At 46.7% G+C, this 115343-nt stretch carries 105 protein-coding genes and 2 pseudogenes (1 of these 107 running past the window's edge); 78 read left to right on the forward strand and 29 right to left on the reverse strand.

All coding sequences use genetic code 11. The features are described from left to right. Positions 1-674: 674 nt before the first annotated feature. Positions 675-899, reverse strand: a complete 225-nt coding sequence (locus tag QP339_RS03785) for a hypothetical protein (RefSeq protein WP_284910489.1) — start codon at positions 897-899, stop codon at positions 675-677. Positions 900-1065: 166 nt separating this feature from the next. Here QP339_RS03785 and QP339_RS03790 point away from each other — a divergent pair, with 166 nt between their 5' ends. From QP339_RS03790 to QP339_RS03840, 11 genes are all read left to right on the forward strand, one after another. Next, the gene (locus QP339_RS03790; RefSeq protein WP_284910490.1) at positions 1066-1632 is read left to right on the forward strand and encodes an LPXTG cell wall anchor domain-containing protein; all 567 of its coding nucleotides are present in this window, start codon (positions 1066-1068) and stop codon (positions 1630-1632) included. Between the two features lie 228 nt (positions 1633-1860). Then, on the forward strand, positions 1861-3114 hold the full coding sequence (gene secY2, locus QP339_RS03795) for an accessory Sec system protein translocase subunit SecY2 (protein ID WP_284910491.1): 1254 nt from the start codon (positions 1861-1863) through the stop codon (positions 3112-3114). Between the two features lie 17 nt (positions 3115-3131). Continuing rightward, positions 3132-4658: an accessory Sec system protein Asp1 gene (gene asp1 / locus QP339_RS03800; RefSeq protein WP_284910492.1), complete on the forward strand. Its 1527-nt coding sequence runs from the start codon at positions 3132-3134 to the stop codon at positions 4656-4658. Continuing rightward, positions 4627-6159, forward strand: coding sequence for an accessory Sec system protein Asp2 (asp2, locus tag QP339_RS03805; RefSeq protein WP_284910493.1), 1533 nt, complete (start codon positions 4627-4629; stop codon positions 6157-6159). The genes asp1 and asp2 overlap by 32 nt, the downstream gene beginning before the upstream one ends. Beyond that, complete coding sequence (gene asp3 / locus QP339_RS03810; protein WP_284910494.1) at positions 6159-7127, forward strand: accessory Sec system protein Asp3; 969 nt, start codon at positions 6159-6161, stop codon at positions 7125-7127. The genes asp2 and asp3 overlap by 1 nt, the downstream gene beginning before the upstream one ends. Further along, positions 7114-9483, forward strand: coding sequence for an accessory Sec system translocase SecA2 (gene secA2 / locus QP339_RS03815; RefSeq protein ID WP_284910495.1), 2370 nt, complete (start codon positions 7114-7116; stop codon positions 9481-9483). The genes asp3 and secA2 overlap by 14 nt, the downstream gene beginning before the upstream one ends. A gap of 10 nt (positions 9484-9493) precedes the next feature. Further along, positions 9494-11005 (forward strand): accessory Sec system glycosyltransferase GtfA, encoded by a 1512-nt coding sequence (gtfA, locus tag QP339_RS03820; RefSeq protein WP_284910496.1) that lies wholly within the window; start codon positions 9494-9496, stop codon positions 11003-11005. Then, the gene (gene gtfB, locus QP339_RS03825; protein WP_284910497.1) at positions 10998-12347 is read left to right on the forward strand and encodes an accessory Sec system glycosylation chaperone GtfB; all 1350 of its coding nucleotides are present in this window, start codon (positions 10998-11000) and stop codon (positions 12345-12347) included. The genes gtfA and gtfB overlap by 8 nt, the downstream gene beginning before the upstream one ends. After that, a complete protein-coding gene (locus QP339_RS03830; RefSeq protein WP_070618735.1) occupies positions 12337-12531 on the forward strand; it encodes a hypothetical protein in 195 nt (64 codons plus the stop codon). The genes gtfB and QP339_RS03830 overlap by 11 nt, the downstream gene beginning before the upstream one ends. A gap of 16 nt (positions 12532-12547) precedes the next feature. Further along, a complete protein-coding gene (locus tag QP339_RS03835; protein ID WP_284910498.1) occupies positions 12548-13030 on the forward strand; it encodes a glycosyltransferase in 483 nt (160 codons plus the stop codon). 21 nt (positions 13031-13051) lie between these two features. Beyond that, positions 13052-13555, forward strand: a complete 504-nt coding sequence (locus QP339_RS03840) for a glycosyltransferase (RefSeq protein WP_502869650.1) — start codon at positions 13052-13054, stop codon at positions 13553-13555. 55 nt (positions 13556-13610) lie between these two features. Here the strand turns inward: QP339_RS03840 and QP339_RS03845 are convergent, their stop codons facing one another. Together QP339_RS03845 and nth are read right to left on the reverse strand one after the other, a co-directional pair. Beyond that, positions 13611-14762, reverse strand: coding sequence for a M20 family metallopeptidase (locus QP339_RS03845; protein ID WP_284910500.1), 1152 nt, complete (start codon positions 14760-14762; stop codon positions 13611-13613). 14 nt (positions 14763-14776) lie between these two features. Continuing rightward, positions 14777-15415: an endonuclease III gene (nth, locus tag QP339_RS03850; protein ID WP_070618723.1), complete on the reverse strand. Its 639-nt coding sequence runs from the start codon at positions 15413-15415 to the stop codon at positions 14777-14779. 113 nt (positions 15416-15528) lie between these two features. Here nth and QP339_RS03855 point away from each other — a divergent pair, with 113 nt between their 5' ends. Together QP339_RS03855 and QP339_RS03860 are read left to right on the forward strand one after the other, a co-directional pair. Next, positions 15529-16470: a CPBP family intramembrane glutamic endopeptidase gene (locus QP339_RS03855; RefSeq protein ID WP_284910501.1), complete on the forward strand. Its 942-nt coding sequence runs from the start codon at positions 15529-15531 to the stop codon at positions 16468-16470. 9 nt (positions 16471-16479) lie between these two features. Next, on the forward strand, positions 16480-17436 hold the full coding sequence (locus QP339_RS03860; protein WP_284910502.1) for a nucleoside hydrolase: 957 nt from the start codon (positions 16480-16482) through the stop codon (positions 17434-17436). A gap of 149 nt (positions 17437-17585) precedes the next feature. Here the strand turns inward: QP339_RS03860 and QP339_RS03865 are convergent, their stop codons facing one another. Together QP339_RS03865 and QP339_RS03870 are read right to left on the reverse strand one after the other, a co-directional pair. After that, positions 17586-18116, reverse strand: a complete 531-nt coding sequence (locus tag QP339_RS03865) for a QueT transporter family protein (protein WP_284910503.1) — start codon at positions 18114-18116, stop codon at positions 17586-17588. Positions 18117-18341: 225 nt separating this feature from the next. Further along, positions 18342-18851, reverse strand: a complete 510-nt coding sequence (locus QP339_RS03870) for a hypothetical protein (RefSeq protein WP_070618712.1) — start codon at positions 18849-18851, stop codon at positions 18342-18344. A 349-nt stretch (positions 18852-19200) separates the two neighbouring features. Here QP339_RS03870 and QP339_RS03875 point away from each other — a divergent pair, with 349 nt between their 5' ends. Then, positions 19201-19809: a nitroreductase family protein gene (locus QP339_RS03875; RefSeq protein WP_284910504.1), complete on the forward strand. Its 609-nt coding sequence runs from the start codon at positions 19201-19203 to the stop codon at positions 19807-19809. A 208-nt stretch (positions 19810-20017) separates the two neighbouring features. Next, positions 20018-21367 (forward strand): NADP-specific glutamate dehydrogenase, encoded by a 1350-nt coding sequence (gene gdhA, locus QP339_RS03880; RefSeq protein ID WP_284910505.1) that lies wholly within the window; start codon positions 20018-20020, stop codon positions 21365-21367. Positions 21368-21617: 250 nt separating this feature from the next. On the opposite strand, the gene QP339_RS03885 is transcribed toward gdhA, so the two are convergent. Beyond that, complete coding sequence (locus tag QP339_RS03885; RefSeq protein ID WP_284910506.1) at positions 21618-22301, reverse strand: RluA family pseudouridine synthase; 684 nt, start codon at positions 22299-22301, stop codon at positions 21618-21620. A 294-nt stretch (positions 22302-22595) separates the two neighbouring features. On the opposite strand from QP339_RS03885, the gene galE reads away from it, so the two are divergent. Next, positions 22596-23612 (forward strand): UDP-glucose 4-epimerase GalE, encoded by a 1017-nt coding sequence (gene galE, locus QP339_RS03890; RefSeq protein WP_284910507.1) that lies wholly within the window; start codon positions 22596-22598, stop codon positions 23610-23612. A 33-nt stretch (positions 23613-23645) separates the two neighbouring features. Continuing rightward, complete coding sequence (locus tag QP339_RS03895; protein ID WP_284910508.1) at positions 23646-24014, forward strand: hypothetical protein; 369 nt, start codon at positions 23646-23648, stop codon at positions 24012-24014. A gap of 115 nt (positions 24015-24129) precedes the next feature. Here the strand turns inward: QP339_RS03895 and QP339_RS03900 are convergent, their stop codons facing one another. From QP339_RS03900 to QP339_RS03910, 3 genes and pseudogenes are all read right to left on the reverse strand, one after another. Further along, a complete protein-coding gene (locus QP339_RS03900) occupies positions 24130-24558 on the reverse strand; it encodes an oxidoreductase dimerization domain-containing protein (RefSeq protein ID WP_350225023.1) in 429 nt (142 codons plus the stop codon). Between the two features lie 33 nt (positions 24559-24591). Beyond that, a pseudogene (locus tag QP339_RS03905) lies at positions 24592-25320 on the reverse strand (NAD(P)/FAD-dependent oxidoreductase); the annotation flags it as partial. A 42-nt stretch (positions 25321-25362) separates the two neighbouring features. Then, positions 25363-25488: an FAD/NAD(P)-binding oxidoreductase gene (locus QP339_RS03910; protein WP_070618698.1), complete on the reverse strand. Its 126-nt coding sequence runs from the start codon at positions 25486-25488 to the stop codon at positions 25363-25365. Between the two features lie 146 nt (positions 25489-25634). Here QP339_RS03910 and QP339_RS03915 point away from each other — a divergent pair, with 146 nt between their 5' ends. The 7 genes from QP339_RS03915 to QP339_RS03945 all read left to right on the forward strand — a co-directional run bounded on the left by QP339_RS03915 (position 25635) and on the right by QP339_RS03945 (position 30909). Beyond that, complete coding sequence (locus QP339_RS03915) at positions 25635-25802, forward strand: hypothetical protein (RefSeq protein ID WP_284910509.1); 168 nt, start codon at positions 25635-25637, stop codon at positions 25800-25802. A gap of 3 nt (positions 25803-25805) precedes the next feature. Beyond that, positions 25806-26303 (forward strand): GNAT family N-acetyltransferase, encoded by a 498-nt coding sequence (locus tag QP339_RS03920; protein WP_284910510.1) that lies wholly within the window; start codon positions 25806-25808, stop codon positions 26301-26303. Positions 26304-26480: 177 nt separating this feature from the next. Next, positions 26481-27419 (forward strand): metal ABC transporter solute-binding protein, Zn/Mn family, encoded by a 939-nt coding sequence (locus tag QP339_RS03925; protein WP_284910511.1) that lies wholly within the window; start codon positions 26481-26483, stop codon positions 27417-27419. Positions 27420-27507: 88 nt separating this feature from the next. After that, positions 27508-28248 (forward strand): metal ABC transporter ATP-binding protein, encoded by a 741-nt coding sequence (locus QP339_RS03930; protein WP_284910512.1) that lies wholly within the window; start codon positions 27508-27510, stop codon positions 28246-28248. After that, positions 28241-29119, forward strand: a complete 879-nt coding sequence (locus QP339_RS03935) for a metal ABC transporter permease (protein WP_284910513.1) — start codon at positions 28241-28243, stop codon at positions 29117-29119. The genes QP339_RS03930 and QP339_RS03935 overlap by 8 nt, the downstream gene beginning before the upstream one ends. Then, positions 29119-30210 (forward strand): metal ABC transporter permease, encoded by a 1092-nt coding sequence (locus QP339_RS03940; RefSeq protein ID WP_284910514.1) that lies wholly within the window; start codon positions 29119-29121, stop codon positions 30208-30210. Before QP339_RS03935 ends, QP339_RS03940 begins: the two co-directional genes overlap by 1 nt. 102 nt (positions 30211-30312) lie before the next feature. After that, positions 30313-30909, forward strand: coding sequence for a DUF4230 domain-containing protein (locus QP339_RS03945; protein ID WP_284910515.1), 597 nt, complete (start codon positions 30313-30315; stop codon positions 30907-30909). A gap of 69 nt (positions 30910-30978) precedes the next feature. Here QP339_RS03945 and gcvPB read toward each other — a convergent pair whose 3' ends face one another. The 6 genes from gcvPB to QP339_RS03975 form a co-directional block, all read right to left on the reverse strand. Continuing rightward, positions 30979-32469 carry an aminomethyl-transferring glycine dehydrogenase subunit GcvPB gene (gene gcvPB / locus QP339_RS03950; protein WP_284910516.1) on the reverse strand — a complete coding sequence of 497 codons (1491 nt, stop codon included), beginning with the start codon at positions 32467-32469 and terminating at the stop codon, positions 30979-30981. Then, the gene (gene gcvPA, locus QP339_RS03955) at positions 32469-33833 is read right to left on the reverse strand and encodes an aminomethyl-transferring glycine dehydrogenase subunit GcvPA (protein ID WP_083294366.1); all 1365 of its coding nucleotides are present in this window, start codon (positions 33831-33833) and stop codon (positions 32469-32471) included. Before gcvPA ends, gcvPB begins: the two co-directional genes overlap by 1 nt. 87 nt (positions 33834-33920) lie before the next feature. Beyond that, the gene (gene gcvH / locus QP339_RS03960) at positions 33921-34286 is read right to left on the reverse strand and encodes a glycine cleavage system protein GcvH (RefSeq protein ID WP_284910517.1); all 366 of its coding nucleotides are present in this window, start codon (positions 34284-34286) and stop codon (positions 33921-33923) included. A gap of 93 nt (positions 34287-34379) precedes the next feature. Continuing rightward, positions 34380-35492, reverse strand: a complete 1113-nt coding sequence (gcvT, locus tag QP339_RS03965; protein ID WP_284910518.1) for a glycine cleavage system aminomethyltransferase GcvT — start codon at positions 35490-35492, stop codon at positions 34380-34382. Between the two features lie 248 nt (positions 35493-35740). Beyond that, complete coding sequence (locus tag QP339_RS03970) at positions 35741-37033, reverse strand: putative glycoside hydrolase (RefSeq protein ID WP_284910519.1); 1293 nt, start codon at positions 37031-37033, stop codon at positions 35741-35743. After that, positions 37023-37640 carry a YkyA family protein gene (locus QP339_RS03975; RefSeq protein WP_070618671.1) on the reverse strand — a complete coding sequence of 206 codons (618 nt, stop codon included), beginning with the start codon at positions 37638-37640 and terminating at the stop codon, positions 37023-37025. The genes QP339_RS03970 and QP339_RS03975 overlap by 11 nt, the downstream gene beginning before the upstream one ends. Before the next feature lie 195 nt (positions 37641-37835). On the opposite strand from QP339_RS03975, the gene QP339_RS03980 reads away from it, so the two are divergent. From QP339_RS03980 to QP339_RS03990, 3 genes are all read left to right on the forward strand, one after another. Further along, positions 37836-38765: an alpha/beta hydrolase family protein gene (locus QP339_RS03980; protein WP_284910520.1), complete on the forward strand. Its 930-nt coding sequence runs from the start codon at positions 37836-37838 to the stop codon at positions 38763-38765. A 63-nt stretch (positions 38766-38828) separates the two neighbouring features. Next, a complete protein-coding gene (locus QP339_RS03985; RefSeq protein ID WP_070618665.1) occupies positions 38829-39524 on the forward strand; it encodes a zinc metallopeptidase in 696 nt (231 codons plus the stop codon). Positions 39525-39609: 85 nt separating this feature from the next. After that, positions 39610-40326: a DUF975 family protein gene (locus QP339_RS03990; RefSeq protein WP_284910521.1), complete on the forward strand. Its 717-nt coding sequence runs from the start codon at positions 39610-39612 to the stop codon at positions 40324-40326. A gap of 89 nt (positions 40327-40415) precedes the next feature. Here the strand turns inward: QP339_RS03990 and glnA (QP339_RS03995) are convergent, their stop codons facing one another. After that, positions 40416-41759, reverse strand: a complete 1344-nt coding sequence (gene glnA, locus QP339_RS03995) for a type I glutamate--ammonia ligase (protein ID WP_210382799.1) — start codon at positions 41757-41759, stop codon at positions 40416-40418. Positions 41760-42026: 267 nt separating this feature from the next. Between glnA (QP339_RS03995) and QP339_RS04000 the strand changes: the two genes are divergently transcribed. Then, on the forward strand, positions 42027-42638 hold the full coding sequence (locus tag QP339_RS04000; RefSeq protein WP_284910522.1) for a cyclodeaminase/cyclohydrolase family protein: 612 nt from the start codon (positions 42027-42029) through the stop codon (positions 42636-42638). 218 nt (positions 42639-42856) lie between these two features. Here QP339_RS04000 and glnA (QP339_RS04005) read toward each other — a convergent pair whose 3' ends face one another. Both glnA (QP339_RS04005) and QP339_RS04010 read right to left on the reverse strand, forming a co-directional pair. Further along, on the reverse strand, positions 42857-44197 hold the full coding sequence (gene glnA, locus QP339_RS04005; RefSeq protein ID WP_284910523.1) for a type I glutamate--ammonia ligase: 1341 nt from the start codon (positions 44195-44197) through the stop codon (positions 42857-42859). A 227-nt stretch (positions 44198-44424) separates the two neighbouring features. Then, positions 44425-45591 (reverse strand): pyridoxal phosphate-dependent aminotransferase, encoded by a 1167-nt coding sequence (locus tag QP339_RS04010; protein WP_284910524.1) that lies wholly within the window; start codon positions 45589-45591, stop codon positions 44425-44427. A gap of 423 nt (positions 45592-46014) precedes the next feature. Here QP339_RS04010 and tyrS point away from each other — a divergent pair, with 423 nt between their 5' ends. The 17 genes from tyrS (at position 46015) to secA (ending at position 65461) form a co-directional block, all read left to right on the forward strand. Beyond that, positions 46015-47277, forward strand: coding sequence for a tyrosine--tRNA ligase (gene tyrS, locus QP339_RS04015; RefSeq protein ID WP_284910525.1), 1263 nt, complete (start codon positions 46015-46017; stop codon positions 47275-47277). A gap of 169 nt (positions 47278-47446) precedes the next feature. Beyond that, complete coding sequence (locus tag QP339_RS04020; RefSeq protein WP_284910526.1) at positions 47447-47986, forward strand: C40 family peptidase; 540 nt, start codon at positions 47447-47449, stop codon at positions 47984-47986. Between the two features lie 230 nt (positions 47987-48216). Further along, positions 48217-50220 carry a methionine--tRNA ligase gene (gene metG / locus QP339_RS04025; protein ID WP_284910527.1) on the forward strand — a complete coding sequence of 668 codons (2004 nt, stop codon included), beginning with the start codon at positions 48217-48219 and terminating at the stop codon, positions 50218-50220. Between the two features lie 119 nt (positions 50221-50339). Beyond that, the gene (locus QP339_RS04030) at positions 50340-51149 is read left to right on the forward strand and encodes a TatD family hydrolase (RefSeq protein WP_284910528.1); all 810 of its coding nucleotides are present in this window, start codon (positions 50340-50342) and stop codon (positions 51147-51149) included. Beyond that, positions 51142-51726 carry a ribonuclease M5 gene (gene rnmV / locus QP339_RS04035; protein WP_284910529.1) on the forward strand — a complete coding sequence of 195 codons (585 nt, stop codon included), beginning with the start codon at positions 51142-51144 and terminating at the stop codon, positions 51724-51726. Before QP339_RS04030 ends, rnmV begins: the two co-directional genes overlap by 8 nt. Next, a complete protein-coding gene (gene rsmA / locus QP339_RS04040; protein WP_284910530.1) occupies positions 51723-52607 on the forward strand; it encodes a 16S rRNA (adenine(1518)-N(6)/adenine(1519)-N(6))-dimethyltransferase RsmA in 885 nt (294 codons plus the stop codon). The genes rnmV and rsmA overlap by 4 nt, the downstream gene beginning before the upstream one ends. A gap of 100 nt (positions 52608-52707) precedes the next feature. Beyond that, positions 52708-54627 carry an asparagine synthase (glutamine-hydrolyzing) gene (gene asnB, locus QP339_RS04045; protein ID WP_284910531.1) on the forward strand — a complete coding sequence of 640 codons (1920 nt, stop codon included), beginning with the start codon at positions 52708-52710 and terminating at the stop codon, positions 54625-54627. A gap of 13 nt (positions 54628-54640) precedes the next feature. Beyond that, positions 54641-55858, forward strand: coding sequence for a carboxylate--amine ligase (locus QP339_RS04050; RefSeq protein ID WP_284910532.1), 1218 nt, complete (start codon positions 54641-54643; stop codon positions 55856-55858). Between the two features lie 23 nt (positions 55859-55881). Further along, on the forward strand, positions 55882-56595 hold the full coding sequence (locus tag QP339_RS04055; protein ID WP_070618625.1) for an aspartate/glutamate racemase family protein: 714 nt from the start codon (positions 55882-55884) through the stop codon (positions 56593-56595). A gap of 110 nt (positions 56596-56705) precedes the next feature. Continuing rightward, positions 56706-56942, forward strand: a complete 237-nt coding sequence (locus QP339_RS04060) for a Veg family protein (protein WP_067972785.1) — start codon at positions 56706-56708, stop codon at positions 56940-56942. Between the two features lie 144 nt (positions 56943-57086). Next, entirely contained in the window at positions 57087-57956 is an 870-nt protein-coding gene (gene ispE, locus QP339_RS04065; RefSeq protein WP_070618622.1) for a 4-(cytidine 5'-diphospho)-2-C-methyl-D-erythritol kinase, read from the forward strand. Between the two features lie 123 nt (positions 57957-58079). Continuing rightward, positions 58080-59072: a metal ABC transporter solute-binding protein, Zn/Mn family gene (locus QP339_RS04070; protein ID WP_284910533.1), complete on the forward strand. Its 993-nt coding sequence runs from the start codon at positions 58080-58082 to the stop codon at positions 59070-59072. Between the two features lie 11 nt (positions 59073-59083). Beyond that, positions 59084-59779, forward strand: coding sequence for a metal ABC transporter ATP-binding protein (locus tag QP339_RS04075; protein ID WP_284910534.1), 696 nt, complete (start codon positions 59084-59086; stop codon positions 59777-59779). Next, positions 59737-60534, forward strand: a complete 798-nt coding sequence (locus tag QP339_RS04080; protein WP_284910535.1) for a metal ABC transporter permease — start codon at positions 59737-59739, stop codon at positions 60532-60534. Before QP339_RS04075 ends, QP339_RS04080 begins: the two co-directional genes overlap by 43 nt. A 361-nt stretch (positions 60535-60895) precedes the next feature. After that, positions 60896-61936: a YeiH family protein gene (locus QP339_RS04085; protein ID WP_284910536.1), complete on the forward strand. Its 1041-nt coding sequence runs from the start codon at positions 60896-60898 to the stop codon at positions 61934-61936. A 568-nt stretch (positions 61937-62504) separates the two neighbouring features. Then, positions 62505-62786, forward strand: coding sequence for a type II toxin-antitoxin system HicB family antitoxin (locus tag QP339_RS04090; RefSeq protein WP_284910537.1), 282 nt, complete (start codon positions 62505-62507; stop codon positions 62784-62786). A 293-nt stretch (positions 62787-63079) separates the two neighbouring features. Beyond that, positions 63080-65461 (forward strand): preprotein translocase subunit SecA, encoded by a 2382-nt coding sequence (gene secA, locus QP339_RS04095; protein WP_284910538.1) that lies wholly within the window; start codon positions 63080-63082, stop codon positions 65459-65461. 466 nt (positions 65462-65927) lie between these two features. Here secA and QP339_RS04100 read toward each other — a convergent pair whose 3' ends face one another. Continuing rightward, positions 65928-67433, reverse strand: coding sequence for an ABC transporter substrate-binding protein/permease (locus QP339_RS04100; RefSeq protein ID WP_284910539.1), 1506 nt, complete (start codon positions 67431-67433; stop codon positions 65928-65930). 417 nt (positions 67434-67850) lie between these two features. Here QP339_RS04100 and QP339_RS04105 point away from each other — a divergent pair, with 417 nt between their 5' ends. After that, positions 67851-69332: an aldehyde dehydrogenase family protein gene (locus QP339_RS04105; RefSeq protein ID WP_284910540.1), complete on the forward strand. Its 1482-nt coding sequence runs from the start codon at positions 67851-67853 to the stop codon at positions 69330-69332. Positions 69333-69467: 135 nt separating this feature from the next. Continuing rightward, positions 69468-70385 carry a nucleoside hydrolase gene (locus tag QP339_RS04110; protein WP_284910541.1) on the forward strand — a complete coding sequence of 306 codons (918 nt, stop codon included), beginning with the start codon at positions 69468-69470 and terminating at the stop codon, positions 70383-70385. Between the two features lie 63 nt (positions 70386-70448). Here the strand turns inward: QP339_RS04110 and QP339_RS04115 are convergent, their stop codons facing one another. The 3 genes from QP339_RS04115 to QP339_RS04125 all read right to left on the reverse strand — a co-directional run bounded on the left by QP339_RS04115 (position 70449) and on the right by QP339_RS04125 (position 75907). Further along, positions 70449-72209 (reverse strand): hypothetical protein, encoded by a 1761-nt coding sequence (locus QP339_RS04115; protein ID WP_284910542.1) that lies wholly within the window; start codon positions 72207-72209, stop codon positions 70449-70451. Beyond that, positions 72199-73272, reverse strand: coding sequence for a bifunctional glycosyltransferase family 2/GtrA family protein (locus QP339_RS04120; protein WP_284910543.1), 1074 nt, complete (start codon positions 73270-73272; stop codon positions 72199-72201). The genes QP339_RS04115 and QP339_RS04120 overlap by 11 nt, the downstream gene beginning before the upstream one ends. A gap of 82 nt (positions 73273-73354) precedes the next feature. Beyond that, positions 73355-75907, reverse strand: coding sequence for a YfhO family protein (locus QP339_RS04125; RefSeq protein ID WP_284910544.1), 2553 nt, complete (start codon positions 75905-75907; stop codon positions 73355-73357). Positions 75908-76045: 138 nt separating this feature from the next. On the opposite strand from QP339_RS04125, the gene QP339_RS04130 reads away from it, so the two are divergent. Next, entirely contained in the window at positions 76046-76429 is a 384-nt protein-coding gene (locus QP339_RS04130; RefSeq protein WP_070616433.1) for a GtrA family protein, read from the forward strand. Positions 76430-76901: 472 nt separating this feature from the next. Here the strand turns inward: QP339_RS04130 and QP339_RS04135 are convergent, their stop codons facing one another. From QP339_RS04135 to QP339_RS04150, 4 genes and pseudogenes are all read right to left on the reverse strand, one after another. Further along, on the reverse strand, positions 76902-77234 hold the full coding sequence (locus tag QP339_RS04135; protein ID WP_284910545.1) for a hypothetical protein: 333 nt from the start codon (positions 77232-77234) through the stop codon (positions 76902-76904). A gap of 28 nt (positions 77235-77262) precedes the next feature. After that, positions 77263-78510 (reverse strand): annotated as a pseudogene (locus QP339_RS04140) (aminopeptidase). A 12-nt stretch (positions 78511-78522) separates the two neighbouring features. Then, a complete protein-coding gene (locus QP339_RS04145; RefSeq protein WP_067974583.1) occupies positions 78523-78981 on the reverse strand; it encodes a flavodoxin in 459 nt (152 codons plus the stop codon). A 157-nt stretch (positions 78982-79138) separates the two neighbouring features. After that, the gene (locus QP339_RS04150) at positions 79139-79843 is read right to left on the reverse strand and encodes a winged helix-turn-helix domain-containing protein (RefSeq protein WP_070616437.1); all 705 of its coding nucleotides are present in this window, start codon (positions 79841-79843) and stop codon (positions 79139-79141) included. Between the two features lie 306 nt (positions 79844-80149). On the opposite strand from QP339_RS04150, the gene map reads away from it, so the two are divergent. The 4 genes from map (at position 80150) to coaD (ending at position 84134) form a co-directional block, all read left to right on the forward strand. Further along, complete coding sequence (gene map, locus QP339_RS04155; protein WP_070616438.1) at positions 80150-80971, forward strand: type I methionyl aminopeptidase; 822 nt, start codon at positions 80150-80152, stop codon at positions 80969-80971. Positions 80972-81243: 272 nt separating this feature from the next. Beyond that, positions 81244-82698 carry an LCP family glycopolymer transferase gene (locus QP339_RS04160; RefSeq protein ID WP_284910546.1) on the forward strand — a complete coding sequence of 485 codons (1455 nt, stop codon included), beginning with the start codon at positions 81244-81246 and terminating at the stop codon, positions 82696-82698. Positions 82699-82712: 14 nt separating this feature from the next. Beyond that, positions 82713-83630, forward strand: a complete 918-nt coding sequence (gene rbsK / locus QP339_RS04165; protein WP_284910547.1) for a ribokinase — start codon at positions 82713-82715, stop codon at positions 83628-83630. A 9-nt stretch (positions 83631-83639) separates the two neighbouring features. Then, positions 83640-84134 (forward strand): pantetheine-phosphate adenylyltransferase, encoded by a 495-nt coding sequence (gene coaD / locus QP339_RS04170; RefSeq protein WP_070616445.1) that lies wholly within the window; start codon positions 83640-83642, stop codon positions 84132-84134. 69 nt (positions 84135-84203) lie between these two features. On the opposite strand, the gene QP339_RS04175 is transcribed toward coaD, so the two are convergent. Then, positions 84204-84725, reverse strand: a complete 522-nt coding sequence (locus QP339_RS04175) for a PTS sugar transporter subunit IIA (protein ID WP_284910548.1) — start codon at positions 84723-84725, stop codon at positions 84204-84206. 108 nt (positions 84726-84833) lie between these two features. After that, positions 84834-85469, reverse strand: coding sequence for a YigZ family protein (locus tag QP339_RS04180; RefSeq protein WP_070616448.1), 636 nt, complete (start codon positions 85467-85469; stop codon positions 84834-84836). Between the two features lie 155 nt (positions 85470-85624). Between QP339_RS04180 and QP339_RS04185 the strand changes: the two genes are divergently transcribed. The 20 genes from QP339_RS04185 (at position 85625) to trxB (ending at position 109879) form a co-directional block, all read left to right on the forward strand. Then, positions 85625-86995, forward strand: a complete 1371-nt coding sequence (locus QP339_RS04185; protein WP_284910549.1) for an ATP-dependent helicase ComFA — start codon at positions 85625-85627, stop codon at positions 86993-86995. Then, positions 86988-87677 carry a ComFC family protein gene (locus QP339_RS04190; protein ID WP_284910550.1) on the forward strand — a complete coding sequence of 230 codons (690 nt, stop codon included), beginning with the start codon at positions 86988-86990 and terminating at the stop codon, positions 87675-87677. The genes QP339_RS04185 and QP339_RS04190 overlap by 8 nt, the downstream gene beginning before the upstream one ends. Positions 87678-87803: 126 nt before the next feature. Beyond that, the gene (gene hpf, locus QP339_RS04195) at positions 87804-88361 is read left to right on the forward strand and encodes a ribosome hibernation-promoting factor, HPF/YfiA family (RefSeq protein ID WP_284910551.1); all 558 of its coding nucleotides are present in this window, start codon (positions 87804-87806) and stop codon (positions 88359-88361) included. Between the two features lie 170 nt (positions 88362-88531). Beyond that, a protein-coding gene (gene prfB / locus QP339_RS04200) for a peptide chain release factor 2 (RefSeq protein ID WP_502869647.1) occupies positions 88532-89651 on the forward strand; the annotation gives its coding sequence in 2 pieces (ribosomal slippage) (positions 88532-88591 and positions 88593-89651; 1119 coding nt in all). Positions 89652-89677: 26 nt separating this feature from the next. After that, positions 89678-90454 (forward strand): response regulator transcription factor, encoded by a 777-nt coding sequence (locus QP339_RS04205; protein ID WP_070616455.1) that lies wholly within the window; start codon positions 89678-89680, stop codon positions 90452-90454. After that, positions 90451-92289 carry a two-component system histidine kinase PnpS gene (pnpS, locus tag QP339_RS04210; RefSeq protein WP_070616457.1) on the forward strand — a complete coding sequence of 613 codons (1839 nt, stop codon included), beginning with the start codon at positions 90451-90453 and terminating at the stop codon, positions 92287-92289. Before QP339_RS04205 ends, pnpS begins: the two co-directional genes overlap by 4 nt. 175 nt (positions 92290-92464) lie before the next feature. Next, positions 92465-93361, forward strand: coding sequence for a substrate-binding domain-containing protein (locus QP339_RS04215; protein ID WP_070616458.1), 897 nt, complete (start codon positions 92465-92467; stop codon positions 93359-93361). A gap of 96 nt (positions 93362-93457) precedes the next feature. Then, complete coding sequence (pstC, locus tag QP339_RS04220; protein ID WP_067974634.1) at positions 93458-94336, forward strand: phosphate ABC transporter permease subunit PstC; 879 nt, start codon at positions 93458-93460, stop codon at positions 94334-94336. Beyond that, positions 94336-95154 carry a phosphate ABC transporter permease PstA gene (gene pstA, locus QP339_RS04225; protein ID WP_070616460.1) on the forward strand — a complete coding sequence of 273 codons (819 nt, stop codon included), beginning with the start codon at positions 94336-94338 and terminating at the stop codon, positions 95152-95154. The genes pstC and pstA overlap by 1 nt, the downstream gene beginning before the upstream one ends. A gap of 1 nt (position 95155) precedes the next feature. After that, the gene (pstB, locus tag QP339_RS04230) at positions 95156-95947 is read left to right on the forward strand and encodes a phosphate ABC transporter ATP-binding protein PstB (protein ID WP_067974642.1); all 792 of its coding nucleotides are present in this window, start codon (positions 95156-95158) and stop codon (positions 95945-95947) included. Positions 95948-96136: 189 nt separating this feature from the next. Then, a complete protein-coding gene (uvrA, locus tag QP339_RS04235; RefSeq protein ID WP_284910553.1) occupies positions 96137-98959 on the forward strand; it encodes an excinuclease ABC subunit UvrA in 2823 nt (940 codons plus the stop codon). A 60-nt stretch (positions 98960-99019) separates the two neighbouring features. Then, positions 99020-100180, forward strand: coding sequence for an exonuclease SbcCD subunit D (locus QP339_RS04240; RefSeq protein ID WP_284910554.1), 1161 nt, complete (start codon positions 99020-99022; stop codon positions 100178-100180). After that, a complete protein-coding gene (locus QP339_RS04245; protein ID WP_284910555.1) occupies positions 100177-103269 on the forward strand; it encodes an AAA family ATPase in 3093 nt (1030 codons plus the stop codon). The genes QP339_RS04240 and QP339_RS04245 overlap by 4 nt, the downstream gene beginning before the upstream one ends. A gap of 74 nt (positions 103270-103343) precedes the next feature. Beyond that, positions 103344-104711, forward strand: coding sequence for a DUF4097 family beta strand repeat-containing protein (locus QP339_RS04250; protein ID WP_284910556.1), 1368 nt, complete (start codon positions 103344-103346; stop codon positions 104709-104711). Positions 104712-104721: 10 nt separating this feature from the next. Then, the gene (locus QP339_RS04255) at positions 104722-105018 is read left to right on the forward strand and encodes a PspC domain-containing protein (RefSeq protein WP_070616473.1); all 297 of its coding nucleotides are present in this window, start codon (positions 104722-104724) and stop codon (positions 105016-105018) included. Positions 105019-105172: 154 nt separating this feature from the next. Beyond that, entirely contained in the window at positions 105173-106108 is a 936-nt protein-coding gene (hprK, locus tag QP339_RS04260) for an HPr(Ser) kinase/phosphatase (protein WP_284910557.1), read from the forward strand. A gap of 1 nt (position 106109) precedes the next feature. Beyond that, positions 106110-106970, forward strand: coding sequence for a prolipoprotein diacylglyceryl transferase (gene lgt, locus QP339_RS04265; RefSeq protein ID WP_070616477.1), 861 nt, complete (start codon positions 106110-106112; stop codon positions 106968-106970). Further along, positions 106971-108044, forward strand: a complete 1074-nt coding sequence (locus tag QP339_RS04270) for an NAD(P)H-dependent glycerol-3-phosphate dehydrogenase (protein WP_284910558.1) — start codon at positions 106971-106973, stop codon at positions 108042-108044. 22 nt (positions 108045-108066) lie between these two features. Continuing rightward, on the forward strand, positions 108067-108948 hold the full coding sequence (gene galU, locus QP339_RS04275; protein ID WP_284910559.1) for a UTP--glucose-1-phosphate uridylyltransferase GalU: 882 nt from the start codon (positions 108067-108069) through the stop codon (positions 108946-108948). Between the two features lie 4 nt (positions 108949-108952). Next, positions 108953-109879, forward strand: coding sequence for a thioredoxin-disulfide reductase (gene trxB / locus QP339_RS04280; RefSeq protein ID WP_284910560.1), 927 nt, complete (start codon positions 108953-108955; stop codon positions 109877-109879). Between the two features lie 70 nt (positions 109880-109949). Here trxB and QP339_RS04285 read toward each other — a convergent pair whose 3' ends face one another. Next, a complete protein-coding gene (locus tag QP339_RS04285; protein WP_284910561.1) occupies positions 109950-110999 on the reverse strand; it encodes a hypothetical protein in 1050 nt (349 codons plus the stop codon). A 365-nt stretch (positions 111000-111364) separates the two neighbouring features. Here QP339_RS04285 and QP339_RS04290 point away from each other — a divergent pair, with 365 nt between their 5' ends. The 6 genes from QP339_RS04290 to QP339_RS04315 form a co-directional block, all read left to right on the forward strand. Then, a complete protein-coding gene (locus QP339_RS04290; RefSeq protein ID WP_070616488.1) occupies positions 111365-112246 on the forward strand; it encodes a DegV family protein in 882 nt (293 codons plus the stop codon). Positions 112247-112263: 17 nt separating this feature from the next. Beyond that, on the forward strand, positions 112264-112725 hold the full coding sequence (locus tag QP339_RS04295) for an NUDIX hydrolase (RefSeq protein ID WP_083294261.1): 462 nt from the start codon (positions 112264-112266) through the stop codon (positions 112723-112725). A 27-nt stretch (positions 112726-112752) separates the two neighbouring features. Next, positions 112753-113535, forward strand: coding sequence for a CpsB/CapC family capsule biosynthesis tyrosine phosphatase (locus QP339_RS04300; protein WP_284910562.1), 783 nt, complete (start codon positions 112753-112755; stop codon positions 113533-113535). A gap of 17 nt (positions 113536-113552) precedes the next feature. Further along, positions 113553-114293 (forward strand): YveK family protein, encoded by a 741-nt coding sequence (locus QP339_RS04305; RefSeq protein ID WP_284910563.1) that lies wholly within the window; start codon positions 113553-113555, stop codon positions 114291-114293. Positions 114294-114305: 12 nt separating this feature from the next. Then, positions 114306-115040: a CpsD/CapB family tyrosine-protein kinase gene (locus QP339_RS04310; protein ID WP_083272439.1), complete on the forward strand. Its 735-nt coding sequence runs from the start codon at positions 114306-114308 to the stop codon at positions 115038-115040. Positions 115041-115241: 201 nt separating this feature from the next. Next, positions 115242-115343, forward strand: the start of a protein-coding gene (locus QP339_RS04315; protein ID WP_284910564.1) for a phospho-sugar mutase. 1620 nt of this gene lie beyond the right edge of the window; only the first 102 of its 1722 coding nucleotides appear in the window; its start codon is at positions 115242-115244; its stop codon lies off the right edge, out of view.

Below are 115343 nucleotides of genomic sequence, written 5' to 3' on the forward strand. Positions count from 1 at the left end.
AGTGCGTCACAATCTGAATCAAGTTCAGTAAGCGCATCGCAATCTGAAAGCTCGTCAGTGAGTGCGTCACAATCAGATTCTAGCTCAGTGTCTACCAGTCAATTAGAAAGCTCCTCAGTAAGTGCGTCACAATCTGAATCAAGTTCAGTAAGCGCATCGCAATCTGAAAGCTCGTCAGTGAGTGCGTCACAATCAGAGTCAAGCTCAGTGTCTGCCAGTCAATCTGAAAGCTCGTCAGTAAGTACTTCACAATCAGAGTCTAGCTCAGTATCTGCGAGTCAATCCGAAAGCTCGTCAGTGAGTGTGTCGCAATCTGAGTCCAGCTCAGTAAGTAGCTCAATGTCGACATCAACTAGCACCTTGGAATCTGTTGCCTTGAGCCAAAGTGCACGAATTTCTGAATTGGAATCAACAAGCGATTCAGTTTCAACTAGCGCTTCAGTAGCTCATTCAGAATCCGTAAGCTCCAGTGCATCAGCATCTGAGTCCGCAAGCTCTAGCGCTTCAGCTTTAGAGTCCGCAAGCATCAGTGCATCAGCATCAGAATCTGCAAGTTTAAGTGCATCAGCATCTGAATCTGCAAGCTCGTCAGTAAGTGCGTCACAATCCGAGTCCAGCTCAGTAAGTAGCTCAATGTCAACATCAACTAGTACCTTAGAATCAGTTGCCTTGAGTCAAAGTACACGGATTTCTGAATTAGAATCAACAAGCGATTCAGTTTCAACAAGCGTATCAGCAGCACATTCAGAATCCGTAAGCTCTAGCGTATCAGCCTCTGAGTCCGCAAGCAGCAGTGCTTCAGCTTCAGACTCCGCAAGCTCAAGCGGTTCTGCGTCAGAGTCCGCAAGCTCCAGTGCCTCAGCTTCCGAATCAGCAAGTTCAAGTGCCTTGGCATCCAAGTCCGCAAGCTCAAGCGCTTCAGCGTCAGAGTCAGCAAGTTCAAGTGCCTCAGCCTCAGAATCCGTAAGCTCGAGTGCCTCGGCATCTGAATCCGCAAGCAGCAGTGCTTCAGCATCTGAGTCTACAAGCTCAAGTGCATCGGCATCCGAATCTGCAAGCTCCAGTGTGTCAGCATCTGAGTCCTCAAGCTCTAGCGCTTCAGCATCTGCTTCTGCAAGTGCTTCAAGCGCAGCGGTGCAAGCGTCAGAATCTGCAAGTGCGAGTCAATCGATTGCTGAATCAATTTCTTCATCAGAAAGTTCTTCAGCATCTGTTTCAACGAGCATCAGCCAATCTGAATCAAGTGCCGCTCATGTCGCACCAGATTCTACAAGCGATTCTGCTTCCGAATCTATGAGCACATCAAGCTCAGCAGCTGCAGTAGCTCCTACGAGTGGAACAGAGTCTAGCTCAGCGAGCGAATCGGCTAGCACAGACGGATCGCAAGTAGCGAGCGACCAGGCTTCAACTTCAAGCAGTGAATCACAGACTTCCCAAAGCTCATTGACCAGCCGTGATTCATTGACCGGCAAGGAAGAAAACTATGTTGCCCAACCACTTGCTCACCGTCGTCAACCAGCTACCAACCGGGTATTGCCTAAGACAGGGGCAAATGCAAGCTTACTTGCACCAAGCCTGCTCTTTGTTCTTGCTGGCCTCGGTATGGTATCAAGCAAACGCAAGAAAAAATAAAAAGCCTAGCTCAGTCTTGCATTAACTAGCAAAGACTTGCTAAGCTTTTAGCAAAGGGGTCCTCTCCTAAGCTAACAATTTTATAAAAACTGTCCTGTAAATCAGACAAGACTATAAGTGAACGTGAATAGTGTATGACAGTGTAGTATTGCGTTGAAGATAATAGGGCTTGGGAGTTTATCTCCCAACCCTTTTATTTTTTATATTGAAGAAAGGATTTATAAACACGTGAGTAGATTACAGCGAATTTTCCATTTATCATTATTACAAGAGAAAATCTTGTTCACCGCACTTATTCTAATTATTCTTATTATCGGAAAAACGCTCCCCTTACCACTTGTTGACCTAGCAACTTTTAATGAGCAGATCCAAGCCGATGACTTTCTATCGGTTGCTCTAAGTGTTACAGGGGGAGATTTGGAACGTGTTTCACTCTTTACTTTAGGTATCGGCCCCTACATGTCAACGATGATTATCTGGCGTTTCATCGCCATGTCGAAATGGTATAAGAAATTAAAGGTTCCAGTCAAACGAGAAACCATTTATCGAAATTTATTAACCCTTGTGATTGGGATTATCCAGGCCCTATCCTTAGTCTTATCTTATCCTTTAATTGATAAAGCTAACCTAACAGAGGGCTGGGGTCGGCTTATATTGATTATTTTCTTACTGGCGGGTACTTTTTACTTGATTTGGTTAGGCAATAAGAATTCACAATATGGTATTGGCGGCCCGACAATTATTATCTTGTCGAATATGTTGCTTCGCATTCCACGTAATTTTAGCGGCTTGCGAACTTACTTCACGGGTGTAGCTTCACAAACCGAGTTATACCTCCTCTGCTTCATCTTGCTTTTCTCAGTTTTCACCATGTTAACAACAGTATTGATGGAACGAGGAGAGCGCCGTATTCCCTTGAACCGGGTGATGATTAATAATGATTTTGCCGAGAAATCTTACCTGCCTATTAAAGCCAATCCAAGTGGGGGGATGGCTATCATGTATGCGATGACCTTAGCTGCCCTACCGCGCTATATCTTACAGCTTATTTTAGTTTTTAATCCTCAAGCTGCTTGGGCACAGGACTTAATCGTTAAACTAAATACGACCCATCCTCTGGGAGCAGCTTTCTATCTCTTAATGATTATTTTATTAAGTCTAGGTTTTGCTTTTGTTAATGTAGATCCAGAAGACCTAGCAGAAAACCTACAAAAAACAGGGGACTATATATCGGGGCTTAATCCAGGCCAGGAGACATCTAACTACCTCCAGAGAAAGATATTGAATATGGCTATTTTAGGGACCATCTATATGACCTTTATCGTTGGCTTACCCCTTATTCTAGGATTGATTTTTCCTGAATATGCTCGACTTTTCGGTATGTCATCAAGCGTACTCATTCTCTTTTCACTATTTATCATGATTATTGATGAGATTAAAGCTTTAAGCTTACGAGAAAAATATAAACCATTGTTTGAATAAAGGGAGAGGAAGGGACTATGTATTATTTTTTACCCTCTTGGTATGGAAGAAATCAAGACTGGGGGGAGCCGGACTTATCACGGCACGAACTTCTATTTGACGATACGGTTAATCAGATGCGGCTCTTCCACGAAGCCGATGAAGACATTCAGTTAATTCTTTTAAACTATATGCCCCATCTTAGAAATCGGATGCATGACCAGGTCCTAGACCAAGTCGCTTACTGGTCGCTCTTTGATGAGCTCCAGGGCTTTAGCCAGACGGAATCCAATCCTTTATCGATTGATGACTTATCCTGGCCCCAGCACATTCAATTTGTGCCAACGCCTTTTACCATGCTGGCTTATTTGGATGGCGAACAATATGCAGCGGTCAATTATACGTCAGAAGGTTGGATCCATGATGTGATTTACTACCGAGGAAATCATTGGTCTAAACGCTTGATCTTCGATGACCGGGGCTATCTGTCTAGCAGCTACCATTATGACGACCATGGCCAGGTCCTGAAGCAAGTATTCTTTAATTGTTCGGGACAGGCAGTTTTGATTCATGACCATCGAACAGGCCAAGTAAGCCATGAGAATAAAATTTATGACAGTATGACCTCTCTTGTGCAAGACCGATTAAGCACTTATTTGGATCATAATCTGAGGGAAGAAGACGTTCTGGTGCTTGCCAATAACCCCCAGCATGATAGGATATTGGCAGAGGGGCCTAGCCACTATAAGCTGGTTTATTCACTTTATACGAGCCGTCCTTTCCAGCCCCTTCTGCCCTTGGTCAATTCGGCAGAACTACTGATGGTGGATACAGAGGAGAAAAAAGACTTACTCCATAAGCAATATCCGCAAGCTGCTGGGAAAACCTTAAATCTAACCCCCTTTGATACCCGTTTGCGTTTAGGGATGAGCCAGCGCGTTAAGGAATTAATCGTGTTCTTCCAAGTGGATGGGGTCAGTGACCAAGTGATTGAGGACTTTCTGACGCTTGTAACGCCAAAAATAAAGAAAGATCAGCGCATAAAAGTCTTGTTTGCGGGCTTCCACTTGTCCTATGACCGCGAGCTCGCCCTCCGTGATTACCTCCAAACTTATGAAGCAAAATTTCATTCCCTGGATAAGGGGGTTAAAGATTTTGAAGATAAGATGCCAGACGAGGAAGAAAGTCTGGTATTTACGGTCAGCCAGCTAGAGACCGATAAAGACTTAATTCAAACCTTCAAAAGCGTCCGCCTGGTTGTTGACTTATCCGAAGAGGCAGACCTCTATACCCAGATTGCAGCGATTAGTGCAGGCATTCCACAAATTAACCGCAAAGCCAGCCCTTATGTTGACCACCAAAAGAATGGCTTGATCGCTAAGAATCCTGATCAAGTTAGCCAGGCTATAAATTATTACCTACAGGGTCTTAAACATTGGAACGAGGCCCTCGTCTATGCGGTTGAGAAGATTAATCGCTACCATAGCCAAGAAATCATCGATGAATGGAAAAGATATTTAGGAGAGAGTGCAAGTGACAAGAGTCTTACAAATCGGAACAGTTGATTGGTCGCAGGGAGTAGACTTTCTCTGCGAAGTGGAGTGGACTTTTATGGATGTGGAAGACCTCTCGGCGGCTCTTATGGACCTGCTAGCTGAGGACGCTCCAGAGGTCTATTCACTTGTTTTAGTGACGGCGCCCATTCCCAGCGACTGGGCGGCCAGCTTACTGCCCTTCATGGAGGCCTATTGTGTCTTTATTGATAGCACTTACCTCCACTACTACCAAGAGCCTGCCTTCCAAGTCTGGTTTGATTATAAGCAGGCTAAATTTGTCCAGATTAAGGACCGAGAGCACTTTGTCATTGAAATGACCAAGTTATACTTTGATGGGAATTATGGGGAGCGACGAAATATTAGTCAAATCCAGGTCCAAGCGCCTTTTAGGGGACGGTGTCGGATGGAGGGGCACAATGCCTACATAATTGATAGTATTGATGAAATCTTTTGGACCCCCTTGCTTTATTGGAAAGCCAATATCGTTTCCAATCCTGACCGTTACCTAGAATTATGGTTAGAATACCAGGCGACTGCTGACCTGGACCTGCGCTTACGGCTTTACTATATTCGTCAGGGCTCAGGCTATGATGTCATTAAATCCGAAGTGCTTAGCCAAGAGGACTTGATGAGGCCTATCGTCTTGGATTCCACTGAAGCGACCTATGTCACTTGCTGCCTTGAAGTTAAGGGAGAAGGTCAAGTTCAAGTTAGGGACCTCCACCTCCGCCACTCCCGTAAATCTTTTGGCCTCTTTATTGCGGGAGGTCAAGTCTTAAGAGATAGCCAGCGGGAAGAGCTTATTTTTTACTTCCATCCAGGTAATCTGAAGCCTCCGCTCAATATCTATTTTTCAGGTTATCGTTCGGCAGAAGGCTTTGAAGGCTTCTGGATGATGAAGAATTTAAACCATCCCTTTATCTTGGTGGGGGACCCGCGTTCGGAAGGGGGCGCTTTTTACCAGGTGAGCCAAGACTTGGAAGAGCTCTTGTTAGCCAAGATCCAGGAGACTTTGGATACTTTAGGCTTTGCGCCCGACCAGCTGATCTTCTCAGGCTTATCCATGGGCACAACGGGGGCCTGTTACTACAGCAGCTTCTTCAACCCCTACGCCTTGATCATTGGGAAGCCTTTGCTGGCTATGGGAAGCATGGCGCAGAAGCAACGCCTGGTTCGACCCGAAGATTTTCAGACCTCATTGGACCTGGTTAACCGCTTTAATTCGGGCGATCTCCAAGCGACACTTGATGCCTTAGACCAGCGGGTAGTTGACCGGATGCGGGCAGGAACTTACCGCGGAACGACCCTGGCTGTTGCCTATATGAAGCAGGATGACTATGATCCGACAGCTTATTATCAGCTCTTGGATATTATGAAAGATAAGACTGCTAAAGTGATCAGCAAGGGCTATCTGGGACGCCATAATGATAATTCACAAGGGATTAATAGCTGGTTTATTAACCAATACCGGCGTTTATTGAAGCAATTTAGTGAGGAGGGAGGCAGATAATGGAAGATTATCAGAGCATTCGTTGGGGACAGGTGAGCTATGAGAATTATCTTTATGGGTCAGAGATTATTTGGAAGAGTCCTGACCATGTTTCCTTTACCAACTCCCTCATGCCATCGGGCGAACAGATCCATGCTTGGTCTTCCCAGAGCATCTTTCAAGGAACGAAGACGAGCGCCCAGCTCCCTCTCCTGAAAGTTGGTCAAGCCTACCAGCTAGTATTATTGGGCCAGAGCCAACCAGCAGATCGTTTCTTTTTCAAGCTGACCTTCTATGATTATTATGGTGACGTCTTAGCGGTCAATTACCTCCGCCGACCAGATGATTCCTTTATAGTGCCCAATGCTTATCATTATTATGAAATTGCCCTACATCACGGGGGCTGTTTGTCGCTCGATTTTTACCAAGTGCTTCTTAAAAGAGCTGATGACTCTAGCGAAGATCCTATTGAGGATGCTTACAGCTTGTACCAAGCAGATTTATCAAGCCCCTTCCTCGTCTTTGATGAAGTCGGAAATGGTCCCCAATTCTCTTCATTGAAGGGGGGCAAGGCAGAATGGTCTTATCTGACCTCACTGCTCAGCAATGGTCATCTTTACTTGCAGGGAGAGGCTGCCCATTTACTTGATCAGGTTGCGGAGCAGCAAAGCGACTTGAAGCTGGTGGGCTATGGGCCTATCAGCAATCTGGCTGCACTATACCATGGCTATCGCTTATCCTGTCCGACCTATGTGACAGAAGATTTCTTGCCTGCCTCTAGTTATTTAGATCTTTACGCGGCCTTTAACTTGTCCAGTGATTTAAAGGGCTTTCTGGCTAATTACCAAGACTTACTATCTAGCCAGGTTGTCACCATCTACGCACCGGGGCTATTGGAACAAAGTGAGCCTGCTGCGGCTTTCTTGTTAGATTACCGGCCACAATTAAAGCTTTTGAAGAGAGGGGGTTCAGTAGATGTCCGTCTTTGATCTGGATCGGGGGCGCTTGCGCCGCCTGAATAAAATTCTTAAAGCCGTGAACCAGGAAGCAGACGACATGGCTGGCCTGTCAGATGGCCAATTGCGTCATAAGACCGATGAGTTTAAGGCCCGCTACCAGGGAGGGGAGAGCCTGGATGAGCTCTTACCCGAAGCCTTCGCTGCTGTCCGTGAAGCGGCCAAGCGTGTCCTAGGCATGTATCCCTACGATGTTCAGGTCCTGGGGGGCATTGTCCTCCATGAGGGCCACATTGCTGAAATGAAGACAGGGGAAGGGAAGACCTTGACGGCGACCCTCCCCCTCTATCTGAACGCTCTGACGGGCAAGAGCGTGATTCTAGTGACAGTCAATGATTATTTAAGCTGCCGTGACGCTGAAGAGATGGGGCCCCTCTACGAATTTATGGGTCTTTCCATCGCCATGGGGGCACCGGAGAATGCAGACGATTTGACGCCTGAAGACAAGCAGGCCATCTATGCTTCAGATATTGTCTATACCACACATTCGAGCCTAGGCTTTGACTATTTGGGAGAGAACCTTGCTGACAGTCAAGACAAGCAGTACCTGCGTGACTTCTACTATGTCATCATTGACGAAGTCGATGCTGTCTTGCTCGATGGGGCAACCAGTCCACTGGTGATCTCAGGCTCTCCCCGTGTTCAGTCCAACCTCTACCAGCTAGCTGATGCCTTTATTGTGAGTTTGGAAGAAGGCAAGGATTATTTTGTCACGGATGAGAAAGATGCGGTTTGGTTGACCCAAGCAGGTATTAAACAGGCAGAAGACTATTTTCGCTTGGAGTGCTTTTACCACAAGGATAATCGCGAACTCGTTCGCCAGGTAACGCTGGCCCTCAAGGCACACTTTCTCTTTGAAAATGAAAAAGATTATGTGGTCCAGGATGACGAAGTCATTCTTCTAGATTCACAGGATGGACGAAAACTTATGGGAACTCGCCTCCAAGCCGGCCAGCACCAGGCCATTGAAGCCAAGGAGCATGTCTCTTTGACAGCGGATAATCGGTCCATGGCTTCCATCACTTATCAGAATTTATTTAAGTTATTTGATAGAATGGCTGGGATGACAGGAACTGGTAAGCCAGCTGAGGAGGAATTTATTTCAACCTATAATATGGAAGTGGTTTCAATTCCTACGAATAAGCCAGTGATTCGCCAGGACTTGCCCGATACGATTTTTCGGAGTTTTCCAGAGAAAGTCCAAGCAGCTATTGCCTATATCAAAGAATTGCATGAAACGGGCCAGCCCTTGTTAATCGCTACGGGCTCCGTCCAATTGTCAGCCCTGTATTCCGCTATCCTGCTCAAAGAAGGCATCCTTCATAATGTGCTCAATGCCTATAATGCAGTCAAAGAAGCTGAAATGGTTAAGGAAGCCGGGCAATTGGGGGCTGTGACAGTTGCAACAGCCATGGCCGGTCGTGGGACAGATATCAAATTAGGTCCTGGAGTAGCCGAATTAGGGGGACTAGCCGTTATAGGAACTGAGCGAATGACCAGTGAACGTGTAGACCTGCAATTGCGCGGACGAGCTGGCCGCCAAGGAGACCCTGGCATGAGTAAGTTTTTTGTTTCCTTAGAAGATGAGCTCATCCATAAATGGGGGCCTGAACATATTCGCTATTATTCTGATCAAGATAAACGCAGACTAGACGGCAAGCCCCTGTCTAATTTTCGCTATCAAAAATATTTTGACCAGGCCCAAGAAGCCAGTGACAGCAGCAGTGAGAGTGCCCGCCAGCAGATCTTGCAGATGGATGAGGATATGCGGATTCAACGGGAATTGATCTACCGTGACCGCAATGCCCTCTTGTCAGGTGGGGGCTTAGAAGCCGTAGATATCCCTAAACTTGCACGAAAGGTATTCAAAGACTTCATTAATCAGCTTGATGAAGAGGGACGTGTTTTTGCTGTCGAGCGTTTTATCTATGACTACTTATCCTACCAGGTTAGTATCGATCGTTCAGCCATTGAAGGGATGACTGACCGGCAATTGTTGGATTATTTAATGGCCATCTTCGAAGACCAATATGCTGCCAAGAAAAACACCATCCAAAATTCGGCAATCTTTGAAGACTTTATCCGCAAGTGCTTACTCAAAGCCATTGATAGCACTTGGATTGAACAGGTGGATTATCTGACCCAGTTTAAACAAGTCGTGATGAGTCGGCGGTCTGCACAGAGAAACCCTATCTTTGAATACCAACGTGAGGCTTACTGGTCTTACCAAGAGATGAAGCGGCGAATTAATTATGAAATTGTGCGTTACTTGGCCTTGAGCCAGGTGGTTCAGTCTGAAACAGGCCAGCCTGTGGTTCAATTTGCTTAAGGAGGAAGCTATGACAATCTATAATATTAATTTGGGCATAGGTTGGGCATCTAGTGGGGTGGAATACTCCCAGATTTACCGGTCTAGGATCTTCGACCAGCTCCAGGTGCCAGCTAAGTTTGTCTTTGTCGACTTAATTTTGAATGAAAACATTGCCCATTTCACCCAAAATATGGGCTTTAGGAATGAGGATATTATTTGGCTCTATCTTTATTTTACGGATATTAAAATACAGGCGACATCCTATACCCTAAATGATGTGAAGGAAAGCCTAGCTTATCCAATTGAAGAAGAAAAACGCGAAGACAAGCTTGTCCGCCTCTACTATGACCAGGGCCGGCAATTTGCGACTTGCTATCTGGTAGAGGGTTCCATTGACCGGGTGAACCGGGTTGAATTCGTGGTGGATGGCAATTTATTGCGTAAAGATTACTATAACTATACCCGTTTTCTTTCCGAGTATTATGCCCCCAAGGATGGGCGGGCCAAGCTTTACCAGCGGCGTTATTTCAATGAAGATGGGTCAGTAGCCTATGAAGAAATTGTAGATGGTAAGCACTCTTGCTATAAGATGCCAGATGCTATCCTCTATAATAAAGAAGAATTCTTTGCCTACTTCATCCAGAAATTAGGGCTGACGGAGGAGGATATAGTGATCCTCGACCGAGCGACAGGGACCGGACAGGCAGTCCTCCAATATGCCCCACCAGCTAAGGTTGGTGTTGTTATCCATGCGGAACACTATAGTCCGGGTCCAACAACCGATTATTATATCTTGTGGAACAATTATTATGACTATCAGTTTATGCATAGTGAGGCCATTGATTTCTTTATTGCTTCAACCCAAGCGCAAAAAGAGCTTCTGGACCAGCAATTGGCCCACTACTATGATAAGAAAGCCCAAGTCTATGCCATTCCTGTGGGGAGCGTGGACCACTTACGCTATCCCCAAAAGGGCCAAAGACAGGACTTTTACCTGATGACAGCTTCGCGCTTAGCCAGTGAGAAGCATATCGATTGGTTAGTCCGGGCGGTTGTTCAAGCTAAAGCTAGCTTACCCGAACTTCATTTTGATATTTATGGTAAAGGCGGCCAGGAAGAGATGCTTACTGATTTAATTAAGGAACTGGGAGCCGGAGATTATATTAAGCTGAAAGGCCACCAAGACCTCTCTGAAGTCTATCAGAACTATGACCTCTACTTGGCAGGATCGACGAGTGAAGGTTTTGGTTTGACGCTCTTAGAGGCCTTGGCAGCAGGCCTTCCCATTATTGGTTTTGAAGTCAACTATGGGAATGTAACTTTTGTAAGGGATGGCTACAATGGCTATTTGATTCCCTACCAGGCCAACCAGCCGACAGAAGCTTATGTCGAGGCCTTGAGTCAGCGCCTGCTCACTTATTATCAGACGGCTGACCGCGAAGCCATGCAAGACCATGCTTATCAGCGTGCAGAAGACTTCTTAGAAGACCGCGTGATCGAGGCCTGGAAGGAACTTATTGAGGAGGTAGGCCATGATTAATTTATTTGACCAAGACAATCAAACCAGTCGAGACCTGGGACGGTCTTTAGAAGCAGCCGGCTTTGATTGGCCCACAGTTGTTTTAACAGATGATGGTTTTCTTGATGACCACTTGGCTAGCCCCTTCCAGTTCTTTATGGGCGAAGAAGATGCGTCTTGTCGGGCACTCTACTTTAATGAACTGCCCGTTCCTGCTTATTGGGAAATTATGGGCGATAACAGTAGCGCTCGCCTAGAAGATCTAGGACAGGTCAAGGCACGTATCTATTACGCAGAGCCCAAGCACAAGCGTCTCATTAATAAGGTCGACTGGTTGGACGAGAAGGGGAGGGTGGCCTTTGTCGATGTTTACAACCAGTATGGTCGGCGCTTTAGTCGGATTGCTTTCGATACAGAAGAGCGGATGTCCATTAAAACTTACTATGATACCCAGGGCCAGGAAGCCCTGGTCCATAACTTAGTGACCGATACGCTAAGCCTGAATTACCAAGGGCAAACTTACTTTTTTAGAGACCAGGTTGACTTTATTTGCTTTTATTTAAAAGAAGCAGGCTTTGATCTTTCGGGCATGCTGATCAATTCCCTAGCCATGCCCTTCCTCGTCTCCCATCGCTTAGCTTTACCTGGTGAGGATATTCTTTTCTGGCAAGAACCCATTCAAGATACGATTCCAGGGAACATGCAGATGATTTTTGCAGGGACGACGCCAAGGGCTCGGACCGTAATTGTGGATGACGAGACCAATTACCAACGCCTAGAGGGCTTGCTTGCCGAGCAAGAAGCAGGGACTAGCGACCAGTTGAAACATTTAGGCTATATCTATCCAATAGAAGAGCCTGTTCGCAACACAAATGAGGCCTTAGTCTTAACCAATTCAGACCAAGTAGAGTCTTTGGAAGAGCTCTTGCAAGCGTTGCCTGACTGGCACTTCCATGTGGGGGCATTGACTGAGATGTCTGATAAGTTGATGGGCTTGGACCATTTCTCCAATTTGACCCTCTACCCCAATATATCCCAAGACAAGGTAGAAGATCTCTTGAAGCGCTGTAAGGTCTATCTCGATATTAACTATGCAAACGAGATCCTTAATGCCGTACGCCGCGCTTTTGATCACAGGCAGCTGATCCTAGCCTTTCGGGAAACCCTCCACCAAGATAGGTACACAGCAGCTGAACATCGTTTTGACAAAGCAAATGTTGAAGGTTTAATTGCGCACCTAGACCAAGTTGGATTGGACGAGACTTTGTGGATTAGGGGAATTGAAGTCCAGCTAGCTCATGCCGGCCAAACTCGTGTTGAAGATTATCGAGACGTCTTAGCTGGAGGATGCCATGACAAATAAACATAAAAATGTACTAGATCCAGAAATTCAAGAGATGCTAGAGAAGGAGCGGCAAAAACAGGCCAAGGACCAAGAAGAAGCAGACGATAAGTTAAGCAAGCTTCCCATGATCATAGGAGTTCTGATGGGGGTGTCTGTCCTCTTAGGCTTACTACTTTCTTTATTAACGCTCTTTAAGTCATAGGAATGAGGAGAATGCGATGCACACACATATTACTTGCTTATATGGCCATTCTTATACGAGTACAGCCATGCTAGCTCAAATTGCGACAGCCGATATTGCTAAAGAGATGGGTTTCGATAAGGTTCCGGTATACTCCTACCCGGTAGAAGCCGATTCAGAATCGGAATTAAGGACACGCCTAGACGGTATTTTTTCTGGGGTGGGCTTTGGAGATTTTATTGTTTTACAATATCCCACTTGGAATAATGTAGAATTTGATCAAGCTATTATTCGGAAGCTGCGAGCTTATCCAAGACTGAAAATTGCTATTTATATCCATGACGTCCTTCCCTTGATGTTCGAACCCAATGCCTATCTGATGCCCACTATGATTGAAATTTATAATATGGCAGATGTCCTCATTGTTCCGACAGAAGCCATGTACCAACGTTTGCGCCAGGAAGGCTTGCAGGTAGATCGTTATGTTGTCCAGGAAATGTGGGACCATCCGATTGACTAAGACCTAGATCGACCTGAATTCATCCGCCAATTTCACTTCGCGGGGGATGTGAATAAATTCAACTTTGCTAAGAACTGGCAGAGCAATCTTCCTTTGCGGGTCTATTCGAGAGACCCTGAAACAGAGCTGCCTGACCAGGTCATTCCCTGTGGCTTTATGCGGGATACCGAATTAATCGTCAATCTCGCTAAGGGAGGTTTCGGTTTGGTTTGGGCTGATGATGACCAGATCAATGAATATTTCAAATTATGTATCACCCATAAGTTAGGGACTTATCTAGCGGCCGGAATCCCTGTTGTTGTTCCTAGACACCTCTCCAACCATGATATTATTGAAGCCAATCACTTAGGCTTGGTGGCAGACTCCCTTGAAGAAGCCCAAGACTTTGTCGCCAACATTTCAGCAGAAGATTATGATGATTTGGTTGACCATGTTGACCGCTACCGCCCTTTAATCACCCAAGGTTTCTATACCAAGCGTGTGCTCACTGAAGCGATTTTCAAGTGTTTGGATGCTAAGTCATAATTCGATACAAAAATAAGCGTTAGCCGGTTTCCGAGAGAACCGCTAACGCTTCTTTCTATTGCTTCAAATATCCTGTAATTAGCTCAACAAAAAAGTGTATTGCCTGGTCGAAGTCGGCTAGGTCCAGGTGTTCGTCGACCTGGTGCTGGGTCTTGCCGGGGCCGAAGATGACTACTTCCAGGCCAGGGTTCTGGCTGGCAATGGCCACGCAGTCTGTGCCGCCAAAGAAGGGGGCGAGCTGGGCTTCCTTGTTGAAAGTTTGCTTATAGGCAGCCTGGCTGGCTTGGATGAGCCGGGCAGACGGGTCTGTTGCCAGAGCAGGCATGTTGGCAATGACACGGAGCTGGGTCTTGGGATAGGGTCGGTCTGCACTGATCTGGTCGACCATCTTCTGGTAGTTGGCTAAGATCTGCCCGTGGTCTTCCTGGGGCAGCGTTCGCCGGTCCAAGGTCATCCAGGCAGAGTCGGGGACGAGGTTAGCCTTGTGTCCAGCATGGAGACAGGAGATTTGGAGGGAAGGCTGGCCCAGGATGGGGTGGTTGAGCTGGGCTGCTTGGTCCTGGAAGTCTTGGCGGATGGCCGGGGCCAAGTCTAGCAAGGGGCTGAGGGCATTCTGGTCAGGGGATGCAGTGGCCGCATGTCCGGCTTGGCCGAAGCTCTCGAACTTGAGGGAGAGGCCGCCCCGGTGGCCGGTGCAGATGGTGGAGTCAGTAGGTTCGGCACAGATGAGGGCATCGACTTCTGGAACGCGGCCAGCCTGATCCAGGGCTTCGGCCCCCTTGCCCCCGGATTCTTCATCAGCTGTAATGATGAAGTGGAGGCTGCCGGCTTCAATGGACCCTGCTTGGATGAGCTGGCTGGCGGCAGCGACCAGGGCAACGAGACCGCCCTTCATATCGGACGCTCCCCGGCCATAGATCTTGCCGTCTTTGATTTGGCCCGCAAAGGGAGGATAGGTCCAGGCCTCTTCCAGGCCGCTGGGGACCACATCCAGGTGACCGGTCAGTCCGAGGCGTGGACCGGGCTGGCCAGAAGACCAGGAGGCGACTAATTGGTCGCGGTCAGGGGCATAGGAACTGGTCTGGCAGTCGAAGCCGAGCTTTTCTAGGTAGGAAATCAATCGGGCGAGGGCTTGGCCTTCCTGACCTTCGACAGTGTTGACTTGGAGGAGTTTTTGGAGGAGTTTTAGAGCTTCTTCTGAACGCATGGTGGCTTTCCTTTCTAGTGGTTGGGCGTTTGGTCCGGGCAGGGCCAGAGTTCGGGGATGTCATGGCATGTGGGATGCTTAGGGGTACAGATTTCCCGGCCCATGGCACCCATGGCTTGGTGGGCATGGAGCCAATCTTCTTCCGGGAGGAGCTGGGTCACCCGCTCTTCGATCTCCAGGGTAGAGGCTGAGGGGGCAACGATTTCATGGCGCTTGCAGATCCGGATGACATGGGTATCTACGGCGAAGGCAGGCACTTGGTAGGCGTTGGAGAGGACGACATTGGCGCACTTACGGCCGATCCCGGGCAGGGTCTCCAATTCTTTTTGGCTCTGGGGGACCTGGCCGTCGAAGTCTTCGAGGAGTTTTTGGGCGCATTTAATCATGTACTTGGACCGGTTATTGTAGAGGCCCAGGGGCTTGATATAGGGGATAACTTCCTCCTGGCTGGCCTGGGCCAGGTCTTTGGGCTCGGGGAAGGCAGCGAAGAGGGCAGGGGTCAGCTCGTTCACCTTGGCATCGGTCGTCTGGGCGCTCAACATGGCGGCGATGAGGAGCTGGTAGGGGTTCTCGAAGTTGAGGGCAGATTGGGTATGGGGGTAGAGTGCCATAATGGCCTCGATGACTTGGCGGGCACACTGGTCAGATAGCATGGTGATTTCCTCCTTAGCTATATCTTCAAAAAAACTTCTATGCTAAAATTATAGCTAAAGTTCACCGCTAAAGCACGGAAATCCCTCGACTGGGGGACCAAGGAGGAAAAGATTTGAACGAAAAACAACCTAGTGTCAGAGAAGACATGGTCCGAAGTATCGGCGTCGCCTTTGCTTATTCTGCCATGATGTTTATCGGTATCTTAGTTTATATGGTCGCTTACCTGCTGGTTAAAGCCGGTATCCAGGGTGATTTCAGCGTTGACCAGGCGACTAGCGACATCATGGGGACGGGCTGGCCCTATCTTATCGCCTGTGCCCTGAGTTTCTTGCTTTTGACCTATCTCCACCGCAAGCGGCCCATTGTTTGGCGGCGAGCTGAGGCGCCTCAGATGACAGGCAAGCGTTTTGGCCAATTGCTGGCTGTCTTTATGATGGGCCAGCTCCTTTTTACCGGCCTAGCGAATGTGGGCGAGATCATAGCCAATGCCCTGGGCTATACCATCCTGCCTGAGGTGGAGATGGCATCGGCAGGAAGTCCAAGCTGGTCTATGTTCCTCTACGCCAGCTTCGTAGGCCCCATCTTAGAAGAAATAGCCTTCCGCGGCACCATCCTGCCTTACCTAACCAAGCATGGCCAGCTCTTTGCGATTACGATCTCCGCCTTTTTCTTTGGACTGATGCACCTGAATATTATTCAGTCGCCCTTCGCCTTCCTGATTGGCCTGGTGCTCGGCTATGTGAGTCTGACTTACGGGCTCTTTTGGGCAGTGGTCCTCCATATTATTAATAATTTTGTCTTTGGAGATATCCTCTTCCAGCTCTTGTCCCCCTTCTCTCCAGCTGTCCAAGATGGGGTTAACAATCTGATTTCCTTCGTCTTCTTCCTAGCCGGCGCCTGGGTCCTCTACCGGAACCGGGAGGCCATTAAGGCTTATCTGAAGACTTATCGGACGACACCTGCCACCTACCGCCAGGCCCTGGTATACTGGCCCTTCCTACTCTATACGGGCCTAGCCCTCTGGCAAATGATTGCAAGTTTACAGCCCCTTTAGGAGGTTACTATGACAAGAAAAGTTATTCTAGACCTTGATCACGGTATTGATGATAGTCTGGCCCTGATCTATACGGCCCTCAGCCCAGAGCTTGAGATCTTAGGCATTACGACGGTATCGGGCAATGTTGATGCAGACCAAGGCGCCCGGAATGCCAGCTATCTCTCTGACTTCCTAGGCTTGGACCAGGTCCCCATCTACGAGGGCGCACACCACCCGCTCGTCCGCCCCTACCGTGATGCCCGGGATACCCATGGTGAAGATGGCCTAGGGGAAGCCGTCTGGGCCAAGGAAAAACGAGTCCAGGACCAGTCCGCCCTTGACTTTATCCAGGAAGCCTTGACCAAGTATCCAGGCGAAGTCGACATCCTAGCCCTGGGTCCCTTGACTAATCTAGCCCAAGTGGAAGAGGCTCAGCCTGGTCTCTTAGCTCAAGCCAAGTCCTTGCGCATTATGGGCGGGGCCTACCAGGTCCAAGGTAACTGTTCCCCCTATGCGGAGTACAATTTCTGGTGCGATCCCGAGGCAGCTCGTCGGGTCTTTGCCAGTGACCTGCCAAAGACCTATCTTTATCCTCTCGATGTGACCTATCAGATCCTCATGACCCCCAACTGCCGGGAATTGATCCGCCAATTCGATACAGACCTGGGACGCTTAATCTATGCCATCACCCGTTTCTATGTGGACTTCCACTGGCAGGCTGAGCGGACACTGGGCTGTGTCATCAATGATCCCCTGGTTCCGCTCGATATGGTGGAAGGAATTTGTAACTTTATCCCCGCCGACATCGAGATTGTGACCAGTGGTGAGCGTGATGCCCAGTCTGTTGTCCAGCCCCGGCCAGACGGCAAGGTCCAAGTTGGCCAAGCGGTTGACGCTAGAGCCTTCTTCGAGCTCTTTTTAAAGCTGGTCTTCCCCGACCACAGCCAAGACATCCAGCGCGCCCTAGACAAGGGCTGGCTCTAACTCACAAATGAAAAACGCACGCCAACAAGCTTCTACAGACTTGTTGACGTGCGAATTTTTGTTTAAGCATAAGGATTATTTTGACAGCTTGGTGAACCACCAACAGCGGAAGGGATGCTCCTTCATACAAAAATTGTTAATAGGCTTGATTAATCATAGAAGTTAATCCGCTTGCTGATGGGGTAGATGATAAAGCCGCCCACAATCATTGCCAAGGCCTCGGTTCCTGCCATGTTAAGGTAGAGGGGCCAAATTGGACCGTCATAACCTAGGAAGACCACCAAGAAAGTGATGGTGAACATGGACAGGGAGAAAACAATGGTCAAGACGATGTACTTAATGATCATCGGGTCAATCTTGAAATTGATGTGTTTAACTACCTGCTCACCCAGCCAGCGTCCGATCCAGAGAAAGATGAAGGTGGAGATACTGCCCACAATCATATCCCAAATCCCGTAACTAAAGTAGTTGACAATGAAGACCCCCACCGTGATGGCATAGATATAGCGCTTGTTGTAGAGGCCCAAGAAGTTGAGCCCTTCCGACAGGCGGATCCCAATTGGCCCAAAGGTTAAGGGTGCCAGTAAGAGGGACATGGCCACATAGAGGGCTGCAATGATGGCAGCCTTGGTCAGGTCTAAAGTGCGGGCCGAGGAAGCCCCGTGTGTATATTTTTGCATGATATCGTCTCCTTTATAGTGGCGGCGGACCGCCCTAGTGATAACTACGACCAAAGGACAAAGAGTAGCTTAATCTACTGAAGAATCGTAGTGCCAGCTTTCCTCAAAGCTAACAGTCCTATTCTAGCGGACCTTAGTGAAAAATACAATATTGAAAAGTTGAAAGTAGGCAAAAGAAAAAGCTAGGCGATCGGCCTAGCTGAACTGTTGTAGTCTTTAGAAGGATTAGAAGTCAAGCTGTTCGCGCTTAACTTTGCCTTTTTCATTGAAGTAGAATTTAGTTACTTTATCGGTATAAGGTACAGCGTCGCCACCGGTTCCGTTCTTCTTAAGGGCGATTTCGTGGAAGACCTTATCTGAAGTTCCATGTTCTTTGGTGAAGCGTTTTAATAATTTTTGTAAAGAAACAGGTTGTTCAGGGTCTTTTAGAGAAACAAAGGCTGCGCCAGGTGTTTCGATAGCTTTGTAAATTAATTCTTCTAAGTCAACTTTAGGGTTACCAGGGATTAAGTAGTAGTCCGCTTCTTTTTCAAAAGCAGATTCATCCTTAACTTGAACCGCAGAGTGCTCGGACTTAGCAGCACCTGAAATGGCCGCAAAGAGTGGACGGCTACCAGTTGACCGGTGACCAGCAATAATTACGGATTCTTTATTTTGAATGGCTTCTTCTAAGTAATTACCAACAGTTTCGTTGAATAAACCGCTTTCAACATTACGTTCAATAAATTTATTCATATTCTAAGTCCTCCTCAAAATGATCAATCGACACAGGCTTCGACTAGGTAGTGGGGTCTAAGCTTGCTAGGGTTCTGTTACTACCATTAATAATATTAGATAAGGGTCCTCAGGGCTAAGTGAAAACGCTAACTTATCTAATTAACTTGATTATAACACAAATTTTTCTTGTTTTTAAGCCAGGCCTACGATTTATCTTGATTTAGCCTTGTGTCTGTGCTGATGGGCTTTCGCTTGGGTGGAATGTGATTGATATAATAGCTGAGCCTTATTGCTTTACAATGGTAAGCGAACAATTTAAGATGGAATTAAGAAAAAATAGTATTAAGAATTTAAGGAGGACGTTTGTATGCAATCTACATTTAATGATTTAATTCAAAAACGCCGCTCAATTTATGGTCTAGGTAAGAATGTTGAGGCTTCGAACGAGGAAATTACAGCCCTCGTCAAAGATATCATCCAACATAGCCCTTCTGCCTTCAATAACCAAACAACTCGCGCGGTCGTTTTATTTGAAGGCTCCCATGATAAATTATGGGAAATTGTCTGGGACCATGTCAAGGACGCTAACCCTAATGCAACGGAAGAAGATGTGGAAAATACCCGCCAAAAGATTGCCTCTTTCCAAGCTGGCTATGGAACGATCTTATTCTTTGAAGATCAAGAAATTGTGCGTGAGTATGAAGAAAAATTTGCACTCTATGCGGAAAACTTCCAACCTTGGTCTGAACAAGCCAATGGGGCGGCAACCATGAATGTGTGGACTGCCTTAGCTGAACAAGGGATTGGGGCTTCTCTCCAACACTACAATCCACTTATTGATGAAGACGTTCGTCAAACTTGGGACCTACCAGAAACTTGGAAGCTAAGAAGCCAAATGCCATTCGGTTCTATTGAAGCAGCTCCTGGCGACAAGGACTTCTATCCAATCGATGCACGGGTGCTTGCTTTTAACTAGTATACAAAGCTGGGTAAAATCTACCCAGTTTTTTTATTGCTTATAGATATCATAGTTAAGAAGTATCGTGTCTTGGCTGAAAACTTATGTACAATTATGACAAGTCAATGAGAAACTGTTATAATAAAAAGTAGAGAATATTCGTTCAGAAGATAGGGCGAACTAATTACTCAATTGAAAATCATAAACATGAATGGAGTGGAATGTTATGTCAGAATACATTGATCGTGTACTCAAAGAGACAGAAGAAAAAAATAGCCACGAACCAGAATTTATTCAGGCTGTGGAAGAATTACTATCAACAATCGAGCCTGTGATTGAAGCCCATCCTGAATATGAAGCGAATGGTATCCTTGAACGTATGGTGGAACCAGACCGTGTCATTGAATTCCGTGTGTCTTGGGTAGACGACGAAGGCAAGGTCCAAGTTAACCGGGGTTACCGTGTCCAATTCAACAGTGCGATTGGGCCTTACAAGGGTGGCTTACGTTTCCATCCATCTGTGAACTTATCCGTTGTGAAGTTTTTAGGCTTTGAACAAACTTTCAAGAACTCCTTAACAACTCTATCTTTAGGTGGGGGCAAGGGTGGCTCTGACTTCGATCCACGCGGCAAGTCAGATAATGAAATCATGCGTTTCTGCCAAGCCTTTATGACCGAACTCTACCGCCATATTGGTCCAGATACTGACGTTCCAGCAGGCGATATCGGTGTCGGCGGCCGTGAAGTAGGTTACCTGTTTGGTCAATACAAACGTATCGTTGGTGCCTTCGAAAATGGTGTCTTGACTGGCAAAGGTTTAGAGTATGGGGGCAGCTTGATCCGTCCTGAAGCAACAGGCTATGGTGCCGTTTACTTCGCTAACGAGATCTTCAAGCACGAAGGGGAAAGCATTGAAGGCAAGACCTTCTTGGTTTCTGGTTTCGGTAATGTGGCTTGGGGGACCTGTACCAAGGTTGCTGAACTCGGCGGTAAGGTTGTGACCCTATCTGGCCCTGATGGCTACATCTACGACGAAGATGGGATCAATACCCAAGAAAAATTAGACTTCATGCTTGAAATGCGTAACAGTGGCAATGACCGTGTCCAAGACTATGCGGACAAGTTCGGTGTTCCATTCTACGCTGGTGAAAAACCATGGGGCGTAAAAGCTGACATCGCCATGCCATGTGCCACCCAAAATGATATTGACCTAGAAGAAGCTAAGCAATTAGCTGAAAACAATGTGAAATATCTGATTGAAGTGGCTAATATGCCATCTACCAAGGCAGCCATTGACTATCTCAAAGAAAATACCGATACTATTATTGCACCATCTAAGGCAGTTAATGCAGGTGGGGTAGCTGTATCTGGTCTTGAAATGGCTCAAAATAGTGCTAAACGTGCTTGGAAGGCTGAAGAAGTGGATGCGGAATTACACCGTATTATGGAAAATATCCACCATGCGGCTGCAAGTGCTGCTGAAGAAGCAGGCTTAGGCTATGACTTGATTGCTGGGGCTAACATCGCTGGGTTCAAGAAAGTCGCTTCCGCCATGTTGCAAGAAGGCGTCTACTAAAAATAAAATTATCATAATGCTAAAAGGCCTCCCTATCGCTTGGATGGGGAGGCCTTTTCTGTTCTTGCCTTAATTGTAAGAGAGTGTGACAAAAGTCGTTCAGGCCTGAACCACTGGAGCGAACTATGTCCAATCGTTTGCAAACGATTGGACATAGTTCGTGAAGTGGATGTCAGGACTGACTTTTGGAACAGATTTTTGAAAAAGGTTCGTTTTTTAAAAAGAGGTTGGAACTTTTGTCCCAGCCTCTTTAAATATTGCTGAGGTCAAATTCTGTCCAAATCCCGCTTGCAGGCGGCAGGGCTTGGATGCTGAGGGGCTCTTTTTTGACGGGATGGATGAATTGGACTTGGTAGGCCCAGAGTGCGATCTGTTGGCCGACTTGGTTGACAGCCGCCCCGTATTTTTGGTCACCGTAGAGGGGATGGCCCAGATGCTGCATCTGAACGCGGATCTGGTGGGATCGTCCTGTCTGTAGTTGGATGCGCACTAGGCTGAAGTCTTGGCTCTGGTCGAGGACCTGGTAGTTGAGTTGGGCTTTCTTAGCTTGTTTGTGTTGGGGGGAGACGACATAGGATTGGTTTTTTCTCTTATCCTTCCACAAGTAATCGGTCAATTGCCCGGAATCTTTCCTGGGATGGCCGTGAACGACAGCGAGGTAAGAGCGGTCGATAGCCCGACGTCTGAGAGCGTCCGATAGTCGGCTGGCCGCTTTGGAAGTTTTAGCGAAGATAATCAGTCCTGCTACCGGTCGGTCCAAGCGATGGACTAAGCCCAGGTAGACATTGCCTGGTTTCTCATCTCTTTCTTTGATAAATTGTTTGTAGAAGGTCAGTAAGTCGAGATCTTGGCTGTTATCCGCTTGGACGGGCATATTGGCCGGCTTCTCTACAATGAGAAGGTGGTTGTCTTCGTAGTAAATTTTGGCTTGCACACGCGTTCTCCTTTCTTGGAATTTACCTCCATTGTATCATTAGCTTCCTGTAAAAAGCTAAGGTCAGGTCTTTTGGGAAAAGTCAGGTCCTTTTTTTTAATAACAAAATATTTTTGCAAAAATCTGTCCCAAAAGTCAGTCTTGATATTTAGTTCACGAACTATAGCTGTTTGACGCGCAGCGAGTTACAGATATAGTATGCGTTAGCTGGTTTAGGCCTAACCGACTTTTGTCACACTCTCGTCATGTGTTATACTTACTAGTAAGAATAAGCGTTAAGGAGTGACGAATAAGATGGCAATCTTAGTGACAGGTGGGACAGGCTACATTGGGTCTCACACCAGTATTGAATTAATCCAAGCGGGTTATGAGGTCGTAATCGTTGATGACTATTCCAATTCCAAGCCAACTGTCTTGGACCGGATTGAGGCTTTAGCTGGTCAGCGCCCAAGTTTTTATTGCATTAATGTCTTAGACCAGGAAGCTTTGGGTCAGGTCTTTGACCAGCATGAGATTGAGGCAGTGATCCATTTTGCAGCCTTTAAGGCAGTTGGGGAGTCTGTAGCTAAACCACTAGAATATTATGAGAATAACCTGGGTGGTCTGCTGTCAGTACTTCAAGTGATGCGCCAACACGATGTGAAGCGAATTGTCTTCTCTTCTAGCGCCACTGTTTATGGGATGACTAATCCTTCGCCTCTAACAGAGGACCTGCCTGTTTCTGCTACCAATCCCTACGGCTATACCAAGGTTATGAATGAGCAAATCTTGAGTGACCTCTATACGTCTGATGCCGAGTGGTCGATCCTCCGTTTGCGTTACTTCAATCCTATTGGTGCCCATGAATCAGGCATGATTGGGGAAGATCCTCAGGGGGTGCCTAATAATATCATGCCTTATATCACCCAAGTGGCCATTGGCAAGTTAGACCAGCTCCATGTTTTCGGTGATGACTACAATACCCCAGATGGGACAGGCGTTCGCGACTATATCCATGTGGTGGACCTGGCTAAAGGACACGTCGCAGCCGTTGCCTATGCCCTGGGCCATACTGGCTTGGAGACCGTCAACCTAGGTCGGGGACAGGGCTATTCTGTGCTGGATTTAATCCATACCTTCAAAGAGGTCAACCAAGTCGACATTCCTTATACGATTGATGACCGCCGCCCTGGGGATGTGGCGACTTGTTACGCTGATGCGAGCTATGCCAAAGAGCTCTTTGATTGGGTGGCAGAGAAGGACTTAGCAGATATGTGCCGGGACTCTTGGCGCTGGCAAGAAAAGAATCCCCAAGGTTTTGGCCAAGATTAAAGCGGAAGTTTGCGCTAGAAAGTAGGTTGGTTGATGGCAGAAGAACATTCCCCTAAAAAGAAGTCTCTTCTTTATCTAGGCGGGTCCCTGCTTGCCTTACTTGGTCTTTATTTTTTCTTCCAAGGGACAACGCCTGACTTGAGCGCGGATCCCGACAATCCCTTGGGCCTGACCAAGACGGCGGATGCCATTAAGCCCCGCGTAACTTATTCAGCGACGCCTATCATCGATTCCTCATCCTTGACGCCTGAGTTCGACCTCAAAGAGCTAGACCCAGACCAGGTGGATCAGCAAGAAGAAGCCGCCATCCCTCCTGAGCTGCCGCCGACGATCGATCAAATTGATAAGCCTAATTTAGATCAATTAGAAGCAGACTATGAAAGAAAATTCGGTCGACCTTAAGCTTGACATATAGATAAAAAGGCTGCCCCTTAACCAATCTTGGTAGGGGCAGCCTTTTTGGCTTGGCCTTCAGCAGAAGGTCCGATTTTATTTGGCTGACTTTTGTCATATGCTCTTAGAATAGGAGCTTATCAGCGCCACCGATCTTGTAGTCTAAGGCAGCCATAGCGAGGACATTGAGATAGTGCCATGGGCGGTCAAAGCGTGGCATAAAGTGGATGTCAGCGAGAGCTAAGTCTTCGAGAGTCCATCCCGAAGCAATAGCTATTGATAGACCTGTGATGCCATCGGTGATGTCTTCTTTAGACATTAATTGTCCGCCGAGAATGCGGTGGTCATCGGCATCGTAGTAAATCTTCATAGCAACTTTGCCTTCTTTGCGCATGAAGTCAGGATACAGGGGTTCTTCAACATAGCGAGAAGCCACTTGTCCTTGGTATTGGTCAGCGCTAGCGGCCTTGAGACCGGTAGACACGAAATTATAACCAAAGAGAGAGAGGGCTGAAGTCCCTGTGAGTTCAGGCATTTTAACCTTTTGGCCCATGGCATTTAGAGCGGCAACGATCCCTTGGCGTCTAGCAATGGTTGCTAAGGAAATATTGACTTGTTCGTGGGTTGGCGCAAAGGGGACGCAAGTTGAATCTCCGCCCGCATAGACATCAGGAGCAGAGGTCTCAAGGTATTCATTGGTGACAATGAAGCCCCGTTCGTCCATTTCTAAAGTGCCTCGCAGCCACTGGTCATCTGCCTTCACGCCTGCTGCTAGGATGACTGTATCGGCAGGATAGGTCGCTTGGTCAGTGACAACGGCTTTGACCTTACCGTCTTCGCCTTCAAAGGCTTTAACCGTTTCGGCGGGACGGAAGTCGAGGCCATGATGCTTGGAAGCAGCTTCGAGTACATCAGTAAATTCTTTGTCGAGAGATGTTGCTAAGAGACGGTCTTGCATATCGATCACGGTGACTGGAATTCCTGCTTGGGCATAAGCTTCAGCCACTTCAATACCAATATAGCCCCCACCGATGATAACAGCTGATTGGCAGCCTTCCATTTGTTCTTTGACAGCGGCTGTATCTTCTGGGCCACGGAAGGTATTGATATTCTCGAGGTCAATCCCTTCGATTGGAGGTTTCACGGCATAGCCGCCGGGACTGAGCAAGAGTTTGTCATATGAAACACTGTGCTCGCCTTCTGTATCCTGAACCGTAATTGTCTTCTTATCGCTTTGGATGGCGACAACATCACTGTTGCAGTGAATATGAATCCCCTGGGCACGATAAGATTCTTCGTTGGCAAAGTGTAATTCATCTAATGAATGAGAGGTCCCCTCTACATAAGATTGGCTCCCTCAACCCATAAATGAGGCAGAATCGCCACGTTCATAGAGGTGGATTTCTGCTTCTGGTTTTTGTTTTAAGAGTGTTTGAACAGCTTCATAGCCAAAATGGGAAGTTCCCACTACTACATATTTCATTAATAAATCCTCCAATTCAATTTTTAATTTATAACGATTACAATTATAAGCAGAGAGATTGAGAATGTCAAATAAAGGAACTGCTAAAGAACTTTGTCAGCTTGTGATTTTCTTGGTAAAATATAAGTAGAAAAGGAGATGGTTAGATGTCAACTGATCAAGACAAGAAGTATGAAGAAATGCCAATCGAAGAACCTGATAAACAGGACGGTTTAGAGTGTGGCGTTTGTGCAGACACTAAGTACCAGGCAGTGACGAGTGAAGAAGACTTCCAAGCCTTGCTTAAGGCCTTGAATGTTGATAAGGATACCTAGACTATGGCAGAAATCTTGATTCGTTCGGCTTGCCAAGAAGATGGTGACCGTTTAGCTGCTATCTACCGGCCCTATGTTGAAGAAACGACGATCAGCTTTGAATACCAAGCTCCAGATGCAGAAGAGATGGCCCAGCGCCTAGCAGATATCCAGGCAGCAGGCTATCCTTATTTGGTAGCTGAGTATGAGGGGGAGATTTGGGGCTATGCCTATGCTCACCAGTTAGGGGAGCGTGAGGCCTTCAAGCACAGTGTCGAACTGAGTATCTATGCGGACCGGCAAGTTCCCGTCAAGGGCGTCGGTTACCGTTTATTCCAGGCGCTTGAAGCAGCCCTTAAAGCCCAAGATGTCGTCAGTCTTGTAGCTGTGATCACAGCTTCTAATAATCGAAGCATCGCCTTCCACGAACGCCAGGGCTTCAAACAAGTAGGCCTCTTACCCAAGGTAGGCTACAAGTTCCAAGAGTGGTTAGATACAGCATATTTATATAAGGAACTCTAAGCTCAGAGTTCAGTGAAACAGGCTCAATAGCGGGCCTGTTTTTTTGTCTGATCGGTTGAATCTATTTTCATGTATTTATCCGCAAAAAGAGCTTGATAATTAATCTCAATTACATTATAATGTTCCTGTAAACTTTATTTTAGATTAACCTAAAAATATAAAAAGGGGGACTTTATTTTGTCTAAATGGTTAAAAACACTGGGGCTCCTCGTGGTCGGTGTCTTTGTCTTAAGCGCTTGCTCTAAGGGCTCAGACCAGCAAAAGAGCCAGGCTGAGGGCGGTAAGTTGAATGTTGTCGTCACCACATCTTTCTTAAATGATATGGTTCAACAATTAGCTGGAGATTATGTTTCGAGCGATATGATTATTCCTGCTGGGGAAGACCCACACTTGTATGAAGCTAAACCGCAAGACTTAGAGAAGCTCAAAGGGGCGGAACTCTTGATCTACCACGGTTTGCACTTTGAAGGGAAGATGGTGGATGTCTTAGAGCAACGTGGTAAAGCGGTAACTGCTGACTTCGATGAGAAGGCCTTGGGGAATATGGACCAGGATGGCGAAACCATTGTTGACCCACACTTCTGGTTCGATATTGACCTCTACAAGCAAGCAACAGAGAAATGTTCTGCCTATCTGATTGAGGCCCTACCTGAACATAAGGAAGCCATCGAAAAAAATACCGCAGCTTATCTCAAACAATTGGATGACTTAGACCAGGAAAACAAGGAAAAAATTGCGGGAATTCCAGAATCGCAACGCTATTTAATTACACCGCATGATGCCTTTAACTACTTCTCCCGCCGCTACAACATTCCAGTGAAAGCGCCACAAGGTGTGTCAACTGATACTGAAGTGGCCAATAAGGATATCGAAGATACAGTGAACTTCATTGTAGACCATAAGATTAAAGCCATCTTCTCGGAATCAACGACAGACCCTGCCCGGATGAAGAAGCTACAGGAAGCCTGCAAGGCGAAGGGCTTTGACGTGAAAGTAGTCAGCGGCGAAGGTCAAGAGCTCTTCTCAGACTCATTGGCACCAGTCGGTCAGACCGGCGATAACTTCATCGATATGTACCGCCATAATGTCGACTTAATTACTAACAACCTAAAATAAAACCACTAAGGGCTGGAAATAGGAGGATTTTGAAGCTTCTCCTAAAACTCCAGCCTTTTTATCCAAGGATATATGAGGAGGAATTTGAATGAGTCAAGCAATTATAAGTGTTAACCACCTAACCATGGCCTACCATGAGAAACCGGTGCTATGGGATGTCAACCTAGATATTATAGAAAATTCAATTACAGCCATCATTGGGCCGAACGGGGCCGGGAAGTCGACTTTGATTAAAGGCATTCTGGACCTAGAGAAAACCTTGTCAGGCCAGGTGAAGATTATGGGCCAGGACTTTAAGGACGTCCACAAAAAAATCGCCTATATCCCGCAGACCTCTTCCGTTAACTGGGACTTTCCAACAACTGTTGAGGATGTAGTCCTGATGGGGCGCTATGTCCACCTGGGCTGGTTAAAACGGCCAAGCCAAGCGGACCGCAAAAAAGCTGACCAAGCTCTGGCTATGATAGGATTATCAGACTATAAGAAACGGCAGATCTCCCAGTTATCGGGCGGCCAGCGCCAGCGGGTCTTCATTGCCCGGGCCATTGCCCAGGATGCGGATATTTACTTTATGGATGAACCGCTTGCTGGTGTCGACAAACGGACGGAAAAAATTATCATTGATTTCCTCCGGGATGCTCAGAGCCAAGGCAAGACCAGTATTGTTGTCCATCATGATTTGAACACTATCCGCGACTACTTTGACCAGCTGGTTATTTTAAACAAGAAAGTGATTGCCCAAGGCCCAGTTGACAGCAGCTTTACGGCGGAGAACTTAGTCAAGGCAGACATGTTGGCCAGGGAAGTGGCAGGTGTTTACCATGCTTAATTGGGAAATTATAAGCTCTTATTCTTTCTTGCTGATTGCGACGGGAACCTTCCTGTTAGCTAGTGCCGCTGGTGTTGTCGGCTCCATCTCAGTACTCAAGGGCCAATCCCTCATTGGGGACGCCATTGGCCACGCTGCCTATCCGGGTATTGTCCTCGCCTTTATGATCTTTATGGTGCGCGACCCTCTAATCCTTCTCTTAGGGGCGATGGGGACGGGGATTTTAGCCTTTGTTTTAATCCAATTGGTCAACCGCCAGTCCAAATTGCGTCTGGATGCCGCCCTGGCCGTCACCTTGTCTTCCTTCTTTGGCCTGGGCATGGTCTTAAAGAGTTATATCCAAGGTCATCCCGAGTATGCCTCGGCTTCCCAGGCGGGCTTGAAGAATTATATCTTCGGCCAGGCCGCCTATATCATGGAAGACGATATCAAATTGATCTTGGTGATTGCCATTTTGTCTCTCCTACTTTTTGCCCTCTTTTATAAGGAAATCAAAGTCTTTATTTTTGATGAGGTCTATGCTAAGACTATCGGCTACTGGACTTCGCTTATGTATGGGGTGATTATGGTGATGACTATGTCGATCATTGGGGTAGGGCTCAAGTTAGTGGGGACGATCTTAATTGCCTCTCTCTTAATTATTCCGACCATTACCGCCACCATGTGGTCTGACCGCTTCCATGTTGTCCTCCTCTTAGCGGGCTTCTTTGGGGGCTTGTCGGCTGTGGTGGGGACCTATTTTTCAACCCTCTACAACGGATTGTCAACCGGTCCAACCATCATTGTGGTCATGACCTTATTTTCCATGTTCTCGATGGTCTTTGGCCGGAAGGGAATGTTGCGTCAAGCCATTGAAAGGAGTAAATATTAATGTCCAGTCTTGAAAACTTTATCTCCCTATTGTTGGCTAACCAGGCCAGTCTCTGGGTTCTAATTATCACAGCAGTGGCCTGTGCCTTGATTGGCGCTTTCCTTGTTCTAAGACAGTTATCCATGGTCTCAGATGCCATTTCCCACTCGGTTCTCTTAGGGATTGTCTTGGCCTTCTTTATTACCGGAGATCTCCGGTCACCGCTCTTAATTGTAGGAGCAGCTAGCTTCGGCCTCCTCATGGTCTGGCTAACGGAGCTCTTGGCCCAGTCACCCTACATCAAGGGGGACGATGCGGTAGGGATCATCTATCCTTTCTTCTTCGCACTCGCTGTTATTTTGATCACTCGTTATGCGGGCAATGTCCACCTGGATACTGACATGGTCTTGATGGGTGAGGTGATCCTAGCCCCTCTTAATACTATTTCTGTTTTTAATTTCGAAATGCCCAAAGCCTTGTTCGAAATGGGCATTCTTATCGTCCTCAACCTGGCCTTTATTGTCATCTTCTTCAAGGAGTTAAAAATCACGACTTTCGACAAGCAATTTGCCCATATTGCAGGTTTTTCAGCGGGTATCTTGTCTTATAGCCTCATGGCCTTGTGCTCCTTGACAACGGTTGTGGCCTTTGACGCGGTAGGGGCTATTCTGGTGGTTTCCTTCCTGATTGCACCTGGTGCTTCGGCCTATCTGATTGCTAAGGATCTCAAGGTGATGCTGGCCCTATCAGCAGGTTATGGGATTATGAACGCTGTCTTAGGCTATGTCCTATCGCTCTACTTCAATGTCTCCATGTCTGGGATGACGGCGACTGTTGCCGGCTTAACCTTCCTCTTGACCTTCTTACTGAATCGAAAGGGCTTGATCACTTCCTTGGTCCTAGCTTATAGCCAACGAAAGGAAATCAAGCGGGCCATCCTCTTACAGGGGGTTAAGAGCTCCCAGTCCATTAATCCCGCCTTGCCGACTGAACAAGTGGATTACCTGGTCCAAGCCGGTTATATCACTGCAGAAGCGGGCGGTAAGTATCGTCTAAAAGACCAAGGACGGGACTATCTGGCTGACTTAGAAAGAAAATACGGGATTAGCTAGGTCCTGGGGCTGATTTTTACTGGAATGAGGATTTTTTGCTTGGGCCAGCTCTTAAAAGAGTGATAGAATGAATGCAAGATTATCAAGCAAAAGAGGTGGCATATGCGCTTAAGCAAAAAATCGATAGGAGCTTCTATCCTTGCGGTGCTTATCTTGCTAGGGCTAGCTTTTGGCCTAGGCCAGCACTATGGTGTAGCCGGGGATGAAGACATTACGTCTGAACTTGTCGGCAACCGCTTAGAGGAAGCTAAAGAACTAACGACAAGTAAGTATTTCTATACCAATACCGGTGCCTATGAGAATGATCGTGAATTTTACGGCCTCAAACTTCCTTTCACCAATAAGAAATTTATTGTTTCTTATGATGGAATTATCCACGCTGGGGTTGACTTAACGGAAGCGGATATTTCGATCAATGGGGATAAAATCCAGGTCAAACTGCCCAAGGCTAAAATCCTGTCCCATGAAATTGACTCGGATTCGGTCAAGGTCTTTGACGAGGAAGCTAGCATTTTCAACCAAGTTAAGGTCGAAGACTACAGCAAGTTTTCCAATGAACAAAAGAAAACAGCCGAGAAAAAGGCTGTAGATAAAGGCTTACTTGAGGAAGCAGAAAAGCAAGCCCAACAGGCTGTTGAAGATTTGCTCAATATGGATCCTGAAATTCATGAAAATTACCAAGTAGAAGTCCGCTTTTAAAATGAAAAATCAAAATAAAAGGAGCCTGGCCTAAGCCAAGCTCCTTTTTATGATGATTTGCTCATCACTCTATTTGTCTTCTGTTTCTAATTGGTCGAAATCGTAAGTCACAACAATCTTCCGAGCTGCGAGCGCTTCGTCTAAGCGGGCAACAGGGGTATTGTGTGGGGCGGTATTTACAATTTCAGCGTTTTCTTCAACTTCCTTAGCAATCTTAATCATGACGTCGCAGAAGTGATCGAGTGATTCCTTGTGTTCGGTTTCGGTTGGTTCGATCATTAAGCATTCATGAACGATTAATGGGAAGTAAGTCGTTGGAGCGTGGATGTTGTGGTCTAAGAGACGTTTGGCAACATCTTTCGCATTGGCGCCCAATTTCTTCTGAGGCGTACAGTCAATAACAAATTCGTGCTTACAGTGCTGTTTGAAGGGAACATAATAGTAGTCTTCCAGACGGGCCTTGAGGTAGTTAGCGTTAAGCACCGCATCCTCTGAAACTTGGGTTAAGCCTTCGCCACCATAAGTTAAGATATATGCCCATGCCTTCAAGTTAACGCCAAAGTTACCGAAGTAAGCTTTCAAGCGGCCATAGGAATCTGGATAGTTACTGTTAAGCACATACTGGTCGCCTTCTTTTTCGATCCGAGGAACGGGCAAGAAGGGGGCCAATTCTTTCTTAACCCCGATTGGGCCAGAACCTGGGCCACCGCCACCGTGTGGACCTGAGAAGGTCTTGTGGAGGTTTAAGTGGACGATGTCGAAGTCCATATCTCCTGGACGGGTATGGCCTAAGATGGCGTTAGAGTTGGCACCATCATAGTAGAGTAAGCCGCCAGCTTCATGGATAATTTCTGCGATTTCAAGAATATCGTGTTCAAATAAACCAGCTGTACTTGGGTTGGTAATCATCATCCCAGCGGTATCTGGTCCTACTGCAGCTCGCACAGCATCGACGTCAATAGTCCCTTCAGGATTTGATTTAATTTCAATCACATTGAAGCCACCAATCGCAGCTGTAGCAGGGTTGGTCCCGTGGGCAGAGTCAGGGATTAAGATATTACGGCGCTGTTCCAGTTCGCCATTATGGTCATGATAGGCCTTGATGGTTAACATCCCAGCCCATTCGCCGTGGGCACCAGCACAAGGTTGCATGGTCACTTCATCCATACCAGTGATGAGCTTGATCATTTCTTGGAGTTGATAAAGGACTTCAAGAGAACCTTGGGCTGTTTCGCTTGGCTGGAGTGGGTGGACTTGTGCGAAACCTGGTAAGGCGGCAAGAACTTCATTAATTTTGGGATTGTATTTCATGGTACAAGAGCCTAGAGGATAGAAACCAGTTTCCAAACCAAAGTTACGGTTAGAAAGTAGGGTGTAGTGCCGTAATAATTGGAGTTCTGAAACTTCAGGTAAGCGTGCTGCTTCTTTACGGACGAGATGGTCAGGAATATCTTGGCTTAAATCATAGTCCTCAACGTCATTTTTAGGGAGGCTGATGGCCCGACGTCCTGGACGAGAAATTTCAAAGATTGTTTGGTTATATTCAGTAGATGCAGTCATTATTTCGTCACCTCCACGAGAGCTTCAACAAAAGCATCGATCTCTTCTTTTGTTCTCTTTTCAGTAGCGCATAGAAGGACGGTATTATCTTGGCCGTAAACATCAGAAACGTCATAGCCCCCAACAAAACCTTTGTCTAGGAGGGCTTTGTTGACTTCTGCAACGGGTTGTTTTAAATCAACAATGAACTCATTAAAGAATGCGCTTTCATTTAAGACGTTAAAACCTTCTGCTTTGAGTGACTTGGCCAGATAGTGTGCCTTGTTGATATTACGTTTGGCCATTTCGATAATGCCTTCCTTACCCACAGCAGACATGAAGACAGCTGAAGTGAGGGCCATAAGACCTTGGTTAGAAGACATATTAGAAGTAGCTTTTTCACGGCGGATATGTTGCTCGCGTGTCTGCATGGTCATGGCATAACCACGTTGACCATTGGCATCAAGGGTTTGCCCAATGATACGGCTAGGTAACTTACGCATATACTTCTTAGTGGTTGCAATGTAACCGGCATGTGGGCCACCAAAGGACATTGGAATGCCGAATGGTTGGGTATCGCCGACTACAATATCTGCTCCTAGGGCACCAGGGCTTTCGAGGACAGCTAGGGCTAATGGGTTAGCTGAAACAACCAAGAGGGCCTTAGAGCCTTCCATCAGGTCTTTAATTGCTTTGAGGTCTTCGATTGAGCCGAGGAAGTTTGGATATTGGACAACAATAGCACCTACCTCATCAGCTGAGAAGGCTTCTTTTAACTTATCGAAGTCTGTGACATCACCCTTAAGTGGGATGTCTTCGACCTCATAATCCATACCGTAGCCATAGGTGTGAAGGACCTCACGACCTTGTGGGTGGACTCCCATTGAAAGCAAGACTTTGTTACGTTTGGATTGTTTCGTTGCAAGGTTACAAGCTTCGCCTAGAGAAACAAAACCATCATAAGTGGAGTCGTTAGTAACATACATGCCTGTCAGCTCAGCCAACATGGTTTGGTATTCAAAGAGGGCTTGGAGTTCCCCTTGGCTGGCTTCCGGTTGATAAGGTGTATAAGCAGTTAGAAATTCTTGACGCTGTGTGATAGAATTGACAACAGCAGGAATAAAGTGATCATAAACTCCTGCGCCAAGGAAGTAGGCGTAGTCATCGGCGTTTACGTTCTTAGCTGCGATTTCAACAGCGTGTTTTTTTAATTCGCTTTCGGTGAGCGCTTCTGGCAATTGCTTAAAGGCTTCCTTGACCGAATCTCTAACGGAGGCTGGAATATCTTCAAAAAGCTCATCAACGCTTTTGGCACCGATGGTTTCAAGCATTTCTTTCCGGTCCTCTTCGGTAACCGGTAAGTAGCGGTGTTTGTAATCTGACACTAGATTCACATCCTTTGTTTATAGATTATAGCTTTTTTAAAGAAAACGGGTTCAGTGGGGCTGAACCCGTTACTTTTTTAGAAGGGCTTATTCAGCAGTGAACTCTTTGTAAGCTGCTTCATCCATGAAGTCAGAAGTATCTACTTCATCTTCAGCTTCAATAACAGCAATCCATGCATCTGCTGGTGATTCATTCATGAATTCAGGCTCATCATCTAAGCGTTCATTCACTTCGGCAATCTTACCATCTACTGGAGAATAAACTTCAGAAGTTGATTTAACAGATTCCACGGATGAGAAGTCTTCTTCTGCTTCAACTTCGTCGTCTACATCAGGAAGTTCAACGTAAACAATTTCTCCTAATTGTTCAACCGCATAGTCAGTCAAGCCGATACGAACTTTTTTGCCGTCAACTTCGATCCATTCGTGTTCTTCAGTATAAAATTTAGCCATTTTCCTTGCCTCTTTCTATAAAATATTTATCACTGATTAAGTGACACTTACATTGTATAATAAATTTTTAATGAACTCAATAAAACGCTTTAATTAGCGACGTAACCAGTCTTTCTTGCAGACAAGAGCAGGGACTTGTTTCTTACGCACTTGGATAAGGACTTCGTCTCCAAATTCAGTTGCTCCCTTGTCGACAATCATATAGCCGATAGCCTTGCCGAAAGTAGGTGACTTGGTACCTGAAGTAACAAAGCCAATTTCGTCGCCATCTTTGTTGTAGACAGTATATCCTTCACGGGCGATCCCTTTACCTGTTAATTCAAAGCCGCGTGATTGACGTTTTTGTTCGCCTTCTTTTTGGGCTTTTAGATAGTCTTGGCCGATGAAGGGAACATCTTTATCTACTTTAACGGCGAAGCCAATACCGCCTTCAAGAGGGTTGATATCTTCTGTTAGGTCTTGGCCATACAAGCACATGCCGCCTTCTAAGCGAAGAGTATCCCGGGCACCGAGGCCGCATTCTTGAATACCATATTCTTCACCGGCTTCAAGTAAGGCCTTCCAGAGGTCAGCTGTGTCTTCCCATTTGAGGTAAAGTTCAAAACCGTCTTCCCCTGTATAACCTGTCCGTGAAATCATGACATGGTCAATACCAGCGACTGTTTGATCATCTAAGAAGTGGAAAGCTTTGATGCTGTCAAGATCGGCATCGGTTAATTTTGCTAAAACATCTTGGGCTTTTGGACCTTGGATTGGAATTAAACCAACTTGATCTGAAATATCAGTGATTTCAACTTGACCGTCATTGTGTTCATTTAACCAAGCTAAGATTTTTTCCTTATTGGCACCGTTAGGGGTGACCATGAATTCATCTTCAGCCTTACGGTAGTTAATGAGGTCATCTAGGGTGCCTCCATCTTCCTTAACCACAGCTGTATATTGGGCTTGGTTTACCGCACACTTGCTGATATCATTGGTGATCAGGGAATTGAGGAAGTTTTCTGCTTCTTCCCCCTTGACGATGATTTCTCCCATGTGTGAGGTTTCAAATAAGCCAACCTTATTCCGTACGGCGTGGTGTTCATCGATTTGGGAGGTAAATTGGATAGGCAAAGCCCAGCCCCCAAAATCGGTGAGGTTTAACCCTTTTTCCACATAATAATCGAAGAGTGGACTATGTTTAAGTCCTTCTAAATTAACGCTCACTATACGTTTCCCTCCTTAAATTTATTAACCAATTAATAGTTACAAGCTAATACTATCATAAAATAAAACGCTTTCAAAGCTTTTTGTCCTGAGAGATGAGAAAGTAATTAATAGCAAATGTGAGAAAAGGCTGAGGCTATAAGCTTTTCCCTTTCAAATTTATTTGAAAAAAAGAAATGAAAATGCTCCAGTCATTCTTGGAAAAGAAGTTTGACTGGAGCATTTTCATTGTTTCGATCTGTAGCTGCCTATTTATAATCGACATTAGGATTATATTCGTTAGCTGCATTCCAGAAAAGGTATTCATTGACCCCGTGTTCGGCAAGGGCGTCGATTTGGTCTTGGTAGGCTTGGGCGTCGTATTCTTTATAATTGCCTGAACCTAGATAGGAAGCGGTAAAGGCTTGGAGCCATGGACGGACAATTGGTTTATCTTGGACGGCTTCCAATTGGTCCAATTCTGCTTGGGTATAGATGTCAACGACCTTATAAGGTTCTAAGTCAGGAGCAGCTAGACCGAAGTCACCGTTGTTCCAGTGGCTTGGATAAATCATAGCCGAGATCGCATCGACCTGTTCGGCAATATCGTGGTAGTTTTGACCGATACCTGGAGCACTCCCAGTGGTTGTTACATAGCCAAAGATATCAGCTGATACATTGACGCCATAAGGTTGGAGGGCATCGTGGGCATAGGCTAGGAAGTCTGTGATGGCCTTTTGCCGGGCTTCGATACTGTCCTTGCCATATTCCGCATAGTCCCCCATATCGTATTCTAATGAGGTGCCGAATGTTTCAAAGCCTTCAGGGAAGCGAACATAGTCAAATTGGATGTCCTTGAAACCAGCTTTGGCTGCGGCCTGAGCGACATCCACAATGTAGTCCCAGGTCTCTTTATTGTATGGGTTCAGGAAGGTTTGCCCGCTGGCGTCCTTCCAAATCTCACCGTTAGATCGTTTGAAACTCCATTCAGGGTGTTCTTCAGCTGCAAAGGTGTCCTTGAAGGTGGTGATCCGAGCAATTGGATAGATTTGCTTCTCTTCAAAAATTTTCATCATTTCTTTGACATCGAAGGTTTGGTCAAGGAATTTACCAATCAAAGGATTATCGGATTCCAGAGGGGTTGTGATTGAGCCCCAGTCTGATTTGACATCAATAACGACGGAATTTAAACCGCTATTGTCGATTAAGTTAATATTGTCTTGGAGGAGCTGGGGCGTCCCCATGCCAGTTGCTGACAGGTAGATCCCTTTAACTCCTTCTTTAGGATAGGCAATGTCGACGCCACTATCCACATAGAAACGGGAGGGGAGGGTAGCAGGACGACCAATCAGCTTTTGGTCATAAATTTCTAGATCAGTTGTGCTGACCTCTGCCTTCTGATAGTCGGTGTTGCCAGCAGAGGAGAAGACATTACGGAAGAAAAAGATCCCTAAGAGGGCGACGACAACCAGTCCTAAAAGACCAGCTGTGATGATCTTCCAGGTGGTGGTTTTGCTTTTTCTAACTTGTTTTTTCTTATTTTGTGGGCCTCTATTTGCCATTGTCGGCCTCCTTTCTTTGCTCGCTTAATTGGTTGAGGGCTTCTAAGGCATCTTCGCTAGCCTTTAGCTTGTCTTGGGCCTGGCTGTGGAATTGATTAATTTCCTTCATTCCGCCCTGGAAGGTCTCAAAGTTGGCGTCTTCAGATTTTAGCGACTGGTAATAGTCTGTCTCCTTATCGAGCATCTGGCGGTAGCTATCGAGATAGGCGGATAGGTTATCAATGACAGTCTGGGCAGGTTCGGCCACATCGGTATGGGCATAGGCCGCCTCATCAGATGAATTCTTGCCTTCTTCTAGAGCCTGCATGCTTTGACTAAAGTCATCAAAGGCTGCTTTCAATTGCTCATAGTTTTTCTCCCGGTAGGCTAGGTTTTGCTGGGTCTCACTTCCACGCTGGCTTAGCGTTTTTAGACTTTCATCAGCTGCAATATCATGGTCGAAGGCTTCTTGCAACTTGTCTTCGCCTACTTGGAGATGGTTAAGCGAGCTAGTCATTTCACCTGCTGAATCGTATAGTTTTTCAACGCTTGCTTCTGGGCTGTTAGAACAGGCTCCTAATAATAGGAGGCTAGAAGCTGCTAGCACCCATTTCAATCGTTTCTTCAAAATCTTCACCTCATTAAAATTTTATAAAAATGCATATCAGTTATTAAGTATATAAGAAATTCCAGTCATTTAAAAGTGAAAAGTGTATTCTGCTAGCTTTCTCCTGTCCGATAGTCAAAAATCCGTCTTAGGACGGTAGAAGCGGCTAGAAAAGATCCTTATAATTAAGTCAAAATATGCAAAGGAGTTAAAATTATGGGAAAACAGTCAGCCAATCAAAAACGTTTGTGGCGTCTGGCCTATGCGGCAGCTTTGGCGGGCCTCGGTTATGCCTACCATGCCCTGAGTCAAGGGCGGAGTGTACGTAGTAAAATGCTGCATGATGGCCATAAGCTTGCCCAGCTTAAAGATTATTGGCAGGATGGCGACCAAATTAAAGAAGAGCTCATCCGAGAGGCTAAGGACTTAGGGGATGGCCTGCTATGTTCAGACCAAGCGGCGCGTTATAATATGGATCTGAAGCAGACTTCGGCTGGGGCTTATTATGAAATGATTAGTCCAGCTAGGCAAAAGGGCCCTGCTCTTATCTATTGGCACGGTGGAAAGCGGGTCCAGGCTGTTTCTGATCGGGAGTGGTATTTCTTAAAGCAGCTGGTTGATCGCTTGCAGGTGCCCTGCTATATTCCGATCATCCAGCCTTTGACACTATGCGCATTGGACGAAGAGGTAGACCGCTTGACGGCTCTCATCCAGGACATCTTAGTGAGCGAAGACTTGCCCTCTTTCAACTTTCTTGCTAGCGATTCAGGAGCCCTTTTCGCGCTAGCTCTGGCTCCACGCTTTAAAGAGCCATTGGAGCGCCAGGTTCTCTTATCGCCTTGGCTAGCGGCCCCCAGTGAGAGTCCAGAAGAAAGTCTAGAGGACCAGGTGATCAAATCCCTCTTCGATACACAAGCAGCGAGTCGTCTCCTTGACCAGACCGATTTCAGCCAAGTCGCGCCAACGCGTTTTATTGTCGGTACAGCGGATAGTGAGCAAGCTAGCAGTCTGAAGACCTACCAGCGTTTACGGGCTAAAGCTGTGCCAAGTCAGTTCTACCGTTTTGACTTGATGGCGGCCGATTTCTATCTTTATCCCATGCCTGAACAGGAGGAAGTCATGGAATTGCTAGAAGAGAGTTTGTAAGAGTCGTTATATGGCTCAAAATTCGTTATACTAGTAGAGAGATTGATGAAGGAGTGATTGCGGATGATTTTTCCATTTTTTGACCGAACGATTATTCTTGTCCTGATTGGGATGGGGATTGCTGCTTTAGCCAGCGCTAATGTGAATCGAACTTTTCGTAAGTACAGTAAGTATCAAAATGAACGGGGCTTTACAGGACGTGAAGTTGCTGAGTATATTCTCCAAGAGTCAGGGATCCAGGATGTCCAAGTCGAAGGGGTGGCTGGAGAGCTGACGGACCACTATGATCCGAGAGGCAAGGTGCTTCGCCTGTCAGAACCGGTCTATAACCAAAGCTCGGTGACGGCTATCGGGGTTGCCGCCCATGAATGTGGCCATGCTGTCCAGGACGCCAAGGATTATGGCTTCATGCGTTTTAGGGAGCGCTTAGTCCCAGTGGTTAATTTTGGTTCGAGCGCTTCCTTTCCCATCCTGATGTTAGGTGTCCTATTTGGGATGAATGGCTTTTTGATTAAATTAGGGATAGCGCTCTTTGCTTTGACCCTGGTCTTCCACCTGGTGACCCTACCCGTTGAGTTCAATGCCTCTAACCGGGCCTTGACTATCTTAGAGGAGGGACAGATTCTGTCGTCAGCTGAGTTACCTTATGTGAAGAAGACCCTTCGTGCCGCAGCTTATACCTATGTGGCTGCGACCCTGGCCAGTGCCCTCTCCCTCTTACGGGTGGTTCTCTTATTTGGAGGCAACCGCGACAATTAGGTATGTTTACTCTTAGAAATAAGCCTTAAGACGGAAGCCATCAGGGGGTGAATTTGCTATAGTAAGTTAAAAAGGAGGTTCTAGAGTGGAAACAGCTGATATTAAAGACCAGGCTAAAGCGATTATGCAGGCGGACTGGCCGCGGTATGTCATGATTACCATCGCCTATATGCTCTTGACAACTTTTTTAAGTTCAGCCCCTGCTATTTTTTGGCCCTTTGGTTTAATTTTTTCATTTTTCTTATACTTGCTGGTTCAAGCATCTTCCGTCGTCTACCGGCAGATTTTTTTAAATGATTGGCGAAATGAGGAGATTAAGCTAGGACAGACCCTTTTGAATCCCTTGATTCAGAATTTTTGGCGGTACGGGATGACCAAGATCTTACAGTATATGTATATCTTTTTCTGGTCTTGCTTACTGGTCTTGCCTGGAATTTACAAGGCCCTCTCTTATAGTATGGTGACCTTTGTTCTGACGGACCAGGATGATCTCGCTTATAATGATGCGATTCGGGAGAGTGAGCGGCTGATGCAAGGGCATAAGTGGGCCTATCTATGCCTGAATTTGCGCTTTTTAGGCTGGGATGTGGCTAATCTTCTCTGTGCGGGTTTGCTGACGGTTTATGTGCTGCCTTATCGTAGCTTGGCACAGAGCCAATTCTATTTGACTTTAGTTGAAGCTAAGGGACGGACCGGGCAAGCAGATCGTGTGCAATTTGCTAAGGCGGCTGATCCAGATTCAGGTCCTAGCTTTCGATCAAGAGCTAACAAGGTGCACGAAGAGGACTGGGACGATTTTTAAAAACTAAAAGAGTACAATGAAAAGCCATCAACACTGGGGAACAGTCCCTTTTGTTGATGGCTTTTTATTAGTTTTAAAATTTCTGAGCTCTAATAGGCTTGGAAGTAGTGGTCTAATTCCCACTGCGAAACTTGCATGGCATATTCGTTACATTCCAAGCGTTTGCTAGAAATAAAGTTCTCGGTAATGTGCTGGCCAAGTGAAGCCTTAACCACGTCATCGATTTCCAGTTCGTCAAGGGCATAGTCGAGGGTCATCGGTAGTTGCTCGATACCTGCTTCAGCTAGTTCGCTCTCGGTCATGCTGTAGATGTTACGGTCGGTTGGAGCGTCAGGTTGGAGTTCGCGGTCAATTCCATCCAGGCCTGCACCAATTAAGCTGGCCATGATTAAGTAAGGGTTGGCTGAGGGGTCAACTGACCGTAATTCAATCCGGGTAGAATTTCCGCGAGCGGATGGGATGCGGACTAGGGGGGAGCGATTCTGTTGGGACCAAGCAATGTAGACAGGCGCTTCATATCCAGGAACCAAGCGTTTATAGGAGTTAACGATAGGGTTGCCTACCGCCGTAATAGCTTTGGCATGGTCGAGGATACCGGCCATGAATTGGTAAGCCGTCTCTGAAAGACCGAGCTCATTGTTAGCATCATAGAAGGCATTGCCCTGGTCGTTGAAAAGAGACATGTTGCAGTGCATACCTGACCCCGCGATGTTAGCAACAGGTTTAGGCATAAAAGTAGCGTGCATATTGTGTTTGCGAGCGATACTCTTAACGATTAGCTTGAACATTTGGATCCGGTCACAGGCTGTTACCACGCTGTCATACATGAAATCAATTTCGTGTTGGCCGATCGCTCCTTCATGGTGGGAGGCTTCTACTTCAAAGCCCATTTCTTCAAGGGTTAGAACAATATCGCGCCGGCAATTCTCGCCAAGATCGACGGGAGCTAGGTCGAAGTAGCCACCGTGGTCGTTGACCTGGGTAATCGGTAGGCCGTTTTCATCACGCTTAAAGAGGAAAAACTCGGCTTCTGGGCCCAGGTTGAAGTCGGTAAAGCCCTTAGTATTCATCTTAGCTACCATGCGTTTTAAGTTGCCACGTGGATCACCGGGGAAGGGGCTGCCATCGGGGAGGAAGATGTCGCAGATTAAGATGCCGATGTGCTTGCCCGATTCGGTGGTCCAAGGAAAGATCATCCAGGTATCTAGGTCAGGAATCAGATACATGTCGGACTCCTCGATACGGACAAACCCCTCAATGGAAGACCCATCGAACATCATCTTGTTACTCAAGACCTTCTCTAACTGGCTGATTGGGACTTCAACGTTTTTTAAGACGCCGTTGACATCGGAGAAGGCGAGGCGGAGGAAGTGCACATCTTTTGCTTCGGCTTCTTCACGGATTTGATCAGCTGTAATCTTTGCCATAAAAATACTCCTATCTCTTGTTTGTTCCTTTTTACCACTAACAATGAATTCATTATGAAACATAAGACAAAAGAATGCAATAAATAAATCACATATTTTGTCATAAAATGTAACATCATAAAAGCTATGAGTGCCAAATTTCTTTGATTGAGACGCTGGATGAAGTTATAAAGGGCTTTAGCGTGATATAAGCTTACAGATCTTTTGAGTTGTAAGAAAGCGCTTTTATGGTAAAATGTGTGTAAGTTGATTATAAGAGAGGGGTTCATTTTTATGGATTTAAATACTTATATTGCTGATGTGGCTTCATCTAAGTCTGCGCCTGGAGGTGGCTCTGTCATTCCCTTGACGGGGGCTTTAGGAACAGCTTTGGGATGTATGGTCCTCGAAATTACAAAAGAAAAGGTAAAAGAAGCGGATCTTGACCGGATAGATCATATTTTGAGTCAAGGTCATGCCTACATTGACCAGTTGAAGGACTTGAGCCAAAAAGATGCTGAAGTTTCTGGTAAAATGTTTGCCCAATATGCCTTGCCCCGGGAGACAGAAGAGGAGAAAGCAAGGCGGACAGCTGCCATCCAAGAAGCGCTGCTGGGAGCAACTGAAGTTCCCTTGCAAGTGATGGAAACTAGTCTCAAAGCCATGCGCTTGCTTGAGGAAATTGCGGAAATCGGTCGGAAATCAGTCCTAGCTGACGTCGAGGTTGGAGTTCAGCACCTCTATACAGCCTTGCAGTGTGCCAAATACAATGTCCTTGAGAATGTCAAATTGATTAAGGATGAAGAAAAAGCCCAGGCCTACCAAGACCGGGCAGACCAGGCCCTCCAGGGGTCAGAAGAAGTTAAAACCGCTGTTCTAGCAGCTGTCGATGATCGTCGCAAGTAATCCTGCGATGACCTGCTGAGCAGGCTAGCCATAAAGAGAGTGTGACAAAAATCGATCAGGCCTGAACCACTTCACGAACTATGAGAAAACGTTTACTAACGATTTCTCATAGTTCGTGAAGTGGATGTCAGGCCTGACTTTTGGAGCAGTTTTTTGAAAAAGTGTTCGCTATTTAAAAAGAGGCTGGAACTTTTGTCCCAGCCTCTTAATGCTACTTGTTAATAGCTTCTAAAATAATGGTCGAGTTCCCACTGGGAGATCTGTAAGGCATACTCATTGCATTCCAAAAGCTTGCTAGAGATGAAGTTTTCCGTAATATGCTGACCAAGCGCTTCTTGGATTTTACTATCCTGTTCGAACTCATCCAGGGCATGGTCGAGCGAATTTGGTAATTGTTCAATGCCCGCTTGGCGCAGTTCATTTTCTGTCATGCTGTAGATGTTGCGGTCAGTCGCCTTAGCCGGTTGGAGTTCTTTTTCAATGCCTTCCAGGCCAGCGCCAATCAAGGCCGCCATAATAAGATAAGGATTAGCAGAGGGGTCTACTGACCGCAGCTCAATCCGGGTCGAGTTCCCACGGGCAGAGGGAATCCGAATGAGGGGTGAGCGGTTTTGGGCTGACCAAGCGATATAGACAGGCGCTTCATAGCCGGGCACGAGACGCTTGTAAGAGTTAACCAGGGGATTACCGATGGCGGTTAGAGCCTTGGCATGTTTGAGAATGCCGGCCATGAATTGGTAGGCAGTCGTTGAAAGACCAGTCGCGCTGTCGGCTTCATAGAAGGCATTGCCTTCTGCGGTGAAGAGGGACATGTTGCAGTGCATGCCAGAGCCTGCGATATTGGCAACGGGTTTAGGCATGAAGGTGGCATGGAGATTGTGTTTGCGGGCGATACTCTTAACGATCAACTTAAACATTTGGATGCGGTCACAGGCCGTTACCACGTCATCGTATTTGAAGTCGATCTCATGTTGGCCGATCGCACATTCATGGTGGGAGGCTTCCACTTCAAAGCCTAACTTTTCAAGGGTTAAGACGATGTCGCGCCGGCAGTTTTCTCCCAGGTCGACGGGGGCTAAGTCGAAGTAGCCAGCGTGGTCGTTAACTTGAGTTGTTGGTTGGCCGTTCTCGTCGCGCTTGAAAAGGAAGAATTCCGCTTCGGGGCCAAGGTTGAAGGCGGTAAAGCCTTTAGCATTCATCTTGGCTACCATGCGCTTCAAGTTACCGCGGGGGTCTCCAGGGAAGGGGTCGCCATTAGGTAAGAAAATATCACAAATTAAGATGGCGATGCGCTTGCCTTCGTCTGCAGTCCAAGGGAAAATCATCCAGGTATCGAGATCAGGGACTAGGTACATATCGGATTCTTCAATGCGGACAAAACCTTCAATAGAAGAGCCATCGAACATCATTTTATTGTCGAGCACCTTATCGAGCTGACTGATTGGGACTTCAACGTTTTTTAGGATGCCGTTGACATCAGAGAAGGCTAGGCGTAAGAAGTGGACATCTTTATCGACAACCTCTTGGCGAATGAATTTAGCGGTTATTTGATTAGCCATATGTGGTTCCTCTTTCTAATTCCGAGTCATTTGATGTTTTTATTATGACTTAAGGCAAAGATAAAAACAAAAAAATCTTCACGCAAGATGTTATGTTATATAACTTATATAATAGCGCTTACATTGCTTTTTAATTAAGCCTTCATTCAAAAAGAGCAAAAATATGTAAAGAAAATCGTCATTTTAATCCAAAATGACGATAATACCTAAAACTTATGTCAATAAATCTAACTCATGTGCCGTTTGGAAAAGGATCGAAGACCGGCCAGAAGTTTTTCTAATTTAGTCTGGCTGGCAGCGAAGGAGATGCGGATAAAACCCTCCCCGGCTGATCCGAAACTGGAACCAGGAATGACGGCCAAGCCCTCTTCAGCAATGAGCCGGGTGACGAATTCCCAGGATGTGAAAGGAAATTCAGAGACATCAGCAAAGGCATAGAAGGCGCCCTGGGTGTCGGCGCAATGGATGCCCTTGATTTGGTTGAGTTGGGGGATCAAATACTGCCGTCTCTGATCATAGGCCTGGCGCATGTCTTCAGTGGCAGCTTGGCCTTCCTCGAGGGCGACCTGACAAGCATCTTGGATAAATTGAGGAACCGCAAAGCCGATGCCTTCCTTGAATTCAGCCATCACCTGGGCCATTGCGGGATCGGGGCAGAGGGCAAAACCGCAGCGGTAGCCCGTCATGGAGAAAGACTTAGAGAAACTATCAACGACGATGGTTTGGTCTGCGTTGGGCAAGTCAGGATTGGCGAAACTGCTATGGGCGGCTTGAGGATAGGTAAGGGTGTGGTAAACTTCATCAGCTAGGATGAAAAGGTCGTGGTCGAGGGCGACTTGACTGATGGCTTGAACCTTGTCTGCATCGATGACTGTGCCCAAGGGATTATTCGGGGTGTTTACAATAATAAGTTTCGTCCGCTCGGTGATCGCCGCTTCCAAAGCTTCGATTTGAGGCTGGAAGTGATAGCGGGCTTCTAAGGGGACGAGGACCGCCTTAGCCCGCATGGCTTCCACTTGGCCCAGGTAATTGGGATAGTGGGGAGTGAAGATAATAACTTCATCTCCAGGATTGAGAGTCGCCATGATGGTCAGTAGGCAGGCCTCTGTTGCACCAAAGGAGACCACAACTTGCTCGGCCTGGTAGTGGCTGTGGTAGTGATGGTTATAGTAATTGGCGATAGCTTCCTGGAGGCCGGGCTCGCCGATATTGGGGCCATAGTAGGTACGGTTGGCGTCAATTTGTTCCTTAGCAGTTTCTTTAACCAAGTGGGGGGAAGGAAAATCTGGCTCGCCCATGGTGAAATAGTCAACATCTGGGAATTGTTGAGCATAGCGAGCCAGCTTCCGAATCGTTGATGCGGGGTAATTTTGTGCAAGATATGATAGGTCCATGGAATCCTCCTTTTTCTTCAAGCTTACTACAGGGCCCGGCTTTTGACAAAGGCTTTTAAAGCAGGAGCTAAAATATTTTTATTTGGTTTGACTTTTCCGACTTGGTCGCTTATACTAGGCCCACATAGATAAAATATCGAATTGCAGTAGCCTTGACAGACGCGATAGTAGAGAGCTAGTGGTTGGTGAAAATTAGCCCGTCGTCAAGTGTGAATTACGGTTCTTCAGTCTAAGATATTAGGGTCATGTCCTTTAACACATGTCGAGTGGCTAGTGTTCTAGCAAACTGGGTGGTAACACGGCAAGGTCGTCCCTAGGCTTCACAAGGAGTGAGGCTTAGGGACTTTTTTATTAGTCTGGGATCTTAGACGGAGCTAATCGATGAATATTGCCTGCATATTAATTAATTTAAGGAGGTTTATCATGAATATTATTGATGAATTGGAATGGCGGGGAGCCATTAACCAGCAGACGGATGAAGAGGGCTTGAGAGATTATGTTGAAAACCATAAGATCAGTCTCTATTGTGGAGTCGATCCAACGGGGGACTCTTTGCATATTGGCCACTTAATTCCTTTTATTATGCTGAAACGTTTCCAACTTGCTGGGCACCGGCCAGTGATTTTGATTGGTGGGGCGACCGGGACAATTGGGGATCCTTCAGGTAAGTCTGAAGAACGTCAGCTCCAATCTCTTGACAAAGTAAATGAAAATGCGCGTAAGTTGAGCGAACAGATGAAGAAGCTCTTCCTCAAGGATCCAGATGCTGATTTCCGCATGGTCAATAACTATGATTGGACCAAGGACATTAGCTTGCTTGACTTCTTGCGGACGGCCGGCAAGCGCTTCAATGTCAATACCATGTTGGCTAAGGATATCGTTGCTTCCCGCCTAGAAGTTGGGATTTCCTTTACTGAGTTTGCCTACCAAATCCTCCAATCTATGGACTTCCTCCACCTCTACCAAGAAGAGGACGTTCGCCTGCAAATTGGTGGGGCCGACCAATGGGGGAATATTACCTCAGGCTTGGACTACATCCGCAAGGTGGAAGGACCGGAAGCCCAAGCCTTTGGACTAACCATTCCTTTAATGCTGAAAGCTGACGGCACCAAATTCGGCAAGACTGCTGGTGGGGCTGTTTGGTTAGATCCTGAGAAAACTTCGCCATATGAATTCTACCAATTCTGGGTCAACCAACAAGATGCTGACGTCATTAAATACCTCAAATACTTCACTTTCTTGTCTCAAGAAGAGATTGCTGACTATGCAGAAAAAGTTGCTAATGAACCTGAAAAGCGTGAAGCTCAGAAGGCCTTAGCAGAGGAAATGACTCGCTTCGTCCACGGCGAAGAAGGCCTACAAGATGCTTTAGCCATTACTGACGCCTTATTCAAAGGCGATATCAAACAGCTGACTGCCCAACAAATCGAGCAAGGCTTTGGCAAGATGCCAGGTAAAACCATGCCTAAGGAAACTGCTAACCTAGCCGTTTGGTTGGTGGATGCGGAAGTTGAGAAATCTCGCCGCCAATCCCGTGAAGATATTCAAAACGGTGCGATTTATATTAACGGTGAACGGGTTCAAGATTTGGATTATGAAATTTCTGAAGCCGATGCCATTGAAGGTCGCTATATTGTCGTGCGCCGGGGCAAGAAGAAATATTTCTTGATTACATTGGCCGACTAGTCATTCAAATATCTAAGAGAAAAGTTTCCAGTTATGCCACTATGCTTATGACTGGGAACTTTTATTATAGGCAAAGTATTCTTTACAAGACTTTTACAGGAATTTAATATGCTTGTGTTAAACTGAATATGGTTCAGGGTGGAATACTTAAGAATTGAGGATTTCATCCATGAAGAAAATAATTAGTGTTGTTTTTGTTGCGTTGATTATCTTTTTCTGCCAAGGCCAGACTGTTCATGCGGGACAGCTTCCGGCAAAGGCGGTGGGCCAGGATCTTGAACTCTGTCCTCGGTCTTGTTGTCAGCTAGCGGATCCGATCAATTTGGAGAATGATCTGAGCCGAGATTTACCGGCTTCCGAGCTCGGAGCGGAAATTATTGCTTCAGCTGAGGCCTATTTAGGCGTCCCCTATGTTTGGGGTGGGGCGACACCGGCAGGCTTTGATTGTTCTGGCTTGGTCCACCAGGTTTACTTGGAGAACGGTCTCCAGATTGGCCGGACGACTTATGCCCAGGAATTAATTGGCCCGCACGAAGCAGTTGAAGCGGCGAGACCTGGAGGCCTTTATTTTTGGGAGGGAGCCGGTGGGGCTTACCATGTAGCGATTGCTTTGGGGGATGGGGCTTATATCCATGCCCCTCAGCCTGGTCAGACGGTGACTTACGGCCATGTGGACCACTTCCGTCCCTCCTTTGTGATCAACCTATAGTGGCTTGCCTGGTTTAGAGGTTAGGGATTTTCCCTAGCCTTTTTCTGCCTCCCCTTTTGAAATCATTGTTTACTTTGAATCCGGGTTCACTCAGTCCCGGTTTTTATGTTTCTTTTGTGTTTGCCCAGGTCGAACAGGAGCGATCATTTATCCAGTCACTTACTTTAAAGTCAGGGCTTATCTATGCTATACTATTAAGGAAAATCAATTAAATTAGGAGGCACTCATTCGTGGCTGAAGAAAAGAAAACATTTTATTTAACAACTCCCATCTACTATCCAAGTGGGAAATTACATATCGGCAATTCCTATTCAACCATCGTGGCGGATACACTGGCCCGGTATAAGCGTTTGATGGGATTTGACGTCTTCTTCCTGACAGGATCTGACGAGCACGGTTTAAAGATCCAACAAAAGGCGGAAGAAGAAGGGATTAGTCCCCAAGCCTATGTGGACCGGATGGCTCAAGGTATGCAAGATTTATGGAAGCGTCTGGATATTTCTAATGATAAGTTTATTCGTACAACTGATGACTACCATGAAAAAGCCATCCAAAAAATCTTCGAGCGCTTACTTGAACAAGGCGATATCTACCTAGGTGAATATGAAGGTTGGTATTCGGTTTCTGACGAAGAGTACTTTACCGAAACCCAATTGGCTGAAGTTTACCGCGATGATGAAGGCAAGGTAATCGGCGGTAAGGCTCCTTCAGGCCATGAAGTGGAATTGGTTAAGGAAGAATCTTACTTCTTCAAGATGAGTAAGTATGCAGACCGTCTACTCCAATACTATGAAGACCACCCAGACTTTATCCAACCGGAGTCACGGAAGAATGAAATGATTAATAACTTCATCAAGCCAGGTTTGGAAGACTTGGCGGTGACACGGACCTCCTTTGATTGGGGGATCGAAGTGCCTTCAAATCCTAAACACGTGGTTTATGTTTGGATCGATGCCTTGGCTAACTATATTACGGCTCTGGGTTACGGCAGTGATGATGACAGCAACTTCCAAAAATACTGGCCAGCTGATATCCATATTGTAGGTAAGGAAATTGTTCGCTTCCACACGATTTATTGGCCAATTATGCTGATGGCTCTGGACTTACCTTTGCCTAAGAAAGTATTTGGCCACGGTTGGTTACTCATGCAAGATGGGAAGATGTCTAAATCCAAGGGGAATGTTGTTTACCCAGATATGCTCGTTGACCGCTATGGGTTAGATGCCCTGCGTTATTATCTTATGCGCGAAGTTCACTTTGGCTCAGATGGGGTCTTTACACCAGCTAATTTTGTTAATCGGATTAACTATGATTTAGCCAATGACTTGGGGAACCTCTTAAATCGGACTATTTCCATGGTGAATAAGTACCTCAACGGCCAAGTAGGAGCCTATCCTGGCCATGTGACAGCTTATGATGCGGCCCTTGAGGAGACTATCGAAAAAGGGATCGCTAGCTACCATGATAATATGGACCATCTGAAATTTAGCGTAGCCTTGGATAATGTCTGGGAAATTATTTCCCGGACCAACAAATATATTGATGAAACTATGCCATGGCTCCTAGCTAAAGATGATAGTAAGGCGGATGAACTCCAATCGGTGATGTACCACTTGGTGGATACCCTGCGGATGATCGCCATTCTTATCCAACCAGTGATGACCCGGACGCCTGCTAAGATCTTTGACCAGTTAGGTATTTCCGATGAGAACCACCAATATGATGCGCTAGAAATTGGATCTTACCCTGAAACCGCCCGCGTCGTGGCTAAGGGTGAACCTATCTTCCCACGCTTGGATAAAGATGAAGAAGTGGCTTATATCCAGTCCCAAATGTCAACGGCAACTAGCGATGAAGAAGAGAATTGGGATCCTGAAGAAGTGACCTTGACGTCAGCCAAGGATAAGGCCATTAAATTTGACCAGTTTGACCGCGTGGAATTAAAGGTAGCTGAAGTCATTGCCTGCGACTTTGTTGAAGGGGCCGATAAGTTGCTCAAGTTCCGTCTGGACGCTGGCGATGAAGGCCACCGGCAAATCCTATCGGGTATCCGGGAATTCTATCCTGATCCCCAAGCCTTAGTCGGTAAAAAAGTCATCATTGTGGCTAACTTGAAGGCCCGTAAGATGCGCGGTGAGATTTCGCAAGGTATGATTCTTTCGGCCGAACATGATGGCGACTTGTCCCTTGTTTTTGTGCCTGATCATATCCCAAATGGCAGTTTAATTGGCTAGTTTCCAGACTGAGTAGTGATTGAGAAAAAATAAAGGTTGGGCTTTGGTCTCCAACCTTTATTTATTACTTGGACGGGAAAGGTGTATTTTTGTAAGCTTGAGAGAAAGAAGGAAAAGAGATGCTATTTGATTCGCACACCCATTTGAATGCGAGTGAATTTGATGAGGACCGCGACCAGGCCTTGGCTAAGGCGAGAGCGGCAGGTGTCAAGGGCATGACCCTGATTGGCTCGGACCGGGAAAGTATTGACCGGGCGAATGAGATGCTGGCCCAAAACGATGACTTATTGGCAGTCTTTGGCTGGCACCCTGTGGATGCAATTGACTTTGGCTCAGAGGAGGAAGCCCTCTTGCGCCAACAGTTGACTCATCCTAAGGCAGTCGGTGTGGGCGAAATTGGCTTGGACTTTTACTGGGATAAGAGCCCTCAGGAGGTCCAAGAGCGTGTCCTCCGCCAGCAATTAGCCATAGCCCGTGAATATGAACTGCCAGTAGTTATCCATTCGCGTGATGCCCAGGAAGCCACTTACCAAATTCTTAAAGAAGAAAAGATCGGTGAAATTGGTGGGGTCATCCATAACTTTGGAGATGGCCCAGATCTGGCTCAGGCTTACCTGGACCTAGGCATGTATCTTTCCTTCAGTGGCGTCTCGACCTTCAAGAAGTCAAAAGAAGTGCGAGAAGCGGTGCGCCTATGCCCTAAAGACCGCATCTTAATTGAAACGGATTCGCCCTATCTAACGCCTGAACCTAAGCGCGGACAAAAGAATGGCAGTCACTTGGTGCGCTATGTTTGCAACCGGCTCTCTGATGAATTAGACATGTCCTATGAAGACTTTGCTCAGTTGACCTTTGACAATGCTTGCCGCTTCTTTAATCTGACTTATGACGGCCAAACTTTCCAGAAGAAAGGGCAAGCAGATGGCTAAGGACAAGATAAAAGAAGTGATCGTGGTCGAGGGCCGCGACGATACGCGGCGGCTCCAAGAAATTTTTGACGTCTATACGATTGAGACTGGAGGCTCGGCCTTAAATGAAAACATCCTCGACCAAATCCGTCAGGCCCAAGCGGTCAAGGGGGTTATTGTCTTTACAGACCCGGATATCTCGGGAACGAAAATCCGCCAGGCCATTCAGACGGCTGTGCCGGGCGTCCAACATGCTTTTATTTCAAGAGAAGATGCTCGCGCGTCGTCACTTCGGGCCAGCCTGGGGGTTGAGCATGCTTCCGAAGCGGCTATCCGCCAGGCCCTAGACCGGGTTTATACGGTGGTGGACCAAGACGCAGGCGTCCAGGCGATTGACCGCTCAGCCCTCCTTGACCTGGGTCTGTTAGGAGGGAAGGATGCCCAACTGCGCCGGGACTATCTGGCCGAACAACTCTATATCGGCCACAGCAATGGCAAACAATTAGCCAAACGCTTGCAGATGTTCCAGATTCCCATTGAACGTGTCAAAGAAGTCATGGCCGACTATGAAGCGGACCAGGCTGAGGAGGACCTATGAAAAAGAAATTAATCGCAACGCCTTCGCGTACCAATGAAATACTCAAACGCTACCACTTGGAAGCCAAGAAGAGCCTGGGGCAAAACTTTCTGATGGAGCCCCAGGTCTTAGCAGATATGGTAGCCACAGGAGAGATTGACAAAGCAACGAATGTGATCGAGATCGGTCCCGGTATCGGGGCTTTGACAGAGGTTCTGGCCCTGGAAGGCAAAGAAGTTCTAGCCTTCGAATTGGACCAACGCTTGCTGCCGGTTTTGGCCAATGAGCTGAGCGACTATGACAATATCCATGTCCTTCATGCTGATATCTTGGAAGTGGATATTGCAGAGACGGTCAGTCACTACTTCTCAGCAGATGACCGCTTGCTAGTAGTGGCCAACCTGCCTTACTACATCACGACGCCAATTATCTTTAAACTCTTAGAATCCGGCCTGCGTTTTGATGGCTTTGTCCTTATGATGCAAAAAGAAGTGGCGGAGCGATTGACCGCAACTCCGCATTCCAAGGCTTACGGGTCCTTAACGATTGCGATCGATTATTACTGTGAGGCTGAGATTGCCTTCACGGTGCCGCGCACAGTCTTTAAACCGCGTCCGAATGTTGACTCGGCTATTCTCTACTTGAAACGCCGCCCCCAAGCCAAGGTCTCTGTCCAAGATGAAGACTTCTTCTTCCGCTTGGTGCGGGCCAGCTTCAAGCAGCGGCGCAAGACCTTGTGGAATAATCTCCGCCAATTCTTTGGCAAGGACCCCCAAGTCTTGGAGCGGGTAGAGGAGGCCTTGGCCCAGGCCGAAATTGATCCCAAGCGCCGGGCTGAAACCCTGAGTATTGAAGAGTTTGCTCGTTTGAGTGATGCTTTGAATGAAGCTGGATGTTCTTAATTTTTACAAATCTTTTAGACTTAAGGGACCAGGCATTCGTTATAATAAAGAGATAGAAGATAGAGAAATGCGAAAAAAATAAAAAAATGAGGTAATAATTATGTGTGGTTTTGTCGGATATATCTATGGTGCCGACCGTAAACTTGAAAATGATAAAGAAATACTAGATGCCATGATGGAACGAATTGTCCACCGGGGGCCAGATAGCGCAGGTGTCTACACAGATGACGACATCTCCTTGGGCTTCCGTCGCTTGTCCATTATTGACCTGAGCGATTGTGGGAACCAGCCTTTCTACAGCAAGGATGGCCGTTACGTCATGGTCTTCAATGGTGAAATCTATAACTACAAGACCTTGCGCAAGGACCTTAAGGCAAAGGGTTATGAATTTATTTCAGAAACAGATAGTGAAGTCATTATCCGCGGTTTTGAAGAATACGGCGAAGATATTGTGGCCAAATTACGGGGGATGTTCGCCTTCTGCATCTGGGACACCCAGGAAAAGCGTGCTCTCTTAGCCCGCGACGGTTTTGGGATTAAGCCTCTCTACTATACGGACTATACGACAGATGGCAGCTTGCTCTTCGGTTCTGAAATTAAGAGCTTCCTCGACCATCCGAACTTTATCAAGGCCTTAAACAAGGAAGCCATCCAACCTTTCTTGACCTTCCAGTATAACCCATTAGATGAGACTTTCTTTAAAGGGGTCTACAAGTTAGAGCCAGCCCACTATATGCTCTACCAAAATGGCAAAATGCAGACCGTGAAATATTGGGACAAGGCCTTCCATGATGAAACGAGTGAGCCAGCCCAAGAAGATATTGATTACTATGTGGAAAAAATCAAGGCATCGATCGATGAATCAGTGGAACTCCATGCTATGTCCGATGTTAAAGTTGGCTCCTTCCTATCCGGTGGGGTAGATTCGAGCTTGGTTACCGCCTTGCTTGAGCCTCAACAGTCCTTCTCAGTGGGCTTTAAAGAATATGAAGACATGTTTAATGAAACCATCCATGCCCAAAAATTATCAGAACAACTCGGAATCGAAAACAAGAGCCGTTATATCTCAGGGCAACAAGCCTTCGACAACTTAGAGGATATTATTTACTACTTGGATGAACCAGATGCCAACTATTCCATCGTGCCTCTCTACTTCCTCAACCAATTAGCTGCTGAAAATGTGACCGTTGTCCTGTCTGGTGAGGGAGCCGATGAGCTCTTCGGGGGCTATGAATGGTACCAACCTTCCCATATTGAGAAGGATTACTACAACAAACTGCCTCTAGGCATGCGACGTTTCATTAACCGCCTCTTACCATCGGGGCAAAAACCTTCCCGTCTCAAGCAATTGGCGGAACGGTCAGTGACCCCAGTGGAAGAGAAATTTATCGGCCAGGCCCTGGTCTTTCCAGATGCCCAAGCCCATGCTATCCTCAATGAAAAATACCGGTCCAATCAGACCTCGACTGACATTTGTGCCCCTTACTATGCCCAAGTGGCGGGCCAAAGTGACCTACAAAAGATGCAGTATCTGGACTTGAATGTTTGGATGCCAGGCGATATCTTGCTCAAGGCAGACAAGATGAGTATGGCCCATTCTCTTGAACTCCGTGTGCCTTTCTTGGATAAGGAAGTCATGGAAATGGCTAAGGGAATTCCAGACGAATACCGGACAACAGCCAAGCAAACTAAGGTCGCCCTTCGTAAGGCGGCTGAAGATGTCCTGCCTGAAGAGTGGGCCAAGCGCAAGAAACTCGGCTTCCCAACCCCTATCCGTCACTGGTTACGGGAAGAACCTTTCTATTCTAATATTAAGGCTATGTTTGAAAGTGACTTAGCGGCTGAATTCTTTGACCAAGAAACCCTCCTCCAATTACTCGAGGACCACCGCCAAGAGAAGGCTGACTTAGGTCACCAAATTTATGCGGTCTATGTCTTCCTCTTATGGTATACCATCTACTTCATCAAGGATCAGGGCGCTTGCAAGACCCTAGCCCCTGAAACAGCCGATATCGCGTAAAAGGAGCCGAGCTATGTCTAATTTACAAGCATTTGTTCCTGTTTTGTTCTTGGGGAACAAGGGAGCCTATAGTATTGCCCGGGCCTTCCATGAGCAATACGGCATTAAGACGGAGTTAAATGTAACCATGGACGCCGGCCCTGTTGCCCATTCGAAGATTGTCAATAAGCATATCTACCCTGACTTAACAGATAACTTGCGTGAGCATTTTATTGAAGTTAGAGACCGGGTGGAACGGGATTATCCAGAAGCAGCCAAAATTGTTCTCGCTTCTGAGGATACGTTCACAGAGCATTTGATCACCCACCGCGATATCTTTGAAGAAGCGGGATGGACCGTTCCTTATGTGGACCTAGCAACCTTAGAAGAGGCAACAGACAAGGCCAAATTCTATGCCAAGTGTGAGGAAGTGGGGGTCCCTTACCCCCATACCTGGCAAGTGACAGATGACCAGCTTCCAAGTGAAGCTAAGGGCAAACTGGTCGTTAAGCCAGCCATCACGCCAAGCTACCAGGTCCTGCATTTTGAAGGGAAGCGGAAGATTTATTTCTGTGACGATCCTAAAGAAGCTCAGACAGCCATCAAGCTCATGCGTCAGGGTGGCTACCTTGATCCGATTATTGTTCAGGACTTCATCGAAGGAGCGGATACCGACCAGGCAGTAGTGACAGCTTACCGCTCGCCTCATGATAAGCAGATTAAGCTGACAGCTTTTGGACGGGTCATGGTTGAAGACCGGTCGGCCAGCGCAGCGGGTAACCACCTGGCTATTTTGAGTGAGAATGGTCATGAGGAGGTCTACCGTCATGTGGAGGCCTTAATGACAGCCTATGATTTTACAGGTTATGCCAACTTCGACTTAATCTACGATCATGACCAGGAGGCCTTTGTCTTCTTTGAATTGAATCCACGCTTGGGTCTGTCCAATTATTATGTGACGGCAGGTGGGCAAAACCCTGTCTATTATTACATTGAAGACTATCTCTTTGGGCGAGCAGTGCCTGATAGTTTCGAGGCGACACCGGCCTTATTTACGGTTCTGCCTCGGGGTTTGGTGAAGCGTCGCCTCCAAGGAACATCTTATGCCGACCAGGTGAAGGGCCTCTACCAAGAGGGGCAGGTCTTTAACCCCCTAGCTTATCCTTATGACAATCACTGGCGTCGCAAGCTCTATGTGAAAGCATCGGAGCTCAATTACTACCGCAAATTTAAAGAAACAGGCCAGCTTTAACCGGCTCTGTAGAGGGAGGTACTATGAAACATTTCTTTGGCATTATAGGAGGGATGGGGACTGTTGCGACCACGAACTTTTTAGAAGAAATGAATAAGCTATATCGTCCAGAAAGCGACCAGGCTTATTTGAACTATATCCTCTTTAACCATGCAACGGTTCCCGACCGGACCGCCTATATCTTAGACCACGACCAGGCGAGCCCTGTTGAGCCTCTAATAGAAGATATTAAACAAATCGAAAGTTTAGGGCCAGATTTCTTGGCTATCCCTTGCAATACGGCTCATTATTTCTTCGATGACCTGCAGGCAGCAACAGACCTGCCTATTATAAATATGTTGACACTCGTTGAAGAAGCTTTGGCTGACCACCAAGGGGAGAAAATTGGTATCTGCGCGACCAAGGGGACAAGCCAGAGTGGACTCTACCACCGGACCATTGAGCGGGCAGGTTGCCAGCCCTTGGCCCCAGACGAAGCCCTGCAAGAGAAGATCATGACCTTGATTTATGACCAGGTCAAGAACCAAGCGCTTGCTGACCTTAGTCTCTACGAGGAAATTCTTTCTGACTTTATGGACCAGGGCGCATCAGCCGTAATCCTGGGTTGTACGGAAGTTTCCTATGTCAATAGTCATGATCCGAAGAAGGCCTTTCCCATCATTGATGCGGAGAAGTTATTAGTGGCTGAAGTCGTTCGCCAGGGTATTCAAACTCAGGGAAAAGAAGCTAATAGCTAAGTAAAAAATAGCTAAGAAAATAAGGTCAACTCTTGACTCTATCGCTCATTTGTGATATTGCATAAAGTCAACGTATGTGTTATAATAGTTAACATTAGAGGAGTGATAGAATGTCAGGGAACTTAGCAGCGATCAAAGCAGCTTTGGATGAGAAGCTTGGGCGCCGTATCCAGGTCACTCAACAAACTGGACGTAAACGGATTACCGTTCGCGAAGGGATTTTGAGTGACACTTTTCCAGCTGTTTTTGTTGTTGAACTTGACCAGGATCAAAATCAATTTGAACGTGTCTGTTATAGCTACACGGATGTCTTAACAGAAAGCGTTGAAATTGAATTTAATAATTAGAGAAGTTGAGGCTAGGCATGGTGTCCTAGCCTTTTTCTCATTGATGCATTAAAGCTCTTGAAGAAAAGCGGCTTTGCTTTATTTAAAGGGCAGGTCATGCTAAAATTCAAGATAATAAGTAAACTATAATGAGGGGGTGGCAGTGTGTCGATTATTGAGAAAGCAGCAGCCAAAATTAACCTATCCCAGGACTTGATTTATCAGGCGGATAAGGGGCAGTGGCATTATGACATGGTGATGGCCTCGGTTGATCTTTCGGACCGTCTGACCATCCAAGAACGTTCCGACCAAGAAATTGTGGTGCGGACTAGCCGGAGCTTCCTCCCTAATGATGCCAGAAACCATGCCTATCGCGCGGCGGACTTGATTAAGGAAGCTAGCCAAGTAGACCGTGGCTTAGATATTATTATTGAGAAACAGATTCCCGTCTCTGCTGGCCTGGGCGGAGGAAGTTCCGATGCAGCAGCTGTTTTGCGAGCTGTTAATAAACTCTGGGACTTGCATTATTCGACAGATGAGCTCTTGCAATTGGCTTTGCAGATTGATGCGGATGCACCTTATTGTTTGCTCGGCGGCATCCAACATGTGACAGGGCAGGGAGATCAGCTCCAGGCCCTTCCAGCTCTTCCAGCTTCTTGGTTAGTCCTAGCCAAGCCACCGCTATCTGTATCAACAGATAAGATCTTACAAGACCTGGATCCTAATGACTTGCCGGACCAGGGGAATACGCCGGCAGTCCTTCAAGCCATTCATAAGCAGTCTTACCAAGACTTGGTTCAAGCCACAGGGAATATGCTAGAAGATTTGGTCTTTTGGAATTATCCGATTTTGAACAAGTTAAAGGCCAAGATGCAGAAGTTTGGGGCGGAGGGCGTGACCATGACCGGAACGGGCTCGACGGTAATCGGTTTTGCCCCAACGTCGAACCGGGCTAAACATGTGTATAATGCCTTGCGTGGCTTCTGCAAAGAAGTCTATGTGGTCCCCGTCTTGCAGCAGGGAACGGGACTGTAAGCTATGGGATAGGAAAAGTTGAGGGGACTCAACTTTTTTTATTGCAGCGAGTCAAGTTTTGTGCTATCTTATAATGTATTAAATCGTAACAATTCCGAATAACCTTGATGAAAGGAGTCAGCTATGAAGAAAAAATATATTTACCTCTTGCTATTGCCCCTGGCCTTCCTGGTCTCTGCCTGCCAATCGCCCCAGCAAAATGCCGGGTCGGGGGATAAGTTGCAAGTGATGACGAGTTTTTACCCCATCCAGGCCTTGACCCAGGAGGTGGCTGGGGACCATGCAGACGTTCAGGTCATGGTTGCTAATGGTCAAGAAGTCCATGACTACGAGCCTAGCGCTAAAAATTTAGCCGATTTAGAACAAGCGGACCTCTTTGTCTATAACAGTAAGGAGATGGAGACCTGGGTTCCTGCCATGCTCGAGACACTCAACCAAGACAAGGTTGCAGTCCATGAGGCAGCGGGTCAGCTGGACCTGATGGATGGTCAGGTGACGACCATCGATGGAGTCCACCACCAAGGCCATGACCACGACCATGAGGAAGAGGGGGAAGACGCTCATGACCACGCAGAGGGCGACCTCCATGTCCATGCCAAGGATCCACATACTTGGTTAGACCCAGTCCTCGCCCAGCGAGAAGTTCAGGGCATTGCCGATGCCCTGTCGGACCGTGACCCGGACCACCGAGCAGACTACCAGGCCAACGCCAAGGCCTTTATCGAAGAATTGGACCAGTTGGACCAGGACTTTAACCAGGCCTTAGCTGATAAAAAAGACCGGCACTTTGTGGTCGACCACGCGGCCTTTAATTACCTGGCTTCTCGCTATGACTTGGAGCAGATTGCTTTGACCAGTGTCGATTCAACAGCTAGCCTGTCTCCTGCGAAATTAGCTCAATTAGAAGACTTCATCCGCCAGCGTGGCATCGAAGTGATCTTCTTCCAGCAGGGCGGGTCTTCTAAATTAGCCGATACCATTGCCCATGATACCGGCATTAAAACCAGCAGCTTGACCTCGATGGAGTCTCCTGATGCATCAGTAGAAGCTAATGGCCAAGGCTATCTCAGCTTGATGCGGCAGAATTTAACTAATCTTGAGGATGGACTGAAGTAAAGGAGTGGATTATGCATTATATTGAAGTGGAGGACTTGCGCTTCTCTTACAATGAGGAGCCGGTCTTAAATAATATTAGTTTTACCGTGGATCCCGGCGAATTTGTCATTTTAACTGGGGAAAATGGGGCAGCTAAGACGACTTTGTTGAAGAATATCCTGGGCCTACTCGAACCCGAAAAAGGCCATTGCCGGATTGCCAAGACGAATTTTCAAGGCAAAAAATTACAAGTGGGCTATGTGCCCCAAAGTATTTCTTCCTTCAATGCGGGCTTTCCGTCAACGGTCTATGAATTTGTACGGTCTGGACGCTACCAACAGAATCGTTGGTTTAAGCGCCTTGACCAGGAGGATGAGGACCATATCCGCCGCGCCTTTGACTCCGTTGGCATGTGGGAACAGCGCAATGAGCGGATCGGCGACTTGTCAGGTGGGCAGAAGCAGCGGATCTGCCTGGCCCGAGTCTTTGCGACGGATCCCGATCTCTTTATCCTGGATGAACCGACAACAGGGATGGATATTGAGTCGCGCAAAAATTTCTATGACTTGCTCCGCCACAATACCCGCAACCACGCTAAGGCAATCCTTATGGTGACCCATGAGGACCTGTCTCTAAAAGATTACTTCGACAAACAGATTCACTTAGTCAGAGAGGAGGGCACCCCATGGAGATGCTTCAGTATGACTTCATGCAAAGAGCCGTCATAGCCTGTCTAGCTATGGCACTCTTCACGCCGATTTTAGGGCTCTTCTTAATCCTCCGTAAGCAGTCCTTAATGGCGGATACCTTGGCCCATATTTCCCTAGCAGGCGTGGCCTTGGGTTATTTGCTTGGCTTGGAACCGACTCTGACCACGATTGCCTTGGTTATCCTGGCTGCCATGTTGTTAGAATACCTCAGACGGGTCTACAGTAATTATTCAGATATCTCGATCGCTATGCTGATGTCAGGTGGTATGGCCCTAGCCCTTCTTCTCCTCTCTCGGGTTGATTCGGCAGCCAGTATCGAATCCTATCTCTTCGGTTCGATTGTCGCCATTTCACCCTTGCAAATTGGCTTATTGATTGGCCTCGCTGTCCTTGTTGGTCTGGCCTACCTGGTCAACCAGCGGATCTTGTATGTCCTGTCATTTGATGAGGATACCGCCTATACGGCAGGCCTGCCTACCCGCTTAATTTCTGTTCTTTTCTCTGTTGTGACAGGGATAGCTATCTCCATCATGATGCCAATTGCGGGCTCCCTTTTGGTTTCTGCGATTATTATCATGCCAGCAGCGATCGCTATGCGGATAGCCCGCCACTTCAACCAGGTGATTTATCTAGCAATCTGCTTAGCCCTGGTTGGTATGCTAGGGGGGCTGACGGTCTCCTATTACTTCGATACCCCACCTGGCGCTACGATAGCGGCCTTGTTTATCCTGATCTTTATGGTTCAGAGCCTCTATCTCAAGATCAAATCATAACCGCTCTAAGAGACTGTGAAAAGTCGATCAGGCCTGACTTTTGGAGCAGGTTTTTGAAAAATGTGCGCTATTTAAAAAGGAGGCTGGGACCTTTGTCTCAGCCTTCTTTTTGTCGCTTAAGATAGCTGGAAGTGATCATCCGGAAAATAAAATTGATTGGAAATTAATGAAGCATTGTGATTTAATGAAAATAAAGTAAGACAAAAGTCGACCAGCCCTGGGTCACGAGGGCGAATGAAGGCCGAGCATTGTGAGATGATCGGCCTTCATTCGCCAAGTGGATGCCAGGGCTAACTTTTGGCATCTTTCTTGAAAAAGCCGAGACTTTTGCCCATCTTATGATTTAGAAAGAAGGCATCTTATGCAAATTAATCGTCAATTATTGCCAGGACTGATTTTATCTTTAGCCATTGCAGTTCCAGCGCATTTTTTGGGACAGGCTTTTCCTATCATTGGGGGACCTGTTTTTGCTATTTTAATGGGAATGATTGTAGCCCTATTTTGGACAGCAGGGGCCGCTTTTCAACTGGGAATTCGTTTTTCGAGTAAGGTCTTATTACAAGCCGCTGTTGTCTTACTAGGCTTTGGCCTCAATCTTTCGGTGGTGATTGAAACCGGCTTGAGCTCCTTACCTATTATTCTATCAACCATTTCAGTTGCCCTCTTGGTGGCCTTTATTTTTAGCCGTTATTTGAATATTGATGCGAAGACGGCCACTTTGGTTGGGGTGGGGTCGTCCATTTGTGGTGGGTCAGCCATAGCTGCAACCGCGCCTGTCATCGAAGCCGAAGAAGAGGAAGTCGCCCAGGCGATTTCTGTGATTTTTTTCTTTAATGTCCTAGCAGCCCTGATTTTCCCAAGCCTAGGTCAGTGGTTGGGCTTCGATACCACAACTGGGGAAGCCTTTGGTATCTTTGCAGGGACAGCGGTCAATGATACCTCATCTGTGACAGCGGCGGCTTCCACCTGGGATAGCCTCTTTAACTTAGGAAGCGAAACCCTGGATAAGGCCATTACCGTGAAATTGACCCGGACCCTGGCTATTATTCCAATTACGCTAGGCCTGAGCTTCTGGCGCAGCCGTCATGGGGAAGAAACGCCTACTAACTTGACTTGGGGACAAAAAATTAAAGCCAGCCTACCGCAATTTATTATTTACTTCGTTCTGGCTTCTCTCCTCACAACCATCTGCCTGGCTATCGGCTTACCAGACAGTCTTTTCGCTCCATTCAAATGGGCTAGCAAGTTTCTGATCGTTTGGGCTATGGCAGCCATTGGTTTGAATACTGACTTGGTCAAGCTCTTGCGCTCGGGTGCTAGTGCCCTGGGTTTAGGGGCCGTTTGTTGGATTGCTATTACTCTGGTGAGCTTAGGGCTCCAATATGTGCTAGGTTTCTGGTAGGATGGTGGAGAAATGCTGCTATCGAGCAGGGGATTGCTTGTCGACTAGCTTGTGGTAAGTGAGGCTGGTATCTACATGCCTGTCCCAATACTCTTCAAAAATTAAAAAGCATCTGCCTTTTTCTGTGGACTAGGAAGATGCTTTTTTTATATTAGGAGTTCTTAGCCGACTACAGCTGTAAAAAAGGAGACAGCTACTATTAAATATTGGCCTGTATTTCCACTTGTGTTATCATTAGCTTGCGTGATACGAATTCATGCTTTCATTAGTTGGGCTAAGTAAATGATATTATGAACTTTACATGGCGTTATTTTTGCCTATCGAGGTGCCTAGCTTAATTCTAAAATGTACCCTTTCAAAGATATGGGGGCTTACACTATGTCAGCAACTACATGTGTCCTATTAATCTTATTGACTGTAAATATCATTGTCGGTTTAGGCTTGACGATCTACACAACGGTAAAAGATGAACAAAAATATGGGAAGAAATAAAACTTTCGCATCTTCTCACGATAGAAAAGCTGGTTTTTGCTAGTTTACCACATTTAGAGAGAAAGGACGTGTACGGATGTATTTATACTATGCTATTTTTACTCCATCAGCTGGCCAGTTTGCTATTGAATTTCCTGACTTGGAGGGTGCCTTTTCGTGCGGTGAAGATATGGACGAGGCCTTATATATGGCTAAAGATCTTCTCGAAGGCTGGCTGATTATCGCTGAAGAAGAAGGAGACCCTATCCCCACCCCCTCCTTGCCTGATGATTTATTAGTTCCTGAAGATGCCCTAGTTCTTCCGATTGAAGTTGACCTCGCTCAGGCCAAAAAGAAGCACTTTCCATCAGACGAGTGACTTTACGTCTTTCTTTAATAGGATAAGTACATACTTACTTATGATTTAATCGACACTGACTCTTTCAATCAAGAGTCATTTTTTAATTTTTCCCTATTTTAACAGGGCATTTTTCACTATCTTCCATTTAAGGCGCTAACTGTGTTAAAATAGAAATAAGTGTGCCTTTGCCCTTTATAAGCGGGCTCTAAGGTTCAATTTTAGGATAAAGCATGATAAAATAATGAGATATATGAAGATAATCAATTGGGTTAACAAGCGATAGCCGCAATTGACCAGATAAGGAGAATAGAATGGCTAGCTTTTTGAAATCAATATTTGAAAATGACCGGAAAGAATTGCGTCGCTTCAACAAACAAGCGAAGAAAGTTGAGGCCTTAGGGGATAAGTTCGCTGAGTATTCAGATGACCAGCTCCGGGCAAAGACGGAATCCTTTAAAGAACGTTTGCAGAATGGAGAAACTGAAGAAGATGTGCTGGTTGAAGCCTTCGCAACTGTCCGCGAAGGGGCGCGTCGGGTGCTTGGACTCTATCCTTTCCATGTTCAAATCATGGGTGGACTTGCCCTCCACTATGGGAACATTGCCGAGATGAAGACGGGGGAAGGCAAGACCTTGACGGAAACCATGCCTGTCTATCTGAATGCCTTATCAGGCAAGGGCGTCCATGTGGTGACAGTCAATGACTATTTGGCGCGTCGGGACTCGGTTGAGATGGGCGAGCTCTACGAATTCTTAGGGCTAACAGTTGGTTTGAATACCAATGATATGTCTTCCGACCAAAAGCGTGAAGCCTATAACTGTGACATTACCTATTCGACCAATAATGAATTGGGCTTTGACTACCTCCGCGATAACATGGTGGTCTATAAGAGTCAAATGGTCCAACGGCCGCTCCACTACGCGGTTGTCGATGAGGTAGACTCAATCTTGATCGATGAGGCGCGGACACCTTTGATTATTTCTGGCCAAGCTGAACAATCTACGGCGCTCTACCAACGGGCGGACTACTTTGTGAAGAGCCTGCAAGAAGAAGAAGACTATGTGATCGATGTCAGTTCCAAGACGATCAGCCTGACTGAAGAGGGGATTGAGAAGGCAGAAGATGTCTTCCACTTGGATAACCTCTATGATGTTGAGAATGGACGTTTGATCCACCATATCGATACGGCCTTACGTGCTAACTATATTATGCTCCTGGATATTGACTATGTGGTCCAAGAAGGTGAAGTTAAGATCGTTGACGGCTTTACCGGTCGGATTATGGATGGCCGTCGTTATTCGGATGGCCTCCACCAAGCCATTGAAGCCAAAGAAAATGTCGAAATTCAAAACGAATCGAAGACCATGGCAACGATCACCTTCCAGAACTATTTCCGGATGTACGATAAATTAGCGGGGATGACCGGTACTGCTAAGACGGAGGAAGAAGAATTCCGTGAAATCTACAATATGAACGTGATTCAGATTCCAACCAACCGCCCTGTGCAACGGATCGATGCTCCAGATATTATTTATCCTAATTTGGAATCCAAGTTTGAGGCGGTTGCCGATGAAATCCAGGAACGCTACCAAGATGGTCAACCTGTCCTGGTCGGGACGGTAGCGGTTGAAACCTCGGAATTACTCTCCAATCTCCTCAGCAAACGTGGGGTGCCACATAATATCTTGAATGCGAAGAACCACGCTAAAGAAGCTGAAATCGTCACCCAAGCTGGCCAAAAAGGGGCCGTAACGATCGCAACTAATATGGCCGGCCGGGGGACTGACATTAAGTTAGGACCTGGGGTTAAGGAAGCTGGCGGTTTAGCGGTTATCGGAACCGAACGCCATGAATCGCGGCGGATCGATGACCAGTTGCGTGGACGGTCAGGCCGTCAAGGGGACCCTGGTTATTCACGTTTCTACCTCTCCTTAGAGGATGACCTCATGCGCCGCTTCGGTTCAGACCGGGTTAAAGCGGTTTGGGAAAGTTTAAATATTGATGGCGACGGCGAAGATGATGTTGCCATTGAAAGCCGGATGATCTCCAAACAAGTGGAATCTGCCCAAAAACGTGTGGAAGGGAACAACTACGATACCCGGAAGAACGTACTGGAATACGATGAAGTGATGCGTGAACAACGGGAGATTATCTATGACCAGCGCCAACAAATTATCGAGGAAGAAGATTCCCTCGATGACATTATGTGGCAAATGATTGACCGAACCATTGACCGTGTCGTTGATCAATACACAGCCGGCGATGAATCGGATTGGAATTACGAGGCCTTAACAGACTTTATTCAAACCGTTCTCTTGACAGAAAATGATATGTCCCAAGGCGACTTGGAAGACTTGGACCCTGATGAGATGAAAGAAGAACTCAAAGACCGGGCCCAGGACCGCTTCCAAAGTAAGTTAAACGACATCTCGAACCCAGACTTGATCTTGGAATTTGAGAAAGTGGTTATTCTACGCGCTGTTGACAGCCGCTGGACCGATCATATCGATGCCATGGACCAATTGCGCCAAGGAGTAGGTCTACGTGCATATGCTCAAAACAACCCACTCGTCGAGTACCAAACAGAAGGCTTTGAACGCTTCAATGAAATGGTAGCAGGCATCGAATACGATGCCAGCCTCCTCTTCATGAACTCACAAATCCGCCAAAACCTCCAACGCCAACAAGTATAGGGTGTGAGCAAAGGCGTTTAGAAAGGAATGACTGGAGGCAAAAGGGATAAGAACGGCTTCAGCCGTTCGTTCACTTTTGCTGAAGTTACTTCCTTTCTGCCTTTGCGAACCCGACTACAAAGGGTGTGAGGGAGCGCGGTTAGAAGTGGACCTCTGGAGCAAAGAACCAGAGAAGACTGCAAGTCTTCGGCGGGACTTTGTGAAGAGGAGCCACTTCTGCGCAACCGAACCCGACTACAAAGGGTGTGAGGGAGCGCGTTCAGCATCCTTTCACTGGAGCAAGTCACCAAAGCAGTCTGAAAGACTGCGGCGGAGACTTGTGAAGTGGAGAAGCTTCTGCCTCTGCAAGCCCGACTAAGGGTGTGAAGGCTAGCGTTTAATTTCCCCAGTTTAATGGATAAATACACAATATAAAAAGCGTCTCCAACCGATGAGGGTTGGGGACGCTTTTTGTATCGCATAAAATTTAATATTTAGCCTGCATTTTCTTTTCATAATAGTTGAGCAGCTTGCTAAGGGCAAAGGTGAGGATAAAGTAGACCAGCATGGAGATGAAGAGGGGGATGATCCCTTGGTAGGTTTGGCTGGTGACGGCCCGAGTTTGAAAGGTCAGTTCAGCTACACCGATGGTTGATACAATGGAAGATTCCTTGATCAAGGTAATGAATTCATTGCCGAGTGACGGCCAGATTGCCCGCAAGGATTGGGGGAAGATGACCTTTTTCATAGTGGTACCATAGCTTAGGCCGAGGGAACGGGCGGCTTCCATTTGCCCCTTGGGAACCGATTGGAGTCCACCACGAATGATTTCGCAGATATAAGCCCCCGAGTTGAGAGAGACGGCAATCAGACCAGCTGCTAAAGGCCCAATGCCTAAGAGGCCGCCGATCCCTAAGAAGATAAAGAGAACTTGAATCATCAGCGGCGTCCCTCGGAGGAATTCGACATAGGCACTTGCCAGCGAATTCATGAGTGCCAAGTTTGAAAGCCGCATTAGGGCAAGTATGGAACCCAAAATCAGACCACAGATAATCGCAACAGCTGAGATTAAGAGGGTGAGCTTGATACCATCCCAGTAGAAAGGCCAGTAAGATAACCAGTTAATGGATTCTCCTTCAATGAGGAGAGGAGCCAGTTCATCCGTCCATTTCTCCACTAAGTTTTGGTCTTTGACTTCGGCGACGCTTTGGTTGATGGCTTTTTGCAGGCTAGGCTGTCTTTCAGGAATGACGACCGCCTTGCCATCCTTTTCCCCACTCGGTAAGCCGGCGTCTACGTAAGAGATATCGGCTTGGGCATTGGCATGGCTGTAGGAAACGAGCTCATCAACTAGGATGCCGTCAATCTGCTTAGTGGTCAGGGCACCGAGCAGGTCAGGCACCCGTTGCATGGTCAGCATCTTAGCTTGGGGCATGAACTCTTTGGCTAGGTCCTCTTGGTAGGTCGCTTGTTGGACACCAATCGTCATTTGCTCAGTGAAGCTATCCTTGTCCTTAATCTTTCCTTCGTCTTCTTTGCGGAACATGATAGCTTGTCGGTCATTCTCATAAGGGTCTGAGAAGTCCACCGACTTGTCCCGTTCTTCCGTATAGGTCATCCCTGAGATGATCATATCAATGTTACCAGCCTCGAGCGAGGACATGAGGCTGGTAAATTCCATGTTCACCACTTCGAGTTTGACACCCAAGTCTTCGGCAATCTTCTCGCCGAGGGAGACATCGACCCCAACTGTCTTATTCTGGCCATTCTCCCGGGTCAGAAATTCAAAGGGGGGATAGTGGGGGTTGACGCCCATCCGAATCACCCCGCGTTCCTTGATTTCTTTGAGCAATTGGTCATCTCCAACAGTGCTGGTTTGCGTTTGGCTGGCTTGAACCGGACTCGCTTTTGGGCCAAAGACCGGAGCCATCAAAATTAAGAGCGCCAGACAGGCTTTTAGGCTCCATTTGAGCCAATGACTTCTTTCCTTCATTATTCCTTCCTCCTAACAAATTAAAAAAATCCGCCTCTCAAAAAAGAGGCGGAGCTAATCCACGGTACCACTCTATTGACCAAGCCAGGGCCTGGTCAGCTTAAACAGATAACGCTCTGAGGCGGGCCCTTTATCTTATGAGCCAATAATTTCAGGCGCGTTCACTCTTCTTAAGGACAGGACTTCCACCAACTCCTGCTCGCTTGAACCTCTAAAAGACTTACTCTCCCTAAAATGATAAAATAATTAGAGTTTTTTATATTTTTTAATATTATAGGGGGTGATTTCTAATTTGTCAATTCCAACTGGCAAGAAATTGGGGGATAATTTTCGACTAAGCATTAAGATTGAAAAGAAAGCGTTTCTATTTTATACTAAACTTAGCTTGTTACTTAAATTTGAAGATGGAGGTAGCCAATGGAAATTAAAGATTTAAAATTAGAAAAAGATTATAGTTTACTCATTAATGGCGAATGGACGAAGGGGGCAGGTTCGGATCGGATCGATGTGATCAGTCCTGCTAACGGAGAACACCTTGCGACAATCACGGATGCAGTCAATGAAGACGTTGACCGTGCGGTAGAGGCTGCCCAAGAAGCCTTCAAGACCTGGGGGCAAACAGATGTTAAAGAACGGGCATCTATCTTAAACCAAATTGCGGATTTAATTGATGAAAATGCTGAGCGTTTAGCCCTGATTGAAACCCTGGATAATGGGAAACCAATCCGTGAAACCTCTGGCGCTGATATCCCACTTGCAGCTGACCACTTCCGTTACTTTGCTTCAGTTATCCGGAGCGAAGAAGACCAAGTGAAATTCCTGACCCATAACACCATGTCAATGATTATCCGCGAACCAATTGGGGTTGTTGGTCAAATTATTCCTTGGAACTTCCCCTTCCTGATGGCTGCTTGGAAACTAGCCCCTGCCTTAGCTTCAGGTTGTGTGGTTGTCATCAAACCGGCTTCTGATACCTCGCTCAGCTTACTAGAATTGGCCAAGTTAATTAACCCGATCTTGCCTAAGGGTGTCTTAAATGTTATTACAGGCCGTGGCTCTAAGGCTGGTGACTATCTCAAACACCACAAGGGCTTGGATAAATTAGCCTTCACAGGGTCAACAGCTGTTGGTCGCGATATCGGGATTGCTGCAGCAGAAAACCTCATTCCAGCCACACTTGAACTCGGCGGGAAGTCTGCCAATATCTTCTTTGAGGACATGGATATGGAACAAGCCTTGGAAGGAGCTCAATTGGGTATCCTCTTCAACCAGGGTGAAGTTTGCTCAGCAGGGTCACGGATTCTTGTCCAAGAAAGCATTTACGACGAATTTATTGAACGCTTGATTGAAGAGTTCAAACAAGTTAAGATTGGTCTGCCATGGGACAAGGAAACTCAACTCGGGGCCCAAGCTAATCCTTCCCAACACAAGAAAGTCGATGAGTATGTTCAAATCGGTCTAGATGAGGGGGCAGAACTCTTAACCGGCGGCCGGGCTGTGACTTCTGGTAACTTAGACAAGGGTTACTATTATGAACCAACCCTCTTACTGGCTAAGAATGACATGCGGGTTGCTCAAGAAGAAATCTTCGGCCCAGTTGCTACAGTCATTAAATTTAAGGATGTAGATGAAGCTATCCAAATTGCCAACGAATCAGACTATGGTTTAGGGGGCGGCGTCTTCACCACGAACCTGAATACGGCCTTTAAGGTAGCTCGCGGTGTCCGGACCGGTCGGGTTTGGATTAACACCTACAACTCCTTTGAAGCAGGAGCGCCATTCGGTGGCTACAAGGATTCCGGCATTGGTCGTGAAACCCATAAGATGATCCTCAATGCCTATACCCAAGCTAAGAATATCTATGTTAACCTGGGACAAGGACGGACCGGCATGTTTTAGAAAATAATTTAAAACTAATAAAGCAAGAAGCAGCTAAACTTTATTCGGAGTTTGGCTGCTTTTTATAGGCTAATGGTGAAAGCGCTTCTATTTTGGGTTATAATGGGACTGAAATAAGTTAAGAGGAGGTTTATCATGGTAAAACATGTGATTTTTGATACAGATCCGGGTATTGATGATGCCATTGCTTTGTCAATTTTGCTCAATGCTGAGGATGTTGAGGTGGACCTGATTACAACGGTTGGTGGTAATGTTGCTTGGGAGAAGACAGCTCGTAATGCCCTGAAGTTGGTTCACTTCTTTGACCGGCAGATTCCTGTTGCAGCTGGAAATAAAGGACCATTACTGACTGCCTTTACTGATGCTTCTGAAGTTCACGGGGAATCGGGGATGGACGGTTACGACTTCCTTGAGGTAAGCATGGATGAGCTAGTAGAGGGACATGCGGTCCTGGCCATGCGTGATTGCTTATTGGCAGCTGAAGACCCTGTGACCATTGTGGCAGTGGGGCCCCAAACCAATATGGCCTTGCTTTTGACGATGTTTCCAGAAGTTCGCGAAAAAATTGCGGAATTGATTATCATGGGTGGTTCTTTCACTCGAGGGAACAAGCATGTCATGGATGAATTCAACATTGGGACCGATCCTGAAGCGGCTCAAATTGTCTTCAATGCGCCGATCAAAAAGACTATGGTTGGCTTAGACATTGGCTATATCGCAACTATTGGAGTAGCAGAAGCCGAAGAATTAGCCCAGGTCAATGAAATCGGTCGGATGGTTTATGGCATGCTCAAAGCCTACCGGTCGCAAGAACGGGATGGCGAGTTGGCCATGTATGACCCAACCGCAGTGGCTTACCTGCTTCAACCGGATATGTTTAAGACCGTAGACTGTAATGTGGAAGTGGAACTAGGAAGTTCGCTAACCTACGGACAAACTGTGGTAGATTTAGACCATAAGACGGACCGCCCCGTGAACTGTACGGTCCCTACCTGGATTGACCGAGACCGCTTCAAAGCTTGGTTCAAGGACAGTATCCGCGCTTGTCGCTAGGGAATGTATAGATAAACAAAAAGCATCTGCCTTTTTCTGAAGAAATGGCAGATGCTTTTTCTCTTAGGAGCCTTGGCGGGCTTGAATGAGTACTTGACGGTCGTAGACTTGGGCTTGGGGACGGAAACCGTAGACCTTGGTAAATTTTTCGTCAAAATGGTCAAGGTCCGTAAGATAGATGACGGCTTCTGGTTCCTCGACCATTTGGATGAAGCTGGCTTCTTGGTTGGGATAGTCATAGGGCCGGCTAATTCCTGTTTGATCGCAATAGAGATAGTAGGAGGTCATCAACTGTAAGTAGGTGGTGTCCTGTCGGTCATCAACTAGGAGGTAGTCGCCCTCGTGATAGTGGGTTCCTTGGCCAACTACAGCAACTGTGTCCGATACAAGCTGGTCATCTAAGTTATAGATTTCTGTGAGCTTGTGCCCATGACTTACAAGGGCTAATAAGACTAGGATTAGGCCCAGGCTTTTTGCGGCAGGCTTGGCTAAAAGTTGGGGCTCTTGGTACCATGTCGTTAGGGCGCTGAAGTAGAGGAGGCCATAGAGGAAGCAAAGGATAGTTCCCATATAGCGGTGGATACTGGCTAGGCGCATGGCTTCGGCTAGGGGCATAGAGAAGAGGTACATGGCATAGAGGCTGGCGATATAAAAGATGAGAATCGCCAGCATAAGGCCTATTGTCCGTTGCGTGGGCCTCCGCCTCAACCAGCCAAGCAAGAGACCCAAGACGCAGAGGCCCAGGAAGAGATAGAGGGCTTGGTTGCTGGCTACTTCGCTCTTCAAGAAGAAACGGAGGAAGCGGCTTGTAATGGCCTGGATATCAGCTACGCTCTTCTCTCCAAGGATCTTTTCATAGGCTGCTAAATTAACACTGTGCTTACTGACTTGGTTGAAGGTCTGGCTCACATAATGGTTCCATAAGCCGAGATGGAGGAAGGGGCAGAGGCAGGCAAGGAGTCCAACTTTAAAGCGGGCTCTGTGCCTTGTCCAAACGAGGTAAGCATAGTAGAGGATAATGACAATCACAAAGAAGATGCCGCTGTTTTTAATCAGGATAAGAAAACTGGTCATCGCGGCAGTAATCAGGCTCATTTGACCGAAATGTTGGCGGTGACGGTAAAGGCTGGCCACAGCAGCCAAGGCCACTAAGGGTAGGAGGAAGTCGACCAAGAGGGAGGTGTATAGGATGTGTCCAGCACCTTGGTCCAAGGCATTCAAAAGGGCAATAAAAACTAGAGCTATACTGCTCGCAAGACCCTGTTTTTTCTGAGAAGCACTCGCCAGGCCGACCAGGGGCCAAACGCAGGCAAAATTGATCAAGTTTTGGCCGATGAGCATGAGGTCGTCACGGAGCGGGAGACCTTGCATCCAGTAGCCCAAGTAGAGGGCGCTGCCAGGCGGATAGGAGGTGAAGCTGATGAACTGGTCCCCATTTTGAACTAGGCGACCTTCTAAAGTAATAAATTTAACAATCCGTGCCCAGTGAGAGAAATTATCATAATGGGTAAAATGCGTTCCGACTAGGGCAAGGCTATAAATAAGAAAAAGCCCCCAAAAGATAAGTTGTGGGGCCTGGCGCCTCGGCCAAGTGATGGTTGGCTGGCGGAGATACTGGGTCAGGTGGACCAGTAAAGTCAGGCAGCCAAGGATGGTGACCAGGTAGAAACCAAGGCTTAGCGCCTGGCAAAGGGCAAAGAGGAAGAACAGGCAGGTCTCCAAACTAATGGTTAAAATCAGCGTGCTTTCAAGGGCGAAGCCTGCCCGGCCTTTTAAACTGAGGCAGATCCCCACAGTCGCTAGGATAAAGAAACTAAAGGCCATTCACGTCCTCCTTTGTAGGGAAAATAAAGTGTTTTTGGATGTGGTAATTAAGGATAAAGAGGAAAGCGTCCACAAAGAGCTTAATTAGTGTTGCTGGAAGGGCGGGGAGCCAGTGGTTAAATGCTGTCACTAGTAGACTAGACGATAGCATTTGGACAATGACGAGGAGGCCGTACTTGAGCAGACTCTGTCTTGAATTCGCTTTGAAAACGACGAGTCGGTTCATCAAATAATTAGCCAGGGCGGAGATACAGCGGGCAATGACGGTCGCTGTTGTGATGGCGGTGAAGTTCTGGTGCCCGATAACAGCTAAACAGAGTGCAAAGCAAGCTAGGTCAATTACAAAGGAGACCAGGGAAGCCGCAATATATTTCAAGAAAATAGAATAGATGGCAAAGGAATCCCGGAGCACCTTGAAGTGGGAGGAGGCGTTGTCGTCCAGATAAATGGTTGAAATGCCCACCTCGATAATTGGAATCTGGTGTTTCTTGGCAAAGAGAATCATATTCATTTCATATTCGAAGCGGTCGCCTTCCACGTCGAGTAGTGGCTCAAAATACTGGCTGGGAATGACCCGGAGGCCAGTTTGGGTATCCTCTAAATTCATCCCTGTTAAAAAGCGGAGCAGTTTGCGGGTCATAATATTACCAAATTTGCTTCTTAAGGGCACGTCTTCACCAAAGTGACGGGCGCCAAAGATAAAGGCTTCCGGGTGCTTTTGGGCCTCTTCTAGGCAAGCCATCATATCCTCAAAGGTGTGTTGACCATCTGAATCAATCGTCACTGCGGAAGAGATTTGACTCTGCTCATCCAATAAGTAACGAAAGGCCGTCTTAAGGGCCCGACCTTTCCCATAATTTTGCTCATGTTTTAAAACTTTCAGACGAGGATAGTCCTTGAGCTGGTCAAAGTAGTTGTCATAGGAGGCGTCGCTTCCATCGTTGACAACGACAATAAAGAGTTGGCTATCGTGGCCTTGGCGAATATTTTTGACCAAGTCTAGTAAACGTTGGTCCGGATCAAGTGAGGGAATGATAATGGCTTGCTCGTGAGCACTTACCATGAATAAATCTCCTTCCATAAATACGTTAAGCTTGTTCTATTATACAATGAATAACTGGGATGAGTTAGTCATTTGATGTTTATTAATTTTTATTTTTCCCATGTAGAGTTTTCAAGAAGATTAGGAAGCTGACTAGGCTGCTGATGCCAGCTAAAATAAGGCCTCTCGGGATAAAAATCAGCTGGACTAGCTTGGAACCTGCCGGCAGGTCGACTCCCAAGAAGTAATGGGCTTCCCGGTGGACTGGCGTATAGCGGCCGTCGACAAAGGCATGCCAACCTTTATCGAAGGGAATACTGAGAAAGAGACGGGAGGCATCGTCTGATTTTTTCCTTTGCCCTCGGATGGCAGTGGGCGAAAAGGCTTCAATTTCTAGTGCTCGACCTTGAGCAAGTTGGGCCATGGCTGCTGTGCTTTGCCGGCTAGAGAGATAAAAGTCAGGCTTAGGATCTGCAATTATATCATCGTTGAAGCTAACGGTGATGTCTACGCTGGCCGTTTCCTGGTCATAAGTGTGGAGGGTATGATTTTTCTTATCTAGGTTGATGTGGCTAAAGGCTTGGTCATGATAAATTTTCAGGCCTTGACCAGACTGACCTTTGAATTGGTAGTTCACCATTTGATCAGGGGTCTTGGTGATTTGGTAGCGGATCTTGCCTGGTTTATGGGAATCAATTCGGGAGTAGTTGACTTGGCCGTTTGCTTCAACAGCGTGTACATTCTCCAAATGAACAGTCACTTGTCTAGCTGCTAAGGGTTGATAGTAGTCCCTAATTCCAGTGGTATAGGCAAAAAGTTCATTTTGAAAAGCAAAGGGTTGGCTTTGGTTATGAAAAGTTTTTTGCCAATCGATTTCGTAAGCGAGGGGGAAGGCTTGAAGATTTTTATAGATAAGGACTTGGTCCAGTTCTTCTCCCTGACCTAGACTGGGCAAGGGGTAGTCGCTGAGTAGGTAACGTAAGCCCATCCACTGATTAGCTGCCAAAGTTGACCCGTAAGCAAAACGGGCCCAATTGCCATTGTCATGGAAGCCAAGCTTACCCATGAGCTCGATGACCTCGGCTGTCTCATTAGAACTATAGTGGGAAAGGCCGGGATAGTTGAGCAAGAGGGGATCGTTGTTAGCATAGTGTCGGTTCTTTTCTAGACGGTAAAAGCCGGTGTCTTGGGACTGAAGCTGCTGAATAGGTTCTTGATAGCGTGAAACGAACTGGCTAAAAGCCTGGGCGTCTTGGTAGGCCATTTTATTGAGTGTGTAATAGCCATTGCTGAAAACCTCATAAGCAACGAGCAGGACCAGCCCGAAACTGAAGAATAACTGACCTGGTCGGTAGCGCAGCCAAGCTTGACCTAAGAGAAGGCCTAGCCCTATTCCTAGGCAGATCAGGCTTGTTAAGATATCGCTTGACTCTAGATAAGCGTAGCTCTGGCGGCTAATAAGAAGTCCAAGTCCAAGAAGGATGGCTAAGCTAGCGACATAGCGTCGCCAAGAAAAGTTGCTCGCTTTAATTTCTTCAGCCGCCATTAGGACTATAAGACCAGTGGAGAGAAAGCTATAGCGGAAGGGAAACCAGGTGGGCTCATTGAAACCATGCCAGATTAAGTTTAGATTGAAATATTTCATGGATAGGTAGAGGCTAAAGAGTAGAAGCCCCCCTCTGGCTTTTTTAGAGCGGGCAATGCTTGGGTTGAATAGCCCAGCTACACTGACTAAAAGAATGAGGCTAGCTACAAAAACATTGGCCAAGCCAGACTTGGTATCGCCAGCTTGGAAAGCTCCGATAAAGAACTTGCTAGCGAAGTCTAAAAAAGAAAACTGACTATGAAAATCGATCAGTTGGCTAGGGTCTAGACCTGCTTTACCTCCTTGAAGGGAGAAAAAACTTGGGATAAGTGTCAGACAGGATAAACCGCCAGCTAGGAGAGAAGCTGATAAGAAAGCTTTAAAGCGGACCTTGGCTTCCTGCCAGCTTCCGGAGAAAGCAAAATCGCTCAAAAGTCGACAAATAAAATACAAGAGAGAAAAAAGGCAGAGCATGGCCCCCATATAATAATTGTTGAGGATGGCTAGGGCCAAAATCAGAGTATAAAAGTGCCACCTGCCTTGGCTGAACAAACGGTCTAGCCCATCAATTAATAGAGGGAAAAGGATGCAAGCATCGAGCCACATAATATTCTGTTGGTAGACGATGAGGTAGCCCGACAGACCGTAAGCTAATCCCAAGGCAATGGCAGCCCAAGTTTGGAGTTTGCGCTTTGCCATCAGCCAAGTCATCGAGGCGCTAGCTGTCGCCATCTTTAAGCTCGTAATAAGAGTGATTGCCAGGGGAAAGGCCTTGAGCGGAAAGAGGAGGAAGAGGAGGTTGAATGGACTGAGCAGATAGTAGTTAGTCAGCCCAATCATGTTGCCGGACATGGTCTTAGAGAAAGAATAAAGAAAGCTATCCTGCCCCAATAAGGCATTCTTCAAATAGGAAAAATAAGCAATATATTGACCATTCATATCCGTCACCAGGAGAGATTTATCACCAAAAGGCGTGATACCTAGACGATAGTAAATCGCAAGTTGAATGGTCAAAGCCAAAGTAAAACTTAGGCTGAGAGCTCTATGCTTTTTGAAAAAAGAAATAATCATGAAAATTCTGCCTCCAACTTAGTCTATAAGCTTAAGTATAGCAAAATTTCCTTTAAGACTTTGCTAAATGTCATAAGAGATCAGCAAGGATATGCTAAAATAACTTTATTGTAAAAGTTTGAGAAAAGAGGATCTAACGTGCAAAAAATTATCCAACAAATCATTCGCTTTGGCTTGATCGGTGTCCTTGCCACAGTGATTGACTTTGCCCTATTAACGGGCCTTACTGAATGGGGCCATGTCCACTACTTGCTGTCAGCGGGGATTGCCTTTGTTGTCGCTACGATTTTTAATTATCTTGCCAGCATGCGCTATGTTTTTGTGAGTCGTTTTTCTAAGGAAGAGCGGGTCCAGGAATTGCTCTTGTTTGTCAGTCTGTCAGTGGTAGGCCTGATCCTCAACCAGTTCTTTATGTGGGCCTTCGTTGAAAAACTCGGCATCTTTTACCTCCTAGCCAAAGTCCTAGCCACCTTCCTTGTGATGGCGTGGAACTTTATCTCAAGAAAATTATGGATTGAATAAGGCATGAGGTTATCACTGGTTAAAGTGACTAAGATGGCTTATAGTAACTATGGGGGATTTTTTAAAGTGAATGAAAATGGCCGAGGGATCAAAAAAGAAGCCTGATTTGATGGGCTTTCTTTAGTCTTCTTCCCGCATAGGCGGGGGTGATCCCACATTCAGCAGATTGGTAACGGCAGGGACAAGCTTCTTCCCGCATAGGCGGGGGTGATCCCATGGGTGACATCATTGAAGACGCGAAAGTCTACTTCTTCCCGCATAGGCGGGGGTGATCCTTGCGCCTTCGCCAAGCTCTTCCATGGCCTGCTCTTCTTCCCGCACATGCGGGGGTGATCCTGGACAGTGAAGGCCTAACGATAACGAATACCTCTTCTTTCCGCATACGCGGTACACGCAAACTTAAAGCAAGACAAAAAGAAAAAGCCAGAAAGAATATTTCTTCCTGGCTTATGTTCATTATAGGCTAGATTATTTAAGGTACCTTGCTTTCTAGATCAGAAATTCGTTGTTCGAGCGATGAGATTTCTTCATGCATACTTGAGATTTCCTCGGTCATTTCATCGATGGTATTAGGGGGAATTTCTTCTTGGCGTGGATTGTTTTCGATAACGAGCCAAGCAATAAAGAAGATGGCAGTCACTGCAAGAATGACATAGATCCAATTGAGTTTGGGTGAGCCGTGGTCTAATTGCTCGAGGGCTTCATCGACGGTCAGGTTCTCCAAACGTTTCCGTTCACGTTCACTGAGATTTTCCAAATCCTTTAAGCGATAATATAATTTTTGGCGTTTCGCTTTTTTAGTCATTTTTGTCCATCCTTTTTACTAGCCTTGATTATACTGAGAAGGCCCATTCACCTTGCTTAAAGATAGGGACTTCTTCGCCGTTTGCGCGGATGCCGTAAATATCCATAGTTTCGGAACCAATCATGAAGTCGACATGGACATTTGAGACATTTAAGCCAATAGCTTGAAGTTCTTCATCCGACATTCCTTCCGTGTTTTTAACCGTGGTGGGGTAGGCTGCACCGATAGCTAAGTGGTTGGAAGCATTCTCATCAAATAAGGTGTTATAGAAGGTGAGATTGCTTAAGGAGATTGGGGACCGGTGAGGAACGAGGGCGACTTCGCCCAGACCACGCGCTCCATCGTTATTTTCAATCAGATCTTCGAGGATCTTTTGTCCTTGGTCAGCCGTAATTTGGCTAATTTGCCCATCTTCAAAATGGACTTCAATGCCTTTAATGGTAGTGTTGGCATAGGACAAGGGCTTGGTTGAACGCACATAGCCAGACATCCGACGCGTATCTGGGGCGGTAAAGATTTCTTCTGTCGGCATATTGGCGATAAAAGGTTTACCATCTTGACTGAGGCTTTCTGCAGAGGTCCAGATGTGGTTTTTAGGTAAACCCAGATAGAGGTCTGTCCCCGGAGCTAGGTAGTGGAGGCCGTCGAATTGTTGGTCGTTCATATAAGCCGCGCGTTTTTCTAAATTATCTTTGTGTTGGTCCCAAGCAGCTACGGGGTCGTCTTCATAGACCCGGCAAGCTTTAAAAATTTCGTGCCAGAGAGCGTCGACGCAACTTTCAGGATCATCCGCTAATTCGGGAAAGACATGGCGGGCCCAGCCGTAAGAAGCGGCTGCAGCAACTCCCCATTTAATGGCATTTTTCATGGTAGCTTCCCTGCGCGCTTCGAAGGCTAGGCTATTGGCCTTTTGAACTCGGTGAATTTTTTCATCAGGGATATCGTCTAGCAAGTTAGGGTCGCTGGAGATGACGGATAGGCGGCTGATTTTCTTATTTTCAATCAAGTCTTTATCGCGAGCGATGGTGTACTCTTCGATAGTGGTTAGATTTTCGCTGGCCACATATTGGTAGTCCATTTTTTTTATCGAGTCATCTTGCTAAGTGAAGTAAACGCGCTTGGCTCCTGCTTCATAGGCATGTTTGGCAAGTAGACGGGCCAGGGGAGCTTGGTCGATGTCAATATAAATCATGACATTCTCCTGACTTTCTACTTGAATACTTTTTTTGATAAGGAGTTGGGCATATTTATCGAGTAGTTCATTGAAATTCTCCATAAGGGCCTCCTTTTAAGCGTTCATGGATTGGTAGCATTCAAGGCATTCCGAAGCAAGTTTTTCGATAGCTTGGATGTCGTCTTCTTCTGGGTTTAAGTCAACTTTGACGGATTCACCTCCGCGTGTCGCTCCGGTTTCTGCCAAGCGTTCGTCGAAGTCAATAACAGACTGGCAGAATTTTTCATAGAAAAGGTCGCCTGAACCCAAGGCAGCATAGACCTTACCTGTCAAGTCAACCTCTTCTAGGTCTTCATAGAGGTCGACGATTTCATCGGGCAGGTCACCGTCTGTGCCGTAGGTGTAGGTGGCAACCACGCAAATATCTGCGTCTAAGAAGTCTTCGCCGTAAGCATCGGTGCATTCGACCATTTCACAGTCAACACCTAGGTCTTCAAAGGCGGCAGTCATCACGTCGGCAATTTCTTCTGTGTTACCAGTTAAACTGGCATAAATTATTAAGGCTTTAGGCATAACATTTCCTCCATTATTTAATTAAAGCTTTCTCTCTAAAAGTATAGCAAATTATCTCTCTAGCTGCGACTTCCAATGACTCAACAAGGAAGTATAAATAAGAGAGGCCGAATGGTCACAAGAGTGAAGCATTCGGCCAAGCAAAGGCTAGTTTGAGTTAACGTAAGGCGTAGATGCTGTGGCTTTCAAAGTCGTCTTGGATATCTTCTGGTAACCAGTTCAACGTACTGCGGACAAGCATTTCTGCAATCACGCGGGTATCGTCAAAACGGTTGTGGGTCATTAAGTAAGAGATATTCTCGACATACATTAGAATCCAAATTTGTGTGGAGAAGAAATCATTCTCCTCATTGCCCATACTATCATTGACCGCAGCAATTAAAGCGCGACAGGCTTCAACGCATTCTTCCTCTAAGAAGTCGTGGTCTCCGAGTGAGGTTAAGGTTCTAAGAATTTCTAGTAAACCATTGTAAAAATTTTCACGGTTGTGGTCGTTGAAGGCTTGCTTTAATCCTTTTAGTAATTGGTCACACTCTTCTTTGATTACAGCCCCATCTGTTTGGTTCTTTACCATGCGGTCGAGCAGGCGGAACCAGAGAATGAGCGCATAACGCCCTCTTAAGGCAATAATGCTTTCGTCATTTGGCGCTTCTTTAACAAAGTAGCCTCGGTAAGGCCGCGTTTCAACAATTCCTTCTTCTTCAAGTACGCTCAAAGCAGCCCGTATTGGACTCCGACTCATACTCAAACGATCTGAAATATCAGCTTCAACGATATGGTGGCCAGTTTTCCAATTATCGCGTAGGATCTGGTCCTTAATATACAAATAGGCTACTTGCTCAAATTTTTGTGTTTTACCCATAATGAATCACCCTTTGCCTTTTTTGTTCTTATTTTATTTAAGAATTATATATCCCATTCAATTTTATTTTGCGTGAATATCGTATAAAAGTCAATTATTATGTTTTTTAAAGCCATTAATTATGCGAAAATATTGACTCTAAAGCTTTGCATAAGTACCATATTGTTTTTTATGCCGTTCGATACTATGGGGTTATGGAAAAGCGGTTTAGGCTATCCAAAAATATTGCATCCAGGTCCTGTTAAAGTTAATATTTTCATGTATACTAGGAACAGTAGTAGAATGAAGAAAGGAAGTCAAATTTTTATGATTACTTTGAAATCCGAACGTGAAATTGAAGCAATGGATCGTGCTGGGTCGATTATTGCCATGATTTTTGAAGAATTAAGAGATGTCGTGAAGCCTGGTATTACGACAGGAGAAATTGACCAGTATGTGGAACGTCGTATTCGCGAGGAAGGGGCCATCCCAGAAGAGGTTGGTTTTGAAGGCTATCCTTATGCGACCTGTACATCAACTAATGATGAAATTTGTCACGGCTTCCCTGACCGTAAGCGGGTGTTGAAGGCAGGGGACATTTGCTCAGTGGATACGGTTTTATCCATCGATGGTTTCTTTACCGATTCTTGTACCACCTTTGCGGTCGGCGAAATTGATCCTGAAACCCAACGTCTACTCGATGTAACCAAGAAGGCCATGTACCTAGGTATCGAACAGTGTGTGGCTGGAAATCGTATTGGTGATATTGGAGCGGCCATTCAAGAATATGTTGAAGCAGAAGGTTTCTCCGTAGTGCGTGAATTTGTGGGACATGGTATCCAGCCTACTATGCATGAAGAACCAGCCGTTCCTCACTATGGGACAGCTGGTCGTGGTCTACGCCTGAAAAACGGAATGACCCTCACCGTAGAACCCATGGTCAATGTAGGCGCTTGGAAGTCAAAAATGGATGATAATGGTTGGACGGCTCGAACCATTGATGGAAGCCTCTCTGCCCAATATGAACATACCTTGGCGATTACACCAGATGGGCCTAAAATCCTTACCATGCAGTCACCTGTCCCAGGCGAGGATGCTTTAGGTCTTGACCAATTGAAGATTAATTATAATTATCCACAATCAAATTAAAAAATAAGAAAGGTGCGGCAAAAAGTGTTCAGTGCTAACTGACTTTTGTCGCACTTTTTACTTGGGTTCAGACTGTCAGAAATAGCCCTCTTTACAAAGATTCGTCGAAGATGTCTAGTCTTCTCAGGGCTTTTACTCCAGAGGCTTATTTCTCCCGCATCCTCTCACTCCCTTCTTTAAGAAATGCTAAAGTTTAGCTTGTGATTGCTTGGCTATGGTATAATTCATCTATGTATTAGTGAAAGTTATTAAGGTAAAGGAGACACGAACCCATGGATGAAGATAAGTATGTAGCGCGTCGTGAAAGGCGGCGGTCGAAAAGCTTGAAAAAGAAGCGGCCAGGCTGCTTCATTTTGCTTGGCCTATTGCTTATTTTATTCACTTTAGCAGGTTTTGGGGCTTATAAGTTCTATGGGAGCCTCTCTCAATTTACCAATAGTATCTACCAGCGTGTTGCCCGGGATAATATGCGCGATGCTAACGTATCCTTGCGCAAGGGGGAGCCGGTGTCGATTCTTTTAGCAGGCATCGATAATGGGGCTCTCTTCTATAAAGATGTGCCAGATGGACGCTCTGATGTCATGATGGTGATTACCATTGATCCTGAGAATAAAAAATCCCAGCTCTTGAGCGTGCCGCGTGATGCGCTTGGCCCCATGGACCGCACGGATGACTTTGATAAGCTCAACCATGCCTATATGGATTACGGGATTAAGGGGACAATTAACTCCTTGCAGCGTTACCTTGACCTGCCCATTGATTATTATGTCGAAGTGAATATGAAGGGCTTTATCGACATTATCGATGGCATGGGGGGGATTGAGATCACCCCCAATCAAACTTTTACCCAGAATGGTGCCAAGTTTGAAGAAGGGGTGACACGGACCTTAACGGGTGAAGAAGCTATTCACTATGTGCGGATGCGCAAGGCCGATCCAGAAGGTGATATTGGTCGCGAGAAGCGCCAGCAACAGTTGGTCAAGGCAGTGATTGATAAGGTGCTGACCCTCGATACGATTACGAATTTCAGGGAAATTATGGCTGCCCTTGGTAATAATCTGAAGACGGATTTGAGTTTAAATGATATGATGGCCTTACAGAAGAATTATCTTCCAGCCCTAGCTTCTATTGAACGTTTAGTCTTCAAAGACCACCAAGATCTTAATTTAGACTTTGGCTACTATCTCTTGGTACCAGAGAAAGAGCGCCGGGAGATGTCTAATAAGCTACGAGCTAGTCTGGGCTTAGGACCGACGCAAAAAGTTATTGTTTACCCTCCTAGTTATGGGGTAGTCAACCGTTACTTCAGGGTGGTCGATGAAGATGAAGACGGTCAGATAACTGATGATGACCTCTTGACCTCAGCAAGTGACTATACCGTTGCTGATTTGAAAGAAAGGATTCACAAGGCCTCGATGAAGCGGGGCATTAACTACTTTGAAGATGTCTATATGGATGATGAAGGCGTGATGCAACCGTCGCTCCTTTACACGCCTAAGGATCAGATGCTACTTCAAGCGGACCAATTGAAACGTGCCGACCGTTTTGGTGGATCGATCGATTCGTCGGAAGAAAGTGGGGGCCAAGTGCCCTTAGAATCGGGCCAGGGCCTAGGACCAGCTGACCAAGGACCGAGTGCTTTGCCGGGTTCTTCTGGCTTAGTTGATCCTAGTTTAACAGCGCCATCAACTGGTCCGGGAGAGACAGGGACAGAATACGCTTATTAACGAGGAGGCTAGTTATGATTGCTGTAATAGGAAGTTTATCAACAGACTTTGTCGTGGAGACGGATATCTTAGCTGACCGTGGTGAAACGGTTACTGGGCGAGATTTCCACACGCTTTTTGGCGGTAAGGGGGCCAACCAGGCTATTGCCGCAGCGCGTTTAGGTGGGCAAGTCACGATGTTTGGCTGCGTAGGGGATGATGTCTTCGGGGCAGAAATCCTAGCTAATCTTAAAAAAGAGGGAATAGACAGCCAGGCAGTGGAAATTATTCCCAATCAGTCTTCGGGTTCGGCCCATATTACTGTTTACCAAGCAGATAATGCGATTATTTATATTCCTGGCGCCAACCAGGAAGTGACAGTGGCTTATCTCGAGCGCCACCAAGAGGCCCTTTTGGCTGAGGAGTTTTTTGTTATTCAAAATGAAATTCCTATCGAGAGCATCCAGTATCTGATTGACCTTGCCCAGAGCCATGGCAAGCAAGTGATCTATGACCCTGCTCCAGCGATTGCCCTAGATGAAAGCTATGTTGAAAAATGTAGCTACCTGACACCGAATGAATTCGAATTGAATAACCTATGCCCCAATGCATCGATCGAAGAGGCGATTCAGCGCTATCCTGAGCGCCTATTAGTCACTCTGGGAAAAGATGGGGTGACCTATGCCCAGCAGGTTGACCGTGCAATCCAACATGTGCCGGCTTTTTCAGTCCAAGCGGTGGATACCACAGGGGCAGGGGATACCTTTACTGGAGCTTTTGCCTATGCCTTGAGCCAAGATTTGCCCCTCAAAGAGGCGGTGGCCTTCGCTAATGGGGCCAGTGCCCTGTCCGTTCAAAAGCTTGGGGCTCAAACGGGTATGCCGACCTGGGAAGAGCTGCTAGCTAGTGAGTATTTCCAGGAAGACTGGTTGACTTATTTTGAAAAGAATTAAGGAGGATTTATGAGCAAAAAAGCCTTGTATGCAGGAAGTTTTGATCCGATCACGCGGGGCCATCTCGATATTATCCAACGGGGCGCCCGGCTCTTTGACCAAGTCTATGTCGCGGTTGCCAGTAATACCTCTAAGCAAGCCTTGTTCAGTCCAGAAGAGAAGGTAGCCTTAGTTGAAGAAGTGACAGCTGACCTGGCTAATGTGCAAGTGTTGCAGTTTACAGATGGTCTGACAGTTGACTTAGCCCGAGACTTGGGGGCTAGCGCCCTACTTCGTGGGATTCGTAACAATACAGATTTTGAGTATGAAATGAATATGGCTGAGATTAACAAGCTCCAAGCCCCTGATATTGAGACGGTGATTCTCTTATCCGATGCGGCATACCGTGCCTATTCATCAAGCATGATTAAGGAAGTGGCTAGCTTCGGCGGAGAAGTTGAGGCGGCGGTACCTAAAGTCGTTGCCCAAGCTATGTTAGCCAAATATAAGGACTTGAATGCATAAAAAGACTCCTGACCAGCAGCTGCTGGTTCGGGAGCCTTTTTCATTGGTAAGTTTTTAATTTTGACTGGCTTATCCAGCGCTAATTTGACCGACCACGTCGTCATGTTTGACTTGGCCTTGGGCTGTGATAGTTAAGTTGTCAACATCTTGCATATTGGTACAAATCACAACAAAAGTGTCATCCTTACCAGCTTCGCGGATGGCTTCTAAGTCGACCTTGGTTAAGAGATCGCCTTGTGCAATCACTTGCCCCTCATGGACCTGGTGTTCGAAGGGCTTCCCCTCCAATTCAACAGTATCGAAACCTAAGTGGATAAGGAACTCGAGGCCGGATTCGGTAGTAATGCCCATACCGTGTTCAGTTGGGAAAATGGTCTTAATCTCACCATTAATAGGGGCATAGACTTCACCTTGGCTGGCCTTAAGCGCATAGCCATCGCCAAGCATTTTCTCTTGGAACATGGGGTCACTGACATCCTCTAACTTGACCATCTCACCATCGGAAATGGCATAGAGTTCTTGGATACTGTCATCATAGCTAGTTTCTTCTTGGCTTTCCTTATGTTTATTTCGTTTAAAGAAGTCAAACATCTGCACTCCGCCTTTCTATTCTATATGTATTATAGCCCTTTCTGGGATCGGTCTGCAACATCAAGGCGTAAAAGCGCTGATTCTTAAACATATCCTCAAGAATATGGCCTAGGCCTTAACGGGGACATCGACATAGACCTTATCTCCAAGCTCAAAATTGGCCTGGCCGCTGCTGAGATTGGTGATGGCTTCTTGGCAGGCTTCTACTTGGTCTTCGGCAACCCCGAGATGATAGCAAACATCTGCAAGATAGGTCGTATCCAGCAGCTGGTAGGGACTGTTTTCAATCCAATGTTCCATGGGTCCGGTGAGCGGGTAGTCCACTTTAACAGCGACTTCTTGTTGGACTTGGCGTTCAACGATACCGATAGCTTGGAGGGCTTCACTCACCGCATGGCTATAGGCGCGGACAAGGCCACCAGCTCCCAGTTTGGTGCCACCAAAATAGCGGGTGACAATGACAATGATGTTTTTTAAGTCCATTTGTTTAAGAACTTCGAGCATCGGGACACCCGCTGTCCCGCTCGGTTCGCCGTCGTCCATGGCTCGTTGAATTTGGTTGCGTTCGCCAATTTGGAAGGCAACGCAATTGTGGGTGGCCTTCCAATGTTTTTTATTAATTTCTTGGATGAAATCCTGAGCTTCTTCCTCACTAAAGACCCGTTTGGCCTGGCAGATGAAGCGGGATTTTTTGATTTCAATTTCATGTTCTCCTGCTTGGCGTATGGTGCGATAAGCTAACATCGCCTTCACCTCATTTCTATACTTACTTTCATTTTACGCGAACGAGACTCAAATTTCGACTTTTTTATCTTTTTAAGGAAAGTATCTTTACTTTTATAAAAGCATTTAGTGAATAAATAAAGTTTTGGTTTATATATGAGTAAGGAGGAAGATGTATGGAAGAAGATTTAATGGATAGCCTGCGCGGTCGTTTGCTGACGGCGGAAGAGGTGGGGCTAGCTCCTGAGCAAATCGAAGGGTTGGAGGGGGCCCAGTGCCTAGAGGCGGTGAATGGCCAGTATGGACAGTTAAGCTGCCAGCGTTGCCACAACCAGGACCAGGCGGCTTTTTACCGGAATCCTTGTTTCCAACGTGAAAACTGCTACTATTGCCTATCTTGCTTACAGTTTGGCAAAGTCTCTTCTTGCGATAAGCTCTACCATCTTCCCCGTAAGCTGGCGGCTAAGCCGTCGGAAGCGGAAGTCTGTCTGGCCTGGCAGGGGCAATTATCCGACCAGCAGGCAGAAGGCGCCCAGAAGATCCGGCAGAGATTCGAAGAGGGGAAAGATTGTTTTATTTGGGCAGTAACTGGAGCGGGGAAAACGGAAATGTTATTCCCGGCCCTCCAAGTCGCCATGGCGAACGGCAAACGTCTGTCCTTAGCCAGTCCACGCTTGGATGTCTGTAATGAGCTCTACCCCCGCTTACAAGCGGCCTTCCCCCAGCTTGATATCGCTCTCTTGCACGGGGAATCCGACCAGTCTTTTCGTGACTGCCCGTTGACCATTTGTTCCACCCACCAGCTCATCCGTTTTCAAGCATATTTTGATGGCATTATTATCGATGAAGTGGATGCTTTTCCTTTTGTCGATGACCCAACTTTACATTTTGCGGCTGAGCGTGCGCTAGTTGAAGGGGGCGTGCGAATTTTCTTATCGGCAACTCCTAGTCGGCGACAGGAAGCAGCGATCAACAAACAAGAAGTGGCTGCTTTTATCCTACCTGCCCGCTACCACCGCAAGGCCTTGCCTGTTCCCCACTATGTTTGGATTGGCGATTGGCGGCAATCCCTGAGTCAAGCTAAATTGCCCCGCCGGTTGCAGCACTGGATAGGCAGCAAGCTAGAGGCCAAACGTCGCTTTTTGCTCTTTTTACCCCATATTCCTTTGATGTTGGCCTTGGAGGAGGTCTTACACCGCGTTTTTGACCAGTCCCGCCTAGCTAGTGTATCTGCTAAAGATCCTGAGCGCACAGCCAAGGTCCAGGTCATGCGGGAGGATGGCTATGATTTCTTGCTTACGACGACGATTCTCGAAAGAGGGGTGACCTTCCCTAATATTGATGTGGCGGTTCTCGGCACGGAAGATCCGACCTTCACCCAGCAGGCCCTGGTTCAGATCAGCGGCCGGGTGGGACGGAAGGCGGACGCGGCGACAGGAGAGGTGGTCTTCTTCCACCAGGGAAAAACGCGGGCCAGCCAGGCAGCAATCAGGCAGATTAGAGGCATGAACCGTCTTGCTCGTGAGAGGGGGCTTCTCGATGACTAGGTGCCTCTTGTGCCAAGAAAGCATGTCGGCTCATTTCTCACTCAAGGATTTTTTAGCTTTCCACCCTATTACAGAAGCTAAGTTATGTACAGCCTGCTGGCAAAGTTTTGCTTGGATAAGTGGGCAAACCTGCCAGCAATGCGGGCGCCCCCATGAAGACCTAGATAGTGTTTATTGTAGGGACTGCCTGTGCTGGCAGGACCAGGGTTGGTATTTTAAAAACTGCGCCCTCTTGCATTACGACGCAGCCTTTAAGGCCTGGCTCCACCAATTCAAACGCTTGGGGGATGTGCGATTGGCTGCTTCTTTTGAACAAGTCATGCGTGACTTTCACCAAGAACGGCCGGAAGCTATCTGGCTGCCTCTGCCATCGAGTGAGTCCAATTACCGTAAGCGGGGCTTCCACCAAACCGAATGTATCCTAGAAGCAGTCGGTCTTCCCTATGAACAAGCTTTCTTACCTAGCCAGTCCAAGGAAGGGAAGCAAGCACTCAAGGGACGACGCGAGCGCCTCCAAGTGGACCGCGGTATCCGTTTAGCTCCAACTTTTTCTTATCCCAAAGACCAGGCTTTTATTCTTTTTGACGATGTCTATACCACGGGAGCCACTATGTTTGCTTGTTACCAAGCCCTCAACCAAGCGGGTTATCAGAATTTATCGGGCTTTACTTTGGCACGATAGATTGAACAAATTAAATTTCTAAGGCCTTTTCATTGAAAAAGAAAGCGTTATTTTTTATAATAAGATTAGAATCAAGAAAGCGAATGAGCTTTCGCCAGGAAACTGGTTAGAAAGGAATGAGTATTTATGTTTACTTATAATGTTAGGGGAGAAAATATTGAAATTACTCCAGCTATCCGTCAATATGCGGAAGATAAGATTAGTAAGCTAGAGAAATATTTCGATAATGATCCAGAGGCAACAGTATACGTGAATGCTAAGGTTTATCAAAACCATGATGCGAAAGCAGAAGTTACCATTCCTCTCCCACGATTGACGCTCCGTGCAGAAGTTACTTCACAAGACCTCTACGGGAGCATCGATTTAGTGGTAGATAAACTAGAGCGCCAAGTTCACAAGTATAAAACACGGATGAACCGCCGCTCTCGGGAAAAAGGACTCGGTGAAATTGCTGCTGATGAGCAGAAAGCTGGGAGCGACGATCATGGGATTGAAATCGTTCGTCAAAAAACTTTCTCAGTTAAACCGATGTCAGCAGAAGAAGCCGTTCTCCAAATGGACTTACTCGGCCACAACTTCTTCATCTTTGAAAATGCAGAAACCGAAAGCTTTGCCTTAGTTTATAAACGTCATGATGGCAAATATGGTTTAATTGATATTGAAGAAGAGTTCACTAAAGACTAAGACAGTCTGTAAAAAATCATTTATCTTAAAGAGTCAGTCTCAGGCTGGCTCTTTTTGTGTGCATTTGAAAGTGTTTAGAAAGAGGATTCAACTTGTGCTTGCTAGAAATTCCTTTATAATTAGAATTGAAGGTTTTTAGCTAATTATATAGATAGAAAGTGTGGGATATAATGGAATTGTACGAAATTCGTCACTCGCTCGATGGAAACCGCGATCAATTGGAAAGCTTCAGGGGGTCTCTTTGACTTAGACAGTTTGGAAGAGACGATTGCTGAAAACGAAGCGAAAATGCTGGATCCATCCTTTTGGGACGATTCGGACAAGGCTCAGGAATTGATTCAAGCCAATAACCAGGCGAAGTCTGTTTATCAAACCTTCCATGACTTGGAGGAAGAGTACGAGGAACTTGAGACTCTCTATGAATTGGTCAATGAGGAACCTGATGATCCCGATCTTGGGACAGAACTGCAGGATAAGATGCAAGCTTTCACCCAAGCAATGGCTAAGTATGAACGAAACATGCTGCTCAGCGGCGAGTATGATAAGCTTTCAGCGATCGTTGAAGTTCATCCAGGAGCTGGGGGAACGGAATCCCAAGACTGGGCGAGTATGTTGACCCGGATGTACGAACGTTGGGCGAGCCAACATGGTTATAAGATTAATTACTTAGACTATCAATCTGGGGATGAAGCAGGCATTAAGACGGTTTCGATGGAAATTCTTGGCCACAATGCATACGGCCTCTTGAAGTCTGAACATGGGATACATCGTTTAGTAAGAATTTCCCCCTTTGATTCCAATAGTCGCCGCCATACCTCCTTTGCCTCAGTAGAGGTGATGCCAGAGATTGACCAACAGACAGAGATTGAGATTAACCCGGATGATATTGAAATGGACGTCTTTCGCGCGTCAGGGGCTGGGGGCCAGCATGTTAACAAGACATCATCAGCTGTCCGCCTCAAGCACTTGCCCACGGGAATTGTTGTTGCCTCCCAAGACCAGCGTTCCCAGTTCCAGAACCGGGAAGTCGCCATGCGGATGCTCCAAGCTAAATTGGCTCGAATTCTAGAAGAAGAAAACGCCAAAGAGTTGGATGAAATTCGCGGCGAGAAATCTCAGATTGCCTGGGGCTCTCAGATCCGATCTTATGTTTTCCATCCTTATAACATGGTCAAGGACCACCGAACGAATTGCGAAACAGGCGATGTCGATGGGGTGATGGATGGCGAGATTGATCTCTTTATTGATGCCTATCTTAAGGCTCAGTTGGATAATGAAGTTGAGAATTAAGTCGTGATGAAGATGGGGTGTAAGGAATGAAAAAGGTACTAATTGTTGATGATGAAGCGTCAATCCGTAAGTTATTGCAATTTAACTTAGAGAAGGAAGGCTATGACGTGACGACGGCGGAAGATGGTAACCGGGGTTACGAATTAGGGAAAAGCAATGACTTTGACTTGATCATCTTGGATATTATGTTGCCGGGTATTGATGGTATGGAAATTTGCCGCCGTCTCCGGCAAAAAAATATCGAAACAGCCATCCTCATGCTAACAGCTAAGGATCAAGAGTTGGAGAAGATTATCGGGCTCGAACTAGGGGCGGATGACTATATGACGAAGCCCTTCAGTCCACGCGAAGTCTTGGCACGGATGAAGGCGATCCTGCGCCGGTCCACTCGGCAATCGGAAGAAAAAGCCAAGTCCCAAGCAGAGGCTGACTCCCTGCGCCAACATGTAGCAGAAAATTCTTATCCTGTTCCAGTGGATGACTTAGAGGAAGATGAGTTGGTCAAGGTGGGAGATATTATCATCAATACGGGAGACTTTTCCGTTAGCGTGCGCGGCCAGCTGGTTGACATGACACCTAAAGAATTTGACTTGCTTTACTATATGTCCAAACGGGTGAACCGGACCCTATCGCGGGAACAATTGCTACAGAAAATATGGGATTTTGACTATCCAGTTGAAACACGTATTGTGGATGTTCACATCAGCCATTTGCGTGAGAAAATCGAAGAGGATACCAAGAAACCACAGTATATTAAGACGGTTCGGGGTTTCGGTTATAAGTTTGAGGTTCCTAAGCCATGAAACGGCTCACCGCACGTTTAACAGGTCTTTTTGCCCTACTTTTTATTCTCTATAGTTTTCTCTTTGCCTATAATGCCAACTTAGTGGTGGAACACGCTGTCGGTGAGGAAACGCAGGAACAGATGACAGAGACAGCTGCTACCTTGCGCAAGTCTTTTATGTCCTTGGATGAAGAAAATATTCAAAATCGTGACCGCAAATGGGTGGGAATGATCAATAACTTGATTGGTGTTCTCAACCCAGCTGAGCGGATCATTATTTATGATATGGACAAGCGGGAATTGATTGCTATGGGGAATGCTGACTTGCCTGCTGCACCTCGAGAAAGTCAAGCTTTTGACAGGGCCTGGGCCAATACGACAGATTTTAAGACCCATGATAACAATTCCGAAGATAATACAATCTACCAGTATACGGAATTTATGCGCAATAGTAAGGGAGATCCCATTGCCTATATTCAAATTATCCGGGCGGTGTCCGATCTTTCTGCTGCCCAATCACGTTTGATGGGGATTGCTTTTATTTGTTCGATACTGGCTATGGCAGTCTTGTTAGCCTTGCTTTATTACTATTTCAAACGTTTATCGAATCCTGTCCAGGCTATTACCAGGATTGTTGATGATCTCTCCCACAATGATTATCAGAGTCGCTATGAAAGTAAGGGGATCGAGGAGTTCGATGAAATCGGTCGCAATATTAACGGTCTTGCAGAGAATTTAGAACGGCAGCAGGGACAGATTCTAACCCAACAGAAACGCTTAAACCAGCTGATTGACTACTTGATTGTTGGGGTCCTTCTTATTGATGACCAGCAACGTATCCAGGTAAGTAACTCAGCTTTCTTTACGATACTAGGTATTGAGACGAATGATATTTGGGGCAAGCGCTATGATAATGTGCTCCATGGTTACCGGCTCAAACAGATGATTGAGAATTGTTTTCAAGACAAGAGTAATTACAACGATGAGGTTTATTTATACTATCCCAAAGAGGTTATCTTAGATGTGAATGTGATTTATATCGAGGAATCGCCGGCGGGTCCTGATACGGGGAGCCAGGTAATTGTCCTGATCTATGATATTACGGAGATTAGACGCTTAGAGAAGGTTCGAACAGATTTTATTTCCAATGCCTCCCATGAGCTGAAGACGCCGATTACCTCGATCCAAGGCTTTGCTGAAACCCTCTTGGATGGTGCCTTGGAGGATCCTGACTTGGCCCAAGAATTTGTCGGTATCATAGCTTCTGAAAGTAATCGTTTAACCTCTTTAATTTCGGATATTTTGGACTTGTCTAAGATTGAACAGGATCAGATTGGTCATAAGGTAGAAAGTATCGACCTGGAAGTTCTGGCTAACGGTGCTGTGGTGCAAGCGGAAGAATTAGCCTTGCGGAAAGGAATCTCGCTGCATACAGTGAATCTTCGAGAGGAACCGATTATTTTTAATAGTGAAGCTGGGCGGATTGATCAAATATTAACGAATCTCGTGAACAACGGGATCAAGTACACCAATCCTGGTGGCGATGTCTGGATTATCTTAGACCTGATGGAAGCAGAGGGTTATGTGCATATTAGCGTCAAGGATAATGGTGTCGGGATTCCCCGTGAAGATTTGCCCCGTATTTTTGAACGCTTTTACCGGGTGAGCAAGGATCGGTCAACCAATTCAGGAGGGACAGGCCTCGGTTTATCTATTGTTCGTAACTTAGTCAATAGCATGAACGGGAAGATCCACGTAGAGAGTCAGTATGGCCAGGGCTCTTGTTTTAATGTCTATTTGCCTATGCTCGACTTGGAAGATAATGATGACGGAATTGAGATTTTAGAAGAATAGTTTTTTTAATTTTAAATTATAACAAACTTTACACAAAATTTACAAAACTTTAACATTACTCGCGGATTTTTAGCCCAAACTATACAAGAAATTTACATTTAACGTGTATGATTAATGTATAGCAAAAAATATTAATCCAAATGAACTCCAAGAGTTTAGGAAGGACGGTTAATTCATGGTAGAAATGAAGAAGTTTTCAAAATTAATCACTGTATTAGGGAGTGCGGCTCTATTAGCTGCATGTGGTAACTCAGCTAGCGATAGCGGTGATTCTGAAGCTGATGCAGGTGGCGCTTCTGGTGCTCCTGAAGGTTTAATCCAAGTGATCAGCCGTGAAGAAGGATCTGGTACACGTGATGCCTTTGTTGAAATTACAGGTGTTAAAGAAGGCGACAACGATAACACAACGGATGTGGCAGATATCCAAAACTCAACAGACGGCGTGATGACTTCTGTCGCTGGGGACCCAGCAGCTATTGGCTACATTTCTTTAGGGTCATTAAACGATACCGTTAAGGCCTTAAATGTCAATGGGGTTGAGCCAACTGAAGAAAATGTTGCCTCTGGTGACTATGCGATTGCTCGTCCATTTAATATTGTTCACAAGGGCGACTTAGAAGGCGCAGCTCAAGACTTCCATGACTTCATCTTCTCTAAGGAAGGCCAAGACATTATCTTAGCTGAAGGCTATGTACCAGTGAAGAGCGATGCTGAGGCTTATGCCGGCGACGGTTCTGCAGAAGGAAATATCAATATCTCTGGTTCCACTTCTGTTGGCCCTGTTATGGAAAAATTAAAAGAAGAATATGAAAAGCTAAACCCAGGTGTAAGCATTAACATCACCCAAAACGGTTCTGGTGCAGGGGTACAAGCTGCCCAAGAAGGAACCGCTGATATCGGTATGGCTTCCCGTGAACTTAAGGAAGACGAAACAGATGTTGAAGCAGAAGCAATTGCCCAAGATGGGATTGCTGTTATTGTAAATAATGAAAATGGTTTAGGAGATATTACTTTAGAAAGTGTTAAAGGTATCTTCGTGGGTGAAATCACAGATTGGTCAGAAGTTAAATAGTGACCTAGCTTAAGAAGAGAGGAGGACAGCTACTATTGAACACTAGTAGCTGTTTTCCAATGTTTATGAGACTTGTATATTTTAGAGGAGAAAGCAATGAATCAAAATAATACACTTGAAGTCGTAATGAAGTGGATTTTCTTCATCTGCGCCTTGCTGTCTATCTTTGCTTTAGCAGCAATTTGCTACTTCATTTTTGCACGCAGTATTCCTTTCTTAGCTGACTATGGGCTGGGAAGCTTTCTGTTTGGGGATACCTGGAAGCCAACTAATGATATCTATGGGATTGCTCCAATGTTGGTTGGATCTTTCTATGTAACCTGTCTGGCTATTTTGTTTGGAGTTCCAACTGGCATCTTTACAGCAGTCTTTATGGCCTTCTACTGCCCAGACAAATTGCATAAAATCCTTAAACCAGGGGTCAACTTGATGGCTGGGATTCCATCCATCGTTTACGGTTACTTCGGTTTGGTGGTTTTAGTTCCGATTATCCGTAAGACGGTTCGGTCGATGGGAATTCCTTCCAGCGGGATGAGTGTATTTACAGCTGGCCTAGTTTTGGGTATTATGATCTTACCGACTATTATTACCATGTCTGAATCATCCTTGCGTGCGGTTCCTAAGTCCTATTACCAAGCTTCTGTTGGTTTAGGGGCAACTCACGACCGGACAGCCTACCGCATTATGGTACCAGCTGCTCGCTCGGGGATTCTGGCCTCCGTTATTATGGGGATTGGTCGGGCTGTCGGCGAAACCATGGCGGTTATCATGGTAGCCGGGAACGCGGCTGTCTTCCCTAAAGGTCTTTTCCAAGGGACCCGGACCATGACGGCTAACATTATGTTGGAAATGGCCTATGCATCCGGCGACCACCGGAGCGCTTTGATTGCAACAGGGGCTGTACTCTTTGTCATCGTCCTAATGATTAACGGGATCTTAGCAGTTGTTAAACGCAAAGGAGGCGTGCAAGGCTAATGGATAAAGCATTAAAGTACCTAACCTATTTCTTTACTATCGTAACTTTTGCTTGGCTTATCTATATTATCGGCTATGTGCTAATTAACGGGATTCCTTACCTATCAGCAGACCTTTTTGCCTTTGAGTATACAACTGATAATGTGTCGATGATGCCCGCCATTATCACAACTATTTATGTGATCCTAGGTGCCTTGTTAATTGCTGTACCTTTGGGGGTATTCGCTGGTTTTTATTTGATTGAATATGCTGGTAAGAATAATAAATGGGTAGAAGCCATTCGGGTAGCTTCTGATACCTTATCAGGGGTTCCATCCATTGTTTATGGTTTGTTCGGTATGCTAGCCTTTGTTATTGCTGCTGGCTTCCAATATTCATTACTAGCAGGTATCTTGACCATGGCGGTTATGGTCCTTCCATTAATTATTCGGAATACCGAAGAAGGTTTGATGTCTGTCAGCGATAAGATGCGTGAAGGGAGCTTTGGTTTAGGGGCTGGTAAACTACGGACCATCTTCAAGATCGTTTTACCAGTGGCTATGCCTGGTATCCTATCCGGTATTATCTTAGCGATTGGACGGATTGTTGGGGAAACGGCGGCTCTTATGTACACCTTAGGGACCGCAACTAGCTTGCCCGATAGCTTATTTGCATCTGGTCGGACACTGGCCTTACACATGTATATTTTATCAACAGAAGGCTTGCACCGTGACCAAGCCATGGCAACAGGTGTGGTCTTACTATTATTTGTATTAATTATCAACGGATTATCGACTTGGTTATCCAATAAATTAGGAGCTCAAGGGGGACAAAAATAAAATGGCAGAAGAACACAAAGTAACAATGACTGCTCGGAATATGAGCCTATTTTATGGCAATTTCCAAGCCTTGGAAGATATCGATATGGATATTTATGAAAAACAGGTAACCGCCTTAATCGGCCCATCAGGTTCAGGGAAATCAACCTTCTTAAAGAGTTTAAATCGTATGAATGACTTAATTGAAGGTTGCAAAATTACAGGTGAGATTGCTTTAGATGGTAAGGATATCTATGCCAAGGATGTCAATGTTAACCACTTGAGAAAACGGGTGGGGATGGTTTTCCAACAACCTAACCCCTTCCCTATGAGCATCTATGACAATGTAGCTTATGGGCCACGGACTCATGGGACTAAAGATAAGGCGGAATTAGATGAAATCGTGGAAACTTCTCTTAAAGGGGCTGCCATCTGGGATGAAGTCAAAGACGACCTTAACAAGTCTGGTTTAGCGATTTCTGGTGGTCAGCAGCAACGGGTATGTATCGCACGTGCCCTTGCAGTAAAACCTGAAATCTTACTGATGGATGAACCAACTTCAGCTTTGGACCCAATTTCAACCCTTAAGATTGAAGAACTTGTTCAAGAGTTGAAAGAAAAATATACTATTGTTATCGTAACCCACAATATGCAGCAAGCAGCCCGGGTATCTGATTATACAGCATTCTTCTATGCTGACCCTGATCGAGCGCCTGGTCATTCACGGATTATTGAATTCGGACCAACCGAACAAATCTTCAATAATCCAAATAACGAGCAGACAGCCGATTATGTTGCAGGACGTTTTGGTTAATCAAATTATATTTTATCCAGCCGGACCTCGAGTCCGGCTTATTTTTTTGCAAATCATTTGAGAATCGACTAGGAAAGCTTTAGAATGGGGCGTGGAGTATAATATAGTTAATTCCTTTGATCCATGCTATAATGAATTAGAACACTTGTTTGTATACATGGATAAATTGTCAAAGAAAGAGTGAAGTCTGTGAGAGATGAAATAGTGGTTCGTGGGGCGCGTTCTCACAATTTAAAAAATATTGATGTTGAAATTCCACGCAATGAAATGGTCGTTGTAACAGGCTTATCAGGTTCGGGAAAGTCTTCTCTAGCTTTCGATACGCTCTATGCGGAGGGACAGCGTCGTTATATTGAAAGCCTGTCAGCCTTCGCTCGTCAATTCTTAGGGAATTCTCGTAAAGCAGATGTTGATAGTATCGATGGGCTGAGTCCCGCTATCTCAATTGACCAGAAGACAACCAACCGAAATCCTCGGTCGACTGTAGGAACGATTACGGAAGTGAACGACTACCTACGTTTACTCTATGCCCGGGTAGGCCACCCCATCTGTCCCAATGATGGGACACCGATTGCTAGTCAGTCCATTGACCAGATGATTGAGCGGGCGGAATCCTTGGAAGAGAGAACCCGCGTCCAGGTCATGGCACCAGTGGTTTACGGCAAGAAGGGCCAGCATAAACGTTTGCTAGAAAAGATCCAACAGCAGGGCTATGTCCGGGTTCAAATTGATGGCGAGCTCTATGATATCGAGGATCTTCCAGAACTGAATAAAAATCAGAAACATAATATTAATATTGTGATTGATCGTTTAGTCATTAAGGACGGTATCCGGACGCGTTTAGCAGATTCTTTGGAGACCGCCCTCCGCCTAACGGATGGCTATGCCCTTTTGGATATCATTGATGGGGAAGAGATCCTTTTTTCTGAGCATTATGCCTGCCCCCTGTGTGGCTTTACCGTAGGGGAACTGGAACCTCGACTCTTTTCTTTCAATGCACCCTATGGACGTTGTGAAGTATGCGATGGTTTGGGACAGAAATTGGTGGTTGACTTGGACTTACTGGTACCTGATCCGTCCAAAAGTCTAGAAGAGGGCGCCATTCAGGCTTGGAATTCTAATTGGTCAGGCTACTATCCTACCCTCTTAAAACAAGCAGCGGAAGCCTTTGATATTCCTTTCGACAAAGCTTTTGAAGACCTGACAGAAGAGCAGAGGGACTTATTGCTCTATGGCTCTAAGGATGAGACCTTCCATTTTCACTATGTTAATGACTTTGGCAAGGTCCAAGATAAGGATATGACCTTTGAAGGAGTCGCTAATAATGTCAGCCGGCGTTATCATAACAGTTCCTCCAATATGGTACGCGACAATATGCGGCAATACCTGGCCGAATTGCCTTGTGACAAGTGCCATGGCAAACGCTTGAATGAGCGAGCTCTCTGTGTCAAGGTCGAAGGTGAGGATATAGCCGAAGTAACGGCCATGCCGATTGAGAAAACGATCCACTTCTTTAAGCAACTCCACTTGGGGGAACAGGATAGTGAAATTGCTGCACCGATTCTTGAAGAATTGCGGTCTCGGCTGGGCTTCTTACAAGAAGTTGGCCTCGATTATTTAACACTCGACCGTTCAGCTGGCAGCTTATCGGGTGGGGAAGCCCAACGTATTCGTTTGGCTACCCAGATTGGATCTAACCTATCGGGTATCATGTATGTCCTAGATGAGCCTTCGATTGGTCTCCACCAAAGAGATAATGATCGCTTGATCCGCTCTCTGCAGAGAATGCGTGATTTAGGGAATACCCTCATCGTAGTGGAACACGACGAGGAGACCATGTGGGCAGCGGATTATCTTATCGATATGGGACCAGGTGCTGGTGAGCACGGGGGAGAAGTCGTGGCTAGCGGCACACCCCAAGAAGTGGCTCAAAATCCTGATTCGCTGACAGGCCGCTATCTGAGTGGAGACCTGGCCATTGAAGTCCCATCCGAACGTCGTCAGGAAGATAAAGGCTGGCTAGAGATTAAGGGCGCCCGCCAGAATAACCTGAAAGGGATCGATGTCCGCCTACCTATTGGGCGTTTGGATGTCGTGACTGGCGTTTCTGGCTCGGGTAAGAGTTCGCTGATCAACGAAGTCCTTAAGAAAACCTTGACGCGCGACCTCAACCGGGCACAAATTCATCCCGGCAAGGCAGATAGTGTTTCTGGTTATGAGGGCCTAGACAAGATTATTGATATTGACCAGAGTCCAATCGGCCGGACACCCCGGTCGAATCCAGCGACCTATACCTCTGTTTTCGACGATATTCGGGAACTCTTTGCCCAAACCAATGAGGCGAAGATCCGTGGCTACAATAAGGGACGCTTCTCCTTTAATGTCAAAGGAGGGCGCTGTGAAGCCTGCAAGGGTGACGGTATTCTTAAGGTAGAAATGCATTTCCTACCAGATGTCTATGTGCCTTGCGAGCTCTGCAAGGGGACCCGCTACAATGCGGAGACCTTGGAAGTCACTTATAAAGGAAAGAATATTGCGGAGGTCTTGGACATGCGGGCTGAGGAAGCTTTGGACTTCTTCTCTGCGGTGCCAAAGATCAAGCGTAAATTGCAGACCATGGTGGATGTAGGCTTGGGCTATGTTAGCCTGGGCCAACCTGCACCTTCACTTTCTGGTGGTGAAGCCCAACGGATGAAGTTAGCCAGTGAGCTCCAGCGCGTGGCGACAGGGAAGACGGTCTATATCCTTGATGAGCCAACGACTGGCTTACATAGTCATGATATTAAGCGTCTCTTAGAGGTCCTCCAGCGTCTAGTGGATGCGGGGAACACGGTGATTATTATTGAACATAATCTAGATGTGATTAAAACCGCTGATTACATTGTTGACCTGGGACCAGAAGGCGGTGAAAAGGGTGGCCAGCTCGTTGCTTGTGGGACCCCTGAGGAAGTGGCCCAAGTGGAAGCTTCCTACACCGGTCAATACCTAAAACCATTGCTGGAAAATGAATAAGTTGTGTCAAAGAGGGTGGACGAATTTACCAGCCTCTTTTTCACCGAGTGAGGAGTCCATATGAAAATTATCCATACTTCCGATTGGCATATCGGAAAAGTGATCAACGAAAGAAGTCTGCTCGATGACCAGGCGGAAGTTTTAACGGCATGGATCAGTCAGGTAGCAGAGATGGAGCCCGATCTTGTGATTATTGCGGGGGATCTTTATGATCGGTCGCTTCCTAATCGCGAGAGTGTCCACCTGTGCAATCAATTATTGACCCAGATGTCGGAAGAAATCGCTTGCCCCATTTGTATTATCTCGGGCAACCATGATAGCGGGGAGCGGATCGACTATGCTTCTGCTATCTTAGAAAAGGAGGGCCTGTACCTAGAGGGGATGGTTAAAAAAGAAATCCGCCGTGTCTGTCTGGAAGAGGCAGATGTTTATCTCCTTCCCTACAGTGACTATGGTCAAATCCAAAAGCTGTACCCTGATCAGACAATCCGCTCGATGGCCGATGCGCTAGCGGCTCAAATCCAAACCATTAAAGCGGGGGACTGGCGACCTGACCGCCTCAACCTCTTAGTCTTCCATGGCTATGTAACCAATGTCGATTTGGACGAGGCAGGGGCAGATTTAGAGCATACAGAGTCTGAGCGTCCCCTGAGCATGGGGAACTCTGCCTATGTGCCTGCTGATCTCTTTGAGGATTTTGACTATGTCGCCCTAGGACACTTGCACGGTCGCCAGTTTGTAAAGAACCAGCATATCTACTACAGCGGCTCTCCCTTAAAATACTCAAAATCGGAAGCCCGTCAACGGAAGGTCTTTTTGGAAGTTGATCTGACCAAGGAAGACTTGACCGTTACCCCCCATCCCATCCATCCTAAATATGATTTGCGGCAGATAAAGGGGACTTTTGAAGACTTAATGGCCGACCAGTCCGATGACTACCTCTATGTGGAATTGACTGATGCCCAGCCTGTCCATGAAGCGATGGCACGCTTGCGCAAAGTCTATCCCCACATTATGGCCTTGACCTACTCGGCCCTAGAAGTCGATCAACCACAATCTGAAACAGGTTACCAGGCCCAGCAAAAAGAAGCTTTAGACCAGGTCTTTGCCGAGTTTTATGAAGATCAAACGGGCCAGGTCTTGACGGCTTACCAAGAGCAAGTGGTTAAGCAAGTTATGGCTGAGACCCAAGGCAGAGGAGAGGAGGCGTGTGACCAATGAAACCGATTATATTAGAGTTGCAAGCTTTTGGCCCCTATCGTGAGCGGATGCAGATTGATTTCCGGGACCTAGGTCAGACCCAGCTTTTTCTAATTACGGGCCCCACTGGCGCTGGTAAGACGACCATATTCGATGCCATTGTCTATGCCCTCTATGGGAAGACCAGCGGCAGTTCGCGCCAGGAAGCTGAGCTCAAATCAGACTTAGCTAGTGACCATGAACTGTCCTATGTTTATTTGCGCTTTGAACTTGGCGGAAAGACTTATTCCGTTAAACGTATTCCCCAGCAAAAGGGCCCCAGTCCTAAAACCCAACGCCCGATTAATCTGAAGGCAAATGTAACTTTCGACCGAGGGGACCGGGTCTTCCAAAAGACCCAAGAAGCTAACCAGGCCCTAGAAGAGCTATTAGGCCTCAGTGTTGACCAGTTCCGACAAATTGTAATGCTCCCCCAGGGTGAATTCAAGCAGCTCTTAGAGGCCCCTAGCCGTGAAAAAGAGGTCATCTTTCGCAAGATTTTTACGACCTACCAGCTTAAAAACTTCCAGGATGAACTCCAAGCCAAGAAACAAACTTTAGAGAAAGAAATGGGCCAAGACTACCAAGCCCTTAAAGAGGATCAAGCGGCTATCCTGGACTTGTTAGATGAAGCGAGTCAAGAAGCTTTAAGAGAAGCTGCTAATCAAGAAGATTTCGCCTCTTTTGGGGACCAAGTGGCGGAGGCTTTGGAAGACCAGCGAGCAAGTGTTAAGGCAGCGGAAAAGAAGATCGGAGATGGGCAAGCAGAAAGTCAGGCGCTAAACCAACATTTAGAACGCTTAAAAGAAGCGGACCGCTTGGCCCAAGTACAAGCTGATCTAGACCAAAAGTCTTCGGTCTATCATAAGGCCAAAGCGGATTGGGACTTCTATCAAAAAACGCGGCCCCTAGCTAAGAATCAAGCTGATTTGGAACAATTGGCGGAAGTCATTAGCCAGGAAAGAAAGCGGCTGGGGGAGGTCGAAGCAGAAGCTAGCCGATACCAGGCCGCTAAAGAAGCTGCTCAAAGCAGCTTAGAAGCCAGTCAAGAATCCTATGCCCAAGTCGACGACTGGGAGGAAGAGCTGGCCCAGATGCGTTTGGAGGAACATGACTTAAAGTCCTGGTTGAAAAAACGGGAAAATATCCAAGCACTTGACCAATCCATCCAGGCGAGTCAAAAGAAACTTCTTGCCCTTCAGGAAGACCAAGCAAGGCTTGAGCAAAAGATTGACCTAGCTAAAGAAAAAGCTCAGCAGATCCAGGCTCACTGGTTGAATCCTGACGACTTGCTTAAGGAGCGCTACCAGTTGGAAAATAAGCAGGCAGCTTATGCGACTTACCGCCACTTAATGGCAAGTAAGCAGGAGCAGGCAGACCAGTTTAGCCAGCTTGAGCTAGCCTACCAAGCAGCTCAAGAGACTTGGCGGCAGACTCAGTCGGCGCTTGAGGCAGGCCGGCTCAGGGAACAAGCGGATTATCTGGGCAAGTTAGCGGCTGACTTAGTCCCTGGCCAGGCTTGTCCGCTTTGTGGGAGCTTGGACCATCCAGTACCTTATGAAGGGACAAGTGACCAAGAGGGGTCGGTGCCAGATATAGCCAGTTTAGAAACTGAGGAGCGCCAGGCCTACCAGGATTTGACCCAGCTGGGTAGCCAGCTGGGCTATGCCCAAAAAGAATTTCAGCAGCTTATAAACCAGCTGGAAGACCAGGCAAAAGAAGGGGGCTTCTCCTCTGACTTGTCAGAAGAAGACCGTCGCCTAAAAGACCAAGCGGACCAGCTATTAGCCAAAGAGAAGGCCCAAGCCCAGCGCCAAAGGGACTATGACCAGGTCCAAGAAGATCTCGTGACCTACCAAGCAAAACAAGTTGCGGTCAAACAAGAAGAAGGTCAGCTCAGAGAACGTTTGGATAACCAGGAAAGTCAGTATAAGGACTTAAAAGAGGACATGCAGGCTTTGGCTGCCCAGCTAAACTACCAGGAAATGGATGCCCTCCTGGCTGCTGAAAAAGAACTTGAACAGAAAATTCAAAAGGTAAAAGAGGCCTATCAAAAAGCTCAAGCCAGCTTCCAAGCAGCAAGTGACCAAGTGGTTCGCTTAAAAGCACAAAAAGATGGCTTGGAAGAGAGCCTGGGACGGCAAGACCAGCGTTACCAAGAGGGCTGGTCGCACTTCCAGGCTAGCCTAGCCGATTTTGATCTCACGGCCGAAGACCTTTCTACCTACCACCGTGCGGATAAAGATTGGTCAGCTGTGGAGAAATTTTGGCGAAATTATGAACAAGACCGTTATGCTCTGGACCAACAAATAGCCAAGAACCGTCAAGCCGTGGCTACTAGGGAGGAGACTCTAGACCTTGACCAAACTCAAGCCCGTCTCAAGGAAGTAAGCGATCAAGTTCAAAAAGAACAAAAATTCCGGGATAGTCGCTTGACCCAGCTGGCCCGCCTAGATCAGCTCGACCAGGCCTTCAGTGCCCGCTTAGCCCGCTACCAAGCTCAATCCCAACATTACGGGGAATTGGTCTTACTTGCTGAAGTCGCTAACGGGACACGGTCAGGAAGCCAACGTATTTCTTTTGAGCGCTATATCTTAGCTTATTACTTTGATCAGATCATCCAGCAGGCCAATCGACGCTTTAAGCAGATGACGAGCGGTCGCTACCAGTTCTTGCGAGACCACACAGACAAGGGGGGGATAGCTGCTAAGGGTTTAGACTTGGCAGTAATGGATTATTATTCCGGTAGCAGCCGCAGCGTCCAGTCCCTATCAGGGGGTGAGAGCTTTAAGGCTTCACTCTCCCTGGCCCTAGCCTTAAGCGATGTGATTCAAAACCATGCAGGCGGGATAGAAATTTCGACCCTCTTCATTGATGAAGGCTTTGGCAGCTTAGATGAAGAGTCCCTCCACCAGGCTATGGATACCTTGATTGAGCTCCAGGAAGCCAGTGGCCGCTTGATTGCGATTATTTCCCATGTGGAGGAATTGAAGCAGGAGCTGCCAGTTCAATTGGCAGTGACAGCCAGTCCAGCAGGCAGCCGCTGTGCCTTTCGGGGGCTTACTGGATAAATACATCTCAGGGCCTATGCTAAAGCTTGAAAAAATTGAGATAATAGGGTCAAGATAAACAAGGAGGCGACACGATGAGTGAGGACAAACAACGGATATTGAAATTAGTTCAAGAAGGTTTACTCAGTCGAGAAGAAGCCTTGGTGCTTTTAGAACAGCGCCAAGCTAAAGAAAGTGATAGCCAAAAGCAGAAGCAGGGCCTCTCATTTGAAGAAGCACAAGCCTTGGCGGAATTCTATGAAGACCAAGGCCAGGATGACTTAGCCCAAGCTATTCTGAAAAATTACTATTTAGATCGCGAAGAAAAATTAGAAGCTGAATTAGATGTCAAGGAGGCTGCCTTAGAAGAACTGGGGTTGGCTGAATCAGCGGACGAAGCGGAGTCCAAGTTGGCCTTAGAAGAAGAGATCAAGGGTCTTAAAGCAGAATTGGCTTGCTTGCGGGACCAAGCTAGCCAATCAAATAACGAGTCAGCAGACGAGCCAGTAGAGGAGCCAAAAGCAAAGACCAACCAGGAAGAGAAATCAGGCTTGGGGCAAATGTTTAAGGACCTTAAGACGGCCGTTGAAGGAACGGTTCACTTTGACAGGGGCCGGTCGGGAATCCCTCGTCCCCACTTAGTCACCCGGCAATTTGAGGAGCGCTTTACTTTTGACGAGATCGCCAAGGATTTTGATTTTTCGATCTCTAAGGGAGATATTCTGGTTGAAGTCGCCGAGATCGACCAGGTGGAAGTCTTAGTGACAGGGACTATCCTAGGTAAGTATCAGGAAGAAAGCGTTGAAGAGGCCTTTAGAAAAAGAACCCTGATTGAAAACCAAGGCGGATGTTTACGTTTTGAATTAAATAACCGCCTGCTGTCTACTAATATCCACTTGCGCCTGCCCAAAGTAAAATTCAGCCAATTGAATTTTAGGAGTTTATTAGGAGGCATCCAGCTGACTGGTTTAGAAGCGGAAAGCCTGGATCTTTATACCATTGATGGGGATATCCGGGTCGCTGAGTGCCAGGCAAACAGTGGCCGGGTGAATACCAAGAATGGTTTAGTGGTCTTGGACCAAGTTGCCTTTGACCATCTGGATGCGCAGACAGCCAATGGGGACCAGCGCTTTATTGGAGAGGTTCGCGAGCTGGCCATGGACACCCTGAATGGGAACTTGCGGTTGACGGTGACAAGCCCAGACTTAGAGACCGTTAACTGCCAGACCACTTCGGGAGATGTCAAGCTCAATGTCAACCCAGCAACGAGTTTGAATGCTGATCTGCGCTCCAATAATGGAAGCATCCGTTGGCGGCAAGAAAGCTTTAAGGTAGAAACCTTGGCTGATTCTCGCTTTAACCAAGCGAAGAGCATATATTATTTAGGCGAGACACGCCCTGCCCAAATCAACCTGTCATCCGTTTCTGGAGATATCTGGTTGAAGGCAGAGGCTAAGCAATAGGAGGCTAATCATGACAAAAAAATTAAGAAGATCCAAAACAGACCGCGTTCTAACCGGATTACTAGGGGGCCTGGCAGCTTATTTTGGCGTCAGCTCAACCCTTATTCGCTGGCTTTACGCCATCTTCACTTTCTTCAATCCCTTCCTCATCCTGATCTACATCGTGGCGGCTTATTTGATTCCAAGTGAAGGAAAGCCTTTTAAGCGCAAAGCTGAGAAAACCCACCGCCACCCCCGAGGTTTTGGTCGCATTAAAGAAGCGGAACACATTGATGATGACCAACAGGAAAATTGGAATGACTTTTAACCTATAATAAAAAGAAGCTGATTTATCTCGGCTTCTTTTTTATTTTCTTTGCCTGCCTAAGGAGCGGTCCTTGATGTCGGTGAAGCTTCTTGGGGGAATCTATGGTAAAATAGGAGAAAAACAGCATTGATGCGAAGGATGGAAGGAGTTCTACATGGCGGTAGTTACAGTTCGTGAGCTAGTAGAGGCACTCAAGATGAATATTATTTCTGGCGAGGACTATCTGGATCGAGAGATCACAGTATCAGATATTTCGCGCCCGGGATTGGAATTGACCGGTTATTTTAATTATTATCCTGAAGAACGGATCCAACTTTTTGGCCGCAATGAGCATTCTTTTATGAGCAAGATGACCAGTGAAGAACGTTTATTGGTGATGCGGCGTCTGGCCCGGGATAAGACACCGGTCTTTGTTTTTTCCCGCGACTTGCGGCCGGAGTATGAGGTGATCCAGGCAGCTAATGAAAACCATATTCCGGTGATTGGAATCAATACCTCGACCACCCACCTCTCTTCTCGTCTGACGACCTATCTTCAGGAACGTTTGGCAACCCGTACCTCGCGCCATGGCGTCTTTGTTGAGGTTTATGGTTTAGGTGTGCTCATTATGGGCGAGAGTGGCGTTGGTAAGTCGGAAGCTGCCCTCGAGCTGGTTAAGAATGGACACCGCCTGGTTGCCGATGATCGGGTTGAACTCTATCAAAGAGATGAGTATACAATTATGGGGGAGGCACCTGCTATTCTTGAAAACATGATGGAAATTCGGGGCCTGGGTATTATTAATATTATGACCCTCTACGGCGCAGGAGCTGTTCGCCAGAAGCAGCAGGTGAACTTGATTATCCAGTTGAAACTCTGGCACAAAGGGGACAAGTATGACCGTTTGGGAACCGCTGCCGAAGAGGAGGATATCTTTGGAGTGAAGGTGGCTAAGATTACTGTTCCGGTTCAGATGGGGCGGAATATTTCGAGCATCGTCGAAGTGGCCGCCATGAATTTCCGAGCCAATGATCTTGGCTATAATTCTGCCAAGGAATTTGAGGATCGTTTGACGCATTTAATCGAAACTAACAGCCAAGAGGAAGGATAATATGTTGAGTGACTATGTTTTAGCAGCCATTGATCCCGTTGCTTTCGAGCTATTTGGCTGGCCCATTCGTTGGTATGGGATTATCATAGCTGGTGGAATCCTTTTAGCTATTCAATTGGGTAGCCGTGAAATTAAGCGGCGGGGCTGGTCTGAGGATTTAATTTTAGATGTCTTGGTATGGGCCATTCCCATTGGCTTTATCGGAGCCAGACTGTATTATGTGATCTTTGAATGGGATTATTATAGCCAGCACTTGGATGAGATTATCCAAATTTGGAATGGTGGGATTGCCATCTATGGGGGAGTTTTAGCAGCCCTATTGACTATTTACCTTTATTGTCGGTCTAAGGGCTGGCGCTTCCTACTTTTGACGGACGTGATGGCTCCTTACCTCCTGCTTGCCCAAGCTATTGGTCGCTGGGGAAATTTTGTTAACCAGGAGGCCCATGGAGGCCCCGTGTCGGTAGAATTTCTTCGTGACCGCCTCCACTTACCTGATTTTATTGTGGAAGGCATGCAGATCGACGGGGTTTACTACCATCCGACCTTTCTTTACGAGTCATTATGGAACCTTTTAGGGGTTGCGGTTCTCTTGTATTTACGTAATATTAGGGGCAGACTGAGAGTAGGGGAGACGACCTTCCTCTACTTGATCTGGTATGGGATTGGACGTTTCCTTATTGAGGGGCTGCGGACAGATAGCCTCTATTGGGGCCCCTTCCGTGTCTCTCAAGTCTTATCCTTAGTCTTGGTGCTTATTGGCCTAGGCGCAATTATCTGGCGGCGCTGGAAAAAAGCTCCCACTCCCTACCAGGAAGCGAGTCTCTATGCGATTGAACAGAAGAAAACGGAGGAGAACTAAATGCAAAGTTATCGTGTTGCTGTACTAGGCGCTGGCTCTTGGGGGTCGGCTCTAGCCATGGTATTAAATGACAACCAACACCAGGTTCGGCTCTGGACCATTGATGCAAAGCAAGCAGAAGAGATCCGTCAGACCCGGATTAATGCTGCCTACCTGCCCGACCTGCACCTGGCTGAGGATATCTTAGTGACGACGGATCTAAGCGAGGCACTCAAGCAAGCTGATATGGTCTGCTTTGTGGTGCCGACCAAGGCTATCCGGTCTGTCAGTCAACAAGTGAAGGAAGTTTTAGCTTCTGATCAAACTTCGGAAGCAGACAAGCCGCCGCTTATCCTCCATGCTTCTAAGGGCTTGGAACAAGGCAGCCATTTGCGGATCAGTCAAATTATCGAAGAAGTCCTAGAAGACTGCGACTACCGTGGCATCGTGGCACTGTCTGGACCAAGTCATGCGGAAGAGGTGGCTGTCCGCCATATCACAACGATCACAGCAGCGAGCCAAGACTTAGAAGCGGCCAAGGAAGTCCAAGCAGTCTTCCTCAATCGCTATTTCCGGGTTTATACCAACACTGACTGTATCGGTGTGGAATTGGGCGGGGCCTTGAAGAATATTATTGCGGTCGCGGCCGGCGGGGTAGATGGTTTAAACTATGGGGATAACACCAAAGCAGCCTTGATCACGCGTGGTTTAGCCGAAATTACCCGCTTGGGCCTGGCTATGGGTGCGGATCCCCTAACCTTTTCTGGCTTAAGCGGGGTGGGCGACCTCATTGTAACCTGTAACAGCGTCCACTCTCGGAATTGGCGGGCCGGCAACAAGATTGCTCAGGGAGCTAGTCCTGAAGAAGTAGAAGCTAAGATGGGCATGGTCGTCGAAGGGATTCCAACCACCAAGGCGGCATACGAATTAGCGGCTGACTTGGGTGTCGATATGCCCATTACCAATGCTCTCTACGCTATTCTCTATGAAGGCATGCCGGTGGAAGAAGCCCTAACCCAGCTGATGATGCGAGAGGGTAAGGAAGAAGCTCAATTGCGAAGCGCATTAATTGACTATCTGGCGAAAAGAACTTAAAGTAATTTCTTAAGGAGGACTTATGAAAAAAGTACGTAAAGCAATTATTCCAGCAGCTGGTTTTGGCACCCGTTTCTTACCGGCAACCAAGGCCATGGCTAAAGAGATGCTACCGATTGTCAATAAGCCAACCATCCAATTTATTGTGGAAGAGGCATTAGCGTCGGGAATAGAAGATATTTTAATCATCACGGGTAAGAGTAAACGCCCTCTAGAAGACTACTTTGATTCGAATATTGAACTCGAGGGCGTCCTCAAGCAGAAGGGTGAGGACCAATTACTAGAACTAATTCAGGAGAATGTTGGGCTCAACCTCTACTTTAAGCGCCAATCCTACCCACTAGGCCTCGGCCATGCGGTCCTTCAAGCCAAGGCTTTTGTTGGCGACGAACCCTTTGTGGTCATGCTCGGGGACGATTTGATGGTAGATGAGGAACCTTTAACCAAGCAATTAATTGGCGCCTATAATGAGACCCACGCTTCCAACATTGCCGTGATGCCTGTTGCCGAGGAAGATACCGATAAGTATGGGATCATCGATCCTGAAGCTAAGTTCCGTGATGGCATCTACAATGTCCGTCGCTTTGTCGAAAAACCGGATCCTTCTGTGGCACCTTCTAACTTGGCTATTATTGGGCGTTATTTATTAACACCTGAAATCTTCGGCCTTTTAGAAACCCAAAAAGCAGGAGCAGGCAATGAGATCCAATTGACCGACGCGATTGATCGTTTGAATCGTACCCAGCGAGTATTTGCTTACGAATTTACGGGCCAACGCTATGATGTCGGGGATAAGCTTGGCTATATGAAGACAACCGTCGAGTATGGTTTAGGCCAAGAGAGTATCCGCCAAGGCCTGACCGACTACCTCCTGAGTCTTGAGGACGAATTAAATAAGGAGTGAGAGAATGAGTGAAGAAATTAAACAATATGACGTCTTAGTTATTGGCTGTGGGCCAGCGGGGATGACCGCAGCCCTCTATACCTCACGGGCAGCCCTATCGGTTTTAATCTTAGAGCGGGGTGTACCGGGGGGCGAGCTCTTGAATACAGCTGAAGTGGAAAACTATCCAGGCTTCCCTAGCATCCAAGGGCCAGACCTGGCGACCAGCATGTATGAAGGGGCCATGCGTTTCGGGGCAGATTATGCCTACGGGAATGTTAAAGCGATTCATCCTGGCCAACCCTATCATACGATTGAAACCGATACTGAAACCTACCAAGCTAAGGCGATTGTGATTGCAACGGGGTCCACCCACCGCCTCCTGGATGTGCCTGGTGAGGCTGACTATGCTGGGCGCGGGGTTAGCTACTGTGCTGTTTGCGACGGAGCTTTCTTCAAGGATGGTAAGTTGATCGTTGTAGGTGGAGGAGACTCAGCTGTTGAAGAAGGGGCTTACTTGACCCAGTATGCCAAGCAAGTGACCATTGTCCACCGACGCGACCAGTTGCGGGCCCAAGCGATTCTTCAAGAGCGGGCCTTTGCTAATGAGAAGATTGATTTCACCTGGGATGCCCAAGTCCAAGAAATTCTAGGCGACGGTCAGAAGGTGACGGGGGTTCGAATTGTTAAGAAGGATGGGAGTTCATATGTCGAAGACTGTGATGGGGTCTTTATCTATATTGGCCTCCTCCCCAACCAAGCTGGCTTTGATGACCTTGGCATCACCGATGAGGAAGGCTGGGTCATTACTGACGAGAATATGTTGACGAAAATTCCTGGTATCTTCGCTGCTGGAGATATCCGTCAAAAGAAATTGCGGCAAATTTCAACCGCAGTTGGTGACGGTGGTCAAGCTGGCCAAGAAGCCTACAATTATATTCAAAGCTTATAAAAAATTAATGACAAGAAAAAAGCGCCCGGCTAAAGGCGCTTTTTGTCTGCCTAGCAATAGCTAGTTTAGACTAGATATGATTTTCATTGGCTTCTTCTGTGACGAATTTTGTTCCGAAGTAACCACCAAGAGCTGAGAGAATGGCACCAAGTAAGAGTCCGACAAAGGCCCAGATTGAAGCTTGAGCAGTCGTGTCAGAAGCTTTGTTGGCTTCATTCCGTAATTGTGCAATCGCGTCTTGAGCCTCAGACTTGGTTTGGTCAAGCGCTTGGCTAGCTTGGTCAATTTGTTGACGGGCTTCGCTTGCTGCACGGTTATAACCCTCGACAATATTTTGAGTCGTTTGTTCAGCTTCCGCTTGGGATAAATCAGAGTTAGATTCGATGGCATTGGCAACGGCTTGTTCATCCACGTTTTCCGTGATGCTTTCTGTCCGTGCTTGCAATTGATTACTTAATTGGTCAAAGATAGCATCTGAATTCTCAGGATTCGTTACCAAGTCTTTAGCAGCTTGGCTGATGTCGTCACTTGCCCCTTGGAGCTGCCCCTTCAAGTATTCTGGTTGAAGCTCTTTAATATTGGTATCACGCAGGACGTCGTTGACATCGTTTTCTAGGCTTTGGATGTCGCTTTGGTTCACATCAATTTGGTCAGTGAGGGCATTAACGCCATTGGAGACACTATCAGCTGCTGAGGAAGTTACACTTTCAACGCTTTGACCGGCTGTCTGTGCTACTTGGCCAAAGAAAGTCCCCACAGATGACAGGATCGACACGGTAGCGACTGAAAGTAAAATAAAGGTTGCGATGGTTGATACAGCCCAGGTTAAGAAACCGTGAACCACACCCACGCGACGGGCGGTAATCCCAGAAACAAAGCCAGCCCCTAAGAACGAAAGGATTAATTGGATAACGGTCCAAATCAAGACCCCGGTTCCAACGCCTGACATTGGGTCGCTCGCTTTAGGACTCACTGTCCCGAAGCCAATGGCATTACCAATAAAGCCGAGGGTGATCATTAAGGCGATAAAAGTAACAACGCCTGCAAAGATCGCTCCCCATGATAGGTTGTGGCCGGCTTCTTTGTCGCCAGCTCCTAGATAACGATTAAATCTATGCATAAATAATTCCTCCTTTTTCATTAATTTAATCTTTATGTATGATAAATTCAAGGCATAAGCCTTGCCATGACGGGCATTTGGAGCATTCTCTCGTGTAAGCGCCCTCTTTTAAGAGAATAAAAACAATAATTGTATTGAAATTGAAGAAGAAAGCCAATGAAAAAACTTGCCTCAGTGAGTATTTATATATTTTTAAAAATTAATCAGGAGGCATGAAGACAAGATTGTGCTAGACTTAGGAAGAGGCTTTACCCGCCGCTTTCATATCATTTAAAGGTCAGATTTGTTATAATAAACATATACGCTTGCTTGCAAGCGAGACTCTATGAATGAAGTTATTTTGCGATAACTTGGAAAGGTTAGATATGAAAACAGCTTATATTATTGACAGTACAGCGTCCTTACCGGAAGCTTACCAAGACCATCCCGATGTCTATCAAGTTTACCTATCGATTCATTATGCGAATGGCAATAGCTTGCGTGACACGACCGACCCCGAAGCCCTACAGCGTTTCTACGAAGACTTACCCAAAGAAGAAGAGATTCCGACGACTTCCCAGCCCCAACCCCAGCAGTTCTACGATATTATGGACGACTTAGTGGCGGAAGGCTATGAAGCAGTTTACGGTTTTTTCTTGTCTGCGGACTTGAGTGGGACCTATCAAACCGCCTATTCAGTCATGCACGAGTATGATGATCGCTTAAGAGTCCATGTGATTGATTCTAAGTCGATTTCTCTAGCTATTGAAGCCCTGCTTGACCATACGATACGGCTTCAAGAAGCCGGGGCTAGTGAAGCAGAGATCCTTGACCACCTGGAAAAAATGGTTGATCAGACAGCACTTTTATGTTGCTTTGAAGACTTGTCTTACCTGGTTAAGGGAGGGCGAGCTGGTAATGCTTCGGCCCTCATTGGGAAAATATTGAATATCTTCCCTGTGCTAGAGGTCCATAGCAAGGTAGAAGTTTTTGCTAAGGTGCGGTCGCGTAAACGTGTTTATGCGACAATTGTTGATGAAATCGAGAAGCGGATCCAGGACTATCCTGATGGGGTGGAGCGGCTGATCGTTTTGGATGCCCTCAATCCAGAAGGGGTGGCAGCCCTAGAGCAAGCTTTTACAGCTGCCTATCCCCATATTAAGGTGGAAAAGACTTATCTAACCCCAGTAATTGGTATCCATGCAGGTCGGGATGCTTATGGCGTGATTGCCGTTCCTAATTTACCCCGCCGCTACCAAGCCAATTAAAGAAGAGGAGGCAGGACTTGCAATTAACGAGTTTAGTTTATCTGATTGATGGCGATGAGGTCCTTATGCTCCATCGAACTAAGAAAGCTAATGATATCAACCATAATAAATGGTTAGGTGTAGGCGGTAAGTTCGAATGGGGTGAGAGCCCTTTAGAATGTGCCCAAAGAGAAGTGAAGGAAGAAACGGGTCAAGAGCTTCTAGAAGCCCAGGCCCGGGGCGTGATCACTTTTTTCTTTGCGGATGATGCTCCCCTCTACATCTTCCTCTATACTGGTCGCTTGGCTTCTCGGCAAGTGATCCAGACCTATGAAGGGGACTTGGAATGGGTTAAGCGCGACCAGATTCCCGATTTAGAACTCTGGGAAGGGGATCGGATTTTCCTTAAGAAATTATTTGAAAGCGACCAGTATATCGATATGAAATTAAGCTATGATGGGGAGAGCCGTTTGCTTGCTTGTGAAGATTTCTCCCAGTAGCCGAGTGACTGAGAGGAGTTGATGCGTGTGCTTGTTGATGTTCATACCCATATTCTTCCGGAAGTGGAGGAAGGCCTGCGTTTTGAAGATACCTTACCCAGGGTCAATCAAATCTTACAAGCAGGCACTAGCCATGTCTTGTCGCTAGCTCCCTACCAGCACGATACGACCACCGCACCGCTCGCTAAATTAGAAGCTGTCGCTGAGGCCTACCAGGAGGCGCTCGACCGCAGAGGCTTGCCCCTCCTTCTTTATCCAGGGCACGAAGCCTTGTTAGAAGCAAGCTTAGCTGATGATGTCTTGGCGGGTAAAGTTTCTTTCGCAGACCTCAACCAACGCTATTTATTCATTCGTTTTCCCGACCAAGATTTGCCCGCCTGTACCCAGGAAGTTCTCTTCAGCTTGCTTGCCCATAATATTCGGCCCATTATTAGCCAACCTGAAAAGCAAGCCTGCTTTCAAAAAAAACCTCAGCTCCTCTATGATATTTGTGAGCAGGGGTGCAGTATTCAAGCTTCAGCGACTTCCTTGCTCCCCTCCAGCCCAGCTCCCGCTTACCGTTTGGCCTGGGACCTAGTTGAGCGCCGCTATCTCCATGTGATTGCCTCAGGGGCTTTCTGTGCTAGCGATTCCTGGCGAGGGGACAGTTTGGCTAGCGTTTACCAATACTTAGAAGAAAAATATGGTGAAAGTTTTAGCTTTGATTTAAAACAAAATGCCATTAGTTTATTGAATGGCGATCCCATGGTGACCCATTATCAGTTGAAGAAGAAACGGACATTTTTTGACTTCTTCAAGCGCCAAAAGTAAGAAGAAAGGTGGTTCTTATGGCGAAGAAACAGCGCAAACCTCTAACCGAGATTCTAAAAATTATGAAAAATAAGCTGGCCTTTATCATTATGGCAACGGTTATCGGGATGATCCTGGCCAGCCTTATCTCCTTCCTCGTTCTTGAGCCCAAGTATGAAGGGACTGCCCAGGTGATTGTCCACCAAAATACGGAGGAACAAACGACTGCACCCCTAGCTGATCAGGCTAAGACACTGACAGATACTTATAAGGAAATTGTCGTAACACCAGCAGTTCTGGAACCGGTCGCTCAAGGAGCGGAGGAGGACTTGTCCTACCAGGCTCTGCGTGATCGGGTGCGTGTGACGACCAATGAGGAGTCCCTCGTGCTACAAATTGCAGTGGTCGACCATTCGCCCTACACGGCTTCCAACTTAGCCAACCAGATTGCCTCAAGCTTCGGCAAGCAGGTGAATGAAATCTATCCCAATAGCCAGGTCAAGCAAGTAGCTGATGCTAAAACCCATACGAAAAAAATCCGACCTAAACCCGTTTGGGATATCTTGATCGGTGGTGGGCTAGCCTTCCTTCTCGCCTCGCTTTGGGCCCTCTGGCAGGCCTACCGCGATAAGACAGTCCGCAGCGAAGAGGTTGTCAGCGAGATGGGTTGGCATTTAATTGGGGTCCTACCCGAAATGAGCCAGACTGAAGTGCGGGAAACCCGCTTCAAACGGAAGGGTCGGTCAGCTAACTATGACGACAATAAACGTCGCATCTAGGAGGTGTTAAGAATGTTTTCTCGTTTCAAACAAAAAGAAATCGTCAAAAAGAACCGGGAACAGCGCCAAGGTTCCAGCTTGATTACCCTCCAACGCCCTAATGATATTGTCTCGGAACAGTTTCGGACTATTCGGACCAATATTCAATTCGCCATGGAAGAACAGAAATTCAAATCCATTATGTTTACTTCCTCGGGGGCTTGGGAAGGGAAGTCGACCATTGTAGCTAATATCGCAACGGTAATGGCCGACCTGAATTTACGGGTCTGTATTGTAGACTGTGACCTGCGTAAGCCTACGATTCATAAGACTTTTGACGTGGATGAACCTTCTGGCCTGACCAGTCTGCTGACTCAGAGAGAGCTGAAGACCATGAATTATGTCCAATATGTCCCTGAGGCTAATCTCTATGTCTTGCCGGCTGGTCCTAAGCCGCCAAACCCTGCCGAACTCCTGAGTTCCCAGCGGATGGCAGATATCATTGATGAACTGGAGCAGCTCTTTGACTTAGTGATTATTGATACGCCACCGATCCTCTTGGTGACCGATGCCCAGATCATGGCATCACGGGTCGATAATGTCATCTTCGTTTTGCGGGAGAATGTCTCCCAGATTCGTAATGTCCAAAAGTCCAAAGAGCTCCTCGATGCCGTCAATGCCAATGTCCTCGGTGCCATCTATAATGGGGCCGTAGGAGATGCGATCAATTCCTACTACGGTTACGGTTACCACGACGAAGAAGTTTAAAAATTATGATTAAGCATGGTCAAGAGCCTAAGTAACTAGGCTTTTGACTATGTTTTTTATTTGCTTAGGCTAATAGCTACCGTAAAAGAGACTGATTTTTGTTAAGGGCTTACATCTTTTGAAAATTAGGATAAGATTAGAAGCCATTGCAGGTAAAATTTGCTATAATATAGGAAAAGAATATGATGAGGAGTGTTAATCATGACTTGGCAAGAAAATTTTAAACACTGGGACGACTTTGAAGACCTCGATCCAACTCTAAGAGAAGAATTAGACACTTTAAAAGAAGATCCCGAAGCTTTA

The organism is Aerococcus sp. UMB7834, from assembly GCF_030215145.1.
Taxonomy (GTDB): domain Bacteria; phylum Bacillota; class Bacilli; order Lactobacillales; family Aerococcaceae; genus Aerococcus.

Bases quoted from the DNA above. Each gene is read 5' to 3' on its own strand.
- asp1 (WP_284910492.1), top strand. From the start codon at position 3,132: ATGTATTATTTTTTACCCTCTTGGTATGGAAGAAATCAAGACTGGGGG.
- asp3 (WP_284910494.1), top strand. From the start codon at position 6,159: ATGGAAGATTATCAGAGCATTCGTTGGGGACAGGTGAGCTATGAGAAT.
- secA2 (WP_284910495.1), top strand. From the start codon at position 7,114: ATGTCCGTCTTTGATCTGGATCGGGGGCGCTTGCGCCGCCTGAATAAA.
- gtfA (WP_284910496.1), top strand. From the start codon at position 9,494: ATGACAATCTATAATATTAATTTGGGCATAGGTTGGGCATCTAGTGGG.
- gtfB (WP_284910497.1), top strand. From the start codon at position 10,998: ATGATTAATTTATTTGACCAAGACAATCAAACCAGTCGAGACCTGGGA.
- QP339_RS03830 (WP_070618735.1), top strand. From the start codon at position 12,337: ATGACAAATAAACATAAAAATGTACTAGATCCAGAAATTCAAGAGATG.
- QP339_RS03835 (WP_284910498.1), top strand. From the start codon at position 12,548: ATGCACACACATATTACTTGCTTATATGGCCATTCTTATACGAGTACA.
- QP339_RS03845 (WP_284910500.1), bottom strand. From the start codon at position 14,762: ATGCGTTCAGAAGAAGCTCTAAAACTCCTCCAAAAACTCCTCCAAGTC.
- nth (WP_070618723.1), bottom strand. From the start codon at position 15,415: ATGCTATCTGACCAGTGTGCCCGCCAAGTCATCGAGGCCATTATGGCA.
- QP339_RS03860 (WP_284910502.1), top strand. From the start codon at position 16,480: ATGACAAGAAAAGTTATTCTAGACCTTGATCACGGTATTGATGATAGT.
- QP339_RS03865 (WP_284910503.1), bottom strand. From the start codon at position 18,116: ATGCAAAAATATACACACGGGGCTTCCTCGGCCCGCACTTTAGACCTG.
- QP339_RS03870 (WP_070618712.1), bottom strand. From the start codon at position 18,851: ATGAATAAATTTATTGAACGTAATGTTGAAAGCGGTTTATTCAACGAA.
- QP339_RS03875 (WP_284910504.1), top strand. From the start codon at position 19,201: ATGCAATCTACATTTAATGATTTAATTCAAAAACGCCGCTCAATTTAT.
- gdhA (WP_284910505.1), top strand. From the start codon at position 20,018: ATGTCAGAATACATTGATCGTGTACTCAAAGAGACAGAAGAAAAAAAT.
- galE (WP_284910507.1), top strand. From the start codon at position 22,596: ATGGCAATCTTAGTGACAGGTGGGACAGGCTACATTGGGTCTCACACC.
- QP339_RS03895 (WP_284910508.1), top strand. From the start codon at position 23,646: ATGGCAGAAGAACATTCCCCTAAAAAGAAGTCTCTTCTTTATCTAGGC.
- QP339_RS03900 (WP_350225023.1), bottom strand. From the start codon at position 24,558: ATGGGCCAAAAGGTTAAAATGCCTGAACTCACAGGGACTTCAGCCCTC.
- QP339_RS03910 (WP_070618698.1), bottom strand. From the start codon at position 25,488: ATGAAATATGTAGTAGTGGGAACTTCCCATTTTGGCTATGAAGCTGTT.
- QP339_RS03915 (WP_284910509.1), top strand. From the start codon at position 25,635: ATGTCAACTGATCAAGACAAGAAGTATGAAGAAATGCCAATCGAAGAA.
- QP339_RS03920 (WP_284910510.1), top strand. From the start codon at position 25,806: ATGGCAGAAATCTTGATTCGTTCGGCTTGCCAAGAAGATGGTGACCGT.
- QP339_RS03930 (WP_284910512.1), top strand. From the start codon at position 27,508: ATGAGTCAAGCAATTATAAGTGTTAACCACCTAACCATGGCCTACCAT.
- QP339_RS03935 (WP_284910513.1), top strand. From the start codon at position 28,241: ATGCTTAATTGGGAAATTATAAGCTCTTATTCTTTCTTGCTGATTGCG.
- QP339_RS03940 (WP_284910514.1), top strand. From the start codon at position 29,119: ATGTCCAGTCTTGAAAACTTTATCTCCCTATTGTTGGCTAACCAGGCC.
- QP339_RS03945 (WP_284910515.1), top strand. From the start codon at position 30,313: ATGCGCTTAAGCAAAAAATCGATAGGAGCTTCTATCCTTGCGGTGCTT.
- gcvPB (WP_284910516.1), bottom strand. From the start codon at position 32,469: ATGACTGCATCTACTGAATATAACCAAACAATCTTTGAAATTTCTCGT.
- gcvH (WP_284910517.1), bottom strand. From the start codon at position 34,286: ATGGCTAAATTTTATACTGAAGAACACGAATGGATCGAAGTTGACGGC.
- QP339_RS03970 (WP_284910519.1), bottom strand. From the start codon at position 37,033: ATGGCAAATAGAGGCCCACAAAATAAGAAAAAACAAGTTAGAAAAAGC.
- QP339_RS03980 (WP_284910520.1), top strand. From the start codon at position 37,836: ATGGGAAAACAGTCAGCCAATCAAAAACGTTTGTGGCGTCTGGCCTAT.
- QP339_RS03985 (WP_070618665.1), top strand. From the start codon at position 38,829: ATGATTTTTCCATTTTTTGACCGAACGATTATTCTTGTCCTGATTGGG.
- QP339_RS04000 (WP_284910522.1), top strand. From the start codon at position 42,027: ATGGATTTAAATACTTATATTGCTGATGTGGCTTCATCTAAGTCTGCG.
- glnA (WP_284910523.1), bottom strand. From the start codon at position 44,197: ATGGCTAATCAAATAACCGCTAAATTCATTCGCCAAGAGGTTGTCGAT.
- QP339_RS04010 (WP_284910524.1), bottom strand. From the start codon at position 45,591: ATGGACCTATCATATCTTGCACAAAATTACCCCGCATCAACGATTCGG.
- tyrS (WP_284910525.1), top strand. From the start codon at position 46,015: ATGAATATTATTGATGAATTGGAATGGCGGGGAGCCATTAACCAGCAG.
- QP339_RS04020 (WP_284910526.1), top strand. From the start codon at position 47,447: ATGAAGAAAATAATTAGTGTTGTTTTTGTTGCGTTGATTATCTTTTTC.
- QP339_RS04030 (WP_284910528.1), top strand. From the start codon at position 50,340: ATGCTATTTGATTCGCACACCCATTTGAATGCGAGTGAATTTGATGAG.
- rnmV (WP_284910529.1), top strand. From the start codon at position 51,142: ATGGCTAAGGACAAGATAAAAGAAGTGATCGTGGTCGAGGGCCGCGAC.
- rsmA (WP_284910530.1), top strand. From the start codon at position 51,723: ATGAAAAAGAAATTAATCGCAACGCCTTCGCGTACCAATGAAATACTC.
- asnB (WP_284910531.1), top strand. From the start codon at position 52,708: ATGTGTGGTTTTGTCGGATATATCTATGGTGCCGACCGTAAACTTGAA.
- QP339_RS04050 (WP_284910532.1), top strand. From the start codon at position 54,641: ATGTCTAATTTACAAGCATTTGTTCCTGTTTTGTTCTTGGGGAACAAG.
- QP339_RS04055 (WP_070618625.1), top strand. From the start codon at position 55,882: ATGAAACATTTCTTTGGCATTATAGGAGGGATGGGGACTGTTGCGACC.
- QP339_RS04060 (WP_067972785.1), top strand. From the start codon at position 56,706: ATGTCAGGGAACTTAGCAGCGATCAAAGCAGCTTTGGATGAGAAGCTT.
- QP339_RS04070 (WP_284910533.1), top strand. From the start codon at position 58,080: ATGAAGAAAAAATATATTTACCTCTTGCTATTGCCCCTGGCCTTCCTG.
- QP339_RS04075 (WP_284910534.1), top strand. From the start codon at position 59,084: ATGCATTATATTGAAGTGGAGGACTTGCGCTTCTCTTACAATGAGGAG.
- QP339_RS04080 (WP_284910535.1), top strand. From the start codon at position 59,737: ATGGAGATGCTTCAGTATGACTTCATGCAAAGAGCCGTCATAGCCTGT.
- QP339_RS04085 (WP_284910536.1), top strand. From the start codon at position 60,896: ATGCAAATTAATCGTCAATTATTGCCAGGACTGATTTTATCTTTAGCC.
- QP339_RS04090 (WP_284910537.1), top strand. From the start codon at position 62,505: ATGTATTTATACTATGCTATTTTTACTCCATCAGCTGGCCAGTTTGCT.
- secA (WP_284910538.1), top strand. From the start codon at position 63,080: ATGGCTAGCTTTTTGAAATCAATATTTGAAAATGACCGGAAAGAATTG.
- QP339_RS04100 (WP_284910539.1), bottom strand. From the start codon at position 67,433: ATGAAGGAAAGAAGTCATTGGCTCAAATGGAGCCTAAAAGCCTGTCTG.
- QP339_RS04105 (WP_284910540.1), top strand. From the start codon at position 67,851: ATGGAAATTAAAGATTTAAAATTAGAAAAAGATTATAGTTTACTCATT.
- QP339_RS04110 (WP_284910541.1), top strand. From the start codon at position 69,468: ATGGTAAAACATGTGATTTTTGATACAGATCCGGGTATTGATGATGCC.
- QP339_RS04115 (WP_284910542.1), bottom strand. From the start codon at position 72,209: ATGGCCTTTAGTTTCTTTATCCTAGCGACTGTGGGGATCTGCCTCAGT.
- QP339_RS04120 (WP_284910543.1), bottom strand. From the start codon at position 73,272: ATGGTAAGTGCTCACGAGCAAGCCATTATCATTCCCTCACTTGATCCG.
- QP339_RS04125 (WP_284910544.1), bottom strand. From the start codon at position 75,907: ATGATTATTTCTTTTTTCAAAAAGCATAGAGCTCTCAGCCTAAGTTTT.
- QP339_RS04135 (WP_284910545.1), bottom strand. From the start codon at position 77,234: ATGACTAAAAAAGCGAAACGCCAAAAATTATATTATCGCTTAAAGGAT.
- QP339_RS04145 (WP_067974583.1), bottom strand. From the start codon at position 78,981: ATGCCTAAAGCCTTAATAATTTATGCCAGTTTAACTGGTAACACAGAA.
- QP339_RS04150 (WP_070616437.1), bottom strand. From the start codon at position 79,843: ATGGGTAAAACACAAAAATTTGAGCAAGTAGCCTATTTGTATATTAAG.
- map (WP_070616438.1), top strand. From the start codon at position 80,150: ATGATTACTTTGAAATCCGAACGTGAAATTGAAGCAATGGATCGTGCT.
- QP339_RS04160 (WP_284910546.1), top strand. From the start codon at position 81,244: ATGGATGAAGATAAGTATGTAGCGCGTCGTGAAAGGCGGCGGTCGAAA.
- rbsK (WP_284910547.1), top strand. From the start codon at position 82,713: ATGATTGCTGTAATAGGAAGTTTATCAACAGACTTTGTCGTGGAGACG.
- coaD (WP_070616445.1), top strand. From the start codon at position 83,640: ATGAGCAAAAAAGCCTTGTATGCAGGAAGTTTTGATCCGATCACGCGG.
- QP339_RS04175 (WP_284910548.1), bottom strand. From the start codon at position 84,725: ATGTTTGACTTCTTTAAACGAAATAAACATAAGGAAAGCCAAGAAGAA.
- QP339_RS04180 (WP_070616448.1), bottom strand. From the start codon at position 85,469: ATGTTAGCTTATCGCACCATACGCCAAGCAGGAGAACATGAAATTGAA.
- QP339_RS04185 (WP_284910549.1), top strand. From the start codon at position 85,625: ATGGAAGAAGATTTAATGGATAGCCTGCGCGGTCGTTTGCTGACGGCG.
- QP339_RS04190 (WP_284910550.1), top strand. From the start codon at position 86,988: ATGACTAGGTGCCTCTTGTGCCAAGAAAGCATGTCGGCTCATTTCTCA.
- hpf (WP_284910551.1), top strand. From the start codon at position 87,804: ATGTTTACTTATAATGTTAGGGGAGAAAATATTGAAATTACTCCAGCT.
- QP339_RS04205 (WP_070616455.1), top strand. From the start codon at position 89,678: ATGAAAAAGGTACTAATTGTTGATGATGAAGCGTCAATCCGTAAGTTA.
- pnpS (WP_070616457.1), top strand. From the start codon at position 90,451: ATGAAACGGCTCACCGCACGTTTAACAGGTCTTTTTGCCCTACTTTTT.
- QP339_RS04215 (WP_070616458.1), top strand. From the start codon at position 92,465: ATGGTAGAAATGAAGAAGTTTTCAAAATTAATCACTGTATTAGGGAGT.
- pstC (WP_067974634.1), top strand. From the start codon at position 93,458: ATGAATCAAAATAATACACTTGAAGTCGTAATGAAGTGGATTTTCTTC.
- pstA (WP_070616460.1), top strand. From the start codon at position 94,336: ATGGATAAAGCATTAAAGTACCTAACCTATTTCTTTACTATCGTAACT.
- pstB (WP_067974642.1), top strand. From the start codon at position 95,156: ATGGCAGAAGAACACAAAGTAACAATGACTGCTCGGAATATGAGCCTA.
- QP339_RS04240 (WP_284910554.1), top strand. From the start codon at position 99,020: ATGAAAATTATCCATACTTCCGATTGGCATATCGGAAAAGTGATCAAC.
- QP339_RS04245 (WP_284910555.1), top strand. From the start codon at position 100,177: ATGAAACCGATTATATTAGAGTTGCAAGCTTTTGGCCCCTATCGTGAG.
- QP339_RS04250 (WP_284910556.1), top strand. From the start codon at position 103,344: ATGAGTGAGGACAAACAACGGATATTGAAATTAGTTCAAGAAGGTTTA.
- QP339_RS04255 (WP_070616473.1), top strand. From the start codon at position 104,722: ATGACAAAAAAATTAAGAAGATCCAAAACAGACCGCGTTCTAACCGGA.
- hprK (WP_284910557.1), top strand. From the start codon at position 105,173: ATGGCGGTAGTTACAGTTCGTGAGCTAGTAGAGGCACTCAAGATGAAT.
- lgt (WP_070616477.1), top strand. From the start codon at position 106,110: ATGTTGAGTGACTATGTTTTAGCAGCCATTGATCCCGTTGCTTTCGAG.
- QP339_RS04270 (WP_284910558.1), top strand. From the start codon at position 106,971: ATGCAAAGTTATCGTGTTGCTGTACTAGGCGCTGGCTCTTGGGGGTCG.
- galU (WP_284910559.1), top strand. From the start codon at position 108,067: ATGAAAAAAGTACGTAAAGCAATTATTCCAGCAGCTGGTTTTGGCACC.
- trxB (WP_284910560.1), top strand. From the start codon at position 108,953: ATGAGTGAAGAAATTAAACAATATGACGTCTTAGTTATTGGCTGTGGG.
- QP339_RS04285 (WP_284910561.1), bottom strand. From the start codon at position 110,999: ATGCATAGATTTAATCGTTATCTAGGAGCTGGCGACAAAGAAGCCGGC.
- QP339_RS04290 (WP_070616488.1), top strand. From the start codon at position 111,365: ATGAAAACAGCTTATATTATTGACAGTACAGCGTCCTTACCGGAAGCT.
- QP339_RS04305 (WP_284910563.1), top strand. From the start codon at position 113,553: ATGGCGAAGAAACAGCGCAAACCTCTAACCGAGATTCTAAAAATTATG.
- QP339_RS04310 (WP_083272439.1), top strand. From the start codon at position 114,306: ATGTTTTCTCGTTTCAAACAAAAAGAAATCGTCAAAAAGAACCGGGAA.